107 protein-coding genes and 3 pseudogenes (1 of these 110 running past the window's edge) are annotated in these 113,118 nt (G+C 60.4%); 70 read left to right on the forward strand and 40 right to left on the reverse strand.

All coding sequences use genetic code 11. From position 1 onward, the window contains the following. Positions 1 to 207 carry the 5' end (the start) of a DUF6163 family protein gene (locus FHT84_RS14955; protein ID WP_113250650.1) on the reverse strand. 234 nt of this gene lie to the left of the window's left edge, so only the first 207 of its 441 coding nucleotides appear in the window; its start codon is at positions 205 to 207; the stop codon falls past the left edge of the window. A gap of 143 nt (positions 208 to 350) precedes the next feature. Between FHT84_RS14955 and hemB the strand changes: the two genes are divergently transcribed. The 6 genes from hemB (at position 351) to FHT84_RS14985 (ending at position 4,422) form a co-directional block, all read left to right on the forward strand. Continuing rightward, the gene (gene hemB, locus FHT84_RS14960) at positions 351 to 1,364 is read left to right on the forward strand and encodes a porphobilinogen synthase (RefSeq protein WP_112344142.1); all 1,014 of its coding nucleotides are present in this window, start codon (positions 351 to 353) and stop codon (positions 1,362 to 1,364) included. 77 nt (positions 1,365 to 1,441) lie between these two features. Further along, positions 1,442 to 1,900 (forward strand): RDD family protein, encoded by a 459-nt coding sequence (locus FHT84_RS14965; protein ID WP_112344141.1) that lies wholly within the window; start codon positions 1,442 to 1,444, stop codon positions 1,898 to 1,900. A 183-nt stretch (positions 1,901 to 2,083) separates the two neighbouring features. After that, the gene (locus FHT84_RS14970; RefSeq protein WP_112344140.1) at positions 2,084 to 2,863 is read left to right on the forward strand and encodes an arginyltransferase; all 780 of its coding nucleotides are present in this window, start codon (positions 2,084 to 2,086) and stop codon (positions 2,861 to 2,863) included. Beyond that, positions 2,864 to 3,760, forward strand: coding sequence for a DMT family transporter (locus FHT84_RS14975; RefSeq protein WP_113250651.1), 897 nt, complete (start codon positions 2,864 to 2,866; stop codon positions 3,758 to 3,760). 51 nt (positions 3,761 to 3,811) lie between these two features. Further along, positions 3,812 to 4,033 carry an AbrB/MazE/SpoVT family DNA-binding domain-containing protein gene (locus FHT84_RS14980; RefSeq protein ID WP_112344138.1) on the forward strand — a complete coding sequence of 74 codons (222 nt, stop codon included), beginning with the start codon at positions 3,812 to 3,814 and terminating at the stop codon, positions 4,031 to 4,033. Beyond that, positions 4,030 to 4,422 (forward strand): type II toxin-antitoxin system death-on-curing family toxin, encoded by a 393-nt coding sequence (locus tag FHT84_RS14985; RefSeq protein WP_113250652.1) that lies wholly within the window; start codon positions 4,030 to 4,032, stop codon positions 4,420 to 4,422. The genes FHT84_RS14980 and FHT84_RS14985 overlap by 4 nt, the downstream gene beginning before the upstream one ends. Before the next feature lie 103 nt (positions 4,423 to 4,525). Here the strand turns inward: FHT84_RS14985 and parC are convergent, their stop codons facing one another. Continuing rightward, positions 4,526 to 6,784 carry a DNA topoisomerase IV subunit A gene (gene parC, locus FHT84_RS14990; RefSeq protein WP_113250653.1) on the reverse strand — a complete coding sequence of 753 codons (2,259 nt, stop codon included), beginning with the start codon at positions 6,782 to 6,784 and terminating at the stop codon, positions 4,526 to 4,528. A gap of 231 nt (positions 6,785 to 7,015) precedes the next feature. Here parC and FHT84_RS14995 point away from each other — a divergent pair, with 231 nt between their 5' ends. Then, positions 7,016 to 8,203 carry a hypothetical protein gene (locus FHT84_RS14995; protein ID WP_113250654.1) on the forward strand — a complete coding sequence of 396 codons (1,188 nt, stop codon included), beginning with the start codon at positions 7,016 to 7,018 and terminating at the stop codon, positions 8,201 to 8,203. 67 nt (positions 8,204 to 8,270) lie between these two features. Here the strand turns inward: FHT84_RS14995 and FHT84_RS15000 are convergent, their stop codons facing one another. Next, positions 8,271 to 8,927 (reverse strand): TetR/AcrR family transcriptional regulator, encoded by a 657-nt coding sequence (locus tag FHT84_RS15000; protein ID WP_181592411.1) that lies wholly within the window; start codon positions 8,925 to 8,927, stop codon positions 8,271 to 8,273. A gap of 66 nt (positions 8,928 to 8,993) precedes the next feature. On the opposite strand from FHT84_RS15000, the gene FHT84_RS15005 reads away from it, so the two are divergent. Beyond that, positions 8,994 to 10,163: a serine hydrolase domain-containing protein gene (locus tag FHT84_RS15005; RefSeq protein WP_113250655.1), complete on the forward strand. Its 1,170-nt coding sequence runs from the start codon at positions 8,994 to 8,996 to the stop codon at positions 10,161 to 10,163. A 74-nt stretch (positions 10,164 to 10,237) separates the two neighbouring features. On the opposite strand, the gene aspS is transcribed toward FHT84_RS15005, so the two are convergent. Next, on the reverse strand, positions 10,238 to 12,028 hold the full coding sequence (gene aspS, locus FHT84_RS15010) for an aspartate--tRNA ligase (RefSeq protein WP_112344133.1): 1,791 nt from the start codon (positions 12,026 to 12,028) through the stop codon (positions 10,238 to 10,240). Between the two features lie 266 nt (positions 12,029 to 12,294). On the opposite strand from aspS, the gene FHT84_RS15015 reads away from it, so the two are divergent. From FHT84_RS15015 to FHT84_RS15030, 4 genes are all read left to right on the forward strand, one after another. Next, positions 12,295 to 13,686, forward strand: coding sequence for a multicopper oxidase family protein (locus tag FHT84_RS15015; RefSeq protein ID WP_113250656.1), 1,392 nt, complete (start codon positions 12,295 to 12,297; stop codon positions 13,684 to 13,686). 169 nt (positions 13,687 to 13,855) lie between these two features. Next, complete coding sequence (gene rnd / locus FHT84_RS15020) at positions 13,856 to 15,001, forward strand: ribonuclease D (RefSeq protein ID WP_112344131.1); 1,146 nt, start codon at positions 13,856 to 13,858, stop codon at positions 14,999 to 15,001. A gap of 191 nt (positions 15,002 to 15,192) precedes the next feature. Next, positions 15,193 to 16,245 carry an adenylate/guanylate cyclase domain-containing protein gene (locus FHT84_RS15025; RefSeq protein WP_113250657.1) on the forward strand — a complete coding sequence of 351 codons (1,053 nt, stop codon included), beginning with the start codon at positions 15,193 to 15,195 and terminating at the stop codon, positions 16,243 to 16,245. A gap of 162 nt (positions 16,246 to 16,407) precedes the next feature. After that, complete coding sequence (locus tag FHT84_RS15030) at positions 16,408 to 17,766, forward strand: esterase-like activity of phytase family protein (RefSeq protein WP_113250760.1); 1,359 nt, start codon at positions 16,408 to 16,410, stop codon at positions 17,764 to 17,766. 50 nt (positions 17,767 to 17,816) lie between these two features. On the opposite strand, the gene ppx is transcribed toward FHT84_RS15030, so the two are convergent. From ppx to FHT84_RS15050, 4 genes are all read right to left on the reverse strand, one after another. Beyond that, positions 17,817 to 19,337 (reverse strand): exopolyphosphatase, encoded by a 1,521-nt coding sequence (gene ppx, locus FHT84_RS15035; RefSeq protein ID WP_113250658.1) that lies wholly within the window; start codon positions 19,335 to 19,337, stop codon positions 17,817 to 17,819. Between the two features lie 11 nt (positions 19,338 to 19,348). Further along, positions 19,349 to 21,550: an RNA degradosome polyphosphate kinase gene (locus tag FHT84_RS15040; RefSeq protein ID WP_113250659.1), complete on the reverse strand. Its 2,202-nt coding sequence runs from the start codon at positions 21,548 to 21,550 to the stop codon at positions 19,349 to 19,351. 75 nt (positions 21,551 to 21,625) lie between these two features. Further along, positions 21,626 to 22,339, reverse strand: coding sequence for a DnaA regulatory inactivator HdaA (gene hdaA / locus FHT84_RS15045; protein ID WP_113250660.1), 714 nt, complete (start codon positions 22,337 to 22,339; stop codon positions 21,626 to 21,628). A 2-nt stretch (positions 22,340 to 22,341) separates the two neighbouring features. Continuing rightward, positions 22,342 to 23,472 (reverse strand): AI-2E family transporter, encoded by a 1,131-nt coding sequence (locus tag FHT84_RS15050; RefSeq protein ID WP_113250661.1) that lies wholly within the window; start codon positions 23,470 to 23,472, stop codon positions 22,342 to 22,344. A 222-nt stretch (positions 23,473 to 23,694) separates the two neighbouring features. On the opposite strand from FHT84_RS15050, the gene purM reads away from it, so the two are divergent. Further along, a complete protein-coding gene (purM, locus tag FHT84_RS15055; RefSeq protein WP_113250662.1) occupies positions 23,695 to 24,768 on the forward strand; it encodes a phosphoribosylformylglycinamidine cyclo-ligase in 1,074 nt (357 codons plus the stop codon). After that, entirely contained in the window at positions 24,765 to 25,436 is a 672-nt protein-coding gene (gene purN, locus FHT84_RS15060; RefSeq protein WP_112344124.1) for a phosphoribosylglycinamide formyltransferase, read from the forward strand. Before purM ends, purN begins: the two co-directional genes overlap by 4 nt. 235 nt (positions 25,437 to 25,671) lie before the next feature. Here the strand turns inward: purN and FHT84_RS15065 are convergent, their stop codons facing one another. The 3 genes from FHT84_RS15065 to FHT84_RS15075 form a co-directional block, all read right to left on the reverse strand. Beyond that, complete coding sequence (locus FHT84_RS15065) at positions 25,672 to 26,841, reverse strand: alpha-D-ribose 1-methylphosphonate 5-triphosphate diphosphatase (protein WP_113250663.1); 1,170 nt, start codon at positions 26,839 to 26,841, stop codon at positions 25,672 to 25,674. Between the two features lie 140 nt (positions 26,842 to 26,981). Then, entirely contained in the window at positions 26,982 to 27,575 is a 594-nt protein-coding gene (locus FHT84_RS15070) for an NUDIX domain-containing protein (protein ID WP_113250664.1), read from the reverse strand. After that, positions 27,572 to 29,695, reverse strand: a complete 2,124-nt coding sequence (locus FHT84_RS15075) for a molybdopterin oxidoreductase family protein (RefSeq protein WP_246698543.1) — start codon at positions 29,693 to 29,695, stop codon at positions 27,572 to 27,574. Before FHT84_RS15075 ends, FHT84_RS15070 begins: the two co-directional genes overlap by 4 nt. 81 nt (positions 29,696 to 29,776) lie before the next feature. Here FHT84_RS15075 and FHT84_RS15080 point away from each other — a divergent pair, with 81 nt between their 5' ends. Beyond that, positions 29,777 to 30,628: a 23S rRNA (adenine(2030)-N(6))-methyltransferase RlmJ gene (locus FHT84_RS15080; protein ID WP_113250666.1), complete on the forward strand. Its 852-nt coding sequence runs from the start codon at positions 29,777 to 29,779 to the stop codon at positions 30,626 to 30,628. 33 nt (positions 30,629 to 30,661) lie between these two features. Further along, a complete protein-coding gene (locus tag FHT84_RS15085) occupies positions 30,662 to 31,255 on the forward strand; it encodes a glutathione S-transferase (protein ID WP_183763163.1) in 594 nt (197 codons plus the stop codon). A gap of 11 nt (positions 31,256 to 31,266) precedes the next feature. On the opposite strand, the pseudogene FHT84_RS15090 reads toward FHT84_RS15085, so the two are convergent. Then, positions 31,267 to 31,755: pseudogene (locus FHT84_RS15090) on the reverse strand (LysR substrate-binding domain-containing protein); the annotation flags it as partial. Here FHT84_RS15090 and FHT84_RS15095 point away from each other — a divergent pair. After that, positions 31,751 to 31,987, forward strand: a pseudogene (locus FHT84_RS15095) (short-chain dehydrogenase/reductase); the annotation flags it as partial. The pseudogenes FHT84_RS15090 and FHT84_RS15095 overlap by 5 nt on opposite strands. A gap of 73 nt (positions 31,988 to 32,060) precedes the next feature. On the opposite strand, the gene FHT84_RS15100 reads toward FHT84_RS15095, so the two are convergent. Then, positions 32,061 to 32,693, reverse strand: a complete 633-nt coding sequence (locus tag FHT84_RS15100; RefSeq protein ID WP_112344117.1) for an outer membrane protein — start codon at positions 32,691 to 32,693, stop codon at positions 32,061 to 32,063. A 362-nt stretch (positions 32,694 to 33,055) separates the two neighbouring features. Here FHT84_RS15100 and FHT84_RS15105 point away from each other — a divergent pair, with 362 nt between their 5' ends. The 5 genes from FHT84_RS15105 to FHT84_RS15125 all read left to right on the forward strand — a co-directional run bounded on the left by FHT84_RS15105 (position 33,056) and on the right by FHT84_RS15125 (position 37,508). After that, positions 33,056 to 33,823 carry an SDR family oxidoreductase gene (locus FHT84_RS15105; RefSeq protein ID WP_113250669.1) on the forward strand — a complete coding sequence of 256 codons (768 nt, stop codon included), beginning with the start codon at positions 33,056 to 33,058 and terminating at the stop codon, positions 33,821 to 33,823. Continuing rightward, positions 33,820 to 35,862 carry an excinuclease ABC subunit UvrC gene (gene uvrC, locus FHT84_RS15110; RefSeq protein ID WP_113250670.1) on the forward strand — a complete coding sequence of 681 codons (2,043 nt, stop codon included), beginning with the start codon at positions 33,820 to 33,822 and terminating at the stop codon, positions 35,860 to 35,862. The genes FHT84_RS15105 and uvrC overlap by 4 nt, the downstream gene beginning before the upstream one ends. Before the next feature lie 211 nt (positions 35,863 to 36,073). Next, a complete protein-coding gene (gene pgsA, locus FHT84_RS15115; RefSeq protein ID WP_112344114.1) occupies positions 36,074 to 36,661 on the forward strand; it encodes a CDP-diacylglycerol--glycerol-3-phosphate 3-phosphatidyltransferase in 588 nt (195 codons plus the stop codon). Next, positions 36,661 to 36,915, forward strand: a complete 255-nt coding sequence (gene moaD, locus FHT84_RS15120; RefSeq protein WP_069616328.1) for a molybdopterin converting factor subunit 1 — start codon at positions 36,661 to 36,663, stop codon at positions 36,913 to 36,915. Before pgsA ends, moaD begins: the two co-directional genes overlap by 1 nt. A 125-nt stretch (positions 36,916 to 37,040) precedes the next feature. Beyond that, the gene (locus FHT84_RS15125) at positions 37,041 to 37,508 is read left to right on the forward strand and encodes a molybdenum cofactor biosynthesis protein MoaE (RefSeq protein WP_113250761.1); all 468 of its coding nucleotides are present in this window, start codon (positions 37,041 to 37,043) and stop codon (positions 37,506 to 37,508) included. A gap of 3 nt (positions 37,509 to 37,511) precedes the next feature. Here FHT84_RS15125 and FHT84_RS15130 read toward each other — a convergent pair whose 3' ends face one another. Next, a complete protein-coding gene (locus tag FHT84_RS15130; RefSeq protein WP_113250671.1) occupies positions 37,512 to 38,408 on the reverse strand; it encodes a branched-chain amino acid ABC transporter permease in 897 nt (298 codons plus the stop codon). A 67-nt stretch (positions 38,409 to 38,475) separates the two neighbouring features. Between FHT84_RS15130 and FHT84_RS15135 the strand changes: the two genes are divergently transcribed. Both FHT84_RS15135 and FHT84_RS15140 read left to right on the forward strand, forming a co-directional pair. Beyond that, complete coding sequence (locus FHT84_RS15135; RefSeq protein WP_113250672.1) at positions 38,476 to 39,024, forward strand: CGNR zinc finger domain-containing protein; 549 nt, start codon at positions 38,476 to 38,478, stop codon at positions 39,022 to 39,024. Next, positions 39,021 to 39,542: a hypothetical protein gene (locus FHT84_RS15140; RefSeq protein WP_112344111.1), complete on the forward strand. Its 522-nt coding sequence runs from the start codon at positions 39,021 to 39,023 to the stop codon at positions 39,540 to 39,542. The genes FHT84_RS15135 and FHT84_RS15140 overlap by 4 nt, the downstream gene beginning before the upstream one ends. Before the next feature lie 74 nt (positions 39,543 to 39,616). On the opposite strand, the gene ndk is transcribed toward FHT84_RS15140, so the two are convergent. Next, on the reverse strand, positions 39,617 to 40,039 hold the full coding sequence (ndk, locus tag FHT84_RS15145; protein ID WP_113250673.1) for a nucleoside-diphosphate kinase: 423 nt from the start codon (positions 40,037 to 40,039) through the stop codon (positions 39,617 to 39,619). A gap of 190 nt (positions 40,040 to 40,229) precedes the next feature. Between ndk and FHT84_RS15150 the strand changes: the two genes are divergently transcribed. The 5 genes from FHT84_RS15150 to FHT84_RS15170 all read left to right on the forward strand — a co-directional run bounded on the left by FHT84_RS15150 (position 40,230) and on the right by FHT84_RS15170 (position 45,594). Continuing rightward, positions 40,230 to 40,739 (forward strand): DinB family protein, encoded by a 510-nt coding sequence (locus FHT84_RS15150; protein ID WP_113250674.1) that lies wholly within the window; start codon positions 40,230 to 40,232, stop codon positions 40,737 to 40,739. 156 nt (positions 40,740 to 40,895) lie between these two features. After that, positions 40,896 to 41,396: a hypothetical protein gene (locus FHT84_RS15155; protein WP_113250675.1), complete on the forward strand. Its 501-nt coding sequence runs from the start codon at positions 40,896 to 40,898 to the stop codon at positions 41,394 to 41,396. A 49-nt stretch (positions 41,397 to 41,445) separates the two neighbouring features. Continuing rightward, the gene (locus tag FHT84_RS15160; protein WP_183763160.1) at positions 41,446 to 43,335 is read left to right on the forward strand and encodes an ABC-F family ATP-binding cassette domain-containing protein; all 1,890 of its coding nucleotides are present in this window, start codon (positions 41,446 to 41,448) and stop codon (positions 43,333 to 43,335) included. Positions 43,336 to 43,440: 105 nt separating this feature from the next. Beyond that, a complete protein-coding gene (locus FHT84_RS15165) occupies positions 43,441 to 44,331 on the forward strand; it encodes a polysaccharide deacetylase family protein (RefSeq protein WP_113250677.1) in 891 nt (296 codons plus the stop codon). A gap of 153 nt (positions 44,332 to 44,484) precedes the next feature. Next, positions 44,485 to 45,594 (forward strand): TRAP transporter substrate-binding protein, encoded by a 1,110-nt coding sequence (locus tag FHT84_RS15170; RefSeq protein ID WP_112342752.1) that lies wholly within the window; start codon positions 44,485 to 44,487, stop codon positions 45,592 to 45,594. A gap of 90 nt (positions 45,595 to 45,684) precedes the next feature. On the opposite strand, the gene FHT84_RS15175 is transcribed toward FHT84_RS15170, so the two are convergent. Both FHT84_RS15175 and FHT84_RS15180 read right to left on the reverse strand, forming a co-directional pair. After that, a complete protein-coding gene (locus FHT84_RS15175) occupies positions 45,685 to 47,445 on the reverse strand; it encodes a TRAP transporter large permease subunit (protein WP_113250678.1) in 1,761 nt (586 codons plus the stop codon). Further along, entirely contained in the window at positions 47,445 to 48,020 is a 576-nt protein-coding gene (locus FHT84_RS15180) for a TRAP transporter small permease subunit (RefSeq protein ID WP_113250679.1), read from the reverse strand. Before FHT84_RS15180 ends, FHT84_RS15175 begins: the two co-directional genes overlap by 1 nt. Positions 48,021 to 48,251: 231 nt before the next feature. On the opposite strand from FHT84_RS15180, the gene FHT84_RS15185 reads away from it, so the two are divergent. Beyond that, on the forward strand, positions 48,252 to 49,175 hold the full coding sequence (locus tag FHT84_RS15185) for a Gfo/Idh/MocA family oxidoreductase (protein WP_112342749.1): 924 nt from the start codon (positions 48,252 to 48,254) through the stop codon (positions 49,173 to 49,175). Between the two features lie 75 nt (positions 49,176 to 49,250). Then, positions 49,251 to 49,796, forward strand: coding sequence for a GrpB family protein (locus tag FHT84_RS15190; RefSeq protein ID WP_113250762.1), 546 nt, complete (start codon positions 49,251 to 49,253; stop codon positions 49,794 to 49,796). 48 nt (positions 49,797 to 49,844) lie between these two features. Here FHT84_RS15190 and FHT84_RS15195 read toward each other — a convergent pair whose 3' ends face one another. Further along, on the reverse strand, positions 49,845 to 50,294 hold the full coding sequence (locus FHT84_RS15195) for a DNA polymerase III subunit chi (protein ID WP_112342748.1): 450 nt from the start codon (positions 50,292 to 50,294) through the stop codon (positions 49,845 to 49,847). A 134-nt stretch (positions 50,295 to 50,428) separates the two neighbouring features. Next, positions 50,429 to 51,925, reverse strand: a complete 1,497-nt coding sequence (locus tag FHT84_RS15200) for a leucyl aminopeptidase (protein ID WP_112342747.1) — start codon at positions 51,923 to 51,925, stop codon at positions 50,429 to 50,431. A 209-nt stretch (positions 51,926 to 52,134) separates the two neighbouring features. Here FHT84_RS15200 and FHT84_RS15205 point away from each other — a divergent pair, with 209 nt between their 5' ends. From FHT84_RS15205 to rsmA, 7 genes are all read left to right on the forward strand, one after another. Then, positions 52,135 to 52,917, forward strand: a complete 783-nt coding sequence (locus FHT84_RS15205) for a phosphatase PAP2 family protein (RefSeq protein ID WP_112342746.1) — start codon at positions 52,135 to 52,137, stop codon at positions 52,915 to 52,917. Positions 52,918 to 53,019: 102 nt separating this feature from the next. Then, on the forward strand, positions 53,020 to 54,201 hold the full coding sequence (locus FHT84_RS15210) for an LptF/LptG family permease (protein ID WP_113250680.1): 1,182 nt from the start codon (positions 53,020 to 53,022) through the stop codon (positions 54,199 to 54,201). Next, positions 54,198 to 55,283, forward strand: coding sequence for an LPS export ABC transporter permease LptG (lptG, locus tag FHT84_RS15215; RefSeq protein WP_112342744.1), 1,086 nt, complete (start codon positions 54,198 to 54,200; stop codon positions 55,281 to 55,283). Before FHT84_RS15210 ends, lptG begins: the two co-directional genes overlap by 4 nt. Then, the gene (locus FHT84_RS15220; RefSeq protein ID WP_112342743.1) at positions 55,284 to 57,677 is read left to right on the forward strand and encodes an LPS-assembly protein LptD; all 2,394 of its coding nucleotides are present in this window, start codon (positions 55,284 to 55,286) and stop codon (positions 57,675 to 57,677) included. A 264-nt stretch (positions 57,678 to 57,941) separates the two neighbouring features. Then, positions 57,942 to 58,829: a peptidylprolyl isomerase gene (locus FHT84_RS15225; RefSeq protein ID WP_245430371.1), complete on the forward strand. Its 888-nt coding sequence runs from the start codon at positions 57,942 to 57,944 to the stop codon at positions 58,827 to 58,829. A 6-nt stretch (positions 58,830 to 58,835) separates the two neighbouring features. Further along, positions 58,836 to 59,861, forward strand: coding sequence for a 4-hydroxythreonine-4-phosphate dehydrogenase PdxA (pdxA, locus tag FHT84_RS15230; RefSeq protein ID WP_169644857.1), 1,026 nt, complete (start codon positions 58,836 to 58,838; stop codon positions 59,859 to 59,861). Beyond that, complete coding sequence (gene rsmA / locus FHT84_RS15235) at positions 59,861 to 60,688, forward strand: 16S rRNA (adenine(1518)-N(6)/adenine(1519)-N(6))-dimethyltransferase RsmA (protein ID WP_113250681.1); 828 nt, start codon at positions 59,861 to 59,863, stop codon at positions 60,686 to 60,688. The genes pdxA and rsmA overlap by 1 nt, the downstream gene beginning before the upstream one ends. Before the next feature lie 24 nt (positions 60,689 to 60,712). Here rsmA and gmk read toward each other — a convergent pair whose 3' ends face one another. From gmk to fabD, 7 genes are all read right to left on the reverse strand, one after another. Further along, complete coding sequence (gmk, locus tag FHT84_RS15240; RefSeq protein ID WP_015339363.1) at positions 60,713 to 61,375, reverse strand: guanylate kinase; 663 nt, start codon at positions 61,373 to 61,375, stop codon at positions 60,713 to 60,715. 3 nt (positions 61,376 to 61,378) lie between these two features. Continuing rightward, entirely contained in the window at positions 61,379 to 62,266 is an 888-nt protein-coding gene (locus FHT84_RS15245) for a YicC/YloC family endoribonuclease (RefSeq protein WP_112342740.1), read from the reverse strand. A 109-nt stretch (positions 62,267 to 62,375) separates the two neighbouring features. Next, positions 62,376 to 63,590, reverse strand: a complete 1,215-nt coding sequence (gene mltG, locus FHT84_RS15250) for an endolytic transglycosylase MltG (protein ID WP_113250682.1) — start codon at positions 63,588 to 63,590, stop codon at positions 62,376 to 62,378. Between the two features lie 209 nt (positions 63,591 to 63,799). Next, positions 63,800 to 65,062, reverse strand: coding sequence for a beta-ketoacyl-ACP synthase II (gene fabF, locus FHT84_RS15255; protein WP_112342738.1), 1,263 nt, complete (start codon positions 65,060 to 65,062; stop codon positions 63,800 to 63,802). Between the two features lie 114 nt (positions 65,063 to 65,176). Then, positions 65,177 to 65,413: an acyl carrier protein gene (locus tag FHT84_RS15260; protein ID WP_004122114.1), complete on the reverse strand. Its 237-nt coding sequence runs from the start codon at positions 65,411 to 65,413 to the stop codon at positions 65,177 to 65,179. Positions 65,414 to 65,701: 288 nt separating this feature from the next. After that, positions 65,702 to 66,439, reverse strand: a complete 738-nt coding sequence (gene fabG / locus FHT84_RS15265; RefSeq protein ID WP_113250683.1) for a 3-oxoacyl-[acyl-carrier-protein] reductase — start codon at positions 66,437 to 66,439, stop codon at positions 65,702 to 65,704. Positions 66,440 to 66,463: 24 nt separating this feature from the next. Further along, positions 66,464 to 67,408, reverse strand: a complete 945-nt coding sequence (gene fabD / locus FHT84_RS15270) for an ACP S-malonyltransferase (protein WP_183763157.1) — start codon at positions 67,406 to 67,408, stop codon at positions 66,464 to 66,466. Between the two features lie 194 nt (positions 67,409 to 67,602). Between fabD and FHT84_RS15275 the strand changes: the two genes are divergently transcribed. After that, positions 67,603 to 68,646, forward strand: coding sequence for an aldo/keto reductase (locus FHT84_RS15275; RefSeq protein ID WP_112342769.1), 1,044 nt, complete (start codon positions 67,603 to 67,605; stop codon positions 68,644 to 68,646). Positions 68,647 to 68,695: 49 nt separating this feature from the next. Here FHT84_RS15275 and FHT84_RS15280 read toward each other — a convergent pair whose 3' ends face one another. Next, positions 68,696 to 69,877 carry a hypothetical protein gene (locus tag FHT84_RS15280; protein ID WP_183763154.1) on the reverse strand — a complete coding sequence of 394 codons (1,182 nt, stop codon included), beginning with the start codon at positions 69,875 to 69,877 and terminating at the stop codon, positions 68,696 to 68,698. A gap of 168 nt (positions 69,878 to 70,045) precedes the next feature. Further along, positions 70,046 to 70,793: pseudogene (locus tag FHT84_RS15285) on the reverse strand (phosphoglycerate mutase family protein). Between the two features lie 389 nt (positions 70,794 to 71,182). Here FHT84_RS15285 and rpsF point away from each other — a divergent pair. The 4 genes from rpsF to rplI all read left to right on the forward strand — a co-directional run bounded on the left by rpsF (position 71,183) and on the right by rplI (position 73,631). Beyond that, positions 71,183 to 71,629: a 30S ribosomal protein S6 gene (rpsF, locus tag FHT84_RS15290; protein WP_015339354.1), complete on the forward strand. Its 447-nt coding sequence runs from the start codon at positions 71,183 to 71,185 to the stop codon at positions 71,627 to 71,629. 12 nt (positions 71,630 to 71,641) lie between these two features. Continuing rightward, the gene (rpsR, locus tag FHT84_RS15295) at positions 71,642 to 71,890 is read left to right on the forward strand and encodes a 30S ribosomal protein S18 (protein ID WP_004122103.1); all 249 of its coding nucleotides are present in this window, start codon (positions 71,642 to 71,644) and stop codon (positions 71,888 to 71,890) included. Between the two features lie 165 nt (positions 71,891 to 72,055). Beyond that, positions 72,056 to 73,033, forward strand: coding sequence for a DUF2232 domain-containing protein (locus tag FHT84_RS15300; protein ID WP_112342734.1), 978 nt, complete (start codon positions 72,056 to 72,058; stop codon positions 73,031 to 73,033). Positions 73,034 to 73,052: 19 nt separating this feature from the next. Beyond that, positions 73,053 to 73,631, forward strand: coding sequence for a 50S ribosomal protein L9 (gene rplI / locus FHT84_RS15305; RefSeq protein ID WP_112342733.1), 579 nt, complete (start codon positions 73,053 to 73,055; stop codon positions 73,629 to 73,631). Positions 73,632 to 73,815: 184 nt separating this feature from the next. Here the strand turns inward: rplI and FHT84_RS15310 are convergent, their stop codons facing one another. From FHT84_RS15310 to FHT84_RS15320, 3 genes are read right to left on the reverse strand one after another with little or no spacing between them, the layout of a single operon-like run. Continuing rightward, positions 73,816 to 74,883, reverse strand: a complete 1,068-nt coding sequence (locus tag FHT84_RS15310; RefSeq protein ID WP_113250685.1) for an HlyD family secretion protein — start codon at positions 74,881 to 74,883, stop codon at positions 73,816 to 73,818. 17 nt (positions 74,884 to 74,900) lie between these two features. After that, positions 74,901 to 76,547, reverse strand: coding sequence for an MFS transporter (locus FHT84_RS15315; RefSeq protein WP_113250686.1), 1,647 nt, complete (start codon positions 76,545 to 76,547; stop codon positions 74,901 to 74,903). Positions 76,548 to 76,555: 8 nt separating this feature from the next. After that, the gene (locus tag FHT84_RS15320) at positions 76,556 to 76,999 is read right to left on the reverse strand and encodes a MarR family transcriptional regulator (protein WP_112342730.1); all 444 of its coding nucleotides are present in this window, start codon (positions 76,997 to 76,999) and stop codon (positions 76,556 to 76,558) included. Between the two features lie 349 nt (positions 77,000 to 77,348). On the opposite strand from FHT84_RS15320, the gene FHT84_RS15325 reads away from it, so the two are divergent. Beyond that, a complete protein-coding gene (locus FHT84_RS15325; RefSeq protein ID WP_112342729.1) occupies positions 77,349 to 78,845 on the forward strand; it encodes a replicative DNA helicase in 1,497 nt (498 codons plus the stop codon). A gap of 61 nt (positions 78,846 to 78,906) precedes the next feature. On the opposite strand, the gene FHT84_RS15330 is transcribed toward FHT84_RS15325, so the two are convergent. The 3 genes from FHT84_RS15330 to FHT84_RS15340 all read right to left on the reverse strand — a co-directional run bounded on the left by FHT84_RS15330 (position 78,907) and on the right by FHT84_RS15340 (position 80,926). Further along, positions 78,907 to 79,209, reverse strand: a complete 303-nt coding sequence (locus FHT84_RS15330) for an AzlD domain-containing protein (RefSeq protein WP_113250687.1) — start codon at positions 79,207 to 79,209, stop codon at positions 78,907 to 78,909. Then, complete coding sequence (locus tag FHT84_RS15335; RefSeq protein ID WP_113250688.1) at positions 79,206 to 79,910, reverse strand: AzlC family ABC transporter permease; 705 nt, start codon at positions 79,908 to 79,910, stop codon at positions 79,206 to 79,208. The genes FHT84_RS15330 and FHT84_RS15335 overlap by 4 nt, the downstream gene beginning before the upstream one ends. Before the next feature lie 194 nt (positions 79,911 to 80,104). Beyond that, positions 80,105 to 80,926, reverse strand: a complete 822-nt coding sequence (locus FHT84_RS15340) for an AraC family transcriptional regulator (RefSeq protein WP_113250764.1) — start codon at positions 80,924 to 80,926, stop codon at positions 80,105 to 80,107. A gap of 183 nt (positions 80,927 to 81,109) precedes the next feature. On the opposite strand from FHT84_RS15340, the gene alr reads away from it, so the two are divergent. Next, a complete protein-coding gene (gene alr, locus FHT84_RS15345; protein WP_113250689.1) occupies positions 81,110 to 82,282 on the forward strand; it encodes an alanine racemase in 1,173 nt (390 codons plus the stop codon). Between the two features lie 130 nt (positions 82,283 to 82,412). Here the strand turns inward: alr and FHT84_RS15350 are convergent, their stop codons facing one another. Next, the gene (locus tag FHT84_RS15350; protein WP_113250690.1) at positions 82,413 to 83,048 is read right to left on the reverse strand and encodes a LysE family translocator; all 636 of its coding nucleotides are present in this window, start codon (positions 83,046 to 83,048) and stop codon (positions 82,413 to 82,415) included. Between the two features lie 153 nt (positions 83,049 to 83,201). Here FHT84_RS15350 and radA point away from each other — a divergent pair, with 153 nt between their 5' ends. The 9 genes from radA to rarD all read left to right on the forward strand — a co-directional run bounded on the left by radA (position 83,202) and on the right by rarD (position 93,629). Further along, positions 83,202 to 84,605, forward strand: a complete 1,404-nt coding sequence (radA, locus tag FHT84_RS15355; RefSeq protein WP_113250691.1) for a DNA repair protein RadA — start codon at positions 83,202 to 83,204, stop codon at positions 84,603 to 84,605. Positions 84,606 to 84,697: 92 nt separating this feature from the next. Then, complete coding sequence (locus FHT84_RS15360; RefSeq protein WP_113250692.1) at positions 84,698 to 85,321, forward strand: CvpA family protein; 624 nt, start codon at positions 84,698 to 84,700, stop codon at positions 85,319 to 85,321. A gap of 164 nt (positions 85,322 to 85,485) precedes the next feature. Then, the gene (gene purF, locus FHT84_RS15365; RefSeq protein WP_112342722.1) at positions 85,486 to 86,970 is read left to right on the forward strand and encodes an amidophosphoribosyltransferase; all 1,485 of its coding nucleotides are present in this window, start codon (positions 85,486 to 85,488) and stop codon (positions 86,968 to 86,970) included. 61 nt (positions 86,971 to 87,031) lie between these two features. After that, the gene (locus FHT84_RS15370) at positions 87,032 to 87,772 is read left to right on the forward strand and encodes an SDR family NAD(P)-dependent oxidoreductase (RefSeq protein ID WP_183763151.1); all 741 of its coding nucleotides are present in this window, start codon (positions 87,032 to 87,034) and stop codon (positions 87,770 to 87,772) included. Between the two features lie 223 nt (positions 87,773 to 87,995). Then, positions 87,996 to 89,387, forward strand: coding sequence for a cysteine--tRNA ligase (gene cysS, locus FHT84_RS15375; protein WP_169644849.1), 1,392 nt, complete (start codon positions 87,996 to 87,998; stop codon positions 89,385 to 89,387). Between the two features lie 127 nt (positions 89,388 to 89,514). Then, positions 89,515 to 89,991 (forward strand): GFA family protein, encoded by a 477-nt coding sequence (locus FHT84_RS15380; protein WP_112342720.1) that lies wholly within the window; start codon positions 89,515 to 89,517, stop codon positions 89,989 to 89,991. After that, a complete protein-coding gene (gene pip, locus FHT84_RS15385; protein ID WP_113250694.1) occupies positions 89,988 to 90,947 on the forward strand; it encodes a prolyl aminopeptidase in 960 nt (319 codons plus the stop codon). The genes FHT84_RS15380 and pip overlap by 4 nt, the downstream gene beginning before the upstream one ends. Before the next feature lie 45 nt (positions 90,948 to 90,992). Continuing rightward, entirely contained in the window at positions 90,993 to 92,609 is a 1,617-nt protein-coding gene (gene cimA, locus FHT84_RS15390) for a citramalate synthase (RefSeq protein ID WP_113250695.1), read from the forward strand. 108 nt (positions 92,610 to 92,717) lie between these two features. Continuing rightward, the gene (gene rarD / locus FHT84_RS15395; protein ID WP_183763148.1) at positions 92,718 to 93,629 is read left to right on the forward strand and encodes an EamA family transporter RarD; all 912 of its coding nucleotides are present in this window, start codon (positions 92,718 to 92,720) and stop codon (positions 93,627 to 93,629) included. A gap of 28 nt (positions 93,630 to 93,657) precedes the next feature. On the opposite strand, the gene FHT84_RS15400 is transcribed toward rarD, so the two are convergent. Then, a complete protein-coding gene (locus tag FHT84_RS15400) occupies positions 93,658 to 94,281 on the reverse strand; it encodes a TIGR00730 family Rossman fold protein (RefSeq protein WP_112342716.1) in 624 nt (207 codons plus the stop codon). A gap of 155 nt (positions 94,282 to 94,436) precedes the next feature. Between FHT84_RS15400 and FHT84_RS15405 the strand changes: the two genes are divergently transcribed. The 6 genes from FHT84_RS15405 (at position 94,437) to FHT84_RS15430 (ending at position 101,905) form a co-directional block, all read left to right on the forward strand. Next, entirely contained in the window at positions 94,437 to 96,488 is a 2,052-nt protein-coding gene (locus FHT84_RS15405) for a LysM peptidoglycan-binding domain-containing protein (protein WP_113250766.1), read from the forward strand. A 206-nt stretch (positions 96,489 to 96,694) separates the two neighbouring features. Then, on the forward strand, positions 96,695 to 98,581 hold the full coding sequence (locus FHT84_RS15410) for an ABC transporter ATP-binding protein/permease (protein ID WP_113250697.1): 1,887 nt from the start codon (positions 96,695 to 96,697) through the stop codon (positions 98,579 to 98,581). A 130-nt stretch (positions 98,582 to 98,711) separates the two neighbouring features. Then, positions 98,712 to 99,410 carry a phosphatase PAP2 family protein gene (locus FHT84_RS15415; protein ID WP_113250698.1) on the forward strand — a complete coding sequence of 233 codons (699 nt, stop codon included), beginning with the start codon at positions 98,712 to 98,714 and terminating at the stop codon, positions 99,408 to 99,410. Positions 99,411 to 99,770: 360 nt separating this feature from the next. Further along, positions 99,771 to 100,469 carry a phosphatidylserine decarboxylase gene (locus FHT84_RS15420; protein ID WP_113250699.1) on the forward strand — a complete coding sequence of 233 codons (699 nt, stop codon included), beginning with the start codon at positions 99,771 to 99,773 and terminating at the stop codon, positions 100,467 to 100,469. Positions 100,470 to 100,589: 120 nt separating this feature from the next. After that, positions 100,590 to 101,450: a CDP-diacylglycerol--serine O-phosphatidyltransferase gene (gene pssA, locus FHT84_RS15425; RefSeq protein WP_112342712.1), complete on the forward strand. Its 861-nt coding sequence runs from the start codon at positions 100,590 to 100,592 to the stop codon at positions 101,448 to 101,450. A gap of 314 nt (positions 101,451 to 101,764) precedes the next feature. Further along, the gene (locus FHT84_RS15430) at positions 101,765 to 101,905 is read left to right on the forward strand and encodes a hypothetical protein (RefSeq protein WP_169644843.1); all 141 of its coding nucleotides are present in this window, start codon (positions 101,765 to 101,767) and stop codon (positions 101,903 to 101,905) included. A 73-nt stretch (positions 101,906 to 101,978) separates the two neighbouring features. Here the strand turns inward: FHT84_RS15430 and FHT84_RS15435 are convergent, their stop codons facing one another. Both FHT84_RS15435 and FHT84_RS15440 read right to left on the reverse strand, forming a co-directional pair. Continuing rightward, positions 101,979 to 102,743 carry an SOS response-associated peptidase gene (locus FHT84_RS15435; RefSeq protein WP_112342711.1) on the reverse strand — a complete coding sequence of 255 codons (765 nt, stop codon included), beginning with the start codon at positions 102,741 to 102,743 and terminating at the stop codon, positions 101,979 to 101,981. A 37-nt stretch (positions 102,744 to 102,780) separates the two neighbouring features. Further along, positions 102,781 to 103,101 (reverse strand): YnfA family protein, encoded by a 321-nt coding sequence (locus FHT84_RS15440; RefSeq protein WP_112342765.1) that lies wholly within the window; start codon positions 103,099 to 103,101, stop codon positions 102,781 to 102,783. Positions 103,102 to 103,264: 163 nt separating this feature from the next. On the opposite strand from FHT84_RS15440, the gene FHT84_RS15445 reads away from it, so the two are divergent. From FHT84_RS15445 to FHT84_RS15475, 7 genes are all read left to right on the forward strand, one after another. Beyond that, positions 103,265 to 103,684, forward strand: coding sequence for an NUDIX domain-containing protein (locus FHT84_RS15445; RefSeq protein WP_112342710.1), 420 nt, complete (start codon positions 103,265 to 103,267; stop codon positions 103,682 to 103,684). Between the two features lie 94 nt (positions 103,685 to 103,778). Beyond that, entirely contained in the window at positions 103,779 to 104,213 is a 435-nt protein-coding gene (locus FHT84_RS15450; protein ID WP_112342764.1) for a TIGR02301 family protein, read from the forward strand. A gap of 104 nt (positions 104,214 to 104,317) precedes the next feature. After that, positions 104,318 to 104,575: a hypothetical protein gene (locus FHT84_RS15455; protein WP_034507811.1), complete on the forward strand. Its 258-nt coding sequence runs from the start codon at positions 104,318 to 104,320 to the stop codon at positions 104,573 to 104,575. A gap of 16 nt (positions 104,576 to 104,591) precedes the next feature. Continuing rightward, positions 104,592 to 105,353, forward strand: a complete 762-nt coding sequence (locus FHT84_RS15460; RefSeq protein ID WP_113250700.1) for a hypothetical protein — start codon at positions 104,592 to 104,594, stop codon at positions 105,351 to 105,353. 73 nt (positions 105,354 to 105,426) lie between these two features. Next, positions 105,427 to 106,266: a folate-binding protein YgfZ gene (locus tag FHT84_RS15465; RefSeq protein ID WP_113250701.1), complete on the forward strand. Its 840-nt coding sequence runs from the start codon at positions 105,427 to 105,429 to the stop codon at positions 106,264 to 106,266. Next, positions 106,263 to 106,880 carry an HD family hydrolase gene (locus FHT84_RS15470; protein ID WP_113250702.1) on the forward strand — a complete coding sequence of 206 codons (618 nt, stop codon included), beginning with the start codon at positions 106,263 to 106,265 and terminating at the stop codon, positions 106,878 to 106,880. The genes FHT84_RS15465 and FHT84_RS15470 overlap by 4 nt, the downstream gene beginning before the upstream one ends. Next, positions 106,877 to 107,395, forward strand: coding sequence for a tyrosine phosphatase family protein (locus tag FHT84_RS15475; protein WP_113250703.1), 519 nt, complete (start codon positions 106,877 to 106,879; stop codon positions 107,393 to 107,395). Before FHT84_RS15470 ends, FHT84_RS15475 begins: the two co-directional genes overlap by 4 nt. Positions 107,396 to 107,478: 83 nt before the next feature. On the opposite strand, the gene FHT84_RS15480 is transcribed toward FHT84_RS15475, so the two are convergent. After that, positions 107,479 to 107,991, reverse strand: a complete 513-nt coding sequence (locus FHT84_RS15480; RefSeq protein ID WP_112342705.1) for a superoxide dismutase family protein — start codon at positions 107,989 to 107,991, stop codon at positions 107,479 to 107,481. Positions 107,992 to 108,140: 149 nt separating this feature from the next. Continuing rightward, the gene (locus FHT84_RS15485; protein WP_112342704.1) at positions 108,141 to 108,479 is read right to left on the reverse strand and encodes a hypothetical protein; all 339 of its coding nucleotides are present in this window, start codon (positions 108,477 to 108,479) and stop codon (positions 108,141 to 108,143) included. A 295-nt stretch (positions 108,480 to 108,774) separates the two neighbouring features. Here FHT84_RS15485 and FHT84_RS15490 point away from each other — a divergent pair, with 295 nt between their 5' ends. From FHT84_RS15490 to FHT84_RS15500, 3 genes are all read left to right on the forward strand, one after another. After that, complete coding sequence (locus FHT84_RS15490) at positions 108,775 to 111,531, forward strand: DUF2339 domain-containing protein (RefSeq protein WP_113250767.1); 2,757 nt, start codon at positions 108,775 to 108,777, stop codon at positions 111,529 to 111,531. An 84-nt stretch (positions 111,532 to 111,615) separates the two neighbouring features. Beyond that, a complete protein-coding gene (locus FHT84_RS15495; protein ID WP_113250768.1) occupies positions 111,616 to 112,254 on the forward strand; it encodes an HD domain-containing protein in 639 nt (212 codons plus the stop codon). Positions 112,255 to 112,263: 9 nt separating this feature from the next. Then, positions 112,264 to 113,112 (forward strand): MOSC domain-containing protein, encoded by an 849-nt coding sequence (locus tag FHT84_RS15500; protein ID WP_113250704.1) that lies wholly within the window; start codon positions 112,264 to 112,266, stop codon positions 113,110 to 113,112. The last annotated feature ends 6 nt before the right edge of the window (positions 113,113 to 113,118 follow it).

A 113,118-nucleotide genomic window follows, 5' to 3' on the forward strand; every position in this document is an offset into this window, starting at 1 on the left:
AAAGACGACGGCAAGACCGGCACCTGCGACCTTCCACGGCAGGGCCAGCAGATCGAAGCGGGCATGACCGTCCAGCGAATAGCCGACCAGCATCGCCCAGTATTGCAGGCCGAGCCAGAAACAGGCGATCGCGATCAGCCGCAGGAACAGCACGAACAGGATGCCCGTCAGCGTATTCTTGGGTACGGTCGAAGAATCAGGTTCCATGCGCGAACAATACGTAGGAGGCATCGGCCTCGCCAGAATATAATGGCTGCGGCCTTTCGCCTGGTTTTGAATCCTGGGGACAGCGTGATAGGTACGCGGCCTATACAGAGTGCCATAAATAGACGAAGAAGGATGGCGGCATCATGGAGAACAAGACGCATCTCGTTGACGAGATCACCGGGCATCGCCGCATGCGACGCAACCGCAAGGCCGACTGGACGCGCCGCCTGGTGCAGGAGAACCGGCTGACGGTCGACGATCTGATCTGGCCGATCTTCGTGATCCCGGGCACCGGCATCGCCGAGCCGATCCCGGCCATGCCCGGCGTCAACCGCATGACGGTGGACAAGGCCGTGGAAGCGGCCAAGGAAGCGGCCGATCTCGGCATTCCCGCGCTCGCCACATTCCCGAACATCGAAATGGAGCTGCGCGACGAGACCGGCTCCAACAGCCTCGAGAAGAACAATCTTATCAATCTTGCCACTGCCGCCATCAAAAAGGCCGTGCCTGGCATCGGCGTCATAACCGACGTAGCGCTCGACCCCTTCACCAGCCACGGGCATGACGGCATCCTGCGCGGCAACGAGATCGTCAATGACGAGACGGTCGAACAGGTGGCGCGTGCCGCGGTCTACCAAGCGGATGCCGGAGCAGACATCATCGCGCCTTCGGAAATGATGGACGGCCGCATCGGCGCGATCCGCCAGGCGCTCGATGCCGCAGGCCACCAGAGCGTCGGCATCATGAGCTATGCGACGAAATTCAGCTCTGCCTTCTATGGCCCTTACCGCGAGGCGATTTCGACCGGCGGCCTGCTGAAGGGCGATAAAAAGACCTATTACATCGATCCGGCCAACGGCACCGAGGCGGTGCGCGATGCCGCGCTCGATGTCGAGGAAGGCGCCGACATGCTGATGGTCAAGCCCGGCCTGCCCTATCTCGATATCTGCTGGCGGCTGAAGGAGGCGTTCGGTCTTCCGACCTTCGCCTATCAGGTCTCCGGCGAATACGCGATGATCAAGGCAGCCGCCGCCAACGGCTGGATCGACGGCGAGAGAGTGATGCTCGAAACCCTGCTCGCCTTCAAGCGCGCCGGCTGCGACGGTATCCTCACCTATTTCGCCGTGGATGTCGCCAAGCATCTCGCGCGAAAATAGCGCCGTACCATTCGCTTATTGTATTTGCCGGACCTGATACCATATGTTCGGCAAATGTTTCCCCAAGGAGGAAAGCAATGAGCCTGAACCCCAGCCCGCTCTATGCAGCACCGGATGACTGGCGCGCCTATAGTGGCGTGCTGAGCCGGCGCATCTTTGCATTCATCGTCGATTACATCATCGTCGCGCTGCTCTGCATTCCGGCTGCCGTCGTGCTGTTTTTCGTTTCGATCCTGACGCTGGGGCTTGGCTTCATCCTCTACCCCGCCCTCTTCGTCATCGTAGCCGGTTTGTATTTCGGCTGGACGCTCGGCGGCCCCTACCAGGCTTCGCTCGGCATGCGCGCCATGGGCCTTACCATGGTCCGCGTCGACGGACGCCGAATGGATTTCCTGACGGCGATCGTCCATCTGGCACTGTTCTGGATCCTGAACTCCGTCTTGACGCCGCTGATCCTGCTGGTAGGCCTGTTTACCGATCGCAGTCGGCTGGTGCACGACCTGCTGCTCGGCACGGTCATCGCCCGCACGGCCTGAAACACGCACGTCGCGATGTCAAATAGACGATCCCTCGCGGGGTAAAACCACCCGCGAGGTGGGATCCGAGTGCATCATGAATTAGGAAACTTCGATCTTTAGCGAAGGACGTAGTTGACGTTTTCTAAACTTGAGCCATGCTTGTAAAAAACAGGTGCCGAACGAAAGGGCAATCAACGGCAGATGAACACGCAGTCGACGCCTTCTCCGCAGTTTTATCTGACGGCACCGGCCTCCTGCCCGTACCTGCCGAACGAGATGGAGCGCAAGGTCTTCACGCATCTCGTCGGCCCGCGCGCGGCCGAGATGAACGATATCCTCACCCAGGGCGGCTTCCGGCGCTCGCAGAACATCGCCTATCGGCCTGCCTGCGAGGCCTGCCGCGCCTGCGTGTCGGTCCGCATCCTTGCCCAGGAATTCGAGCCCACCCGCTCGATGCGGCGCATTCTGGCCGCCAATAGCGACGTCATCGCCACCGAATTTCCCGCGCAGCCTTCGAGCGAGCAATATTCGCTCTTCCGCCGCTATCTCGACTATCGGCACCAGCACGGCGGCATGTCCGACATGACGGTGCTCGACTATGCGATCATGGTCGAGGATACGCACGTGAATACGCGCATCATCGAATATCGCCGCCGCGAGGAAGGCTCGGGGCTGGAACAGCGCCCGAAAGGCGAATTGCTGGCGGCGGCTCTCACCGACGTCATGAGCGACGGGCTGTCGATGGTCTATTCCTACTTCAATCCCGACCTCGACGCACGATCGCTCGGCACCTTCATGATCCTCGATCATATCAAGCGGACGAAGGCGCTCGGCTTGCCGCATATTTACCTCGGCTATTGGGTCAAAGGCTCGCGCAAGATGGACTATAAGACGCGCTTTCAGCCCCAGGAGCATCTGACCCCGCGCGGCTGGGAGCGTTTCGATCCCGCAGCCGACGGCGATAAAGATAACCTGCGCTGAATGTTTCCCCGTCTTTCGGATCATCAAAAGGGCCTGCTGCTGGCGACGCTTGGCGGGCTCGTGTTATCGATGGATATACCGCTGATTCGGCTTTCCAGCGGTGAGGTCTGGTCGGTGCTGTCAGCGCGCAGCCTTGCGACCATCGTCGTGGCGCTTGCCGCACTTTTCGTTATCCGCCGTGTTAAGGGGTCGCTGCGGGGCGTGCTGCCAGGCTGGCTCGGACTTCCCGTCGGCTTCTTCTACGGGCTGACGACCATCGCTTTTCTCCTTGCCGTCTATTACACGACGGCGGCGAATGTGGTGTTCATCATCGCGCTGAACCCGATGTTCACCGCGCTTCTCTCCTGGATCTTCCTCAAAGAGCGCCCCGCCCTTTCCACCTTCATGACCATGGCGGTCATGATCCTCGGGGTCGGGCTCATCGTTGGTGACGGCATGGAGGGTGGGCATATGCTTGGCGATGCACTTTCGGTGCTCGCATCGTTTTCCATCGCCTGCGCCATCACTATCAGCCGTGCCTCCGGCCGGGATATGGGCTTCGCTTCCTTGCTGGCCGCCGTCATCCCGGCTGCCGTCGGGCTCTATCACATTGCGCCCTCCGGTTTTTCCGTCGAACATCCCGGCTGGATCCTCTTCGACGGTGCCGTGCTGATGCCGCTTTCCTTCTGGTGCCTTGCGACAGGCACGCGTTTTCTCTCCGCGCCGGAAGTAGCCATGTTCTATCTGCTGGAAACGATCCTCGCGCCGATCTGGGTCTGGCTGATCTTCCTTGAGGCGCCGACGAACATGACACTCGCCGGCGGCGCCATCCTGATCCTGGCGCTTGCTGCTCATTCGCTCTGGCAGGCGCGGGTCAAGGCGAGAGCGGCGTTAGCGGCACAGGGTCTTGCGCATTGAAACAACAGCCGCCCGATGTTATAACCAGGTTATTACATTGGAGCTGAACCCATGAACGTTACCATCCGCAAGATCGGCAATTCCGAAGGTGTGATTATTCCGAAGGAAATCCTTCACAGACTCGGCTTGAAGAATGGCGATGCATTGGAAATACGCGAAATAAACGGCAACATCGAGTTGGTTCCGGAGCGCGCCGATCTCGCCGAACAACTGCGGGCTGCGCGGCTTGGCATGCAGAAATATCGTGCCGCTCTGCGTGAACTTGCAAAATGACCGAATACAAATGGCTCTCCCGCGAAGCCATCGAGATCATGCACGAGGAACAACTCGCCGAGCATGGTGGCTTGCCCAGTTTGAAGGATGAAAATGCTTTGGAAGCGGCGTTGGCCCGTCCGCTCCACAAGGCTGCATATGGCGAAAATGACGTATTCGCTCTGGCCGCCGCCTATCTTTATGGCCTGGTGCGGAACCATCCTTTTTCCGACGGGAACAAAAGAACTGGTTACCTGGCGGCGTTCACATTTCTCTACATCAATGGCTATTTGATCGAGGCAGACGATGGGATGATCGTTGCATTCGTACTAGGTGTCGCAGCCGGAGAAATCGATGAAATCGGCGCCACGCACTTCTTCAAAGACTTCTGTATTCCGCTCGCCGGGTGACGGGCTGCCGTATCAGTCACCCCGGCCCTTCGCTAGGGCTCAGGGCGTTCGTCGCTGCAATCGACCCAACGGGCCGATTGCTCGGACCTAGGTCCATCGATTCTCACCCAGAAAACCGGCCACTTCTGGGGAAGCCCTTTGGGACGGCACGGCCGGCGCCGGCGCGGTCGCCCAACCATTCCACCAATTCGTCCTTGTTTTTGGTGAAGGTGCGGCCGGCACTGTCTTCCCAGGTCAGGCCATCGGCAATCGCGAAGCACCTGATATCGGCGACGCCGCCATCCTTGTATTTCTGAAGGCGCACGCCCTTGCCGCGTGACATTTCCGGCACCTGCGAAAGCGGGAAGATAAGCATCTTGCGGTTCTCGCCAACCACGGCAACGTGATCGCCGGATATCGGGACGAGAAGCTTGGTCTCGTCGGGATAGGAGACATTCATGATCTGCTTGCCCTTGCGGGTATTGGCGACCAGTTCCGCCTCGGCAACGATGAAGCCGTTGCCCGCAGTCGATGAGATCATCTGTTTGCGCTGGGGATCGTGGACGAAGGCGGTCAGCACGTCCTGATCGTTTTCCATGTCGATCATGATGCGCAGCGGCTCGCCGTGGCCACGGCCGCCGGGCAGCTTGTCGCCACCGAGCGTATAGGCCTTGCCGCCGGTCGTAACGATCAGAATCTTGTCCGTCGTCTGCGCCGGGAAGGCAACCTTCAGTCCGTCGCCCTCCTTGAAAGTCAGCGACGAGGTATCGGAAATATGACCCTTGAGGGCACGGATCCAGCCTTTTTCCGAGACAACGACGGTGATCGGCTCCTTCTCGATCATCGCCTGCTGAATGGCGGCATCGTCGGCCTCCGGCGCCTCGGCAAACTGGGTACGGCGGCGGCCAATATCGGTCGCCTTGGCGAATTTCTTCTTCACCTCGCCGATTTCCCAGGAAACCGTCTGCCACTGCTTTTCTTCCGAATCCAGCAATGCCTCGATGTCGGCCTTCTCCTTGGTCAGGCCGTCGAATTCCTTGCGAATCTCGAACTCTTCCAGCTTGCGCAAGGAGCGCAGCCGCATATTGAGGATCGCCTCGACCTGATTATCCGTGAGGCCGAAGCGCTCCATCATCACGGGCTTCGGCTCATCCTCCTCACGGATGATGGCGATGACCTCATCGATGTTGAGATAGGCGACGAGCAAGCCGCCGAGGATTTCGAGGCGCTTTTCAATTGCCGCCAGACGGAAGCGCGAACGGCGCAGCAGGACTTCGCGGCGATGATCCAGCCATTCCCTCAGCACCTCGTTCAGGGCCATGACCCTGGGGATACGTCCCATGGACAGGACGTTCATGTTGAGAGGGAAACGACTTTCCAGCTCAGTCAGCTTGAACATCGATTCCATTAGGATGGTCGCGTCGACCGTACGGCTCTTCGGCACGAGAACGACACGGATATCCTCGGCGGACTCGTCGCGGACATCCTCGAGCAGCGGCAGCTTGCGCGCCAGTAGCAGTTCGGCGATCTTTTCGATCAGCCGTGACTTCTGCACCTGGAACGGAATCTCCGTGATAACGATCTGGTAGCCGCCGCGACCGAGATCCTCGATCTCCCATTTGGAGCGGACACGAAAGCCGCCGCGACCGGTCTTGTAGCTTTCGATAATGCTCTGGCGATCATCGATGATGATGCCGCCGGTCGGGAAATCCGGGCCTGGAATATACAGTTCCACCAGCTTCTCGACCGTCGCATCGCGATCCTTGATCAGATGCAGCGCCGCGTCGCAGATCTCGTGGACGTTATGCGGCGGGATTGATGTTGCCATGCCGACGGCAATGCCCGAGGAACCGTTAGCGAGCAGATTGGGGAACGCGCCCGGCAGGACGACCGGCTCGGAATTCGACTCGTCGTAGGTATCGCGGAAATCGACCGCGTCCTGATCGATCCCTTCGAGCAGCAGTTCGGAAACCGCCGTCATCTTGGATTCGGTATAACGCATCGCGGCCGGGCTATCGCCGTCGATATTGCCGAAATTGCCCTGGCCGTTGACCAGCGTGTAGCGCTGCGAGAAATCCTGAGCGAGACGCGCCAGCGCGTCATAGATCGACTGGTCGCCATGCGGGTGATAGTTACCCATCACCTCGCCGACGATCTTCGCGCATTTGCGGAAGGCTGAGTTCGGGCGGAGCCCCATCTCGCTCATCGCATAGACGATGCGGCGATGCACCGGCTTCAGCCCGTCGCGGACGTCGGGAAGCGCGCGTTGCGTAATGGTCGACAGAGCATAGGCCAGATAGCGCTCTTCGAGCGCGGCCTTCAGGTCGACCGGAACGATGTTGTCGTCGCCGTCACCGGGCGGCGGTGTCAGATTTTTTCCCATGGTCCTTGACTATCGGAGATGGCGATTCCCGGCAAGAAATCAGCGGAAAGCACCTGTGGATGAAGGCATTTCGGCCATTCTGCGAGATGGCCACCGATGCATTTTTGCTGCACTGGGACGCTACATTCATTGTCATTGGATTTTCAAAGAAAGATCAATATAAGTCGGCGCAGTACACGCGCAATCTGTACACCCCCGCCGATACCACCGGCTCAACGAGGAAACGCCATAATGACTTTCTATCGGACCACGCGGCTGATGCTCTGCAGCGCTGCCATCCTGTCTTTCGCAAGCTCGGCTTTTGCCCTCGACGGCAACGACTTGCTGAAGAAGATCAACGACATCTACGGCCAGCAGGGCGCTTCGATTGCAGCTGGGGGTATCGATATCGACGGCAGCACCGTGACGCTGAAGGGGGCAAGCTTCAAGACGGCCGACATGGGCGAGGCCATCCCGCTTGGCGACATCACCCTGGATGGCGTCGAAGAAAGCAATGGTGGCTACACGATCGACGAAATCGACTTCGCGGATGTCGATTTCAAAAAGGATGGCACAGCCGTTTCCGCCAGCGATCTCAAGCTGAGCGGCGTCGAAATCCCGGCTGATGCCACCAAGGGCGATCTCGGCTCGCTGCTCTATTACAAGAGCGCCCATGCCGGTGAAATCTCCGTCAGCAAAGACGGCGCAGAAGTGTTCTCGATCGAGGACGCCGACGCAACGATGAACAAGCGAGACGACAAGTCGGGCCTCGACTTCGACGCAAAGATCAATGGCATCAAAGCCGATCTCAGCAAGGTCGATGACCAGAAGTCCAAGGAAGCGATCGAAGCGCTCAAGCTGCAGCAGATCGATGGGACGATCGCGATGAAGGGCAGCTGGGAGATCGGTCCCGGCACGATCGACATCAGCGAATATTCCTTCGACTTCAAGGATATCGGCAAGCTGAACCTCGCCTTCAGCATTTCCGGCTATACGCCTGCTTTTGCCAAGTCGCTGCAGGAAGCGCTCAAAACGGTTCGCTCCAATCCGAACCAGCAGGAAGCGCAACAGTCGGCCGGCCTTGCCATGCTGGGCCTCCTCCAGCAGCTGACCTTCAACAGCGCCCAGATCCGTTTCGACGATGCTTCGATCACCGCGCGCGCGCTCGATTTCGCCGGCAAGCAGCAGGGCGTCACCGGCAAGCAGCTCGCCGATACGCTGAAGGCGATGACGCCGATCATGATGGCGCAGCTCAACATTCCGGAACTGCAGAACGCTGTTTCGTCCGCCGTCAACGCCTATCTCGACAATCCGAAAAGCCTGACCGTCACCGCCGCCCCCGGCAAGCCGGTGCCGGTGCCGATGATCATCGGCGCCGCCATGGGCGCACCGACGACGATCCCGCAGGTGATCGGTCTCAAGGTTTCCTCGAACGACTGAGCAGCCGTTCGCTTGCGATGCTATTCAGAAACCCGGCGATTTCGGTCGCCGGGTTTTTCTTTGCGAGTTAAGTTTCCTGCCTCGGCTGATACGTCTTCAGTTCGCTGAGCGCATGGGACGACAAGGCAAGCAGTTCCTCCGTCGTCGCACCGTCGCGCGCCTGGACGGACATGCCCTGCACGATCGCGCCGAGAAAGCGAGCGAGCGAGCGAGCATCGACATCCGGCCGCATATCACCTTCCGCAATACCACGCTCGATCCGTGCGGCGAAGATATCCAGCGTCTGCAGGCGCATCGATGCGACATGATGGGCGATCGGCTCGTTCTCCTCGGCGCAGTTCAGGACCGCCGTCGATATCATGCAGCCTTTCGGATGTTCCGGCGCAGTGAAGATCTTGGCGGAATTCGTCAGAAAGCGCTCGAAGGCGGTCACCGTATCCAGTTTGTCCTGAAAGGGGTTGCCGGGCTCCGGCCGGGGCATGCGCCGGTATTGATCGAGCGTCTCGCGATAGAGCTCGGCCTTCGAACCGAAGGCCGCGTAGAGGCTTTGCGGCGTGATGCCCATGGCCGCCGTCAGATCGGCAATGGAGGAACCGTCATAGCCATGCTTCCAGAAAGTATCCCGCGCGGCGGCGAGAACCGTTTCCCGATCGAAAGCGGGCGGACGCCCACGCTTGCGTGGTGAAGAATTTTCCATCTCTTCCTTATTTTTCACAATGGTCACTCTAGAATTATTTCCCGATCTGGTTTATTCAGGAATGGTCATTGTGATTATAGAAGGTTTTGCTCCATGAGTCTTCCCCTGGAAAATTCCGCGCTTGCGAGCGGCGGCAGCCTTACAGAAGGCGTCGACATCGCAGTTGATTCCGCCTTGTCGGACAAGAGGCTGGTCGGAGTGGTGGTCCTCATCGCCCGCGATGGAGAACTGGTCTACGCCCGCGCGGCCGGTCTGGCGGATCGGGAAAACAAGGTGGCCATGCGGGAAGATGCCATCTTCCGCCTCGCCTCCGTCACCAAGCCGATCGTCGCCATCACGGCCATGCGGCTTGTCGAACAGGGCCGCATCGGGCTCGACGATCCGATCACCAAATGGCTGCCGGATTTCCGGCCAAGGCTGCCGGATGGCGGTGAAGCCGTGATCCGTATCCAGCATCTTCTTACGCACACCTCCGGGCTGATCTACACATTTGCGGAGCAACAGGACGGCCCGTATCATCGTGCCGGTGTATCCGACGGCCTAGACATACCGGGACGATCGCTGGACGACAATCTCAAGCGTATCGCCGGCGCCCCCCTTGCCTTCGCTCCCGGCGATGGCTGGCATTATTCGCTGGCGATGGATGTCCTTGGCGGCGTCATCGAGAAGGAAACCGGCGTTTCTCTCGGCGATGCGGCTACGGAGCTAGTCATGAAGCCGCTCGGTCTCTCCGACACGGCCTTTTCCGTCCGCGACCGCAACCGACTGGCTGCCGCCTATGTGGATGGCAACCCCGAACCGCAACGCATGGGAGACGAGGCGCTCGTTCCGATCTTCGACGGCACGATCCGCTTTGCACCCGATAGGATATTCGATCCCACTTCCTACCACTCCGGCGGCGCCGGTATGGCCGGAACGGCAAGCGACATCCTTGCAATTCTGGAAACGATCAGAAAGGGCGGAGCTCCGCTGTTGTCGGCCGATACGGTGAAGACCATGATGACCGATCAGGCGGGCGGGCATATGCAGGCGCAGCAGGCCGGCTTCGGTTTCGGCTACGGCTGGTCCGTCGTCCTCGATCCCGTGGTCGCTCAAGTCCCCTTCTCGGCTGGCACGATCAAATGGGGTGGCGTCTATGGGCACAGCTGGTTCGTCGACCCCAAGGAAAGGTTGACTGTCGTGGCGCTCACCAACACGACGCTCGAAGGCATGTGGGGTCAGTTCACCATGGATCTGGCGAAAGCGGTCTATGCCGCGATCTAGCTGATGCCAGCAGGCAAACAAAAACCCGGCGATTTCGGTCGCCGGGTTTTGCATTTTGTCAAACCTTGGAGGACTTAGTCCTTCTTCACCGGCGGTACCGGGCGGATCGCCAATTCGCGCAGCTGCGTCGGCGTGGCGGCCGAAGGAGCGCCCATGAGCAGATCCTGCGCCTGCTGGTTCATCGGGAAGAGCGAGATCTCGCGCAGGTTCTTGGCTCCGACCAGCAGCATGACAATGCGGTCGATACCGAAGGCAGCGCCACCGTGCGGAGGCGCACCATACTGGAAGGCGCGGTAGAGACCGCCGAAGCGCTCTTCGACGTCGGCCTGGCTGAGACCGACCTTTTCGAAGGCGGCGACCATCGTCTCCGGCGACTGGTTACGGATCGAGCCGGATGCGATTTCGAAGCCGTTGCAGACGGCGTCGTACTGGAACGCCTTGATCGTAAGGGGATCCTGGGTCTGCAGTGCCTCAAGGCCGCCCTGCGGCATCGAGAACGGGTTGTGGGCGAAATCGACCTTCTTTTCTTCCTCGCTCCATTCGAAGAATGGGAAGTCGACGATCCAGCAAAGTTCGAAACGGTCGCGGTCGACCAGGTTCAGCTCCTCACCGGCCCTGGTGCGTGCCTCACCAGCAAACTTGTAGAACTTGGCGGGATCACCAGCAACGAAGAAGCAGGCGTCGCCGTCATCAAGACCGAGCTGGGTGCGGATCGCATCCGTGCGCTCTTCGCCGATGTTCTTGGCGAGCGGGCCGGCACCTTCGAGCTTCTCGCCTTCCTTGCGCCAGAAGATGTAGCCGAGGCCCGGCTGGCCCTGGCTCTGCGCCCAGGCGTTCATGCGGTCGCAGAAAGCACGCGAGCCGCCGGTCTTGGCCGGGATGGCCCAGACTTCGACCTTGGGGTTGGAGGCGATCATGTTTGCGAAGACCTTGAAGCCGGAGCCGGCGAAATGCTCGGTTACCGCTTCCATGACGATCGGGTTGCGCAGGTCAGGCTTGTCGGAGCCGTACTTGCGGATGGCTTCGTCATAGGGAATGCGCGGCCATTCCTTGGTGACCGGCTTGCCTTCGGCAAATTCTTCGAACACCTGGGTCATCAGCGGGCCCATGGTGTTCCAGACGTCTTCCTGCGTGACGAAGCTCATCTCGAGGTCGAGCTGGTAGAATTCACCCGGCAGACGGTCGGCACGCGGGTCTTCATCGCGGAAGCAGGGTGCGATTTGGAAATAGCGGTCGAAGCCGGCAACCATCAGCAGCTGCTTGTACTGCTGCGGCGCCTGGGGCAGCGCGTAGAAGGTGCCGGGGTGGATGCGGCTCGGCACGAGGAAGTCGCGTGCGCCTTCCGGCGACGATGCCGTCAGGATCGGGGTCGTATATTCGGTAAAGCCGACTTCTCCCATGTGGCGGCGCATGGAGGAGATGATCTGCGTGCGCTTGACGATGTTCTTGTGCAACGTCTCGCGGCGAAGGTCGAGGAAGCGATACTTCAGGCGCACGTCTTCCGGATAGTCCGGCTCGCCGAAAACAGGCAGCGGCAGCTCCTTGGCGGCGGAGAGCACTTCGATCTCCTGGGCGTAAAGCTCGATCTCGCCGGTCGGCATGTTCTTGTTGATCGTGTCTTCAGTGCGCGCCTTCACCAGACCGTCGATGCGGATGACCCATTCGCCGCGAACGGTTTCGGCGAGCTTGAAGGCCGGGGAATCAGGGTCGGCAACGACCTGGGTGATGCCGTAGTGATCGCGCAGGTCGATGAACAGCACGCCGCCATGATCTCGGACGCGATGAACCCAGCCGGCAATGCGGACGGTCGAACCGACGTCGGACTTGCGCAGGGCGGCGCATGTGTGGCTGCGATAGCGATGCATAATATTATATCCTGGACTTGGCGGGCGGCGGCGAAAGGACACGCAGACCCCTCGCCCGCCGACGAGAAAATCGGGCGGAAAAGCGCATGGTGCGCCCGATTTGTCAAGGCTCGAACGCCGGAAGTCAGCTTAAAGCTGTTTTCAGTCGCTACCCAAAACAGCATCCGCAAGTGGCCGCTGCGGCGGTTTGGCTACCTCGATGCTATTGCTGAACAGCGAGGTCAACTTTAAACAGGCATCCTTATATCGTCGCCCCGGAGCATGACATGCCGATCCTCACCCGCCGCAATCTCCTGAAAGCTTCAGCCGTTGCCGGAGCCTATGGCGTTGGTTTCGGCATCGCCGGAAGGCTTATGGGCAAGGCGGCCGCAGCCGAGCCGCTCACGCTGAAGACAGCCAGGATCGAAGCCAATCTCACCGATGGCGGCAAGACCAAGAACGTGTTGACCTATGGCGATGCCGGCACGCCGCCGGTCGTGCGCATGAAGAAAGGCGAACCCTTCGCCGCGCGGCTCATCAACGGCATAGACGATCCGACCACCATTCACTGGCATGGCATCCGGCTTCCCAACAATATGGACGGCGTGCCGTTCCTCACCCAGCCTTATATTTATACCGGCGATCATTTCGACTACACCTTTACGCCGCCGGATGCCGGCACATTCTGGTATCACCCGCATTGCAATACGCTGGAACAGATGGGCCATGGCATGACCGGCGTCATCGTCGTCGAAAACCCCAAGGATCCCGCCTTCGATTCGGAAGTGGTGCTCAATCTGCGCGACTGGCGCCTGGGGGGAGACGGCCAGTTCATCGCCCAGTTTCGGCCGCGTGATGCGGCCAAATCCGGCACCTATGGAACGGTCCGGACCGCGAACTGGCAGCAGCAGCCGCAATATGATGCCCCTTCCGGCGGGCTTGTGCGCCTGCGCATTGCGATCACTGACGTCACACGTATCTATTCCTTCCGCATGGACGGCGCGGAGGCGACCGTGATCGCGATCGACGGTAATCCCGTGCCGCAGCGCTTTCCGCTCGATCTTCTGCAGCTCGGACCGGGGCAGCGGCTGGAGCTCGCCGTGCGCATGCCCGACAGCGAAGGTGCGCTCGTCAGGCTCGAGGATATCAAGGGCACCGATCCCAAGGTGCTGGCAACGCTGCGGGCAGTCGGCAGCTCTCTGAAGCGCGATCTCCGCGATCTGGCGCCGCTGGAAGACAATCCCGTGCAGAAGGCCGATCTTGGCGCGGCAACACATATCCCGCTCATTCTCAGCGCCACGGCGGAAAACACCGCCGACAACAGCATCTGCGGTTCGCTCGGCTACAGCTTCTGGGCCATCAACAAGGTGCCGTGGCCGGGCGATACCCCGGACCCCACAGCGCCGCTTGCCGAACTCAAGCTCGGCAAGAGCTATGTCATCGACATGGAAAACGTCACTCCGCACAGCCATCCGATCCATCTGCACGGAATGAGCTTCACGGTTATCTCCTCCTCGACGCGGCAGGTACAGCCATTCGTGTCGGACACCTATCTGATCCAGCCGGATGAAAAGGTTCAGCTCGCCTTCGTTGCCGACAATCCCGGCGATTGGCTGCTGCATTGCCATATCATCGAGCATCAGAAGACGGGCATGACCAGTTACGTGCGTGTGGCATAAGCAGCGGCAAACAGCGCTGGCCCCAGCGGTTTCCACCGAAGCGCCATCCGCTTCCATTAATTTCCGTCAAAAGCGAAATGCGGCAAAGGCTTTGCCCGCGAAAGTATTGACATATCCGGCTGAAAGGAGAAGGAAGTTAAGGAAGTATTTTACCATTGAATGTGTTGATATGATCGAAACTACCGCCCAATTGGAGGCGGCCTGCCAAGAGCTGGCCAAGTCGGAATTCATTACCATCGATACGGAATTCCTGCGAGAAACGACCTTCTGGCCGGAGCTGTGTTTGATACAGATGGCAAGCCCTACGACCGAAGTGCTGGTGGATCCGCTGGTCAAGGGGCTGGATCTGGCACCCTTCTTCGAACTGATGGCCAACCCATCGGTCTTGAAGGTGTTTCATGCTGCGCGCCAGGATATCGAAATCATTTTCCATCGCGGCAACCTCATTCCGCACCCGATCTTCGATACGCAGGTCGCGGCGATGGTCTGCGGCTTCGGCGATTCGGTTTCCTACGATCAGCTCGTCAGCCGCATCAAAAACGTCCATATCGACAAGTCCTCGCGCTTTACCGACTGGAGCCGGCGCCCGCTCTCGGAAAAGCAGCTCGACTATGCACTCGCCGACGTGACGCATCTGCGTGACGTCTATCTCTCGCTCAAGGAGCAATTGCAGCGCGAAGGGCGCGCCTCCTGGCTGCAGGAGGAGATGGCAATCCTCGAAGCGCGCGAGACCTACGACCTGCATCCGGACGATGCCTGGCAACGGCTGAAGATGCGGCTGCGCAAGCCGCAGGAACTGGCCGTCCTTAAATTCGTGGCCGCCTGGCGCGAACGCGAGGCCCGCGCCCGCAACGTCCCGCGCGCCCGCGTGCTGAAGGATGATGCGATCTATGAGATTGCGCAGCAGCAGCCGAAGGATACCGAAGCGCTGGCGCGTCTGCGTACGATCCCCAAGGGTTGGGAGCGCTCGGCCGCCGGCACGGCCGTGCTCGAGGCGATCAATGCGGCGCTGGCGTTGCCGAAATCGGAGATGCCGCATCCGCCGCGCCATCAGCAGGCGCCAGAAGGCACGGCTGCCGCTTCCGAATTGCTGAAGGTGTTGCTGAAGCTGATTGCGGAAAAGCATGGCGTCGCGCCGAAAGTAATCGCCAACAGCGACGATCTCGACAAGATCGCCGCCGAGGGCGAGAAGGCCGATGTCGCGGCCCTAACCGGCTGGCGTCGCGATCTTTTCGGCGAGACGGCTTTGCAGCTGATACAGGGGCAAGTGGCCCTGCGCTTCGTCGGCAAGCGGATCGAGACGGTCGCCCTCTAGCCGCGACATTCTCCTTTCCCGGCGCCTTGCGATTGCGTATGATTCGCGCATCGAGATAGCGGCCGCCATCACGATTGCGCCGCAAATCTCGTGGAATGAACGTCTTGTGTAATCGTTATCTTCGATGACGTTCCAGTTCGCCGGCGCAATCCCGCGTCGATGACAGGCGTCGTTTCTCGGCGGAAAAGTGAATGGACATCTTCCATTCGATGCGCAACTGGATCCTGACGTCGCTGTTCGTCGCTTCGACGGGCGTCATCTATGGCAAGCTATTCTTTCCGCAGGCACCGATGTACATCGGCGCGGTCTTCGCACTGTTCTGCGGCATGCCGCTGCTGGTCTTCGAACGCCGCATGATCCTGCCGCGGCTGAACGACTGGATGCATCGGCTGCCGACACCGGCCTTCATCCTTTCGGCCCTCGTCGTCGATTTCCTGCTGATGAGCGCCGGCTATGCCATGGCGGGCAGTATCATGAAGCTGCTCGGACTGGTCGATGGCTCCTGGAAAGACCTCACGCTGCTGAAGATTGATGTCTATCTCTACGCCGTCGTCGTGACCGCCATCGTCATTTTCATCGGCCGCGTGCGGGAGTTGCTCGGGCGCGACGTCTTCTCCAGCCTGTTGACCGGCCGCTACCGCAATCCGGTGCAGGAGGAGCGTGTCTTCCTCTTCATTGATCTCGTCGGCTCGACGGCTTTTGCCGAGGAACATGGCGACCTGAAAACGCAGGCATTCCTCGGCGCGGTGTTCGGCGCCATGGCTGAGCCGGTGCGGCGGCACAAGGGCGCGATCGACGACTATATCGGCGATGCCGCCATCATCACTTGGCCGCTTCAACGGGGCGTCAAGAATGCCAATTGCGTGCGCTGCGTCTTCAATATCCTCGACGATATCGAAAAGAACGCCGAGACTTGGCTGAAATCCTACGGCCGCGTGCCGCGTTTGCGAGCCGCTCTGCATGGCGGCAGCGTCGTAACGGCGGAAATCGGCGTCGACCATCACAAGATCGCCTATTTCGGCGACACGGTGAACACGACCGCAAGGCTGGAGTCTCTCTGCAAAACGCTGGAGCGCCAGGTGCTCATTTCCAGCGATCTTGCCAGACGGATGGAGCTTCCCGAAGAGATCATCAAGGAAGAGCTTGGCGAACATGCCGTTCGCGGCCGCGATCAGCACCTTGGCGTCATCGCCCTTCATAGGCAGAGCCGGGAGGCTCTCAAGGCGATCCGCAGCAGATTGTAGGCGGTGCAAAGCCAGGCTGCATTTCGAGATCGGCGCACGCCTGAGCTTCACATCTCACGGGTTGTCCACAGTCACCAAAACTTCACCTGGGCGTTAATTCGCCGACATGGCTCGCCTGTTAAGCGGGATTGTTTCGCCACTCCTCGCCAACAAGGTGACATGATGACCCGAATTCTTTCCGCCTCCACGGCACTCTTCATTCTGCTTGCCGCCTCGGCCCAGGCCGACGAGCAGCAATTCAAGGCAAAGCTCGTCGGCCAGGCCATCCTGCCGGCCAACACCATCACTGCCGCCCCCGCCGATGCGGCCGATTTCCTGAAAACCTCAGGCAAATTGACGACGCCGGATCGCAAGCGCACGGACGCACTTGGCACCGTGCCGGGCAAGGATGGCGCCCGCGTCACCGACCTGAAGCTGCCCTTCGCCGGCCAGCCGATCCAGGGCTTCTCCGGCATCAAGACCATGCCCGACGGCACCTTCTGGACGCTCTCCGACAACGGCTTCGGCTCCAAGCAGAATTCTTCCGACGCGATGCTTTTCCTGCATCAGCTGAAATTCGACTGGGACAACGGCAAGGTCGAGGTCGTCAAGAACCTGTTCCTGTCCGACCCGAACAAGAAGGCCCCCTTCCCGATCGTCATGGAAGGCGCCGACAAGCGGTACCTGACCGGTGCCGACTTCGACATCGAATCGATCCAGCCGGTTGCCGATGGCTTCTGGATCGGCGACGAATTCGGTCCCTACCTGCTGAAATTCGATACGAACGGCCAACTGACCGACGTCTTCGCAACGACGCTCGATGGCAAGCCGGTCATGTCTCCCGACAATCCGCTGATCCAACTACCGGGCAATCCGACGCAGAAGATGCCGGCCTTCAACCTGAAGCGCTCCGGCGGCTTCGAGGGTCTCGCCATGTCGAAGGACGGCTCCAAGCTCTACGGTCTGCTGGAAGGCGCAATCTACAAGGATGACGGCCAGATGGAGAGCGTCGACGGCAAGACGGCTATCCGTGTCATCGAATTCGACGTCGCCTCGAAGAGCTGGACCGGCCGCAGCTGGCTCTATCCTTTCGCGGACAAGGGCGTTTCGATCGGCGATTTCAACATGCTCGACGAAACGACGGCCCTCGTCATCGAACGCGACAACGGCGCCGGCACGAAGGACAAGGCCTGCGCCGATCCCAAGCAGCCGAAGCCGGATTGCTTCGAGGCCCCGGCCGAGCTGAAGCGCGTCTACAAGATCGAGTTCAGCGACGCCAATGTCGGCAGGTCCGTCCGCAAGATCGGCTATATCGACCTGCTGCGCATCGAAGATCCCGATTACAAGCGCCGCCAGGGTGGTGGCGAAGGCTTCTACGACATGCCCTTCGTCACCATCGAGAACGTCGACCGCGTCGATGTCACGCATATCGTCATCGGTAACGACAACAACCTGCCCTTCTCGGCAGGACGCGCCGTCGACAAGGCTGACGACAATGAGTTCAGCCTTCTTGAAGTGGGTGATTTCCTGAACGCGAAATAAGTCGCGGCGAAACGGCCTCTCCCTGTTTTGCGGGGAGAGGCTTCAAAACTCTATTCGAAGCGGAAGGCCAGGCGGCGATTGGTGAGCTTGCCGAGCTGCTGCAGCCGCCCATCCAGCCTCTCGCCGGCAAAATCGTGATACTCGGCTGGAACGACGAATTCGAGATCCACATCCGGGTTTGTCGAACGGCGAAACGACAGATTGCGGACGATGCCGGGCATCGAGGCCGAGAAGAGATAGACGACACGCAGCAGGCCGCCGAGCAGCTTGGCCCGCTCGATGTAGAGCGGGGTTGCGATCGTTGCGAGCGGCTCGGTCGCTCCGTCGTCGTTCAAGCCCTCGAAACGGTAGTAGTTGGCAAGCGCGATGAAAGCGCGGCCGGCATGGGTGATGCCGACAAAGGAGGTGTGGGCGATGATATTCAGCGCCTGCAGGCCGCGATAATCAGGATGGGCTCGCCAGCTGATGTCGGCAAGTAGGCACGCTGCCTGGCGATAACGGCTCTCTTCTTCGGTCTCGGTGATACCGAAAAAGGGCATCATCCGCCCGGTCCAATCGGCAAGCTCGCGGGCATGTTCCGGCGAACGCGCCCGCAGGATGGCAAGCTCGCCTGCTGCGGTGAGCAGCGGATCGCTGTTGCGCTCCGCTTCGGTCAGCAGCGAGTAGAGATACCCCTCGCGGACGCCCTGTGCGGAAAAGGAGATAACGGATGGCTTCATGGCCGTCAGCACTTCGCGCATCGCGACCGCGCCGAAGGGCAGCAGCGAACGGCGATGCTTGGAAACCGCCTGCAGAGCCGGGTCCTTCGAATCCTTCGATTCGACGATCTGATCCAGGAAGCGGATCATTTCATCGAGCTGCACTTCATAGCCCTGCATCATGTGCAGCGGATATTTGCGGATTTCCATGTGCAGCTTGGCTACGCTTCGCCATGTGCCGCCGACTGCATAGAAAGTGCGGCCCTCGCCCTTGCTCAACAGCTTCGCCGTCTTGACATGCTTGCGCGCGAAGCTGCGCGCCTTTTCGATCGAGCCGCCGGAATATTCGGACAGACGCAGGCCGCCGAGCGGCAGCGTGATGCCCTTGCCGATCTCCCGGTCCTTGATGTCGATCAGCTCCAGCGAGCCGCCGCCGAGGTCGCCGGCAATGCCATCGGGGTGGAAAAAGCCGCTGATAATCCCGAGCGCGGAGAAGCGTGCTTCTTCTTCGCCCGAAAGCACCCGCACCTTGCGCTGAAGAATGGCTTCGGCCTGGTGAATGAACTGCGGACCGTTGCTGGCCTCACGCGCTGCGGCTGTCGCCAGCACATAGATGGTGGATGCGCGTGCCTGATCGGAGAGCGCCTTGAAACGATGCAGCGCGGCCAGTGCCCGCGCCACGCTTTCCTCATCCATCTTGCCGGTGAGCGCTATGCCCTTGCCGAGGCCGCATAGCACTTTCTCGTTGAAAAGGATGGTCGGAGACCGCGAATGGCCTTCATAGACGACAAGACGGACCGAGTTCGACCCGATATCGACAACGGAGACAGGGGCAATACCCGGAAGGCGCCCCTGGGCTTCAGACTCAACCATGAAGGTCCATTTTATTTGTTGCGGCCCGACAGCAGTCCAGCGATGAGTTTCGGTGCACTGGATTTCAAGGCTTCACCACGACCCGACAGGCTGGGGTTGGTCATGAAATACTGCTGCGCATTAAATGGCTCTTTTCCCTGGCGCACTTCCATGCGCCGTGAAGTCCCGTCCGGCAATATCTCGTAGCTCTGCTGATTGTCAATGATATTGCCCAGCATGATCTGCGAAAGCACCTGTTCATGCACGGTCTTGTTGGTGAGCGGCACGAGGGTTTCGACGCGGCGGTCGAGGTTTCTCGGCATCATGTCGGCCGAGCCGATATAGACCAGCGCCTTGTCCGACGGCAGGCCATGACCATCGCCGAAGCAGAAGATGCGGCTGTGCTCCAGGAAGCGACCGACGATGGACTTGACCCGAATCCTTTCGGAAAGGCCGGGAATCTGCGGACGCAGGCAGCAAATCCCACGCACGACAAGCTCGATATCGACGCCGGCGTTGCTGGCGCGATACAGAGCGTCGATGATATCGGGATCGACGAGCGAATTCATCTTCATCCAGATCGCCGCCGGACGGCCGTTCCTGGCGTGCTCGATCTCGCCCTCGATATGCTGGAGGATGCGCGGACGCAGCGTATAGGGCGAGACCGCAATCTTCATGCCCTCCTCCGGCTCACCATAACCGGTGATGAAGTTGAAGATATTCGCCATATCATGAGCGATCGTGGGATCGCAGGTGAAGTAGGAAAGATCGGTATAGATCTTGGCAGTGACCGGATGGTAGTTGCCGGTGCCGAGATGGCAGTAGGTGCGCAGCTTGCCATCTTCGCGGCGCACGACCATGGACATCTTCGAATGCGTCTTGAGCTCGATGAAGCCAAAGACGACCTGCACGCCGGCGCGCTCCAGATCGCGCGCCCAGCGGATGTTGGCTTCTTCGTCGAAGCGGGCCTTCAGTTCCACCAGCGCCGTAACCGATTTGCCGAGATCGGCTGCATCGATCAGCGCGCGGACGATAGGGCTATCGTTCGACGTGCGGTAAAGCGTCTGCTTTATCGCCAGAACGTCAGGATCCCTAGCAGCCTGGAGAAGAAACTGGACCACCACGTCGAAGGACTCGTAGGGGTGGTGGACGACCATGTCCTTTTCGCGGATCGCGGCGAAGCAATCGCCGGCATGTTCGCGGACGCGCTCAGGAAATCGGGCATTATAGGGCTCGAAACGCAGATCGTCGCGTGGGGCCTTGCAGATTTCCGACAGCGTGTTGAGCGCGAGAAGGCCGGGCAGAACCGCGATGCGGTTTCCCGGAACGTTCAGCGACTCCACCACGAACTGGCGAAGCTCGAGCGGCATTTCGGAGTCCGTCTCGATGCGGATCACCGAGCCGCGGCGCCGCCGCTTCAGCGCGGTTTCGAAGAAGCGCACCAGATCCTCGGCCTCTTCCTCGACTTCGATATCGCTGTCTCGGATGATGCGGAAGGTACCGGAGCCCTGCACCTCATAGCCGGGATAGAGCCGGTGGATGAAGATGTTCACCACATCTTCGAGCGTGATGTAGCGGATGACGTTGCTGGCATCCGGCAGGCGCACGAAGCGGTCCAGCGCCGGCGGCAGGCGCAGCAGCGCCGTCATCGGCTCGCGACCGTTCATGCTTTTCAGCTGCAGCGCGATCGAGAAGCCGAGGTTCGGAATGAACGGGAAAGGATGAGCTGGGTCGATGGAGAGCGGCGTCAGGACCGGGAAGATCGCCTGTTCGAATTCGGTATGGAGCCACTGGCGATCGGCATCGGAAAGGGCAGCGGGGCGGACGATCAGAATATCTTCCTTGGCGAGATATTGCTGCAGGACGGCAAGCGAGGCCTGCTGCTCCATCTGCAAATTGTCGATCTCGCGCAGGATATCGTCGAGCTGCTCGGCGGGCGTCTTGCCGTCCGGGGTGCGCACGAGGATCTTCTGGCGGACCTGACCTTCGAGGCCGGCGACGCGTACCATGAAGAATTCATCGAGGTTGGCGGCGGAGATGGAGAGAAAGCGGACACGTTCCAGCAGCGGATGAGCGGTGTTCAGCGTCTCTTCAAGGACGCGGCGGTTGAACTGCAGCCAGGAGAATTCGCGGTTGATGAAGCGCTCCGGGCTGGTCATCAATTCGCTGACCGAAGGTGCGGCCTCTGGATTTTCCTGGTTGGCGTCCTGATGTTCCGTGAGTGCCGAGTCCATGTTCCACCTACCCTCTTTCCAATCCTGTGCCACGTATATCAGTTTGACGACGGAACTGTGACAGTCGGTGTCAGCTCAATCCGGCTGACCGGAATTGCCCAGTTCATTCAAGACCTCAGCGGCCAACTGGCGCGTGATCCTTGTGCCCCGCCCAAGTGCCAGCCGGTCCAGCCTGTCGACGATCATCTGCGCCGCGTTGAGTGAGCGCTCCATGCGGTTGACGATATAAAGGACGAGTTTGTCATCGATATAAAGCTGGCGGTCGGCAAAGAGCTTGACGATCACCTGCGACAGCAATTCCTCGTCCGGCTCGCCGATCTCGACCACCGTCGTCGCCTTCAGGCGGGAGCGCAGGTCGGGCAGCGTCACCGGCCATGACATCGGCCAGAGCCGGCTCGTCATCAGGAGACTGGTACCGTTTTCGCGGACGCTGTTGATGACATGAAAGAGCTCGGTATCGTCAAAACCGAGGCGATCCACGTCTTCGAAGATGACGGGGTCATTCGCCGCTGCGACGGCGGCATCGGAACCGGCCACCGGATGAATGTGGACTGCCCCGCACCGTTCGGCCCAGATGCTGGCAAGATGCGATTTGCCGGAGCCGACGGGACCGGCCAGAATGACGACCGGCGACGGCCAGTGCGGCCAGGAATCGACGATCTTCACCGCCGCGCTCAAGGGATCGGCGACGAGCAGATCGTCGCGCCCGTTTGCGGGATCATGCGTAAAGGCCAAGGGCAGCTGCTCGGCGGCCTTGCGCCTTAGATCAGCGTTCTTTGCGTCGGTCATGTCTAGCTATTCTCGGTCTTGCCGGTCTTGGCTCTGCGCGCCTTGCCCGCTTCCGAGCGTCCGTAATAGAGATCGCTCTGAAGGTAGCGCGAAAGGGCGAAGCGGACAAGAACGCCGCATGCGGCGGCCGCCGGAACCGCGATCAACAGGCCGACGAAACCGAAAAGAGCGCCAAAGGCAAAAAGGGCGAACATCAGCCAGACCGGGTGCAGGCCGACGCTTTCGCCGACGAGCTTCGGCTGCAATATGTTGCCTTCGAGGAATTGGCCGGTGAAGAAGACGGCGAGCGTCAGACCGACCCAAAGATAATCGGGCCAGAATTGAACGAGCGCAACCCCGACGGCCAGAACAAGGCCAACCAGCGAGCCGACATAGGGGATGAAGCTGATCATGCCGGCGAAGAGGCCAATCAGCAGGCCGAAGTTCAAGCCGACCAGCGACAGGCCGACACCATAATATACGCCGAGGATGATGCAGAGCGACCCCTGCCCCCGGATGAAGCCGGCGATCGCCTGATCGATCTCGCGAGCGATCTGGCGGACGGTGGCGACGTGATCGCGCGGTGTCCAGTCGTCCACCTTGGCGATCATACGATCCCAATCGAGCAGAATGTAGAAGGCGACAACAGGTGTAACGACCATCAGCGAGATGATGTTGACCAGCGCCTTGCCGGAGCTCCAGATCTGCGCAAACAGCCCGCCGATGAAGCTAAGCCCGTCGGACATGATGCTGGAGAAATTGTCCTTGATGGCTCCGAGCTGGTTGCGGATCCAGTCCGGCAGCACCATCGTCTGCGCTTTGGCGATCAGCTGCTGCACCTGCTGCACATAGGACGGTATGTGCTGGATGAAGTCGTTGAACTGGTTGATGATGATCGGAATGAAGATCGTGAGCGCCAGTGCGAAGATCAGCACGAAGGAGACGAGGATCACCACCGTCGCCATCAGGCGGCTGAGGCCGATCCGCTCCAGCCGGTCGGCGACCGGATCGAGGAAATAGGCAACCGCCATGCCAGCGATAAACGGCAGCAGGATCGTGCTGAAGATGTAGATGAAAGCGATAAAGACGACGAGCACGATCACCCAGAACGTGACTTGGCGCTTGAGGCTCGCCCCGCTGACCTTTTGCTCCATCGTCTTCCCCGTTGTCTCGCGCCCGTTTGCCGTGTGCTTAGGACATAGGATGACGCCGCAATTATGGTCAAGTCTGCGGCCGGAAATCTGCCTTGGGCGATGGGAAGCGGGGAAAATCGCAGGGTTTGCGGCGCTTGCGCCTTGCATAAAGGGCCCTATCATGCAATGGCGAGCCGATCAAAGCCCTGTCATAATGGACGGGCGGCCATCGGAGGCGGAAGCATGAGCCAGTCTGGAAAAAACGGTCTGACCTATAGCGACGCGGGCGTCGATATCGACGCCGGCAACCTGCTGGTCGAAAAGATCAAGCCCGCCGTCCGTTCGACGCGCCGGCCGGGTGCGGACGGCGAAATCGGCGGCTTCGGCGGCCTGTTCGACCTCAAGGCTGCGGGCTTCACCGATCCGGTGCTGGTCGCCGCCAATGACGGCGTCGGCACCAAGCTGAAGATCGCAATCGACGCCAATTATCATGATACCGTCGGGATCGACCTCGTGGCCATGTGCGTGAACGATCTGGTCGTCCAGGGCGCCGAGCCGCTCTTCTTCCTCGATTACTTCGCCACCGGCAAGCTCGACCCGGACCAGGGTGCGGCGATCGTCGGCGGCATTGCTGCCGGCTGCCGCGATGCAGGCTGTGCGCTGATCGGCGGCGAGACGGCGGAAATGCCGGGCATGTATTCCCACGGCGATTACGATCTGGCGGGCTTTGCCGTCGGCGCCGCCGAACGCGGCCAACTGCTACCTTCGGGCGATATTGCCGAGGGCGACATCATTCTCGGCCTCGCCTCGTCAGGCGTTCATTCCAACGGCTTCTCGCTGGTGCGCAAGATCGTCGAGCTTTCCGGCCTCGGCTGGGATGCGCCGGCGCCATTCGCCGAAGGCAAGGCGCTGGGGGAAGCGCTGCTGACGCCGACGCGCATCTATGTGAAGCCTCTGCTGAAAGCCATCCGCGAAACCCATGCCCTCAAGGCGCTTGCCCACATCACCGGCGGCGGCTTTCCGGAGAACATTCCGCGCGTGCTGCCGAAGCATCTGGCTGCCGAAATCGATCTTGCTGCGGTTAAGGCGCCGCCGGTGTTCTCCTGGCTGGCCAAGACGGGTGGCGTCGAAGCGAAGGAAATGCTGCGCACCTTCAACTGCGGCATCGGCATGATCGTGGTCGTCGCTCAGGAAAATGTCGATGCCGTGAAGGCCGTGCTTGAGGCTGAAGGCGAAGCCGTCGTTACGCTCGGCCGCATGGTCGCGCGCGAAGAAGGCGCTCCCGGCACCGTCTATAAGGGCACGCTCGCTCTATGACCACGCCGCGTAAACGCGTCGTCGTCTTCATTTCGGGCGGCGGCTCCAACATGCTGGCTCTTCTGAAGGCCACGAAGGCAGCGGACTACCCGGCCGAGATCGTTGGCGTCATTTCCGACAAGGCGGATGCCGGCGGGCTGGCAAGGGCTGCGGCTGAAGGCGTTGCAACATTCGCTTTCGTGCGCAAGGAGTTTGCCGGCAAGGAAGCCCATGAAGAGGCGATCCTTTCGCAGCTTGACGCCCTCTCGCCCGATATCATCTGCCTTGCCGGCTATATGCGGCTGCTTTCCGGCCGCTTCATCCAGGCTTACAAGGGCCGGATTATCAACATCCATCCCTCTCTGCTGCCGCTTTTCCCCGGCCTGCATACGCATCAGCGCGCCATCGAGGCCGGCATGCGCATTGCCGGCTGCACCGTGCATTTCGTCACCGAAGGCATGGATGAGGGCCCGGTCATCGGCCAGGCGGCCGTGCCCGTGCTCAGCGACGATACCGCCGATAGTCTCGCCGCCCGCGTGCTGACGGTCGAGCATCAGCTTTATCCGCAATCGCTGCGGCTGCTGGCGGAAGGCAAGGTCAGGATGGAAGACGGCAAGGCCGTGAGCCTTGGCAAAAACCCTGCTGTCGATGGACGGCAGATTTTGTCACTGCTTGGGGACGCAGGTTAAATAGGGAATTCTGTGGCTAAACGCCCCTTCATCCGCCCTTCGGGCACCTCCTCCCCAGGGGGAGAAGGGAGAAGCGCTTCAGGTGCTCCCATTTCAGCAAAGTCATCGCGTTTGGGGTTATGCGACTTCCTTTGAAGCGGAAGTCTAGTCTTCCCAGCAAAGTGCTTTTTGCCGGGATCGGCGTTTATAGCGACCGGATGAGGGGGAGCCAGATGTCTCACCCTCACAATCCTCCTCAAGCCGCAATCGCCATCAACGGGTGCAGCGTGCCGTCGCTATAGACGATGCGGCCGCCGCGGAAGGTGGCGCGGATGCGGTGAACCGAGCCGGGCTCGACGGCCACCAGATCGGCAAGCTGGCCGACGGCGATTTCGCCGCGATCCGTCAGACCGGCCGAACGGGCAGCATTGGAGGTTGCCGTTGCAACGGCCGCCGGCAGACCGCCAGCAACAATGTCGGCGATCTTGAAGATCGCCGGCACGAAGGCCGCCGGGTGATAATCGGCCGCGATGATGCCGAGCAGGCCCGAGCGCGCCGCATCGAGGGCGCTGAGATTGCCGGACATCGACTGGCCGCGAAGCGCGTTCGGCGCTCCCATCAGGGTCCAGAGACCGCGGCGGCGGGCTTCCTCCGCAGCCGGTCCCGTCACCGGAAATTCGCTGATCGTCACGCCGAGATCGTGCATCGCCGCCACCTTCTCGGCACTGTCGTCATCATGCGAGGCCAGCGACAGCTTGTGCTTCAGCGCGAGTTCGACCACCTCATGGAGCTTGCGCTCGATCTCAGGATCCTCGCGCTGCGCGATGCGCTGTGCGACCACTTCCTCGGCGGCCTCCCGCGACATGGAGCGGCGCTCTGACATGCTGCGGATGTAGCTTTCGATGTCGTTATACTGCCCCTGCCCCGGTGTATGGTCGGTGAGCGAAACCATATCGACGGAGCCTTCTTCCAGGAGCCGCTCCAGGGTCGGCGCCGCGTCGAGATTGGTGATTTCGTAGCGTGCATGGACACGGTGGTCGATCAGGAGCTCGTCGCGCAGGCTGCCGATGCCGCGGATCACTGCCGAGGTGGTTTCGAGCGAACGGACGTGGCCGTAGACGCTTTCGGTCGCAAAGGAGAGCGCGGCGAAGGCGGTGGTGACACCGGCCGCCGCCAGCTTCTTGTCCAGCTCGTGAATGCCGAAATCGATCGGCATCATCGCATTCGGACGCGGTGCGATCTCGCGCTCCACCATGTCACAGTGCAGATCGACGAAGCCCGGCATCAGCAAGCGGCCGCCGCCGTCGAAGATCGGATTTTCCACCGGATCCGAGCGGATTTCGGCAATCACGCCGTCCTCGATGCGCACCGCACCCTTCTCGACGACCTCATTGGGAAGAACGAGCGTGAAATTGCTGAGCCACATCGGCTTTCTCCTGAAACAGCGTCAATGAAGGAGGCTCGGAAACATTCGAATGTTTCCGGCCAGCACGCCCCGGTAAGCTTGATTCGTGACATTGTGATGAATGGGGAGCAGAGTTTCACAAAGCTTCCCCAAGGCAAAAGCTATTTCAGACTCGCGACATTCAAAACCGCCCATTGCAGCAGCATGATCGTCTTGGCGTCGGAGATATCGCCCTTCTCGATCATGACAATCGCATCGGACAGGCGAACCTCCAGGACCTCGATATCCTCATGCTCTTCCGCAAGCCCGCCGCCATCGGCGACACGGTCGGACGTGTCGATCACGGCGGCGAAGAAATGGATGACCTCGGTCGAGGAGCCGGGCGACGTCATCGATTTGAAGAGGAAGCGGATGTCGCGCACGCGAAAGCCCGTCTCCTCCATGGCCTCGCGTCGGATCGCCGCTTCCGGATCATCGCCGTCGAGCAAACCGGCTGGCACTTCGATCATCCAGGCTGGCTCGCCGACCAGCTGGGCCGGCAGACGATATTGCCGGACGAGTACCACGGTTTCATGGCTGGGATCATAGAGGAGAATGCAGGCGGCCGGCGTGCGATGATAGACCTCGCGCTTCAGCCGATGATTTTCGCCGCGCGAATCCGTGTAGTCGATCTCAAATGTGCTCAGCCGCGTCCATTGATCCGCCAGCGTCTCCTCGCTGACGATCTCGGCTTTCGCCTTTTCGAGTTTACTCATGCCACGTCCTTGCGAAGCCATACCTTGTTGTCGTGGACAGCCGCGCCGCCATAGGGCGCGACGGGATCGGCGCCGGTGAGTACGTTGATGCCCTCGCCGTCGACATGAGCCTTGTTCGGCCACAGCCCCTCGGCGATCAGCACGCCCGGCTTCACTTCCGCTGTCACGCGGGCGTGGAGGCGAATATCGCCTCGGCCATTGCCGATGCGGACCAACTCTCCATGGATGATCTCGAGTGCTTCGGCATCGGCCGGATTGATCATCACCTCAGGACGGCTTTCCTTCTGCCGCGATGTCTTCGTTTCCGCGAAACTCGAATTCAGGAAGTTGCGCGATGGCGAGGTCGCGAGCCGGAACGGATGCTCGGGATCGGCCACCTCGATGACATCGACCTGATCCGGAAACTCCGGCAGCTCGACATGCGGCCCGAGCAACCCGATCGAGGCCGGCGGGCGGTTCGGCGCCGGTTGATTGACCCAGTCCGGGCGGAAACGGAATTTCCCGTCGGGATGGGCGAAGCCCTTGATGAAATGGGCCTCCTCGAAATCCGGCTGGCGATCGAACCATTTGTGTTCGAGAAAATAATCGTAATCCGGCAGGCCGCTTCTGGACAGAACACGGTCGATCATCTCGCGAGCCGAAAAACCGAAGCCGGGGCGATCCGCAACGCCGAGACGCTTCGCCAGCTCCTCGATCACGAAGAGATTGCTGCGCACTGTCGGCGGCGGCTCCACAAGCTTCGGGCCGAGAAGGATGTGGTTCTGGCCGCCGGCACGATAGATGTCGTCATGCTCAACGAACATGGTGGCGGGGATGACGATATCAGCCATCTCGGCCGTATCGGTCATGAACTGCTCATGCACGGCGACGAAGAGATCGGAGCGGGCGAAGCCGCGCTTCACCAGCCGCTGCTCCGGCGCGATATTCACCGGATTGGTGTTCTGGATCAGCATGGCCGTGACCGGACCGCGATGGCGAAGCGCGACGGCATCGCCTGTCAGGGCGCGGCCGATCTGCGACTGATCGATCATGCGGATATCCTGATCCTTCATGGCGCGGCCGGTCAGTTCGCTCGCATCCATGCGGAAGATATCGCTGTTCGAATGGAAGGCGCCGCCGCCCTCATATTGCCAGGAGCCGAGCACCGTCGCGACCGAGGCTGCCGCATGCATGGCGATCGCGCCGTTGCGCTGGCGGGTAAAGCCGTAGCCGAGGCGGAAATAGGTCTTCTTCGTCGTCCCCACGAGCTTGGCGAAGGCTTCGATCTCGTCGACCGAAAGGCCGGTGATAGCGGCAGCCCATGCCGGGGTCTTTGATTTCAGGTGCTCTTCGAGGCCAGCGGGATCGTCAGCATATTTGGCCATGTACTCGCGGTCGGCATAACCGTCGCGGAAGGCGATGTGCATGACGGCGCAGGCAAGGGCCGCATCCGTGCCCGGCTTGACGATCAAGGCCATGTCGGCCTGCTTCATCGTCGGGTTGTCATAAATATCGATAACGACGATCTTGGCGCCGCGTTCCTTGCGGGATTTCACTGCATGGGTCATGACGTTGACCTGGGTAGCAACCGCATTCGTGCCCCAGATGACGACGCAATCGGTACGGCCCATCTCGCGTGGATCGGGACCACGCAGCACGCCGGTCGCCATGGTGAAGCCCGTCCAGGCCGGATTGGTGCAGATCGAGGAGAAGAAGCCGGAATAGCGCTTGGCATGGCGCAGCCGCTCGATGGAATCGCGCTGCACCCAGCCCATCGTGCCGGCATAGAAATAGGGCCAGATCGCCTCGCTGCCGTCCTTGGCTTCGGCCTTGATGAAAGCTTCGGCGATCTCGTCGAGTGCATCTTCCCAGGAAATTTCCTGCCAGCGCCCCTCGCCCTTTGCGCCGGCGCGGCACAGCGGCTTCATCAGGCGATCGGGATGGTAAAGCCGCTCGGCATAGCGCGCGACCTTGGCGCAGATGACGCCCGAGGTATAGGAATGATCGTTGGCGCCGCGAACCCGGCCGATCCTGCCGTCTTCCGTCAGATCGACCTCCAGCGCGCAGGTGGAGGGACAGTCATGCGGACAGGCCGTGTGGCCGACGCGCGATTTGGCTTGGATGGGGGTCGCAATGTTCATGATGTTTGTATATTTCAAGCGATGTCCGGCCACTAGAGACAATCCGGCCCATCTCAACAATTCATGCGGACTTCACCGACAATGAACTATCGGCACATCTACCACGCGGGCAATTTTGCCGATGTCTTGAAACACGCTGTTCTCGCGCGCCTCGTCCGCTACATGCAGAACAAGGACAAGGCCTTTCGCGTTCTCGATACCCATGCCGGCATCGGGCTTTACGATCTGTCGTCCGAGGAAGCCCAGAAGACCGGCGAATGGCGTGACGGCATCGGCAGGGTGCTGGAGGCGGAACTCGTGCCGCAGGTCGCCGATCTGCTGGAGCCCTATCTCGTCGCTATCCGTGAGCTAAACCCTGAAGGCGGCCTGAGGCTCTATCCCGGCTCGCCGAAGCTCGCCCGGATGCTGTTTCGCCCGCAGGACCGGCTTTCGGCGATGGAACTGCACCCGGACGATTTTCAGCGGCTGCACCGCCTGTTCGAGGGCGATCATCATGCACGCATCACCGAACTGGACGGCTGGCTGGCGCTCGGCGCGCATCTGCCGCCGAAGGAGAAGCGGGGCATCGTGCTCGTCGATCCGCCTTTCGAGGAGGAAGGCGAATATGAGCGGCTGATCGACGGCCTGGCCAAAGCCTGGCGCCGCTTTCCGGGCGGCACCTATTGCCTCTGGTATCCGATCAAGAAGGATGCGCCGATCAAGCCATTTCACGAGGCGCTGCAGGCGCTGGAAATTCCGAAGATGCTCTGCGCCGAGCTGATCGTCAAAAGCGATCGCGGCTTCACCGGGCTTACCGGCTCCGGCCTCATCATCGTCAACCCGCCCTTCACGCTGAAGGATGAGTTGCATGCGCTGCTGCCGGCCTTGAAGGATATTCTGGCGCAGGACCGTTTCGCCTCGCAGCGCGCCTTCTGGCTGCGTGGCGAACATTGAGATTTATCACATACACATCCCGCAGGTGATTTCATGAGACTTCTTTGCTCGCCCACCTCCCCCTTCTCCAGCAAGGTGCGCATGGCGGCACGCCATCTGGGCATCAAGCTTGAGGAGATCCATGTCGACACGAATGCCGGTCCGACGCTGCTGATCGACAACAACCCGCTCGGCAAGATCCCGACATTGCTGACCGGCGACGGCGAGGCGATTTTCGACAGCCGCGCCATCATGCATTATTTCGACCGGCGCGAGGGTGGGCTCTATCCAACGAAGAAGGGCAAGCGCACCGAGATCGAGGTTCTGGAAGCGCTGATCGACGGCACCAACGAGTGCCTGCTGTCGATCGTCTACGAGCGTCGTCTTCGCGAACCCGAGAAGCAGCATCAGCCCTGGATCGACCGGCAGTGGACGAAGGTCAGCCGCGCCCTCACCCATCTCGATGCAGAACCGCCGAAGATCGGCAAGAAGCTGCATGCGGGTCATTTCGCACTTGCCTCCCTCGTCGGCTATCTGCAGCTCCGCTTCGAAGGACAATGGGAAGCAGACCATGCGGGGTTGACGGACTGGGCGCGCAAGTTCGAGAAGCATTTCCCCGATTTTCCGGCGATGAAGCCGCAGGTCTGACGCTGTTCGGCTCAGCTCTGGCGAGCAGTCTCGGCCTTTACAAAATCGATAAAGGCGCGCAAAGCCGTCGGCAGCTGCCGGCGGCTCGGATAATAGAGGAAAAAGCCGGGATAATAGGGGCACCAGTCCTCCAGCACGCGGATCAGCCGGCCATCCTCTAAAGCCGGCAGCGCGTGATCCTCGAACAGGAAGGCAAGACCGGAGCCATTGACGGCGGCGTCCAGCATGATGTCGAGATCGCCGAGCGTCAGCGGCCCCTGCACCTCGATCTCCAGCTCGATGCCCCCGCGCTCGAACTCCCAGCGATAATATGTGCCGCTCGCGAAACGGTAGCGGATGCAGGGGTGATCTTTCAGATCGTGAGGCGTGAGCGGTTTGGGAAAACGCTGAAAATGCTCGGGCGAGCCGACGATCGCCGTCCGCTGGCGAGGACCGATGGGGACAGCGATCATATCGGCGGAGATGCGTTCGCCGAACCGTATGCCGGCGTCGAAACCGGCGGGGGCGATGCGCGATTTCGCGGCCGGCCATAACCACGGCCAGCCAGGCGATCCCGCACGGCTTGCAAAGTCGGTGATCACGCTTGCTCATTCGGCCAATCTGCCGCTGCGCATGCCCTTCGGCTCGGATACTGTCGGCGCGATCGAGACCAAGAATGACTATGTCGCCAGGGAACTGGCCGACTGGCGCGAACTGGCTGTCTCGACCGATTTTCCGAAGGACGCCGTGTAAACAGTCAGCCTATGAAACGGAAAAAGCCGGGGCGTAAACCCCGGCTTTTTCTTCATTCCATGCCGTCAAGTGATTAGAACTTGACACCGATACCGACCTTGACGCTCTGCTCGTCGTAACCACGAGAGAACCGACCGGAGTCGAGGTCGAAGTTCTTCTTGCCGTAGTCCGTGTAACGGTACTCGAGGCGAGCGGTGATGTTGTTGGTGATGAAGGTTTCAGCACCTGCACCGACCGTGTAGCCAACAGCCGTCTTGCTGTCGGACGAGGTCGCGTCTTCCAGCTTGTTCTGGCCAAGGGCCAGACCGGCCGTGCCGTAGAGCATGAACGGGTTGAAGTCGTAACCGATACGACCGCGAACCGAGCCGTTGACACCGTTCTTGGCGGTCAGGCCGTTGCGGGTGCTGTCGGCACCGGAGTAGCCGAGGTCAGCTTCAACACCGTATACGATCTGGCCCTGCTGCCAGTTGTAGCCGGTGAAGGCCTGGCCGCCCCAGGCGTAGGCGTCGCCGTTGCGGGTGAAGTGACCGGCGTTCCAGTCGCCGGCACCACCGATGTAGAAGCCGGACCAGTTGTTGACGGCCGGAGCTGCTTCCTGAGCGACGGGCGGCTGCGGAATCTGCTCGACAGCGTCAGCGGCGTGAGCTGCGGTGTAGCCGCCGAGAGCGAAAGCGGAGACCATGAGGGTCTTGATAAGAGTACGCATACTTTTCTCCTTTCAGTCCCGTGGGCCCCGCTTACTGTCCTTGACTTCGAAGCGCCACGAGCAATTAAAAATATCCCTCCCGGATCGAGGTTGAAATTGGAATGCAAATGAGGAATTGGAAGAGCCAAAATATGATATCATTGTGGCACAGACATGGCTGAATTTCGATGTTGCTTCATCGCAACAGAGGAATTGTTAACCATAACCAATGGTTAAAGCGTGTATACTTATTTTAATCTAAATATATCCCAAGCTTTACATAAGAAATCTCAAAGAGCGTCATTTGCTCTGCATCTTTTCATATGGTGTATCGACGCCCTATATGAGCGTCGATTGGATAACGACGAGCAAAAGGCAATCTCTTGAGCCAGGAAAAACTACGCACGGCGTTGATAACCGGCGCTTCCAAAAGAATAGGCAGGGCAATTGCCGAGGATTTGTCGGCTAACGGCTTTGCGGTGGCACTGCACGCCAACCAATCCCTTGCCGAGGCAACGGAGATTGTGGCGAAATTGCAGCAAATGGGCCGAAAGGCGATTGCGATCAAGGCCGATCTGCTAGATTTGGCCGAGACGTCAACCCTTGTCAAAAGGGCCACGGATGCTCTTGGCCCGCTCGATCTCCTGGTCAACAATGCCTCAGCTTTCCTCGGCGATTCCGCCGATCGTTTCGACGCGGAAGCCTTCGACGCACATTTCGCTGTGCATGTTCGCGCACCTTCTATCCTGGCTGCCGATTTCGTGCGGCAGCTTCCCGAGCCGCATCCAGGCCTGATCGTCAATATGGTCGACCAGCGGGTCTGGGCGCTGAACCCGCGCTTCTATTCGTATACGCTGTCGAAGGCAGCGCTTTGGACGGCGACACAGACGATGGCGCAGAGTTTCGCCCCCCGCATCCGCGTCAACGCCATCGGTCCCGGCCCGACAGTGCGCAGCGTGCGGCAGAGCGAGGAGGACTTTCAAGCGCAGATCGACGGCCTCATATTAAAGGCGGCGCCGGGGCTCGAAGAATTCGGCCGGACCATCCGCTTTCTTTTTGACACGCCCTCGATCACGGGCCAAATGATAGCGCTCGATGGCGGCCAGCATCTTGCCTGGGAAACGCCAGACGTGTCGGAGAGTGCGGAATGAATGGAAGAAAGCTGCCCGACGGCGGCGTTCTCTATGACGAATCAGAGGATATCGAGGACGACATCGAGGTGGAGGGCGATGCCGCCGCCTCCCCCGTTGCGCCCGTCGATTGGAACGAAGGCGGAAAGAACGAAAGCGGGCTTCGCGGCGCCGAATTGATCGCCGAATTCGTCAAACGGCTGCCGAACAACCCCGGTGTTTACCGCATGTTCAACGAGGCTGGTGACGTGCTCTACGTGGGCAAGGCCCGCAGCCTGAAGAAGCGCGTCTCCAACTATGCCTTGGGCAAGGTGCATTCCAACCGCATCGCCCGCATGGTGCGCGAAACCGCCAATATGGAATTCGTCACCACGCGGACGGAGACGGAAGCGCTGCTGCTGGAAGCGAATCTGATCAAGCGCTTGCGCCCGCGCTTTAACGTCCTGCTGCGCGACGACAAATCCTTTCCCTATATTCTGATCACGGGGGATCATCGCGCACCGGCGATCTTCAAGCATCGCGGTGCCCGCGCCCGCAAGGGCGACTATTTCGGCCCTTTCGCTTCGGCTGGGGCGGTCGGGCGCACCATCAATTCGCTGCAGCGGGCCTTTCTGATCCGCACCTGCACTGACAGCGTCTTCGAGACGCGCACGCGGCCCTGTCTGCTCTATCAGATCAAGCGCTGTTCCGGCCCCTGCACGCATGAGATCAGCGATGCGGGGTACGGCGAACTGGTACAGGAGGCGAAGGACTTCCTTTCCGGCAAGAGCCAGAACGTCAAGGCGCACATGGCGGAGGCGATGAATGCTGCCGCCGAGGATCTGGATTTCGAACGTGCCGCCATTTTCCGCGACCGTCTGGCGGCGCTCTCGCATGTACAGAGCCATCAGGGCATCAATCCGGCCGGCGTCGAGGAAGCCGATGTCTTCGCCATCCATCACGAGGGCGGCATCTCCTGCATCCAGGTCTTCTTCTTCCGCACCGGCCAGAACTGGGGCAACCGCGCCTATTTCCCGAAGGCTGATCCGTCGCTCTCCGGCGCCGAAGTGCTGAACGCCTTCCTCGCGCAATTCTATGACGACAAGCCGGTGCCGCGGCAGATCCTGCTGTCGGAGACGGTCGAGGAAATCGAGCTGCTGGCGGCTGCCCTCAGCGAGAAGGCCGGTCACAAGGTCACGATCCTCGTGCCGCAGCGCGGCGAAAAGCGCGATCTGGTCGAGCATGTCATCGCCAACGCCCGCGAGGCGCATGGCCGCAAGCTGGCGGAAACCGCCTCGCAATCGCGGCTGCTCGAAGGCTTCAGGGAAACGTTCAAGCTTCCCTACACACCGCAACGCATCGAGATCTACGACAACTCCCACATCATGGGCACGAATGCGGTCGGCGGCATGGTCGTCGCAGGGCCGGAAGGCTTCGTAAAAAACCAGTACCGCAAGTTCAACATCAAATCGACCGACATCACGCCGGGCGACGACTTCGGCATGATGCGCGAGGTCATGACTCGCCGTTTCTCCCGGCTGCTGAAGGAAGAAGGCAAGCCTGATCGGGCCGCTGCCGTGGAGGCTGCCGGCACCGATGCAGTCGACCAGCCTTTTCCCGCGTGGCCCGATGTCATCCTTATCGACGGCGGCCAGGGGCAGATGACCGCGGTACGTGCTATCCTCGAGGAACTTGGGATTACCGACAGCGTCATTGCCATCGGCGTCGCAAAGGGTGTCGACCGCGAGGCCGGACGCGAACGCTTCTTCGCCCCTTCGGGCGAAAATTTCACGCTGCCGCCGCGCGATCCCGTGCTCTATTTCATCCAGCGCCTGCGCGACGAGGCGCACCGCTTCGCCATCGGCTCGCATAGGGCGCGGCGCAAGAAGGAGATGGTGAAGAATCCGCTGGACGAGATCGGCGGCATCGGCCCTTCGCGCAAGCGCGCGCTGCTGCAGCATTTCGGCACCGCCAAGGCGGTATCGCGCGCCGCGCTCTCGGATCTCATGGCGGTGGAAGGCATTTCCGAAGCCGTCGCACGGCAGGTCTACAATCATTTTCACGAGGACGCCGCGAAATAGAAAAAGCTGGTCGCAAATTCCACGCAATGGCGGTGAAAAAACAGAAACAATATTGACGATAAGGTTGCCAAACCATCATCTAGGATTTGATCCCAAAAAGTGCGAAGCGGTTTTTGGAGAAGATCGAAACAATCAAATTCCCGGAGCAAGATGAGACCCGAAACCGAGCCTCATCGTGCTCCGTCGAGATAACCGAAACGAAACGATTTCCATGGCTTCGCGCGCTTACAGCATCCCCAATCTGCTCACCTACGGCCGCATTCTCTGCGTACCCCTGATCGTTCTGTGCTTTTTCGTCGAAGGTAAGCTGGAGGGCTCCGATTTCGCGCGCTGGGTCGCGCTGTGGATCTTCGTCATCGCCTCGATCACCGATTTCCTCGATGGCTATCTCGCGCGGATCTGGAACCAGACCTCCAATATCGGCCGCATGCTCGATCCGATTGCCGACAAGCTGCTGGTTTCCGCCATCCTGTTGCTGGTCGCGGCTGACGGCACGATTGCCGGCTGGTCGCTCTGGGCCGCCATCATCATTCTTTGCCGCGAAATCCTGGTCTCCGGCCTGCGCGAATATCTGGCGGCGCTGAAGGTCAGCGTTCCCGTGACGCGGATCGCGAAATGGAAGACGACGGCCCAGCTCGTCGCCATCGCCTTCCTTCTGGCTGGGCCGGCGGGCGACAAGGTGCTACCCTATACGACGGAGATGGGCATCGTCCTGCTCTGGGTCGCAGCGCTTTTGACCATCTATACCGGCTATGATTATTTCCGGGCCGGACTGAAGCATGTCGTGGATGAAGAATGATGACGAAACTCGTCTATTTCGCCTGGGTGCGCGAGCGGATCGGTAAAGCCGAGGAAGAGATTTCCCTTCCCGCCGATGTCGTCACAGTCGGCGATCTACTGAGTCATTTGAAGGGCTTGGGCGAGGAATACGAGGCGGCACTTCAATTTCCCCAGGCGATCCGCGTCGCGATCAACATGGAGCATGCGGAACACGATGAGCCGATCGCCGGAGCGCGGGAGATCGGGCTCTTCCCGCCGATGACCGGGGGGTGAGGAGCGGTCGGGCGAAGCCCGAGCAATCGATCCAGTGAATCGATTGCAGCGACGAACGCCCTGAGCCTTGGCGAAGGGTCAGGAGGCTGCTCAGCATGTTTGCGAAGCCGATCAAGGAAATTGCGATGATTTCACCATTGGTCAAAGTCCAGCGCGAGGATTTCGATCTCCAGGCGGAGATCGACCAACTAACCTCCAGGCGCCACGATATCGGCGCAGTCGTGACCTTCTCGGGCCTCTGCCGCGACGAAGGCGGCACTTTGGGTGCGCTGGAACTCGAACATTATCCAGGCATGGCGGAGGCGGAGATCAACCGCATCGCCAAGCTTGCCATCGAGCGTTTCGAGCTGCTTGGTCTCACCGCCATCCATCGCTACGGCAAGATCGCGCCCGGCGAGAATATCGTGCTCGTCATTGCCGCCGCACCGCATCGGCAGGCCGCCTTCGACGGCGCCAATTTCGTCATGGATTTTCTGAAAACCTCCGCGCCCTTCTGGAAAAAGGAGCATGGCAAGGGCGGAGAAGAAGGCGGCTGGGTTTCGGCCAGGGATGCCGACGATGCCGCGCGAGCCAAGTGGGCCGGCAACAAATAGGCTTCAGGGCACCACTCTTTCACGACGGCTGAGGACCAGCAGCAGCACGAGCAGCGAGAAGATGACGAAATCGCGCCACAGGAACGGGCCGTAAGCACCCCACATCGTCTCCGTCAGCCCAAGAAGTGCCGCTCCGCCCGCCGACTTCAACGGATCGGAATAGCCGCCAACCGCCGCAATCATCAGCACCTTCAGCCCGAACATCAGCCCCGCCCCGAAATCCATCGTTCCGTAATAGGAGGTGGCAAGTAGCCCGCAGATGGTCGCGACGAGTGCGGAGGCGACATAGGCGAGCAGGAAAACGCGATTGGCGCTGGCGCCGCAGAGCTCGGCGGCGAGAGCGTCGTCGGTCACCGCCCGCCAGATGCGCCCCCAACCCGTGCATTTCAGGACATAGGCGCCTGCCAGAATGACAAGGATCATCAGCGCCGTGTTGAGCAGCTGGATCTCTGTCAGCGTCACGCGGAAATCGCCGCTATCCCAGAAGACGATCGGGCCATTCAGGAAGGGCGGCAGCCAGATGCCACGCGTATTGGAGGCCAGCCGGGCGGTTTCCATCAGGATGATCATCATGCCGAGTGCCGCGACGATGACGGTATTCGGGGACTTTCGCGACAGCGGCAGCATGATCGCGCTGCCGACGAAAAGACCGGCGCCGAGCGTATAGCCAGCCGCGATCACGGCACCGAAGGCAAAGGCAGCCGGTAGGATCAGATACATTCTCGTGTAGCCGATATCGGTAAAAAGCACGAGCATCTGGCCGGCAAACGCAAACAGTGCGCCATAGGTGATATCGGCCCGCTTCATGACCCCGAACGCAATGGAATAGCCGAAGGCCAGCGCCGCATAGAGTGCAGCGAGCGGAACGGCATTCGCCAGTTGCTGCAGAAGATAGGCCATTCACTCCCTCCGAGGAACAGGTAAATAGTAACTGGCAAAATGAATTTTACCAGTTATAATTTTCCCTATGAGCTTTTCCTGGACCCCGCATCGTTTTTCCGGTGGCGCGCTCGCGCTCGATGTCGCCAACAGCGTCATCCTGCGCCATGACGACGAGCGCCGAATCGACCGTTTCGAAGCGCATGGACAGATGGAAAGCTTTCCGAAGGCAGCCACCAATTTCTGCGCGGAGCGGGCGCTCTTCGGCGATATCCTGCCGGTGAGACAGGAGAACAGAACCGATTTCATTGCCCTCCGCGAGTTGATCGACCGCTATTTCCGGGCACGCGTTCTTGGAGATGCTGCGGATCTGCTGCTTTCGGACCTGCTTGCGGCCTTGGCTCGCGTCCTGAAGCGCGCCTCACCCGATGGGCTCGATGCCGCGACGGTACATTCGACGCTGCGCCTCATCGCCATGCCCGATCCCGAGCGAATGAAGATCTGCCGCAACTGCGGCTGGCTCTTTATCGACCGCAGCAAGAACAAAAGCCGCGCCTGGTGCGACATGGCGGTTTGCGGCAACCGCGCCAAGGCAAGCCGGCACTACCGGCGCAAGAAGGAGGAGACTGCGCCATGACGATAAGAAGGATTATGCTGACAACGATAAGTGCCGGGATCATCGCCGGTCTGGCGCTGGCCGGCTGCCAGCGGAAGGACGATGAAGGCCCGACGCAGCTCACCGGCCGCCTTTTCGTCTTCAACTATCGCGTGGCGAGCGCAAGCTACATGATTACGCTGAAGAAGATCGCCCCAATCCCTGAGGGAACGACGGCCGTTGCTGAATTCGAAAATCCCGCCGGCGGTGATCCGCTTGTCGTCAACCAGAAGATCTATTCCTTCTGGGACAAGATCACGCTGGAAAGCCCGGACCTTCATTGCGTGCGCAAGGATCGCCCCTATTCCGTCTCGATCAAGCTGGTGGATGCCAGCGACAAGACGATCCAGACGATCAAGACCGAGGTCAAATCCGATCTGGACCAGACCGTGCTGCCGACGAAGCCGCTGGTCGTCGGCCCGGTCTATACCGCCAATCCAGATGTCTTCAAGGGCGATGGCAGTGCCGATTACGGGCATGATGCCGCCTGCCCGGCATGAAAAAAGCCGGGATGCGAAATCCCGGCTTTCATGAGTCATTTCAAATCGTTCAGCGCAGAAGCTGAAAGGCTGATTCAGCCGACGATTTCGGTTTCGGAGAACCAGTAGGCGATTTCGACGGCAGCCGTTTCCGGAGCGTCCGAGCCGTGAACGGAGTTTTCGCCGATCGACAGGGCGAAGGTCTTGCGGATCGTGCCCTCATCAGCGTTGGCCGGGTTGGTCGCGCCCATGATCTCGCGATTCTTCAGGATGGCGTTTTCGCCTTCCAGAACCTGAACGACGGTCGGGCCGGAGGTCATGCCTTCAACGAGTTCGCCGAAGAACGGACGTTCCTTGTGAACGGCGTAGAAGCCTTCAGCTTCGCGCTTGCTCATCCAGACGCGCTTGGAGGCGATGACGCGCAGGCCATTGTCTTCAAAAACCTTGGTGATGGCGCCGGTCAGGTTGCGCTTCGTCGCGTCCGGCTTGATCATCGAGAAAGTACGTTCAATCGCCATGGGTCCATTCCTTGTAATCAGAGAAAAGTGGGCGGTCTTTACCTGCCCCAAGGCCCGAAAACAAGGGGGATCGGCCAATTTCACGCCGCTGTCACAGTTGACGCAATCGATTCGCAATCGGCCGCTGGCACTGCGACGGTTTATTTGCAAACTTGGCGGCGACATCGCCGCACCATTGAGGAGAGGTCATATGCTCAAACATTTCAGGATGCTGGCCGACTACAATCGGTGGGCCAATGTGCAGGTCTATAATGCCGCAGCAGACCTCAGTGATCCCGAATTCCATGAAGACCGCGGTGCCTTCTTCGGCTCGCTCCACGGAACGCTCAATCATCTGCTGATAGCGGACCGGCTGTGGATGCACCGTTTTAACGGCACTGGCGGAGTGCCGGCGTCACTCGATACCGTCCTGCACGACACGCTTGAAGGACTTTACAGCTTACGGGAGGCGGAAGATCGAAATATCATGACCTGGCTGGAAACGCTCGATGCCGATGCACTTGCCGTCGACATTACCTATACCTCGATCCTGCGCCCGGGCGCCATCATCGTTCCCCTCCATGCGGCGGTATCCCATATGTTCAACCATCACACCCATCACCGCGGCCAGTGCCACACTATCCTCACATCTTTGGGGAAACCGTCTCTGGTGCTAGACCTCCTGCATTTCCTGCGCAGCGAAGGACAGCACTGGATGTAGCCAAGGGGAGAACCGTCGTTTCCCGTCTTCGCCCAGACGTTGATCACATGCCTCATTTTGTTGCGCTGTGGCGAGGATCGGCCGTTTTGTTCATGTTCCCTTAACCTGCGAACCTGCAGATTGACGAGATATATCAGCTCACGGTCAAAGGCAGGCATGAAGAACTCGCAGACAAGCGTTTCGGCATATTCCATCGATGACGATGAAACGGAAACCGAGCTTGAGGTTATCGGCCGCTTCATGACGCGGCTGAAGGTGAAAAACCTGCCGCGCAACTATCAGCTCTTCTATGAAGCGCTCTATGGCCAGGACCGCTGTCTTGCCGAAGAGATCGAGGCGCTTGGCCCCCTTCCCTCGCAAAGCGGGCTCGACGAGATCGGCCTGAAGCATCGCCTGGTCAGCCATTGCGGGCTGGTGGCGCGCAAATCGGAAAGCGATGCGGCCGAGATGCTGCGCGAAGTCGCCGATCAGCTCGCCAAGGGGCTGATGAAAAAGCAGCATTTTGCTCGCGAGATCGACACGACTCCACATGCCAATGCTGCACTCGACAGCCTCAATGCCTCGCTCAGCAATCTCATGCTCTACGAAACGGAGCTGACCGAGCGGCTGCGTAACTGCGCCAACCTCTCGAAATCCTCGCAAAAGGCCAGCGTCTAAGCGACTTCGCACTCTTGCCTTCGGCGCCGAGTTCGGCCAAAACCGCGCCATGATTTCGATTTCAGATCTTTCCGCCCGCATTGCCGGCCGCCTGCTCATCGACCATGCCAGCGTGACGCTTCCGCCGGGCACGAAGGCGGGCCTCGTCGGCAAGAACGGTGCCGGCAAGTCCACGCTGTTCAGGATCATCACCGGCGATCTCGCCGCCGAAAGCGGCTCGGTCTCGATCCCCCGCAATGCCCGCATCGGCCAGGTGGCGCAGGAGGCCCCCGGCACCGAGGAGCCTTTGATCGATATCGTCCTGGCAGCGGACAAGGAGCGCTCCGCACTGCTGGCGGAAGCCGAGACCGCGACCGATCCGCACCGCATCGCCGATATCCAGACGCGGCTTGCCGATATCGATGCGCATTCGGCCGAAGCGCGCGCCGCCAGCATCCTGGCCGGCCTCGGCTTCGACCACGAAGCGCAGAAGCGCCCGGCCTCCTCCTTCTCAGGCGGCTGGCGCATGCGCGTCGCCCTTGCGGCCGTCTTGTTTTCCGAGCCGGATCTCCTGCTGCTCGACGAACCGACGAACTATCTCGACCTTGAAGGCACGCTCTGGCTGGAGGATTACATCCGCCGCTACCCGCACACGGTCATCATCATCTCGCACGACCGCGATCTGCTGAACACGGCGGTCAATTCCATCGTGCATCTCGACCAGAAGAAGCTTACCTTCTATCGCGGCTCCTACGACCAGTTCGAACGGCAGAAGGCCGAGGCGGACGAGCTGCAGATGAAGGCAAAGGCGAAGAACGACGCGGCCCGCAAGCATTTGCAGAGCTTCATCGACCGCTTCAAGGCCAAGGCCTCGAAGGCGCGGCAGGCGCAATCGCGCATCAAGGCACTGGAGCGCATGGGCACCGTCGCCGCCGTCATCGAAGACCATGTGATGGGCTTCAGCTTTCCGGAACCCGAAAAGCAGCCTGCCTCGCCGATCATCGCGATCAGCGGCGGCGCTGTCGGCTACGAGCCCGGCAAGCCGATCCTGAAGCGCCTGAACCTGCGCATCGATGCCGACGACCGCATCGCCCTGCTCGGCTCGAACGGCAACGGCAAATCGACCTTCGCGAAGTTCATTTCCGGTCGGCTCGGCGCAGAGAGCGGCGATATCAGGCTGGCGCCGAACCTGAAGATCGGCTTCTTCGCCCAGCATCAGCTCGATGACCTCATCCCCAACCAGACGGCCGTCGAGCATGTACGCCGCCGCATGCCCGAAACGCCGGAGGCGAAGGTGCGCGCCCGCGTCGCCCAGATCGGGCTTGCGACGGAGAAGATGGACACGCAGGTCAAGGATCTCTCCGGCGGCGAGAAGGCGCGGCTGCTGATGGGCCTTGCCGCCTTCGATGCACCGAACCTTCTGATCCTCGACGAACCGACGAACCATCTGGACATCGACAGCCGCAATGCGCTGATCCAGGCGCTGAACGATTATTCCGGCGCCGTCATACTGATCTCGCACGACCGCCATCTGATCGAAGCCACCGTCGACCGGCTCTGGCTGGTGCGCGACGGCACCGTCTCGACCTTCGATGGCGATCTTGAAGAATACCGCAGCCTCGTCGTCGCCAGCCCGAAGTCGAAGGACGAGAAAGTCAAGACGAACGGCATCGACGAGTACGTTTCCAAGGCGGATCAGCGCAAGCTCAATGCCGATCGGCGCGCGTCGCTTGCGCCGCTCAAGAAGAAGATCAATGAAATCGAATCCTTGACCGGCAAGCTTGAGAAACTGATTCAGGCCCTTGATGCAGAGCTTGCGGATCCGGCCCTTTACGAAAAGGCGCCGGCAAAGGCTGCAGAAAAGGCAAAACAGCGCTCTGATGCCGCTGAAAAACTCGCCGCAGCCGAGGAGCAATGGCTGGAACTTTCATCGGAATACGAAAGCGGCATGGCCGGCTGAAGCACATCGCGATCTTAACCGTTTCGCAGCCGATCCTAACCGATCATTAACCATAACTGCGGAAAATGCGCTCAACTTTCATGGACATATTGTTGAGCGATTCTGATGAACTACCGTGTGTTGCTGGCTGGCCTCGCCATGTCCCTGGCTCTCGGAGGCTGTGCCACGAAGCCGGCCAACGAAGCGTCGCTCAAGAGCAGCTATGCCGCCGAAGAGCCGCATCACAAGCCGCTGAAAGCCAATGACCCCATCGAGATGGAGCCGAAGAAATGGCTCGTCGCCGATCTCGAAACCCGCGCGGCGGTGGACGCCGGCGCACCACACGATCTTGCCGGCCGCACACTGGAAGTCTCCTCGCTCAAGGACATCAGGCTCGCCGATAAGGAGGTCATCCTGACCTTCGACGACGGCCCCGCACCCGGCAAGACGGATCGCATTCTCGCCACGCTCGACAGGTTTGGCGTCAAGGCCGCCTTCATGATGGTCGGGGAAATGGCGCAGGCGCATCCGGCGACCGCGCGCGAGGTTCTCGCCCATGGTGACGCGATCGGCAGCCACACGTTCCGCCATCCCGATCTCGACAAGATGACCTTCGACGCGGCGATGACCGAGATCGCCCGCGGCAAGGACGCCGTCACCAAGGCGATCGGTACGGATGTCCCCTTCTTCCGTTTCCCCTATCTTGCCGATTCCAAACGCCTGCGCACGGCCATTGCCGCTAGGGACATGATCGTCATGGACGTGGATATCGACAGCAAGGACTATTTCACCTCGACACCGCTTTCGGTGGTGGATCGCACCATGAAGCAGCTCTATCAGCGCGGCCGCGGCATCGTCCTGATGCACGATATCCATCAGCGCACGGTCAGGATGCTGCCGGTTCTTCTGAGCCGCCTCGAGAAAGAGGGCTTCAAGGTCGTCACGCTGAAATACAAGCACGCTCCGGCCCCGGCGACCAATCTGGTGGCCCAGGCCGGCACCAAAATGGTGCGCTGAGGTAGACTTGCAAACGAACGCCGCCGCAGACAACTAGATCAATGGTTGCGCGGCGTTCAGATACGCTTGAAACACGCCGAACAGCATGATTAGTTGCGGCGTGATCACGAAGAGCGGGCCAGCCCGCCCGCTCGTATCCGGGGGGAGTAACATATGGATCGTCGTTCATTTCTGAGGAAAGCCGGCGTCGCCGGCGCCGGCTCGGTTGCAGCTGCTGCAACACTTGCTGCTCCGGCCATTGCCCAGAGCAATCCGAAGATCAATTGGCGCCTGACGTCATCGTTTCCGAAGTCGCTGGATACGATCTATGGCGGCGGCGAAGTGCTGTCGAAATATGTGTCTGAAGCCACCGACGGCAATTTCAACATCCAGGTGTTTGCGGCGGGCGAAATCGTGCCGGGCCTGCAGGCAGCCGATGCGACTTCGGCCGGAACCGTCGAAGCCTGCCATTCGGTCGCCTATTATTATTGGGGCAAGGATCCGGTCTGGGCCCTGGGAGCTGCCGTTCCCTTTGCACTCAACGCACGCGGCATGAACGCCTGGCAATATCACGGCGGCGGCATCGACCTGTTCAACGAATTCCTGGCAACGCAGGGGCTGATCGGCTTCCCGGCGGGCAATACGGGCGTGCAGATGGGCGGCTGGTTCCGTAAGGAAATCAATACCGTCGCCGATCTGAAAGGCTTGAAGATGCGTATCGGCGGCTTTGCCGGCAAGGTGGTCGAACGCCTCGGCGTCGTGCCGCAGCAGATCGCCGGCGGCGACATCTATCCGGCACTGGAAAAAGGCACGATCGATGCTGCCGAATGGGTCGGCCCTTATGACGACGAAAAGCTCGGCTTCTACAAGGTGGCACCCTATTACTACTATCCCGGCTGGTGGGAAGGCGGCCCGACCGTGCATGTCATGTTCAACAAGGCGGCTTATGAAGGCCTGCCGAAGGCCTATCAGTCGCTGCTGCGCACGGCCGCGCAGGCGACCGACGCCAACATGCTGCAGAAATACGATTACCTGAACCCAGCCGCCATCAAGCGCGTCGTCGCCGAAGGAGCGAAGCTCAGGCCCTTCAGCACCGAGATCATGAATGCCTGCTTCGACAAGGCCAATGAAGTCTATGCCGAGATGGAAGCCAACAACCCGACCTTCAAGAAGATCTGGGAATCGATCAAGGGCTTCCGCGGCCAGCACTATCTCTATGCCCAGGTCGCCGAATACAGCTACGACGTCTACATGATGACGCTGCAGCGCGCCGGGAAGATCTGACCAGCTCGCGGTTTTAAGACAACAACCCCGGAGCGGCGCTCCGGGGTTTTTCGTTGCGCTCCAATCAGGACAAAACGAGGCGTACCGTGCTCAATTGAAAGACGGCGGCTGACTGAGGTCGTTGGCGGGTGCGTTCTGCTGCCCGCCACCCTGATCCGCCGGCTTCCCGTCAAACGGATTGCCGCCCGGAAGCTGCAACCCCGGCAAGCCGTTGCCATTGTTCTGGCCGGGCACGCCGAAACCGGGAACCTCGATCTTGATCGAATTCGGATCGACCGCAGCACCCGCGCCCTTGTAGTGCATGACCATCTGCGGGAACATGATGGTCAATGCCACCATCAGGATCTGGATACCCACGAACGGCACGGATCCCCAATAGATCTGCCCTGTTGTGACGGGCGCGATCTGCTTGCCCGTCACCCTGTCGAGATAGGGCACGCGCGCCGCCACCGAGCGGAGATAGAACAGCGCGAAGCCGAAGGGCGGATGCATGAAGCTCGTCTGCATGTTGACGCCGAGCAGCACGCCAAACCAGATGAGATCGATGCCGAGCTTTTCGGCAGCAGGTGCCAACAACGGCACGATGATGAAGGCAAGCTCGAAGAAGTCGAGGAAGAAGGCTAAAACGAAGACGAGGATGTTGACGGCGATCAGGAAGCCGACCTTGCCGCCGGGCAGCGACACCAGCAGATGCTCGACCCAGAGATGGCCGTTGACGCCATAGAAGGTCAGCGAAAAGACGCGCGAGCCGATCAGGATGAACAGCACGAAGGCCGAAAGCCGGGTCGTGGATGTCAGTGCCGAGCGGATGACCTCCATGTTCAGCCGGCCTTTGGCAGCCGCCATTATGAGAGCGCCCACGGCCCCCATGGCGCCGCCTTCCGTCGGCGTCGCGATGCCGAGGAAGATCGTGCCGAGCACGAGGAAGATCAGCGCCAGCGGTGGAATGAGGACGATGATGACCTGCTGGGCCAGCCGCGACATCACGTTGAGCTTCATCCCCTTATCGAGCACGGCGATCGCATAGATGAAGGCAACGCCAACCGTTGCGCCGAGAATATCGGCGTTTTCGCCATAGGCGGGTGTCAGGTAAACATGTGCGGCATAGGCCACGCCGGCGCATATCAATAGAGCAACGAGCAAGGACGTGACGCCGGAGCCAAGCGAGCGAGCCTCCTTGGGCAAGGCGGGCATGGAGTTCGGCTTCACGATCGACATGATCAATACATAGAGCATGTAGAGACCGGTCAGCACCAAACCGGGAATCAGGGCGCCGGCATACATGTCACCGACCGAACGGCCGAGCTGATCGGCAAGCACAATCAGGACGAGCGATGGCGGAATGATCTGCGCCAGCGTGCCGGAAGCGGCGATGACGCCGGAGGCCACACGCCTGTCATAGCCATAGCGCAGCATGATCGGCAGCGAGATCAGTCCCATGGCGATAACGGAGGCCGCAACGACGCCGGTGGTGGCGGCGAGCAGCGCGCCGACGAAAATCACCGCATAGGCGAGACCGCCGCGAACGGGTCCAAACAGCTGGCCGACCGTATCGAGCAGGTCTTCGGCCATGCCGGATCGCTCCAGCACGATGCCCATGAAGGTGAAGAACGGGATCGCCAGCAGCGTGTCGTTCGACATCACCCCCCAGAAGCGATCCGGAAGGGCATTAAGGAGCGGCCATGAGAGATGGATGGTGCCGCCCGAAAAGGGTGCAAGCTCGACGCCGATCCAGAAGAACAGCAGCCCGTTCGCAGCAAGCGCGAAGGCGACTGGATAGCCCAGGAGCAGGAAAATGATGAGCGAGGCGAACATGATCGGCGCCATGTTCACGGCAATGAATTCGAGCATCAGCGCGCCTCCCCGGCAGGGGTTTCGACATCGAGCGGCGCATGCGTCGGCACGTAGGGGGTCGGATCATCCATATCGCCGCGCATGACCGCGATCTTCTTGATGATCTCGGAGACACCCTGCAATGCCAGCAGGAAGAAGCCGGCCAGCAGCAACGCCTTGCCCGGCCAGATGATCAGGCCGCCGGCGCTGGAGGAAACCTCCCCCGACAGGAAGGAGGTGCGGACATAGGGCACGAGGTCATAGACCATCAGGAGTGCGAAGGGCATGAGGAACAGACAATGGCCCAGCAGGTCGATCCAGTGTTGCACCCGGCGCGGCAAGGAGCCGTAGACGATATCGATGCGAATATGTTCGTTCTGGCGGAGCGTGTAGGCGGCCGCGAGCATGAAGGCGGCGCCGAACAGATACCATTGCGCTTCCAGCCATGCGTTGGACGAGGTATTGAAGACCTTGCGTACGACCGCATTTCCGGCGCTGACCAGGACAGCGACCAGGATGAGCCACGAGACAGATTTTCCAATGATCTCAGTCGCATAGTCAACGAATCGGCTGAAGCCGAGCAATGCTTTCATGAATTTTCCCCCCGCAGCGATTCTTTCCGAAGCTCTTCTTGCTGCACGAAGCTAGAGTGCCGATTTCAAACGGTGAATCAAGAGCCTGCGCGGGTTTTCCAAACGTGATGACGGCCGGATACAATGTTCGTGCATTGGATCCAGTTGTCGCATTTGCGATTTGCCGCCCTTGCCCACATGCGGCATTCTGATAAAGATCGCATCAATAATCATACTAATCGAGAGACACCCATGTCCCCCATCAACCTCGCTATCGTCGGTGTCGGCAAGATCGTCCGCGACCAGCATCTTCCGTCCATCGCGAACAACGCGGATTTCAAACTGATCGCCACGGCGAGCCGCCACGGTACCGTAGAAGGCATTCCGTCCTTCACGACCATCGACGCCATGCTCGATGCCGTACCGGCGGTCAATGCGGTGTCGCTCTGCATGCCGCCGCAATATCGCTATGAAGCCGCTTACAAGGCGCTTTCAGCCGGCAAGCACGTTTTTCTTGAAAAGCCGCCGGGTGCGACGCTGAGCGAAGTTGCCGATCTCGAAAACCTCGCAAAAGCCAAGGGCGTTTCGCTCTTTGCAAGCTGGCATTCGCGCTACGCCCCGGCGGTGGAGGCAGCAAAGACCTTCCTCGCAGGCACCACCATCCGCAGCGCTCACGTGATCTGGAAGGAAGACGTGCGCCATTGGCACCCGAACCAGGAATGGATCTGGCAGGCCGGCGGCCTCGGCGTCTTCGACCCGGGCATCAATGCCCTGTCGATCGTGACCCACATCCTGCCGCCGCTCTTCCTGACCGGCGCGACGCTCGAATTTCCGGAGAACCGGGATTCGCCGATTGCCGCCGATCTGCACTTCAAGAGCGGTCAGGGCCTTCCGGTTCATGCTGAATTCGACTGGCGCCAGACCGGCAAGCAGAGCTGGGATATCGTTGCCGAAACCGATGCCGGCCAGATGGTTCTCGCCGAAGGCGGCTCCAAGCTTTCGGTCAATGGCGAGCTGAAATTCTCCGCGCCAGAAGCCGAATATCCTTCGCTCTATCGCCGTTTTGCCGAGATCGTCAAAGCCGGCACCTGCGATGTCGATGTTTCGCCACTGCGCCACGTCGCCGATGCCTTCATGCTCGGCAAGCGCAAATTCGTCGAAGCATTTTACGATTGATGGGCTTTACCCGATGGAGACAACGCGCCCCGCAACATGCTAGCGTGGCGCATTATCTTCATCGGGGAGTTGCCGATGGCAACGGAAAATGTGCAATCTTTCGGGCTCGGCGTCGGCAATAAATCGGTCAAGCTTGCCGAGCCAAACCAGAGCTGGCGCGAGGCCTATCTGCTGGAGGAAGCTGCCATCCGCAGCGCCCTTGGAGACCTCGCCGTCGATGTGCAGCATTTCGGCAGCACCTCCATTCCCGAAATCAAGGCCAAGCCTATCATCGACATAGCCGTCGGTGTTCGGCGCTTCGAGGATGGCCTTGCCTGTATCGAACCGATGGCATCGATCGGCTATGTCTATGCCGGTAGCAATATCGTAGCGGACGATCATATTTTCGGTCGCGATATCGAAGGGGATACTCGCACGCATCTGGTCCATGTGGTCGAGCATGGCGGCCTGAATTGGCGCCAGTTCATCCTCTTCCGGGATCGGATGCGCAAGCGCCCGGACCTCGCACATGCCTATGAGGCGCTGAAGGTCGAACTTGCGACAAAATATGCCAATGACCGCGCAGCCTATACTGCCGCCAAGAAGGACTTCATTCAAAAGATCCTGGCGGAGGACGATTAGAGCGACCCAAGTTTTCACGGGATCTCAGAAAATCGCCGCGCAGTTTTCCTAAGCCTTCTTTTCCCAACGGCCATCCTGCGTCTGCTGCCAGTAGGTGAGATTATGCCCCTCGCCTTTCAGGCGCTTCCATTGCGCGCGCGCGCTTTCCAGCTGTTCCTGATCGTAGCCATCGAACATCAGCACGACGCGCTGATACGTTCCGACATCCGTAGCCTCGGCGCCATCGATAAAAAAGCGCACGGTCGCATTGTTGACGTTGTCGGAAGAGATGGTCAGAAGCACAGGCTGCTTGTCCGCCATCTCGCCTTCATCCGTGCCGTGCGGCAGGAAACTGTCTTCGCGATAGGTCCAGAGATGGCTATCGAGGAGATCGCGGCGCGCCGGCTCGCGCATCTGCACGGCGACCTGCCAGCCACGCTCGACACTCTTGTCGATCAACGGCGGCAGGGCGTCTTCGAGCTTCGATTCCGTCAGGTGATAGAAGAGAACGTCGGTCATGCCGTCTCTTCTAGAGCAATTCTAGGAAAAGTGCGAAGCGGTTTTCCGTCCGGAATTGCATCACACCAAAAGGATAGAGCCTTTTCGCTTTTCTTCGAATCGCGAAAAGGCTCCATCTCACAAAATTCGGCTGGTCACGATTCGTAGTTGGCGCGGACCAGCTGATCGAGCAGGCGCACGCCAAAACCGGAACCCCAGGACTGGTTGATCTCGTCCTGGACCGAGCCCATCGCCGTGCCGGCGATATCGAGATGCGCCCACGGCGTTTCCCCGACGAAGCGCTTGAGGAACTGGGCGGCGGTGATCGAGCCGGCATGGCGGCCACCAGTGTTCTTCATGTCGGCGAACTTGCTGTCGATCATCTTGTCGTATTCCTTGCCGAGCGGCATGCGCCACAGGCGCTCGTCGGTTACGAGGCCGGCTGCCGTCAACTCGCCCGCCAGCTTGTCGTCGTTGCAGAACAGGCCGGCCTGCAGGTTGCCGAGCGCGACGAGGATGGCGCCGGTCAGGGTCGCCAGGTTGATCATGAACTGCGGCTTGAAACGGTCGTTCGTGTACCAGAGCGCATCGCAGAGAACGAGCCGCCCCTCGGCATCCGTGTTGATGATCTCGATCGTCTGGCCGGACATCGAGGTGACGATATCGCCGGGACGCTGCGCATTGCCGTCCGGCATGTTCTCCACTAGACCAATGACGCCGATGGCATTGACCTTAGCTTCTCGCGCGGCCAGCGTATGCATGAGACCGGTGACGGCTGCCGCACCGCCCATGTCGCCCTTCATTTCTTCCATGCCGGCGGCGGGCTTGATGGAAATGCCGCCGGTATCGAAGACGACCCCCTTGCCGATAAAGGCGACCGGCTTCTCCTTCGCCTTGCCGCCCTTCCATTGCATGACAACCAGGCGCGGCGGCCGGGCAGAACCTTGCGCGACGCCGAGCAGCGCGGCCATGCCGAGCCGGCGCATCTCGCGCTCCGTCAGAATCTCGATCTCGACGCCAAGCTTTTCCAACTCCTTGGCCTTGGCGGCGAATTCCACGGGGCCGAGGACATTCGGCGGCTCGTTGACGAGATCGCGTGCAAGGAGGACACCGCCTGCGACGGCTTCGGACGTTGCATAGAGTTTCTTGGCGGCTGCGGCCTCCTGGGTGACGATCGTCACCTTCACCGCCTTGCGGGAGCCGTTCTTTTCGTCATCGTCGCCCTTCTTCGTCTTATATGTATCGAAGCTATAGGCGCGCAGGAGCATACCCAGGGCAAAATCGGCGGCCTCCCTGCCACCGACCTCGACTGCCGGCGCGTCCAGGAAGATGGTGACTTTCTCGACGTTGCGGATCTTTGCCGCAGCCGTGCCGCCGAGCCTCAGCCAGTCATGCGCAGCCAGGTCCCTGGCCTTGCCGGTACCGAGGACAATGATCCGATCGACGGGCGAGGCCTCGGGAGCGATGATATCCAAAGCGCTCAACGCCTTGCTCTTGAAGCCGGCCACGGGCGCGGCCCTGGCGAAAACATTGGCCGGATCGGCGCTCTCAGCGCCCGCCGGCAACTCACTGTCCGTGCCTTTCAGGAGAATGGCCAGACCGCCGCTGAGGCGGGCCGACTTGGCGAAGGAAATCTCGAATTTCACAGACATTTCTGCTCCGATAAACATGCGTCGTAATAGAAGAACTTTGCACAACCATCATTCTAGGTTTGACTAGCGAACACAAGCACTCGGCAAAGCATTCGCCAAAGAAGCCCGTTCCACGGCTTCAAATCCCTGTCATTTAAAGCGGTTAGCCTACACGCAATGGTGTTTTATCCGCCCTTCGGGGCGACCCGATCCTTTGCCGGAAAGCCGTCTTGATCATAGATTTCAACAGTTTCGATCGCGAAGACCGGTTCCCCGAGGTTCTGCGGCCGCGTACCGCGGGTGATGCCTTCATCGGCCTCTTCTGTCTCTGGTGGGTACTGCTTGGCCTCTTCTCGGTTTTCCCACGAATCGATCTCGCCGTCGCGAACATGTTTTTCCTGCCGCAGCAATGTCTTGCGAGCACGCGCCCGGGTCAGATATGCGGCATCTTCCCCTATAATGCAGACACGCATCTGCGGCTGCTGCGGGAGATATTCTTCCAGCTCCCCTATATCGTGGCCGCCGTCCTCGCCTGGATGCTGTTCCAATGCTGGCAGCATCACGGAGCGACCTTCAACAGGCTGCGGGCGTGCAATCTGAAGATTGCGCTCGGTTCGCTGCTGATCGGCCCGGTACTGATCGTCAATCTCTGGCTGAAGGCCTTTTCGGGGCGCCCGCGCCCGAGACAGACCGACCTCTTTGGCGGCACGCTCGATTTCGTCCATGCCGGATCCTTCGCGGGAAAATGCGTCAGTAACTGTTCGTTCATCTCGGGCGAAGCGGCGGCCGCCGGCTGGCTGTTCTGCCTGATCTTCATCATCCCGCAGCCATACCGATCCGCTGCCGCCCCGCCGATCGCAGCCGTTTCGATCCTCATTCCCGCGCTTCGGGTGGCTTTTGGCGGGCATTACCTCTCCGATGCCGTGCTCGGCTGGCTTTCATCGCTTGTCATATTCGCAGCGCTGCTCGCATTATCCCAAACGACACACGACAGAAGAATCTCGGAAAATTAACGATTTTTTTTCGAGTTGGTTGTCGCCAAAAAAACTTAAACAGCGTAGATGAGGGTGAATCTCTGCCGGCTCGCACGGCAGCTGTTGCGTTTAAGGGCCGGCATGAAGTTATTCGAGACATATATCGTACGGCGTGTCGGTATGATGTTCCTGGTAGCGCTGCTGCCAGTGCTCGCCATCATCTGGACGACCCAGGTGCTGCAGCGCATCAATCTGGTGACGGATAGCGGCCAGTCGATGGGCTCGTTCGCCAAGCTTGCGACGCTCATCCTGCCGACGATTATTCCGATCGTCCTGCCCTTCGCACTGGTCATCGGCATCACGCAGACCCTGACGGCGATGAATAGCGATTCGGAGCTGACCGTCATGGAGGCGGCAGGCGCGAAACGCAGCATCATCATCCGCCCGATCATGATTCTCGCCATGGCCATCAGCGTGTTTTCCTTCTTCGTCGACAACGCCGTCGAGCCGAGAGCCCGCGTCGCCGCCCGCCAGATGGTGGCCGAAGCCTATGCCGACCTTCTTTCCACCGTGATCGAAGAGAAGAATTTCCGGCGCATCGAAGACGGGCTCTATGTACAGATTTCGCAGCGCATGTCGGGGCGCATCCTCAAAGGGCTGTTCGTGGTCGATTCCCGCGATCCCGCCTTCGATCTCATCTATTATGCGAAGGAAGGCGCCGTCGATCCGAGCGGTACGTCGCTGCTGATGAAAGATGGCGAGGTGCATCGCAAGACGGCCGACGGCAACGTCTCGGTCATCAAGTTCGATTCCTATTCCTTCGACCTCTCCGATATGACCCAGAGCCGCGGTCAGGCGAATTTGCGCGCCAGCGATCGCAACCTCGGCTTCCTGCTCAATCCGGATCCGAACGATCCGGATTACAAGACAAGACCAGGCAGCTATCAGGCCGAGTTGCATCGGCGCCTCAACGAATGGGCCCTGCCCGCGATATTCGCGCTTATATCGCTGGTGATTGCTGGCGATGCCCGCTCCCATCGCGAGGCGCGGCTGCACCCGATGGTGTCGGCCTTGACGATAGCCTTCGCGCTGCGCTGGGCCGATTTTTATGCGGCCAACCAGATCGATAATTCGCCTCGCTTCGTCGGCATTCTCTACGCCATCAACATCATTGCCGCCGCTATCGCGATCGCGCTGCTGACGCGTAACCGGAAGATGTCGATGCCGGTATCGATCCGAAATCGCATGAGCAACTGGCGGCAACGCATTCAGGATCGCATGCCGGCGGCGCCGGGCGGCGGCTCCAATGGGAGCGGCGCATGATCTTCGGCACGCTCGGGCGTTATTTCTTCACGCGTTACATCGTGACGACGTTCTGGTTCTTCCTGGGCGTCATCTCGATCGTCTATCTCGTCGACTTCAGTGAAACCGCCGGCCGGCTGGCCGGGCTGCCCGGCTATACGGTCCCGCTCGGTCTGGTCATGACGGCAGTGCGATTGCCGTTCATTCTGCAGCAGACAGTGCCGTTCATCGCTCTCTTCGTCGGTATGACGGTGTTGATCGCACTCAATCGTCGCCGCGAGCTGGTTATTGCACGCGCGGCCGGCATCTCCGTCTGGCAGTTCATGACGCCGTTCATCGTGGGCGCCTTTTTCGTGGGATTGCTGACCATGCTTGCCCTCAATCCGGTCGCCGCATGGGGGCAGCGCCAGGCGGAAACGATGGAAGCCGACCTGCGCGGCGACCCTTCCTATCACAACAGGCTTTCGATCCCGTGGCTGCGTCAATCGAATGGCAAGGACGATACGATCATCGGCGCCAAGGCCATTCTGGACAATGGAACGACGCTGATGGGCGTCGTCTTTATCCACTTCGATTCACAGGGAAATATCGTCCTGCGGCAGGACGCGCAGTCGGCAAAATTGGAAGATGGTTACTGGCTTCTTAACAATGTCGTCGAACGGCGGCCGGGCGAAATACCCGATCATAAGAGTTCGGTACAGGTTCGTACGAATCTGAAACAGGATTTCGTTTCGCAGCGTCTGGCACAGCCGGAAACCATTGCTTTTTATGATCTTTCTAATCGAATAAAGATCGCACACTCCTTCGGCATATCGACCAACGCACTTGAGACACAGTTTCATTCGCTGCTATCGCAACCATTCCTTCTCATAGCAATGACGCTAATCGCAGCAACCGTGTCGCTAAAATTCAGTAGATTCAATCAATCGCGCTCCGTGATTCTGGGTGGAATCCTCTCCGGCTTCGTGCTTTATGTTGTCACCGTGCTTGTAAAAGCATTCGGGAGCAGCGGAGTGGTTCCTCCCTACGTGGCGGCATGGATACCCGTGATCGTCGCATTGGCATTCGGAGCAACGATCCTGCTTCATCAGGAGGACGGCTAAGTGGCGGCAGGCAACCGCGAGAGTATTAAAAAGATTGTGGCTGCCCTCGTTACGGGCACGGCTGCATGTGCATATATTATGAGCCCGGTCGCTGTTTACGCCCAGGCCAACGACAATAATAACGGCGGTGCCGGCACTGTTACTTCCCCTATCAAGGTGAAGGTGCCGGAAGGCGCAAAGCTGGTCCTTTCGTCCAACGAATTGGTCTATAACAAGGATACGCAGATCGTCACCGCAAGCGGTGCGGTCCAGATCAACTATGGCAGCTACAAAATGGTTGCCCAGAAGGTCGAGTATAATCAGAAATCCGGGCGAATGACGGCTCTCGGCAATGTCGAGCTGATCACTCCGGACGGCAATCGCATGTACGGTGACAAAATGGACGTCACCGACAGCTTTTCCGACGGCTTCGTCAACGCCCTGCGCATCGAAATGCCCGACAACACCCGCATGGTCGCCGAAAAGGGCGAGCGGGTCGGCGGCAACCAGCTGATTCTGACGAAGGGTGTTTACACCGCCTGCATGGCCTGCTCCGAGCAAGGCCGGGCTCCGCTATGGCAGGTCAAGGCCCAGCGCGTCGTCCAGAACGGCGTCACGCATACCGTGCGCCTGGAACATGCCCGCTTCGAACTGTTCGGCCAGCCGATCGCCTATGTTCCGTGGATCGAGGTTCCGGACAATACGGTCAAGCGGAAATCCGGCTTCCTGTTTCCGTCCGTGAGCGTCTCGGAGCGCCTCGGCGTCGGAGTACGGGTTCCTTACTACTACGTCATCTCGCCGAGCATGGATGCGACGGTCACCGCCACGGGCTTTAGCAATCAGGGGTTGCTGCTCGAGGGTGAGTTCCGCCAGCGTTTCGAGAATGGCACGCATATCCTGCGCGTTGCCGGCATCAATCAGATGAATCCGGACGCCTTCGCTGCCGGTACGACTGATGCCGAGAACAAAACTCGCGGCATGATCAACTCCAAGGCCGACTTCAGGATCAATCCTCGCTGGACTTTCGGCTGGGATGTCATGGTGCAGAGCGACAACAACTTCTCGCGCACCTATGGATTGGACGGGCTGAACCAGAGCACCCATACGAACCAAGCCTATCTGACAGGTATCGGAAAGCGCAATTTCTTCGATATGCGCGCCTTCTATTATAATGTGCAGGACACGGATAATAACGCCACGGCACAAAAGCAGCAGGCATACGTCTATCCGAGCATCGACTATCACTATGTCGATCCGAAATCGGTCTATGGCGGCGAGCTGTCGGCAACGATGAACTTCACGCACCTGTCGCGTGAGAAGACATCCGCACTCGACAACGTATTCAATCTTGGCGATGCCAACTTGAACGACCGCTTCCTCGGTCTCTCCGGCGACTATACGCGCTTCAGCACTGAACTGCAGTGGCAGCGTACCTTTACGACCGATGAAGGCCTTGTGTTGACGCCATTGGCGGCGGCGCGCGGTGACGTCTATGGTCTGGATATGAATTCGCCGAACTCCTTCGGCGGACCGTTCAGCTATCCCGGAAATTACGACACCAGCGACTATGCCGCCCGTGGCATGGTCACGGCGGGGCTCGAAGCCAAGTACCCATTCCTGATCACGACAAGCAACAGCACGCATGTCTTCGAACCGATCGCACAGATCTATGTGCGGCCGGATGAGCAGCTTGCCGGCCGCTTGCCGAATGAGGATGCACAGAGCTTCGTCTTCGACGCGACCAACCTGTTCGATCGCGACAAGTTCTCGGGCTTCGACCGCATCGAGGGTGGCACCCGTGCCAACATCGGATGGCGCTATACCGCCAGCTTCGACAGTGGCTACAAGCTGCAGCACATCTTCGGGCAATCCTACCAGCTCGCGGGACGCAATTCCTTTGCGCAAACGGATCTGGCGGGTGTCGGTTCGGAATCCGGACTTGAAACGACTCGCTCCGACTATGTCACCATGTTCGGCCTGACGACGCCGCAGGGCATCTCGCTGTCGACGTCCTATCGCTTCGACGAAAAGGACTTCGCCTTCCGCCGCGGCGATACAGCCGTCGGCTTCTCGAATGATGTCTTCCAGACGTCCTTGATCTACACGCATATTTCCGCGCAGCCGCAATATGGTTTCACCAGCAATCAGGATGAAATCCAGTCGCGTGCGCAGATCAGATTCAAGGAATACTGGTCGGTCTTCGGCACGGTCAGCTACGATCTCAACAGCAATGAGATCACCCGCCAGGGCGTCGGTCTTTCCTACGAGGACGAATGCACGATCTTTACCGTGTCATTTCTCGACAAGAAGGATACGACAGCCAGCTCGGCCAGCAATTGGTCGATTGGCGCTCGTTTGACCTTCCGTACGTTGGGCGACGTCAATCTCGGCAGCGTCCAGGACGCAACGTTCTGATATAGACCGAAGTTGCAAGGAGCCGGCTTAATCGCCGGCTCTTTTGCGTTGAAACGGCCCGCTATTCGCGGCGTCATTGTTTCGCCGCAAGGATTTTGCAATTCATCGCGCTTGATGTAGACATGTGGCGCAAAGTTGCCGTATTGCGCCAAGGCGCAGCGATATGGCGCAAGGCCGGCAGGAAAGACCTTTGGGAAGGGGTAGTTGATGTTTTCTGGAAAGACACCGATGCGTGCTCTATTGTTCGGAGCAGCGGCTTTGGTTATGGCGAGCTTCACCGTGCCGAGCAGCGATGTCGCTTTCGCGGCCAGCGAGGTAAAAGTCCTCGTTAACAGTCAGGTGATCACATCCGGCGACATCGCCAAGCGCGTCGCTTTCCTCAAGCTGCAGCGCCAGAAGGGCGACCTCAACAATCTCGCCAAGGAACAGCTTGTCGACGAAACGCTGAAGCGTGCGGAAATCTCCCGCCTGCGCATGTCCGTTTCGACCACCGATGTCGATGCCGCCTTTGGACGTTTCGCGTCCAGCAACAAGATGTCGCCGGCTCAGCTCAGTCAGATTCTTGACAAGGCGGGCGTCGGTGTCGACCACTTCAAGTCCTACATCGCCGTTTCCATGAGCTGGCCTCGCGTCGTCAACGCCCGCTTTGGCGCGAGAAGCCGCATGTCGAATGACGATCTCGTAACGCGCATGACCGAGAACAAGACGAAGCCGGTCACGACGGAATATTTCCTGAAGCAGATCGTTTTCGTCGTGCCCACCGCAAAGCGCAATGCCATCCTGAACAAGCGTAAAGCCGAGGCTGAGGCATCGCGCTCCAAATTCCCCGGTTGCGATCAGGCAAAGGTCTTCGCCGCAACCATGCACGATGTTTCCGTCCAGGATCTCGGCCGGGTGCTCGCACCGGAAGTTCCGGAAATGTGGAAGCCGCTGCTGGAGAAGGCTTCCGGCAACACGACCGCTCCCATCATAACCGACCGAGGCGTCGAATATGTCGCCATCTGCTCCCAGCGTCAGGTGAACGATGACGTCGCCGCCGCCGCCGTATTCCGCGCCGAGGATATTGGCAAGGACAAGGCCGGAGGAGTCAGCGCCAACGACAAGAAATACGTGGATGAACTGCGCTCCAAGGCGCAGATCGTCTATCGCTGATTGACGATGCCGCCGCGCTCCTCCCTCCCCCTTGCGCTCACGCAGGGGGATCCGGCTGGCATAGGCCCCGACATTACGCTCGCCGCCTGGCTGCGCCGCGGCGAGCTTGATCTGCCTCCCTTCCTGTTTCTCGGCGACGCCGGCATTCTTGCCGCGCGTGCTTCGCAGCTCGGCTTGACGGTGCCCCTGAAGGTGGCAGATCCGGCGACCGCCTGCGACATCTTCCGGAATGCGCTGCCCGTCCTGCCGATCGAGGCCGGAATGGACATCATCGCCGGCGAACCGCATGTCGCCACCGCCAAGGGCACGATCGCAGCCATAGAAATGGCCGTGTCGCTGAGCATGAGCGGCCAGACCTCCGCTGTCGTCACCAATCCGATTGCCAAATCGGTGCTCTATGACGCCGGCTTCGGCTTTCCAGGCCATACGGAATTCCTTGCGGATCTCGCGACGCGCGCGACCGGAAAACCGGTCATGCCTGTCATGCTGCTTGCCGGTCCCAAGCTTCGAGCCATTCCCGTCACCATCCATATTCCCCTGAAGGATGTGCCGCAGGCACTGACCTGCGAGCTGATCGTCGAGACCTGCCGGATCACCGACCATGACCTGCGCCACCGCTTCGGTATTTCCAAGCCACGCCTTGCGGTTGCCGGTCTCAATCCGCATGCCGGCGAAAATGGCGCGCTCGGCAAGGAAGACGATGAGATCGTCCGTCCCGCGATCGATATCCTTCGCGGCGAGGACATCGATGCCTTCGGCCCCCTGCCTGCCGACACGATGTTCCACGACGAGGCCCGGCGGCGCTATGATGTTGCTGTCTGCATGTATCACGATCAAGCACTGATCCCGGCCAAGGCGCTCGGCTTCGACGATTCCGTCAATGTCACGCTTGGCCTGCCCTTCGTCCGCACGTCCCCCGACCACGGCACGGCATTCGGTATCGCCGGCAAGGGCATTGCCAAGGAAGACAGCCTCGTCGCAGCCCTCAGATTGGCGAGCGAAATCAGTGGCAAGACCGGAAACGTTCGCTGATGGCCGCACTGGATGGTTTGCCGCCCCTTCGCGATGTGATCCAACGTCATGGCCTCGACGCGCGCAAGGCGCTCGGCCAGAATTTTCTTCTCGATCTCAATCTGACGCAGAAGGTCGCCAGAACGGCGGGCTCGCTGGAAGGCGTAACCGTCTTCGAAGTCGGTCCCGGACCGGGCGGCTTGACGCGCGCCATCCTGGCGCTCGGCGCTGCCAAGGTCATCGCCGTCGAGCGCGATGCGCGCTGCCTGCCGGCACTGGCGGAAATCTCAGATCACTATCCCGGCCGGCTCGAGGTCATCGAGGGCGATGCGCTGAAGACCGATTTTGCGGCTCTTGCACCGGAAGGACCGGTCAGGATCATTGCCAACCTGCCTTATAACGTCGGTACCCAGCTTCTGGTCAATTGGCTTCTGCCGGCGCAATGGCCGCCCTTCTGGCAATCCCTGACCTTGATGTTTCAGAAGGAAGTCGGCCAACGGATCGTTGCGCGGGAAGATGACGACCACTATGGCCGGCTTGGCGTGCTCTGCGGCTGGCGGACGGAGGCTCGCATGGCCTTCGACGTGCCTCCACAGGCCTTCACGCCGCCGCCGAAGGTAACCTCCACTGTGGTGCATCTCACGCCGAGGGAGAACCCGATCCCATGCGATGTCGGCAAACTTGAAAAGATAACGCAGGCGGCCTTCGGCCAGCGCCGGAAGATGCTGCGCCAGAGCCTGAAGCCGATCGGCGGCGAGGCGCTTCTGCTGAAGGCGGAGATTGATCCGCAGCGCCGTGCCGAAACGCTTTCAGTCGAAGAATTCTGCCGATTGGCGAATTGCCTTTGATCGGATCAGAGCTTCTGATCGGGATCAGAGCTTCGGCGTTTCTTCCAGCAAGTCCCGAACGAAATCGAACATGCCATGCCGGCGGTCGCGGCGCAGGCGTTCGGCCTTGACGATCGACTGCACCGCGTCGAAGGCGACGTTCAGATCATCATTGACGATGACATAGTCATATTCGCGCCAGTGAGCGATCTCGGCGCGCGAATTGGCAAGACGCATGGCGATCACCTCTTCGGAATCTTCGGCGCGGCGATGCAGGCGCGACTGCAGTTCGGTCATCGTCGGCGGCAGCACGAAGATGGAGACGACATCGGCGGGCATTTTTTCCTGAAGCTGCTGGGCGCCTTGCCAATCGATATCGAAAAGCATGTCGCGGCCTTCGGCCATCGCCGTTTCCACCGGTTCACGCGGCGTACCATAGAAATTGCCGTGCACTTCGGCCCATTCCAGCAGCGAGTCGGAATCGCGAAGGCGCTCGAACTCACGCTGCGAGACGAAATGATAATGCACGCCTTCGATCTCGCTCGGCCGGCGCTGCCGCGTCGTGACGCTCACGGACAGACTGACCTGCTTATCCTTGTCGAGCAAGGTTCGCGCGATCGTCGACTTGCCCGCGCCGGATGGCGAGGAGATGGCAAGCATCAGCCCCCGACGGGCGATCGGAATGGATGTGGATGTCGCCGGCTTCATGGCCTACTCCAAATTCTGGACCTGTTCGCGGAACTGGTCGATAACCACCTTCAGCTCGATGCCGGCGGCAGTAACCGCCGCTGCATTCGACTTCGAACAGATAGTATTCGATTCCCGGTTAAATTCCTGTGCAAGAAAATCGAGCTTGCGGCCGACGGGACCGCCCTTGGAAATCAGATCGCGCGCGGCGGCCACATGCGCCTTCAGGCGATCGATTTCCTCGCGCAGGTCCGCCTTGGTCGCCAGAAGGGCGGCTTCGGCATGCAGCCTGTCGCGGTCGAGACCCGACGAGCCTTCCAATAGCATCGAAACCTGTGTCGCCAGTCTCGCGGCAATCTCCTGCGGCGATCGGGACGGATCGCGCTCGACGGTCGATGTCAGCGCCTCGATGGTAGTGACCTGGCCAAGCAGGACCTTGCCAAGCGCCTCACCTTCCCGCCGACGCATCTCACGCAGATCGCCAAGCGCGGCTTCAAGGCCCGCCATGATATCGGCATCGCGCGCGGCAAGCGCCTCTTCGTCTTCCACGGCCTCCTTGAACTCCACGAGACCGCGCACGGTCATCAGGCTCTCCAGCCGCAGCGGCGCGGGATCGACGATGCCGGCAAGCTGATCGCGCAGCGCCAGAACCGCAGTCAACGCTTCCTGGTTTACCACGACCTCGACGCGGCTCTCCTCGACCGACAGTGACAGGCTGACCTGCAGGTTGCCGCGGGAAAGCCGGTCGGCGATCGACTTGCGGATATCGGCCTCCAGACGCTCGAGGCCTGGCGGCAGGCGCAGACGGATATCCAGCCCCTTGCCGTTCACGGAGCGCAGCTCCCATGCCCAGCGGCCACGGCCACTGGTTCCTTCACGCCGGGCAAAGCCGGTCATGGACTGCAATTCCATGCAAGCCTCCGATAGTTCCTATCCCCAATCACCGAAGATCTTCGTATTGTGGGTCGATGTAAAATGAATCCGCACCATGCTTCTTATGGAGGCTGGGGCGCGGCAAAGATCAATTGGTCTTTTTCTTCTGCTGGGCACCCGAGCCGGGCGCGACCGCAGCGTCGTCCGGCTGACCGTCCACGGCAATGGTGCTCGGGTCTTCGCCCTTTTCGGCAACGAGCTTGCGCCAGCGCCGGACATTGGCATTGTGCTCATCCAGCGTGGCGGCGAAGACATGGCCGCCGGAGCCATCGGCCACGAAATAGAGATCCTGCGACTTCCAAGGGTTGGCGACGGCTTCCAGAGCATCCTTGCCCGGATTTGCGATCGGCGTCGGCGGCAGGCCCTTGATGAGGTAGGTGTTGTAAGGTGTGTCCTTCTTCAGATCGGACTGATAGATGGGACGATCGGACGGCTTTCCTTCACCACCGAAAAGACCGTAGATGACGGTCGGATCCGACTGCAGGCGCATCCCCTTGCCGAGGCGGTTCAGGAAGACGGAGGCGACATGGGCGCGCTCATCCGCAAGGCCGGTCTCCTTCTCCACGATAGAGGCGAGCGTTACGAAATCCTGCTTGCTTGCCAGCTGCACGCTTGCGTCGCGCTTTTCCCAGACCTGGTCGACCAGCTTCACCTGCGCTGCCGCCATCTGCTGGATGATTTCCGCGCGCTTCGTGCCGCGCGTGAACTTATAGGTATCCGGCCTCAGGCTGCCTTCCGGCGGCAGGGCCGACGGCAGATCGCCCTCCAGCACGACATCGGCCTGCAGCTTGTTAAACATCTGCCGCACGGTCAATCCCTCCGGCAAAGTCACCGAATAGAGGATCGACTTGCCCGACTTCAGCAGCTCCATGATGTCCTTCATGGAGGCGCCGGCCTTGATCTCGTATTCGCCGGCGCGAAGGGTCTCGCCATCATGCAGATACGTGGCCGTCAGCCAACGGAAGATGCGCTCGTTGGTAATGATGTTGTTGGATTCCAGGCGATTGGCGATCTCGCTGAGACCGGCACCATTGCGCACGATGAAATTCGTATTGGTCGTCAGCGGACCGGGACTTTGATAGGCCGAAAACGCATAATAGGCACCTCCAACCGCGGCAACAGCGACGAAAACCGCCAGCGTCATCAGGAAATTCAGGAAGATGACCATCTGGCTGCGAGCCTTGCGCGAGCGCTTCGGCGGATCCGGAACACGCTCCGGACGCAGGGCTTCATTCGCCGATTTCGGGATAATCGGCCCTTTCTGCCCGTTCGGAGTTCCGTTGCTCTGGTTCGTATCGCTCACCGGCAATCCCTTCCTTTTTGTGATTGCCTGCTCTTTGGCCAAGCAATGCGGCAAAAAACAGGTTCAGAAGATAAGACGAAACCCGCCGGGTTCCGACTTCGACCGATCAGACATCGCCACGAGGCATCCGCGGTTTGCGGACACGGCAATATTCAAAGCGGGGCGCAGGCTTGCCGAAGATGCTCCCGCTTTGAATTTACGCGCCGTTATTATGCTTCATATCGGCGCAAGACAAGCGACGCATTCGTGCCGCCGAAACCAAAGGAGTTCGACAGCGCGACATTGATCTCGCGCTTGCGGGCCTTGTGCGGCACGAGATCGATAGCGGTCTCGCGTTCCGGATTATCCAGATTGAGCGTCGGCGGGGCAATATTGTCGCGAATGGCGAGCGTGGCGAAGATTGCTTCGATCGCGCCGGCTGCCCCGAGGAGATGGCCGGTCGCCGATTTGGTCGACGACATCGAGATCTTCGACGCGGCATTGCCGACCAGCCGTTCGACCGCGCCGAGTTCAATCGTATCGGCCATGGTCGACGTGCCGTGGGCATTGATGTAGTCGACATCGGCAGGGGTCAGACCGGCGCGCTTCAGAGCCGAAGTCATGCAGCGGAATGCGCCCTCGCCATCCTCGGACGGTGCGGTAATGTGATGGGCGTCACCGGAAAGACCGTAACCGACGACTTCGGCATAGATCTTGGCGCCGCGTGCCTTGGCGTGTTCCAATTCCTCGAGAACGACGATGCCGGCGCCCTCGCCCATGACGAAGCCGTCACGATCGCGATCATACGGGCGCGAGGCCTTCTGCGGCGTATCGTTGTACTCCGTCGACAGCGCCTTGCAGGCGGCAAAGCCTGCAAGCGAGATGCGGCAGACCGGAGCCTCGGCGCCGCCAGCGACCATCACGTCGGCATCGCCGAGCATGATCAGGCGAGCCGCATCGCCAATGGCGTGCGCACCGGTGGAGCATGCGGTGACGACGGCATGGTTCGGGCCGCGCAGCTTGTGGCGGATCGAGACCTGGCCGGAAACAAGATTGATGAGACGGCCGGGAATGAAGAACGGCGAGATGCGGCGCGGACCCTTGTCGCGCAGCGTATAGCCGGCTTCGACAATGCCTTCCAGGCCGCCGATCCCGGAGCCGATCATGACGCCCGTGGCGATCTGATCCTCATCCGTTGCCGGATGCCAATCGGCATCGGCCAGCGCCATATCAGCGGCTGCCATGCCATAGATGATGAAGGGATCGACCTTGCGCTGTTCCTTCGGCTCCATCCAATCGTCAGCGTTGAACGTGCCGTCGGTACCGTCGCCGACAGGAATGCGGCATGCGATCTTGGCCGCGAGGTCTTCGACCTCGAATTCAGTTACGAGGCGCGCCCCGTTATGTCCGGCGATCAAGCGCGACCAGGACACCTCCGTGCCACAGCCCAAAGGTGATACCATGCCGGTACCCGTGATAACGACACGTCTCATCTCCCGCAGACCCCCGTCTTTTTATGATGATATGCGTATAAGCCTGTTCCGACCGGCATAGCCGGACGAAATAGGGCGGACTCTTCAGCCCGCCCCTTCAAAAAGCGCGAAAGATTAGGCCTGGGCCTTCTCAATGAACTTTACCGCGTCACCGACCGTGAGGATCGAGTCAGCAGCGTCGTCGGGGATTTCAACGCCGAATTCTTCTTCGAAGGCCATGACCAGTTCGACGGTGTCGAGCGAGTCCGCACCCAGATCGTCGATGAAGCTTGCGCTTTCAACAACCTTGTCGGCGTCAACGCCAAGATGATCAACAACAATTTTCTTTACGCGTTCTGCGATATCGCTCATGTCGGTTTCCTCGACCTTATGTCCTGATGAGAATGCCTTGTGACATCCCTACCCTAATTCAAACCTGCAGCATCAGTCCTGACGCCGCTGGCAAACCCGTTCAACCCGGCATTGAGATCCGGTCCGGCGCCTTCAAAACGGCCCAGTCCGTCTGCATTTTCCGGACGACTGTTCACAGTCATGGCCCGCTTAACACGGTTTAAGTCCGTCGCAAAGCCAGAAAATAGCCGGCTCCGGGTTGCTCAACATGCTATTGGAGGGAAAGTTCCCTCCAATGAGCAATTCCTTTTAGATCATTGCCATGCCGCCGTTGACGTGGATCGTCTGGCCCGTGACGTAGCTGGCTTCAGAGGAGGCAAGATAGGCGACGGCCGAGGCGACTTCCTCACCGGTGCCCATGCGCCTCATGGGAATGGCGCCCATGATCGCTTCCTTCTGCTTGTCGTTCAGCTTGCCCGTCATCGCGCTTTCGATGAAGCCGGGGGCAACGCAGTTGACCGTGACGTTGCGGCTCGCGATTTCCTGCGCCAGTGACTTGGTGAAGCCGATCATGCCGGCCTTGGAGGCGCAGTAGTTCGCCTGTCCGGGATTACCGGTGACGCCGACGACGGAGGTGATGTTGATGATGCGGCCATAGCGGCGGCGCATCATCGGATGGGTCAGCTCGCGGGTCAGGCGGAAGACGGCGGTAAGATTGACTTCCAGCACGCTGTCCCAATCCTCGTCGCTCATGCGCACGAACAGACCGTCCTTGGTGATGCCGGCATTGTTGACGAGGATATCGACGCCGCTGAGCTCCTCTTCCGCCTTGACGCCGAGCGCCTTCACTTCGTCGCGATCCGAGAGGTTCGCCGGGAAGATCTTGACGCGATCACCGAGTTCGGAGGCCAGCGCCTCCAGCTTTTCGACGCGCGTTCCGTGCAGGCCGACGATTGCGCCCTGCTTGTGCAGGAGCCGGGCAATTTCTTCACCGATGCCGCCGGATGCGCCGGTTACCAGGGCCTTGCGGCCGGTCAAATCAAGCATGTGTGTCCCTCGTTTCCTAATCTATCAGCCGAGCAATGCGGCAAGCGCCGTGTCGATATCAGCGGCATTGTTGACGGCAATGCCGTTGACCGATTTATCTATACGACGAGCGAGGCCCGTCAGCACCTTGCCGGCGCCGATTTCATACAATGTCGTCACATTGTTGGCGGCGAACCATTCCACCGTCTCGCGCCAGCGCACCTGACCGGTGACTTGCTCAACAAGCAATTTGGCGATCTCGTCCGCATCAGTGACTGGAGCGGCCCGGACGTTGGCGATGACGGGCACCACCGGATTGGCCTTGGCGACGCCGGCAAGCGCCTCACGCATCGCTTCGGCGGCCGGGGCCATCAAGGCGGAATGGAAGGGCGCGGAGACCGGCAGGAGGATCGCGCGCTTGGCACCCTTGCCAGTCGCAAGCTCGGCGGCCTTCTCGACCGGTGCTTTCTCGCCGGAAATGACGATCTGGCCGCCGCCATTGTCGTTGGCGATCTGGCAGGCGCCGAGCGCGGAGGCTTCGGCACAGACGGCGACGACATCGGCATGTTCAAGCCCGATGATCGCGGCCATGGCACCGACGCCGACAGGAACTGCCGCCTGCATGGCGTTGCCGCGGATGCGCAGCAGACGCGCGGTATCGGCAAGCGAGAAGGTGCCTGCGGCACAGAGCGCGGAATATTCGCCGAGCGAATGGCCAGCGACATAGGCGACCTTGCTCTTCAGATCGAAGCCGCGGGCCTGCAGCACCCGGATGACGGCAAGCGACACCGCCATCAGTGCCGGCTGCGCATTGGCCGTCAGGGTCAGCTTGTCTTCCGGGCCGTTGAAGATGACGTCGGAGAGCTTTTCACCGAGCGCTTCATCGACTTCCTCGAAGACGGCGCGCGCCTCGGCGAAATTGTCGGCAAGGTCCTTGCCCATGCCGACGGCTTGGCTGCCCTGGCCGGGAAATGTGAAAGCAACAGTCATTATAAAGCGTCCTTTTGGGGGTCGTTTTGCTTCCCAATGACATTGTTTGCGCCGGAGTCAATAGTGCAAGCCCTTTCGCCAACGGCTTTTGCGCCTGCGAAACGCAATGATTTTTTCCTTGCGCTCGCTCAGATCGAGCCTAAATTTGCGCGACCTCATTCATTTTGACCTTCTTCCATCCCCAAGGTTTTCCCATGAAATATAAGAGATTAGGCCGCACCGATATTTCCGTTTCGCAGATTTGCCTGGGCACGATGACCTGGGGCACGCAGAACAGCGAAGCCGAAGCCCATGAGCAGATGGACTATGCCGTCGATAAGGGCATCAATTTCTTCGATACCGCCGAAATGTATCCGACGACACCGGTCGGGCCGGAAACCCAGGGGCGCACGGAAGAGTATATCGGCAGCTGGTTCGAGAAGACCGGCAAGCGTAGGGATATCGTGCTCGCCACAAAAGTCGCCGGCCCTGGCCGTGAGTATCTGCGCGGCGGACAGGGCGCCGACGCCGTCAATATCCGCGCGGCGATCGACGCCAGCCTGAAGCGGCTGAGGACTGATTATATCGACCTCTATCAGGTTCACTGGCCGAACCGCGGCCATTTCCATTTCCGCCAGAACTGGCGCTACAACCCCTTCAACCAGGATCGCGAGAAAGTCATCGCCGAGATCACCGAGATCCTGGAGACGATGGGCGAGCTCGTAAAGGCCGGCAAGGTCCGTGCCGTCGGTCTCTCGAACGAGACCACCTGGGGGATCCAGAAATATCTGACGATTGCCGAGCAGAAGGGCCTGCCGCGCGTCGCCACCACGCAGAACGAATACAACCTCCTCTACCGCCATTTCGACCTCGATCTGGCTGAACTGTCGCATCACGAAGATGTCGGCCTGCTCGCCTATTCGCCGCTCGCCGGAGGTATCCTCACCGGCAAATATGTCGGCGGTGCCCGCCCGGCCGGCTCGCGCGGCTCGATTAATCTCGATATCGGCGGCCGCCTGCAGCCGCTGCAGGAACCGCCGGTTAAGGCGTATCTTGAAATCGCCGCCAAATACGGTATCGACCCGTCGAAGCTGGCGCTGGCCTACTGCCTCACCAAGCCCTTCATGGCTTCCGTCATCATCGGCGCGACGACGATGGCGCAGCTCGAAACCGATATTGCTTCAGCTTATGTGACGCTGCCGGAAGAGGCATTGGCCGAGATCGAGCAGGTGCACCGGAAATATCCGATGCCGATGTGAGGAGCGTGCTGGTCGGATTCAAAATGGGTAAGCGGGCAAGTTTGCCCGTTTATTCGGCCGTCGTGGTGGAAGCTCTGCAGCAGATTTCGCGAACGTAGTTGTTACCATAAGTAACGAAGGCGGTCGGAGGGATGGTTTTGGTATTAACCAAAGGCTGAAATACAAGGGAATTAACAGCTCCCTCGTACGTCCCAACAATCGTGACGGCATAACTCCCCTGTACGGTTAAGTGAACTGCCATTGGAATAAATGACTGCTTGGCCAAAACCATTGCGGGCTCTAAAGATTTTTCAGTGGTTATTTCAATGTATTGCCTCCCAAGCTGTTTTTCTTCAAATTCACGCACCCATACCGACGTTTGGGGCATATAGCCGGTTTTTTTGCCGATCAACACGCGATACCAGTCGCCGGTGCTCTTGATAATCTGTAACTCGCTTCCATTCGCAAAAGCCGCAATCGTCTTGGAGCGGATATCCCGCCCGGCTTTTAATAGAGCCGAACCACTATCATCTTGAACAATGCCGTTTCTTGGGACAGGAACTTGCAGAAGCGGTGGCTTTTTGCTCAGCGTCTTTGACGTTATGCGTCCATCAGCAATCGGTGCCTGAGCTTTACCAGACGACGATTCGACCTCAGATTCATGAACTTCTTGAAACGAGACCGTCGTAACTCGAAACCGTGTCATTTCGCTCGATGACAGATAACGAATATCATTGCTGTCGTATTTTAGGGCAAGTTGCAGCAAACTAGGATCGACGCCCATTTCGTTCATATAGGAAATCACATCGGCGGTTTGCTGTTGAACGGCCGCAACGGCATCTTCGACATTCATTCCACTCGTATCGCTGAACGAGGATTTATGAACACCAATCGCACCCGGCTCGGCATAACGGGTAACCCCGCCAAGAAATGACAAGGAACAAGCCGAGGCGCATTCCGAGCCCCGGGCAGCCACGGTTTGAAGGCCTAAAGACCGGATCAGACGGCCAAACTCCATGGCCTTGTATACGTTTCCGCCGCCACTGAAGAAACTAACGGAAAACGCATGGCTGGAAAGAACTTCATTGCGAAATAAGGCCAAGTCATCGTCAGCTTCGAACTGACCGCTCACCATGATAAACTTGGAACCATCTTTCAAGCTATGCGCTTCGTAGCTTAATCTCGCTGCTGCATCTTGAGCGAGAAGGATGAGGCCCAAAGCAAGACCTGCCAAAGCAAAGTTTTTTCGCATTACTTTCACAACTCAGCCCCCAAATATCAGCCAGGTCATGAATTCCACAGGTCCCATCATTTCACAAGTCATGATTGCAGCGCATGTTTCAAGAGTTGCCCGGTTCCAAGGCCGACATGGAACGGGCCCCAATATCGCTAGGAATGTCCTGCCGACTGCCGCAAGCAACTATTGCTTCGTCTTCGGCGCAATCGCCAATTCGGAACCATAAGCCTCCTTCAATTCTTCCTGCCCTTTCACACGGTCCACAGACTTATGAAGCAGGATCGAGCGATAGCCTTCCGAACTCCGCCCTTCGATCAAGGTGACATCGGCGTTTCCTGGATTGTCCGAGCGCTCGAACCAATCGACCGGATAATGCAGGAAGTTCATCTCGAAGGCCCGGTTGGTGACGCCGTGGCCGACGATGATGACATTGTTCCTGCCGTTTTCGGCATCATGCATGACGGTCTGCAGAAACAAGCGAACGCGCTGGGCGACATCGGCACGGCTCTCGCCATCCGGCGGACGCGCATAGAACTTGCCGTTGTTATTGCGCAGTCTTGCCCATTTCTCGAACTCGTCGGGAAATTTCCGCCTCTGTTCGGCATGGTCGTAGATTTCGGTGAAGAGCCCGAAATCCTGCTCGCGCAGGAGATAATCCTCTCTGGTATCCCCGATGAGTTCGGCAGGCAGAACCTCAAGCAGGGCATCCTTGCTCTGCCGCGTCCTCAGGAAGGGAGAATACCAGACGTTCAGCCTGCGCAAATTCGGCTGGTGGCAGCCCTTTCAGATAGGCTGATATCGCCTGGCCTGCCTGCAGCACCTGCCGATGCCCCCACTCGGTCAGCGGAACATTGTGATCGCCGAACTGCCGATAGGCCCGGTCATCGATATTGCCGAGGGATTCGCCGTGCCGAACGAGAAAAATGCGCATGAACCGTCCCCGTTGCTGCAATTGGCATCCTATCATATGGGAGAGTGCGGCGGGTGCAACGCTGCGGCGACGGGAGCTCGCGATTTGTCCCGAGCATCGACGCCGCTTACAGGCAAAACGGCATAATTTCGCCCCTACCCTTGCCTTTCGAAGAAAAATCCGTATAAGCCGCCCTGTTCGCAACCCGGTCTTCTGGCTGGTGGCTGAACGGAGGGCCGGTTTCCGATAAGGGAATCGTTCGGAACGGAAGCGTTCCAGCCTCCCGTGTCTCCGCTCTCGACCGTCTCGGAAACGCTTTTCTTGCTTGGGTTTACCCTCTCAGGAGCAGTCGTTGAGGCTTAGCCGCCGAATATCGGGTTCAGACCAACGCAAGAAAGGCAAAGCTATCCATGGCGCTTTACGAACATGTATTCCTTGCCCGGCAGGATATTTCCGCTCAGCAGGTCGACGCCCTCGTAGAACAGTACAAGGGTGTCATCGAAGCTCACGGCGGTAAAGTCGGGCGTATCGAGAACTGGGGCCTCAAGTCCCTCACCTACCGCATCAAGAAGAACCGCAAGGCTCACTACGCCCTGATGGACATCGATGCTCCGGCCGCTGCGATCCAGGAAATGGAACGCCAGATGCGCATCAGCGAAGACGTTCTGCGTTACATGACGATCGCTGTCGAGAAGCACGAAGACGGCCCGTCGGCCATGATGCAGAAGCGCGACCGTGACGATCGTCCGCGCCGCGATGGCGACCGCCCGGAGCGCAGCTTCGGCGATCGTGGTCCGCGCCCGGATCGTGGTGACCGCGAAGACCGTCCGCGCCGTCCGCGCGAAGACCGCGTATAAGGAGATTTGAGAATGTCTGAAGTTTCCTCCGCACCCGTCCGCCGTCCGTTCCATCGCCGCCGCAAGACCTGCCCGTTCTCGGGCGCCAATGCGCCGCGCATCGACTACAAGGACGTTCGTCTCCTGCAGCGCTACATTTCCGAGCGCGGCAAGATCGTTCCGTCCCGCATCACGGCCGTTTCCCAGAAGAAGCAGCGCGAACTCGCCCAGGCGATCAAGCGCGCCCGTTTCCTCGGCCTGCTGCCCTACGTCGTCGCTTAATAGCGCCTGACGCAGAATGAATTTGAGGGAAGGCAGCGATGCCTTCCCTTCTCCCTTTCGCGATGGGCGCGGATCGGAACCTTGAAACCCCATGTTGGGGATAAGCTTTCAGGCCCGCGTGGCGAAGGCATCCTCTAACTGCTCGATACGAAGCAGGACAGCGACGTGAAAAAGTTGAACGCAAAAGAGCTTGGCATCGGCGCGCTCGCCGGTCTGACCGCCGCCCTACTCGTGTATGGCGCGACGGTGCAGCCATTGCTGTTCATCCTGTTCGGCGCACTTTCCGCTCTTCCGATCCTGATCGTCGGCCTTGGCTGGGGCAACATGGCCGTCATCGCTGCCGTCGTCGTTGCCGGGCTTGTCGGCACGATCGCGCAGTCGGTCTATTTCGGACTGTTCGTCGTCCTGTTGACGCTGATCCCCGCTTGGCTCAGCCATCTCGCCAATCTGGCGCGTCCCGCCTCCGAACTTGGAGGACCGGATAATCTGATGGCCTGGTATCCGCTCTCCGACATCATGCTGCACCTGTGCGGCCTCGCCGCCGTCGTCATCATCGTCGCCGGCGCGGTCATGGGCTACAACGCCGATCTCGTCGGCCAGGTCGTCGATCTCTACGTCAGGGCCGTGAACGAACAGCAGCCGGCGTTGCCGCTCGATCCCATAGCGATCCAGAAGACCAAGAGTCTCATGCTCTACGCGATCCCCGTCGCCTGGGGCATGATCTGGGTCATGATGCTGCTCGCCGCCTATTATGTCGCGACCCGCATCGTCGCGGCCTCCAGCCGCAATCTGCGCCCGCGCGAGGATATTCCCTCGGCGCTGCGCATGAACCGCAATGCGATCTTCGTCTTTCTCGTGGCGATCGTCGCCATCTTCTTCGGCGGCGTCCTGGCCCTCATCGCCGCCGCCGTTCTCGGTGCCTTCGGCGCGGGCTTCATCGTTTCCGGCTTTGCATCGTTGCATTACCGGACGCGCGGCAAGGACTGGCGCATACCCGTGCTGGTCATCTGCTACCTGATGTCCTTCCTGCTGACGCTGCCGCTCTTCATCGTTCTCGTTCTCGGCCTTTACGATATCCGCAAGGCGATATCGCTGACCCCGAACAAGAATGCCGATATATCCAAACAAGACACGAAAATCTGACATCGAAAGGAACAAGAAAATGGAAGTCATTCTTCTCGAACGCATCTCCAAGCTCGGCCAGATGGGCGAAACCGTCAAGGTTCGCGATGGCTTTGCCCGTAACTATCTGCTGCCGCTCGGCAAGGCGCTGCGCGCCAACGCCGCCAACAAGGCTCGTTTCGAAGCCGAGCGCGCCACGCTCGAAGCCCGTAACCTCGAGCGCAAGAGCGAAGCTCAGAAGGTTGCCGACGTTCTCGCCGGCAAGTCCTTCATCGTCGTTCGCTCGGCTGGCGAAACCGGCCAGCTCTACGGTTCGGTCGCTGCCCGTGACGTCGTCGAAATCCTCGCTGCAGAAGGCTTCAACATCGGCCGCAGCCAGGTTCACATGAACACGCCGATCAAGGCCATCGGCCTGCACAATGTCACGATCGGACTTCACGCCGAAGTCGAAATCACGATCGAGCTCAACGTTGCCCGCTCCGCCGAAGAAGCAGAGCGTCAGGCCAAGGGCGAAACCCTCACCTCCGCCGACGCCATCTACGGCGTTGACGAAGACGCGCTGCGTCCGGAAGACTTCTTCGATCCGGAAGCTGACCGCGACGGCGAAGACGAAGCTTGATCTTCAAGCCTTCGCAGGATTGCGTATGAAGAAGCCTGGGTCTTGCGGCCCAGGCTGTTTTGTTGGTCGAAACGTATGGGCCATCCTCGCCCTTCGAGACTTCGCGCCTCAAGGTGAGGATGGAGCGCGCTACAGTATAAGGCTCAGCGCAATATGCCGCCCTGCACAGGACAAAGCGTGATATTCAGTCACCGTTCCTGGGCTCCGGCAACGGAGCGGAATCCTTGTCGATCGAAACGACGACGGACATGCCGGGCGCCAGCTGATCCGCCAGAGGCTGTCCATCCTCGATCTTGACCCTGACGCCGATACGCTGGGCGACCTTGGTGAAATTGCCCGTCGCGTTGTCTGGCTTGATGACGGCAAATTCGGAGCCCGCTGCCGGAGAGAAGCGCTGGATGCGGCCTTTGATCTCGCGATGCCCGAGCGCATCCACGGAGATCGTGGCGGGCTGATCGAGCTTCATGCCGTCAAGCTGCGTTTCCTTGAAATTTGCGATAACCCAGACGTCCTTCGGCACGAGGTTCATCAGCTGCGTGCCAGGCGTCACATACTGGCCGAGGCGGACGCCGACTTCGCCGACGCGGCCATCCTGCGGCGCCCTGATCGTCGTATTGTCCAGATCGATACCGGCAAGCTGCACGGCAGCCTCCGCACCGCTGACACCGGCTTCGAGCGACGCACGGTTGACAATGATCGTCGTCAGGTTCTGCTGGGAGACGTCGAGGCCTGCTTTCGCCTGGTTGAGCGAAGCCTGGGCCTGCTGCAATGTGGCCTGTGCCTGCTCGGAATCGCTTGTCGTCGAGACACCTCTGGAAACCAATGTCGTGACGCGATCGAAGGCAAGCTGGGCGCGCTTCAGGGCTGCGTTGGCGCTGTCGATCTGCGCCTGGCTTGAAACGATGCCGGCCTTGGCGGCCTGCTCCTGCTGCTGCGAATTGGCGAGTGCCGCCTTCTGTCCGTCCAGCGTTGCGCGCGCCTGCGCCACCTTCTGCTTGTAGATGCGGTCGTCGATCTGGGCGAGCACATCGCCCTCCTTGACGAGCTTGTAGTCCTTGATCGGCACGTCGGTGATATAGCCGCTGACCTGCGGGCTGATGGTGGTGACATAGCCTTTGACATAGGCGTCGTCCGTGGTCTCGACCGCGGTTTTGAACGGCGGCAGATGCCAGGCATAAAGCACCAGCATGACGCCGCCGATGCCGGCGAGAACCGCGATGACTTCGATGGGGGAGCGAACGAGCCTCGACATGGAGCTATTTCATATCCTCATGGGTTGGATGTCACGGCCTCAGCCCGATCGTCGGCCAGGCGAGCCCTGATGAAGCGGAAAAAGACATGGATTGAGAGGCCGGCAAGCGACAGGAAGGCGATTACGGCGGCAGTGAAGAAGGCGTCTCCATAGGCGAGCATGTTGGCCTCGCGGCTGACCTGTGCGCCGAGCAGCGCTACCCCCTCTCCCTTCAGAAGCATGCTGTCACCAATGACTTTGCCATAGGAGGATGAAAGCTGGCTGACGCGTGCAGCCACATGCGGATCGGTCAGCAGCACGCGCTCGGTCAACACCGCGGAATGGAACTTCTCGCGAATGATGATCAGCGTGCCGTAGAAGGCCGAGCCGATGAGGCCGCCGATGCTCTGCGTGAAGGTGAAGACGACGAAGAAGGTCACCAGATAGGGCGGTCCCTTGGATATAGCCTCCTTGAAGCCTTGCGACATGGAGGGCGGCAGGAACAGGGCCGCGCCGCCCGCGACCAGCGCCTGACTGAAATACATCTGCTCGGGCCGCGTGAGGTTCGTCACCTGCGAATCCATCAGAGAACCCACGCCCATCAGAATGAGGGCGACGAACTGGATCTGCCAGCTGAAGCCATAGCTCATGAACACGGTGCAGATGAGGCCGCCGATGATCGAGAAGGCGAGGATGATCCAGTACAGAATGGAGAGCTGATCGTAGAGCAGCCCGACGGCATTCTGATAGAAGGTCATGATGACCGAGGTCTGCTCGGCGGCAATGATGCGGAAGACCAGAAGGATCGCCGTCAGATGGAGAATTTCCGGCCGCAGCAGCCAGCGAACGTCGATCAAAGGCGTCGACCGCCTCAGTTCGACGACGATGGCGACGGTCAGTGACGTGATGGCAATCGCCAAGACGACCCCGAGCCATGGCACCTCCAGCCACCAATAGAGGCGCCCGACCGACAGGGCGACGGCAAGACAGCCGAAACCGATCGCCACGAGAAGATAGCTGAAGATATCGCCCAGCACGATGACCTTGACGCGCGGCGGCGGTGTCAGCGGCAGCAGATAAATGATCGGCATGACAAGCAGCGCCAGCGCCATCTCAAGCGTATAGAGGCCGCGCCATTCGCCATAATCCAGCAGCGAGGGCGACACGAGGCGGGTGATGGGAGCGGCAAGCAGCGTGTTCATCATCGCCAGGCTGACTCCGATCGTCATCTTCTTGGCCGGCTCGAAGGCCTCCAGCATATAAAGGAAGCCGAGCGTCGAGAGCGGCGCGCCGGCAATCCCGCTCAGGAAGCGGACGACGATCGCCGAATGCAGGTCGGAGACGAAGAGATTGAGCAGCGAGGCGAGCACGAAGCCGAGAATGCTGACCTCGGCGAAATTGCGCACGCCATACTGAAGGCGGATCTTTACGAGCGCGATGGCGAGGCTGACATTCGGCGCCATATAGGCAGCAGAAAGCCATGCGGATTCGGTGGTGGTCGCCGCGATGGTTCCCTGGATCTGCGTAAGGTTGGCAAAGGCGAGATTGAGACCCAGGCCCTGGGTCAGAAAGAACATGACGGATGCCGCAATGTAGAGCGGCACTTTCCAGCCCGGCATAGGCGGCGGAGCGGGCGGGACGGCGTTGGCTTCCGCTTTGGCGACCAGGCCCGGATCCCCGCTCATGCATTACCTCATGATTTACCGATATTCTGAAGATTGGCAGTCATGGCACGGATAACCTTGAGCGCCATGCCGACATCGTCGTCCGAAATCCCCTCCAAGATATCCGCGCGCACACTGGTGGCAAGAGCCTCGACCTCGGCGGCAACGACTTTTCCGGATTCCGTCATGAAGATCTGCTTGGCGCGGCGATCGGATACCGCGGCACGGCGCTCGATGAAGTTCTGCGCCTCCATGGCATCGAGGATGCGCACGAGCGTCGGCGTTTCAAGCTCCAGCTCGTCGGCAAGTTCCCGTTGGTTGATGCCGTCCCGGCGGGAGAGTTTGCGAAAAACCCTGGCGCGGGAAAGAGTCATGCCGCGCTCGCGAACGAGCGCGTCAAAGGCCGCCCTCAGCTTGCGATTGAACGCAAAAAGGTCGTCGAAAAGCTCTTGTCTTGATGGCGCACCGGACATTATTGCAACTTTATACTATTAGCATCCTACCCTAATTAATAGGGAATAACCGGATTTCCATAGCTTTTCAAGCATGATAGCCGCAACGATTGATGTACACGGCGAAAGACCCAGCTAAAATATCCCCACTGATGGTTTGCTTACGTGATTCGTGTGTCGATCATTGCGTTGCAAAATGGCGACAAAGGATTTTTTACGTGGCGGAAACTTGTCCCTGTGGACGAGTGGAACAACGTTGATAGGTCGAACCTATTTATCTCCCTTGGCGCGCCGGCAAGCTTTGCTTGGTTGACCATGACACCGGATCGTCGCAAACCAGTCGACACCCTAAAGTACGAAGAGATGGAAAATGAACGAAGCTGCGCGCAAGCTCGCCGCCATTGCTCCCGCCGACCAGCACTATCGCGAAGCGCCCAACAACATAGAGGCGGAACAGGCTCTTCTCGGCGCCATCCTCGTCAATAACGATGCCTATTACCGCGTCTCCGACTTTCTGAAGCCCATCCATCTTTACGAGCCGCTGCACCGGAAGATCTTCGAGGTCGCCGGCGACATCATCCGCATGGGCAAGACAGCCAACCCTGTCACCATCAAGAACTTCCTGCCGGCGGAGGAAAAGGTTGGCGACATGACGGTCGCGCAATATCTCGCGCGTCTCGCCGTCGAAGCCGTGTCGATCATCAATGCGGAAGACTATGGCCGCGCCATCTACGACCTGGCACTGCGCCGGGCGCTGATCACCATCGGCGAAGACATGGTCAATATCGCCTATGACGCGCCGCTCGACATGCCGCCGCAGACGCAGATTGAGGATACCGAGCGCCGATTGTTCGAGCTCGCAGAAAACGGCCGCTACGACGGCGGCTTCCAGTCGTTCAATGATGCTGTGGCACTGGCGATCGACATGGCGGCCGTTGCCAAGGAGCGTGACGGCGGCCTCTCCGGCATCTCCACGGGCATCCACTCGCTCGACAGCAAGATGGGCGGCCTCCAGCGCTCCGACTTGATCATCCTTGCAGGCCGCCCTGGCATGGGTAAGACCTCGCTTGCCACCAACATCGCCTATAATATTGCCGCCGCCTACGAGGGCGAGGTGCAGCCTGATGGCTCGATGAAGGCGAAGAACGGCGGTGTCGTCGGCTTCTACTCGCTGGAAATGTCATCGGAACAGCTTGCCACGCGTATCATCTCCGAGCAGACGGAAGTCTCCTCATCGAAGATCCGCCGCGGCGACATCAACGATGCCGATTTCGAAAAGCTGGTGGCCTGCTCGATGATGATGCAGAAGGTGCCGCTCTATATCGACCAGACGGGTGGTATCTCCATCGCCCAGCTTGCGGCCCGCGCGCGTCGCCTGAAACGCCAGCGCGGCCTTGACGTTCTGGTCGTCGACTACGTACAGCTTATGACCGGTTCGAAGAAGTCGGGCGAGAACCGCGTTCAGGAAATCACCGAAATCACCACGGGCCTGAAGGCGCTCGGCAAGGAGCTCAACGTTCCGATCGTGGCACTCTCCCAGCTCTCGCGTGCGGTCGAAAGCCGCGATGACAAGCGGCCGCAGCTTTCGGACCTTCGCGAATCCGGCTCAATCGAGCAGGACGCCGACGTGGTGCTCTTCGTGTTCCGCGAGGAATATTACGTGAAAAACCAGGAGCCCCGCGATCCGAACGATCCGAAATATGCGGAATGGGAAGCGCTGTTCGACCGCGTGAAGGGCACGGCCGATGTCATCATCGCCAAGCAGCGTCACGGACCGACGGGCACGGTGAAGCTCGCCTTCCAGTCGGAATTCACCCGATTTGCCGACCTCGCCGACCCGTCCTTCACGCAGTATGAAGAACATTGACGCTCGCCGCGTCAATGTTCCGCCAGGATGAGGACCGCTTCGCACTTTTGCCGGAAAGGCTTCAGAGTCCCGCAGCCCGCAGCAAAGCCACCGTCGCAACGCCGACAACAACGCTTGCCAGCATCGGCAAGCGGCGGGAGACGATGGCGGTGGCGGCGCAGGCCAGCGCCTCCGCCCAGCCGGTAGCAAAAGCTGTCGGGGCAATGACAGCCATCAGCACGGCCGGTGGAATGGCTTCGATTGTGGTTCGCCTGCGCTCGTCAATCCTAACGTAGCGAATCAAGACGAGACCGCCAACACGGGTGAAGATCGTTGCAGCAGCCATGGCGAGGATGGCAAGCAGCGTGTTGAGATCGAGCGTCATGCCGTCTGCTCCCGCGTCTTGCTTTTCCAGAAAGCCACTGCCAGTCCCGCCAGCGCGCCGGCAGCAATATGCCAGACACCAGGCACGAACTGGTGGACTGCAACGGCTGCAATTCCGCTTGCGGCAAGCACAGCGCCGGTTTCCGGTCCTTTCCAGAAGCCCATGACCAGCACGATGAAGACGGCCGGAAAGGCGAAGTCGAGACCGATGACGGCGGGATCGCCGAGAAAGGCGCCAAGCAAGGCACCCGCAAGCGACGAGCCGATCCATGCCAAGTAGAAGGGCGTGACGATGCCCGCATACCAGGCGGGCGTGAGCCGCATCGTGCCCGCGCGGAATTCCGCCATGGCCCAAATCTCATCGGCGAGAAACAGCATGGCGAGATAGCGCTTGATGCCGGAGAAAGACTGCATCTTCGTGCCGATCGAAGCGCTCATCAGCAGATGCCTGACATTGACGAGCAGGGCCGCAAAGCCGACGCCGATCCAGCTTGCGGGATGTGTCCAGATATCCATCGCCACGAATTGCGAGCCGCCAGCGAAGACCAGCGCGCTCATCAGCATGGCCTCCAACGGCGAAAGCCCCTTGGTCGCCGAAATCGCGCCGAACACGAGGCCGATCGGCAGGACGGCGACGATCAGCGGAAAAATGGCACGCATCCCGGCTTTGAATTCGCCGGCCGGCCGGCTCTGCTGCAACATTGGCAACCTCCACTTCAACAATGATGGAGAGGTAGCCGACGGCAGCGGGCGCTGTATTGAACGAAAGTGATCAGAGTTCCATCCGGAATCCGCAATGTGTTTTCAATATCCGCAGAGAAGCGAAAATGCGCTATGTTCCTATTTCCCAGCGCATTCCGGACGGAAAACCGCTGCGCACTTTTCCTGGAAATGCGCTAGCCGACGCGGAACTGGCCCGGAGTGACGCCGGTGCGCGATTTGAAGTGGCGCGTGAAATGCGCCTGATCGGCGAAACCGCATTCCATGGCGACATCGGCCGGCATGCGGCCTTCCCTGAGCAATCGGCGGGCAACGATTATGCGCCGGTCGGTCAGAAAGGCATGCGGCGTAATATGATACTCCCTGCGGAAAGCGCGGATCAAATGTGCGCGGCTTAGCCCCGCAACCTTGGCCAACTCCTCCAATCCGACATCGCCGTCGAAATTCTCAGTGAGATAATCGCGGGCACGCGCGACGGCGCTACGCTCCTTGGTATCGACGGGAAGGACGATCGTGCTGCCGTAGCGCGCAAAGAGCGCCGCCAGCACCGAGAACATGCCTTCATCGGATTCCAGCGCGCCGGCGCCACTCTCGAGTGTGCGATGCGCCTTGTGGAAGGCGCTGGCAAGCTGCGGATCGCGCAACAACGAACTGGCGAAAGAGGGCGTCGCATTGAAGGCTTTGCCCGTGACGTCTTCCAGAATATCGACGAAAAGGTTCGTGTCCGGGTAGATCATACGGTAGCGATAGCCTTCGCCGCCCGGAACGCCGTCATGCACTACTCCAGGATTGATCATATAGAGATCGCCCGGTCCAGCTTCTTCCCGACTGCCGAGCAGCGTGGTGATCTGGCTGCCTCTTTCAATCGTCCCGATGCTGAAGGTGTCGTGCGCATGCGGCGCATATTCATGCGTCACGAAGCTTGCGCTCAGGCATTCCATGTCGTGAAAGCGACCGTCTCGCCAGAAGCGAGTCGATTCCACCTTGGCAAGCGGCATGGCGTCAGCCGCCTCTTTCTGTGAAACGTTCTGCATCCCCGAAGATTAGCGCGCCGGCTCCCGCGCGTCTTGAACAAAAGTGATCGCATGTGGGAAAGGCTGGTATCTGCCCGTGCGCGCTTTCTCTTTGCCACGATGCTCTCTAAAGTGCCCTGAACAACTTCCCTTTCAGCGCGGCGATTCATGACAGATTTTTCCCTCCCCTTCGAAGACGACGATGCTTTCGCTTCCGCCGGCCTGCGTCTGACGGTCGATCTCGGCGCCCTCGTCGAAAACTGGCGCGAACTGGCTCGCCGTTCGGGGAAAGCCCGCACGTCAGCCGTCGTCAAGGCAGATGCTTACGGGCTCGGGATCGAGGATGTCGGTGAAACGCTTTATGGTGCTGGGGCGCGCGATTTCTTCGTTGCCACCGCCGACGAAGGCGCGACACTGCGGCTCTATGCGCCTGAGGCGCGCATCTTCGTTCTGAGCGGCATCTGGCCGGGCATGGAGCGTCGGTTTTTCGAGAATGACCTGGTACCCGTCATCGCGTCGGAGGAGCAACTGACCTTCTGGATGGCGGTTCTGTCAGACTATGGCGATTATCCCTGCGCGCTGCAGGTCGACACCGGCTTCAACCGGCTCGGCCTGCCGATGAACGATGCGATCGCGCTTGCCGATGACGTTTCCCGTCCGGCAAGCTTCGCGCCAGTGCTTGTCATGAGCCACCTCGCCTGCGGCGACGATCCGTCCAATGCGATGAACAGGCAGCAGCTCGAGGCCTTCCGCAAGGTCAGTGTCGCCTTCGAAGGGATCGAGGCGAGCCTTGCCAATTCGGCAGGCATCTTCCTTGGGACCGACTATCATTTCGATCTCACCCGTCCCGGCATCGCCACCTATGGCGGCGAGGCGGTTCCCGACATGGCCAATCCGATGCGTCCGGTAGCGACGGCGGAGGCGCGGATCATCCAGACCCGCTCGGTCAGGTCGGGCGAAACCGTAGGCTACGGCCGCGCACTGCAATTGACCCGCGACAGCCGGCTGGCGATCGTCTCGGCAGGCTACGCCGACGGCTACATGCGCAGCCAGTCGAGCGCGGGCGTGCCGCTGCGCCAGACCGGCATCCCAGGCGGTCATGGCTTCATCGCCGGCCATAAGGTGCCCGTTGCCGGCCGCATCACCATGGACCTGACCATCTTCGATGTCACCGACCTGCCGGGAAACCTGGTCAGAGCCGGTGACTATGTCGAGCTTTTCGGCAGCAACATCTCGGTCGATGAGGCCGCCAAGGCTGCGGGCACCATCGGCTACGAGATGCTGACCAGCATGGGGCTGCGGCACGAGCGCCGGTATATCTCGGAAGAGGCCGAGGAATAGCCCTGCTACTCCTCAGAATATTTAGAGCGTGATGCCGAAAAGTGTATGCGGTTTTCGGACGGCATCACGCTCTACTTCCTTGATTCTAGAGCGGATTCAGATTTTAGGTCGACTCGACCTAAATCCGGCTCTAGCGGGCGCTGATCGCCAACCGGACACCGAGGGCGACGAAGAGCGTGCCGAGACCGCGATCGAGCCACAGGCCGAGGCTCCGATTGCGTCGAAGCGCCTCGCTAAGACGACCGCCGAGCAGGATCAGCGGCGGCTCGATGAAAGCGGCGACGACGATGATCAAGCTGCCATGCAGCAAAAGCTGCGCCCAGACCGGGCCGGCGCCTTCGACGACGAATTGCGGCAGGAAGGCCAGGAAGAAGATCGCTACCTTCGGGTTGAGCAGCGAGACCATGATGCCCTGCCGATAGATGCGACTGAAGGGCAAGGTCTTGCCGCCCTCCTTGATCCATGCCGCCTCGCCCTTCGAGCGCAGCGCCTGGATACCGAGCCAGATCAGGTAGGCAGCACCGACCCATTTGACCGTCGAGAAGGCCAGCGCGGAGGCAGCAAGAATCGCCGAAAGACCGGCGGCCGCCATCAGCACATGCAGGCACGCGCCGCTCCAGATGCCGAACAGCGCCGCAAAGCCCGAGCGCATGCCGCTTCTGATCGTATGGCCGAGAATGAAAGCGATATCCGGCCCCGGCGACAGATTGAGGAGGGTTGCAGCGGTCAGAAAGCCCATCCAGTGCGCAAGCGAATAGTCAAACATCGATCATCATCCATAAAACCCGGCATAAAAGCTGACACGATCGCCGTTGATACGGAAATCATTAGTTTTGATGGGCCGAGAAAGACATTATCTGTCAGCCGAGCGCGATTCGTCGCGGAAAGCAACGCATTCGAAGTTTGAGAACCGCATCCGATGGCCAAAGCCCGCACACAATTCATCTGCCAGAACTGCGGCACGGTCCATAATCGCTGGGCCGGCAAGTGCGACAACTGTGGCGCATGGAACACCATCGTCGAGGAAGATCCGCTGGGCGGGATCGGCGGCGGCCCGGCCAAGACGCCGCGGAAGGGCAAGCCGGTCACGCTGACCACGCTTTCCGGCGAGATCGAGGAAGCGCCGCGCATCCATACCGGCATATCCGAGCTCGACCGCGCGACAGGCGGTGGCTTCGTTCGCGGCTCGGCCGTTCTCGTCGGCGGCGATCCCGGCATCGGCAAGTCGACGCTACTAATGCAGGCGGCTGCCGCCCTCGCCCGGCAAGGACACAAGATCGTCTATGTCTCCGGCGAAGAGGCCGTGGCGCAAGTTCGTCTGCGCGCTCAGCGGCTGAAGGCTGCCGATACGGAAGTGTTGCTCGCCGCCGAAACCAATGTCGAGGATATTCTGGCGACGCTCGCGGAAGGCAAGCGGCCGGATCTCGTCATCATCGACTCCATTCAGACGCTGTGGAGCGAGCTTGCCGAATCCGCACCCGGCACGGTGACACAGGTGCGCACCGGCGTGCAGGCGATGATCCGCTTCGCCAAGCAGACAGGAACTGCGATGGTGCTGGTCGGCCACGTCACGAAAGACGGCCAGATCGCCGGACCGCGCGTCGTCGAGCATATGGTCGATGCCGTCCTCTATTTCGAAGGCGACCGCGGCCATCATTACCGCATCCTGCGCACGGTGAAGAACCGCTTCGGCCCGACCGACGAAATCGGCGTGTTCGAAATGTCCGACGCCGGCCTGCGCGACGTGCCCAATCCATCCGAGCTCTTTCTCGGCGAGCGCAATGAAAAATCGCCGGGTGCGGCCGTCTTTGCCGGCATCGAAGGCACGCGCCCGGTGCTGGTCGAGGTGCAGGCGCTGGTCGCGCCGACATCGCTCGGCACGCCGCGCCGCGCCATCGTCGGTTGGGATTCGGCGCGTCTTTCGATGATTCTCGCCGTTCTGGAAGCGCATTGCGGCGTCAGGCTCGGCCAGCACGATGTTTATCTCAATATTGCTGGCGGCTACCGCATTTCCGAGCCGGCTGCGGACCTTGCCGTCGCTTCTGCACTGGTTTCCTCCTTGGCCGGTCTTGCCCTGCCCGCCGATTGCGTCTATTTCGGCGAAGTCAGCCTGTCGGGCGCCGTCCGGCCGGTTGCGCACACCGCCCAGCGCCTCAAGGAAGCCGAGAAGCTGGGATTTTCCGGGGCTGTCCTGCCTGCCGCTTCCGCCGATCTACCGAAGGTCAACGGCGGACGCTGGAGCGAGATCGACAGCCTGCCGGATCTGGTGGCGCGCATTGCCGGATCGAAAGGTGCGCTCAAGCGCGCGGAAGACGAAGACTGAGCCTTACTTCAGCCGTTCTTGGCGAAGAAGAGGCTCATGAATTGAGGCCGATGCCGACCATGAGGTTCGGCAAGTCTTGAAGTGGATTATAAATGCCCATTACGATTTTCGACGGTATTGTTATCGGCGTTCTTCTCTTCTCCGCCGTTCTGGCCATGGTTCGCGGTTTTTCGCGCGAAATACTATCGATCGTCAGCTGGGGTGGGTCGGCGGTCGCCGCCTACTATCTTTATCCGCTGCTCGTTCCCTATGCCCTGCAATACAAGGCCGATACCAAGATCGCAACGATCGCGTCTGCCGCCGTCATCTTCCTGCTGGCGCTGATCATCATCTCCTTCATCACCATCCGGATCGCCGATTTCATCATCGACAGCCGCATCGGTGCGCTCGACCGGACGCTCGGCTTCCTCTTCGGCGCGGCCCGCGGTCTGCTCCTGATGGTGGTCGTCGTCGCCTTCTGGAACTGGCTGGTGGCCCCAGCCGCCCGTCCGGACTGGGTCAACAACGCCAAGTCCAAACCTTTCCTGGATTCGATGGTCGAAAAGCTGAAGTCGGCGCTTCCTGAAAATGTCCAGGCCATGCTGCCGCCCGAGATCATCAACAAGATTGCGCCGAACCAGCAGCAACAGCAGCAGCAGCAGGGAGGTGGCGACAACGCCGCGCCGAACGATACCGCGCCGTCGGATGATGCGCCCGCGCCGCAGACAAACAATTGACAGTGCGTTTACAGGCTTGACCTGCCGCCCGAGAATCGCCATTTGAGCGGCGTGACGATAGAAGATCCGGCCCGATATTTTTTCCGGCCGGATTTTAAGTTATTTTAATGGTCACTTGTGACGCCGCCCCGATCCGTCCACGTTGAGAGCAAAGGCCCGCAGCCATGAACCATTCCGTTTCCATCGAGGACGATATCGACGGCGATACGCTGCATGAAGAATGCGGTGTCTTCGGCATTCTGGGACATCCGGATGCGGCGACGCTGACGGCGCTCGGCCTGCACGCCCTGCAGCATCGCGGCCAGGAAGCGGCCGGCATCGTCTCCTTCGATGGCCAGCGCTTCCATTCGGAACGGCGGATGGGTCTGGTCGGCGACCACTATACCGACCCTGCCACGCTCGCGCGGCTACCCGGCGACCGCTCGATCGGCCATGTACGCTATTCGACCACCGGCGAAACGATCCTGCGCAATGTCCAGCCGCTGTTTGCCGAGCTGGAAGTCGGCGGCATCGCGATTGCCCACAACGGCAATTTCACCAACGGCCTGACTATGCGCCGGCAGCTGATCGCCGATGGCGCCATCTGTCAGTCGACTTCGGATACCGAAGTCGTGCTGCATCTCATCGCCCGCTCCAAGCAAGCCTCCTCCTCCGACCGCTTCATCGATGCCATCAGGCAGATGGAAGGCGGCTATTCGATGCTCGCCATGACGCGCACGAAGCTGATCGCCGCCCGAGACCCCATCGGCATCCGGCCGCTGGTCATGGGCGAACTCGACGGCAAGCCGATCTTCTGCTCGGAAACCTGTGCGCTCGACATCATCGGCGCGAAATACGTCCGCGACGTCGAAAACGGCGAAGTCATCATCTGCGAGATTCAGCCTGATGGTTCGATCACCATCGACGCCCGCAAGCCGGAAGTTTCCCGCCCCGAGCGTCTTTGCCTGTTCGAATACGTCTATTTCGCCCGTCCCGATTCCGTTGTCGGCGGCCGTAACGTCTATGTCGCCCGCAAGAACATGGGCATCAATCTCGCCAGGGAAGCGCCTGTCGCGGCCGATGTGGTCGTGCCGGTTCCGGACGGCGGCACGCCCGCCGCCATCGGCTATGCGCAGGCAAGCGGCATTCCCTTCGAGCTCGGCATCATCCGCAACCATTATGTCGGCCGCACCTTCATCGAGCCCACGCAGCAGATTCGTGCCTTCGGCGTCAAGCTCAAGCATTCCGCCAACCGCGCCATCATCGAGGGCAAGCGCGTCGTGCTGATCGACGATTCCATCGTGCGCGGGACGACGTCCGTGAAGATCGTGCAGATGATCCGCGATGCTGGCGCCAGCGAGGTGCATATCCGCGTCGCCAGTCCGATGATCTTCCATCCGGATTTCTACGGTATCGACACGCCCGATGCCGACAAGCTGTTGGCAAACCAGTACACGAGCCTGAAGGCCATGTGCGAGTATATCGGCGCGGATTCGCTGGAGTTCCTGTCCATCGACGGCCTTTACCAGGCTGTCGGCGGCGAGCCCCGCAACAATGCGCAGCCGCAGTTCACCGACCATTATTTCACAGGCGATTATCCGACCCGCCTGCTCGACAAGGAAAGCACCAGCAACGTGCGCAAGCTTTCCGTTCTCGCCAGCAACGGCTGAGCCAAGGATTGACAGGGGCATTTTGCCCCTTTTCTCTTCCATGCATTCGGATCAGGACAGAATGAGCGTCAATCTCAAGGACAAGATCGCGGTCGTGACAGGCGCATCGCGCGGCATCGGCTATTTCACCGCATTGGAGCTGGCCAAGGCCGGCGCGCATGTGATCGCCTGCGCCCGCACGGTCGGGGGCCTTGAGGAGCTCGACGACGCCATCAAGGCTGCCGGCGGCTCGGCAACTCTCGTTCCTTTCGACCTTGCAGACATGAATGCCATCGACGCGCTCGGCGCTTCGATCTACGAGCGCTGGGGCAAACTCGATATTCTCGTCGCCAATGCTGGCGTCCTCGGCGTGATCTCGCCGATCGGCCATGTCGAAGCCAAGGTATTCGAGAAGGTGATGACCATCAACGTCACCGCCACCTGGCGGCTGATCCGCTCGGTCGAGCCGCTGCTGATGCGTTCCGATGCCGGACGCGCGGTCATCCTGTCATCGGCTGCCGCCCATCGCTGCCGGCCTTTCTGGGGCCCTTATTCCGCATCAAAGGCTGCCGTCGAGGCTCTGGCGCGAACCTGGGCAGGTGAAACGCAGAGCACGCCGCTACGCATCACCAGTGTCGATCCGGGCGCCACCCGCACCGCCATGCGCGCTCAGGCCATGCCAGGCGAAGATCCGGATACGCTGCCGCATCCCCGCGACGTCGCCCAGGCGATCCTGCCGCTCACCGGCCCCGACGTCACCGAGACCGGCAAGCTCTTCATCGTGCGCAAGAACAAGCTCGTCGACTACCGGATGCCGGAATAAAAACACCGCCCTCCGATACCGGAGAGGAAGTGTTCCCACTTGACCAAATTCTTCCGGCGCGCGATAAAGTCGCCCATGAAAACGGTTATCTGCATTATCTGCCGGAAGATTATTCGCTAGCGCTTCGCTGGCCTGGCCGTTTTCGTCTCCCAAAATCCAAGATGACAAACGTCCGGCCTGCCGGTGACGGTATTTTTTCGGATTTATGCCTTGGGAGAGTGATATGGCCGCCGAGCCGCAATTGAAGTTCTACAACACGCTGACGCGCGAAAAGGTCGATTTCCAGCCGATCGATCGCGGCAATGTTCGCATGTATGTCTGCGGCCCCACGGTCTATGATTTCGCCCATATCGGCAATGCCCGCCCGGCGATCGTGTTCGATGTGCTGTTCCGGCTGCTGCGGCACGTCTACGGCGAGAGCCACGTCACCTATGTCCGCAACATTACCGACGTCGACGACAAGATCAACGCGCGTGCGCTACGCGATCATCCCGGCCTGCCGCTGAACGAGGCGATCCGCCTTGTCACGGAGAAGACCGAGCGGCAGTATCGCGAGGATACGAAGGCACTCGGCTGCATGGAGCCGACCGCGCAGCCGCGTGCGACCGACAATATCGCTGAGATGATTACGATCATCGAGACCCTGATCGCCAAGGGGCATGCATATCGGGCAGCCGGTGAAGTGCTGTTCGATACCAAGTCGATGGCCGATTACGGTCAGCTCTCGAAGCGCAATCTCGACGAACAGCAGGCAGGCGCCCGCGTCGCCGTGGACGAACACAAGAAGAGCCCCGGCGATTTCGTGCTGTGGAAGTTGTCGGACGAGAACGAGCCAGGCTGGGAAAGCCCCTGGGGCCGCGGCCGTCCGGGCTGGCATATCGAGTGCTCGGCCATGAGCGGGCGCTATCTCGGCGATGTCTTCGACATTCACGGTGGCGGTCTCGATCTGATTTTCCCGCATCATGAGAACGAAATCGCGCAATCGCGTTGCGCGCACGGCACGCATGCCATGGCGAATGTCTGGATGCATAACGGCTTCGTGCAGGTCGAAGGCCGCAAGATGTCGAAATCGGAAGGCAATTTCGTCACCATCCACGAGCTGCTGCAGACGGACAAGCTCGGCGGCCGGACATGGCCGGGCGAGGTCCTCAGGCTTGCCATGCTGATGACGCATTATCGCGAGCCGATCGACTTTTCCGTCAAGCGCCTCGAGGAAGCCGAACGGCTGATCGCCAAATGGCCAACGGGGGATGCCAGCGGTGCCGCGCCGGATCAGACGGTCCTTGCCGCTCTCGGCGACGATCTCAACACCGTCGCCGCCATTCAGGCGCTGCATGCCCTGGCACAGGCCGCCAATGCCGACGCCAACCTCCTGCCGGTGTTCGCGGCCAGCGCCGGTCTTCTCGGCCTGCTGCCGAAGAAGACGGAGATTGACGAAGCCGTGGTCGCGGAGATCGATGCCAAGGTGCGCCAGCGTCTGGAGCTGCTGAAGGCGAAGAACTTCGCCGAGGCCGACAAGCTTCGCGAGGAGCTGACGGCCATGGGCATCCAGCTCAAGGACGGCAAGGATGCGGTGACAGGCGAGCGGACCACAAGCTGGGAGATCAAGCGGTGAGTCTGGTTACCCCCACGCATACTCCAGTGCCACCGAAGATCCGCAGCAGATCGTGCCGTGTCGATCCGGCTATCCAGCCACCAGCATCCCGATCACGATACCTCGAGCTGGCCACAGGAGAAGCGTCATGACTGAAGCAACCAGAAGCGGAGGATGCCAATGCGGTGCCGTGCGGTTTCGCATTCGCGGCCAGCTCGGCCGCCCCTCGATCTGCCATTGCCGCATGTGCCAGAAGCAGTTCGGCAATTTCTTCTCCGCGCTCGTTACCGCACCTGAAGACGGCTTGGAATGGACGCGCGGTGAACCGACCTATTTTCAGTCCTCCGTCAATATCGACCGCGGTTTCTGCAAGAACTGCGGCACGCCGTTGACCTACCGTCATCCGGGCGGCCTCGAAATAGCCATCGGCGCCTTCGACGAGCGCGACGATCTCGCTCCGCAGATCCAGGTCAACCACGCCTATCGCTTGCCCTGGGTGGAGACGATCTTCGAAAAGCCCATCCATCAGGATCCGGATTTCTATTCGCGGCAGGAACAGATCATCTCCTTCCAGCATCCCGATCACGACACCGATATCTGGCCGGCGGAGGGGCTGAAAATATGACCGAGATACTGCGCACGCTTTATCCGGAAATCGAACCCTATGCTTCCGGCCATCTCGATGTCGGAGACGGTCACGTGATCTATTGGGAGCGCGTGGGAACGCCAGGCGCCAAGCCTGCCGTCTTCCTGCATGGTGGCCCGGGCGGCGGCATCTCGCCGAGCCACCGCCGCGTGTTCGATCCGGCGCTTTACGATGTGACCCTGTTCGACCAGCGCGGCTGCGGGCGCTCGACGCCGCATGCCGGCCTGGAAGCCAATACGACCTGGCACCTGGTTGACGATATCGAACGACTGCGCAAAATGGCCGGTGTGGAAAAGTGGCTGGTTTTCGGCGGCTCCTGGGGCTCCACGCTGGCGCTCGCCTATTCCGAAACGCATCCGGAGCGGGTTTCCGAACTGGTTGTGCGCGGCATCTATACGCTGACGAGAGCCGAGCTCGACTGGTATTATCAGTTCGGCGTCTCTGAGATGTTCCCTGACAAATGGGAGCGCTTCATCGCCCCTATCCCGCCGGAAGAGCGCCATGAGATGATGGCGGCCTACCATCGGCTGCTGACGCATCCCGATAAGGCCGCCCGCCTGGAGGCCGCCAAGGCATGGTCGATCTGGGAAGGCGAGACGATCACGCTTCTGCCGGAGCCTGCCGTCAGCGCCCAGTTCAAGGATGCGGAATATGCGCATGCCTTCGCCCGCATCGAGAACCATTTCTTCGTCAATGCCGGCTGGCTCGAGGAAGGCCAGCTGCTGCGCGACGCCTACAAACTGAAAGACATTCCCGGGGTCATCGTCCACGGCCGCTACGACATGCCCTGCCCGGCACGCTATGCCTGGGCGCTGCACAAGGCCTGGCCGAAAGCGGAATTTCACCTGATCGAGGGTGCCGGCCATGCTTCGTCTGAGCCTGGCATTCTGGATCAGCTCATCCGCGCCACGGATAAGTTTGCAGGCAAAGCATAGGCCGGGCACCCCAGTATCAATAACCGGTTCGCCGGAGGAAACAGTATGACACGCGAAAAAATCTATCTCTTCGACACGACGCTCCGTGACGGGCAGCAGACCCCCGGCATCGATTTCTCGGTCGAGGACAAGATTGCCATTGCGACCATGCTGGATGAGTTCGGCCTGGACTATGTCGAGGGCGGCTATCCCGGCGCCAACCCGACCGATACGGCTTTCTTCAGTGAGAAGCGCACGAATTCCGCCTCCTTTGTCGCCTTCGGCATGACCAAGCGCGCCGGCATTTCCGCCTCCAACGATCCCGGCATTGCGAGCCTGCTGCAGGCGAAATCCGACGCGATCTGCTTCGTGGCCAAGAGCTGGGACTATCACGTCAAGGTGGCACTCGGCTGCACGAACGAGGAGAATCTCGAAAGCATCGCCGAAAGCGTCAAGGCGGCCATCGGCGTCGGTAAGGAAGCGCTGGTTGATTGCGAGCACTTCTTCGACGGTTACAAGGCCAATCCGACCTACGCGCTCGCCTGCGCGAAGACGGCCTATGACGCCGGAGCGCGCTGGGTCGTGCTCTGCGACACCAATGGCGGCACGCAGCCGCCGGAGATCCGTGCCATCGTCGAGGCCGTCATCGCCTGCGGCGTCCCCGGGCACTGTCTTGGCATCCATGCCCATAACGACACCGGCCAAGCGGTTGCCAATTCGCTTGCCGCAGTCGAAGCGGGTGTGCGCCAGATCCAGGGCACACTGAACGGCATCGGCGAGCGCTGCGGCAACGCCAACCTGATCACGCTGATCCCGACACTGGCGCTGAAGAGAGCCTATAGCGAGCGTTTCGAAACCACGATCGATGCGGAGCGGCTCGTCGGGCTGACCCGCCTTTCGCACGCTTTCGACGAACTGCTCAATCGCTCCCCGGACCATCAGGCGCCCTATGTCGGCGCCTCCGCCTTCGCGACCAAAGCGGGTATTCACGCCTCGGCGCTGCTGAAGGATCCGCGCACCTACGAGCACGTGCCCCCGGAAAGCGTCGGCAATTTCCGCAAGGTCATGGTGTCCGATCAGGGCGGGAAGTCGAACTTCATCAACGCCCTGAAGCGGCGCGGCATCGAGGTCGGCAAGGACGACCCGAAGCTCGACCAGCTGATCCAGATCGTCAAGGAGCGCGAAGCGACGGGCTATGCTTACGAAGGCGCGGATGCGAGCTTCGAGCTGCTGGCACGCCGCACGCTCGGCACCACTCCGGAATTCTTCGCGATCGACGGTTTCCGCGTCATGGTCGAGCGCCGCTTTGATTCCCACGGCCGGGTAAAGATCGTCTCGGAAGCGGTGGTGAAGATCATCATCGACGGCGAAATCATCATGTCGGTCGCCGAAGGAGATGGCCCGGTCAATGCGCTCGACCTGGCTCTGCGCAAGAATTTCGGCAAATACCAGCATGAGATCGACGATCTGGAACTGGCCGACTTCAAGGTGCGCATCCTCAATGGAGGTACGGAGGCCATCACCCGCGTTCTGATCGAATCCATGGATAGCGACGGCGTACGCTGGTGGACGGTCGGCGTGTCCGAAAACATCATCGACGCGTCGTTCCAGGCACTCATGGATTCCGTCATCTACAAGCTGATGAAGAACCGGCATATGGCTGGCAAGATAGCGGCGGAGTAATCCGCCGCCCATCAAAAAGCTTGACGATGCCGTCAATGAAATGAATTAGCCATGCCGCATGCATTGGAGTAATCCCGTCTCAAATAACAGAGAATGACGGGAAAATTCATGGCCACCGACGCGGTCCAACCGGAAATCAAGAACAGCGATGCTATCCGGGGCTTCGGCTTCGCGCTGACTGCCTATCTCTTCTGGGGCATTCTGCCGCTCTATATGAAGGCGCTCGCGCATATCTCGGCCTTCGAGGTTATCGCCCATCGCATTGTCTGGTCGGTTCCCGTCGCCGGTATCGTGCTGCTGGCGCTTGGCCGCCTGGGCGACATCAAGGTGGCGTTTCGCAATCGGCGGACGATCGCCATGGCGTCACTGACCGCAGCGCTCGTCACCATCAACTGGGGAACCTATGTGTGGGCCATCGGCGCCGGCCATTCGCTCGATGCCGCCCTCGGTTACTTCATCAACCCGCTATTCAGCATCGCGCTCGGCGCCATCCTGCTTAAGGAAAAACTGGCGCCGACGCAGGTCGTCGCCATCTGCCTTGCGGCCATTGCGGTCATCATCCTGACGGTGAAGGCCGGCACCGTACCCTGGGTGGCGCTGACGCTGACCTTGACCTGGGGCTTCTATGCCTTTTTCCGCAAGACGCTGCCCGTTGGCGCCAATCAGGGCTTCTTCATCGAGGTGCTGCTGCTCTGCATTCCGGCAGCGCTTTACATCCTCTATCTGGAGGCGCGCGGCGAAGGCCATTTCTACCAGACCGGTCTTTCCGATACTGGACTTCTGCTCGGCTGCGGGCTGGTAACGGCGCTGCCGCTGATGATCTTCGCCAACGGTGCAAAGCTTCTTAGAATGTCGACCATCGGCATCATGCAGTATATCGCACCGACAATGGTCTTCCTGATCGCCGTCTTTTTGTTCAAGGAGCCGTTCGACACGCCACAGCTCATCGCATTCTCGCTGATCTGGGCCGGTCTCGTGCTCTACAGCTGGTCGATGCTGCGTCAGAGCAGGGAGCGCTAACCAGCAAGCCTGGTTAGCAGATCCTTAGTCAAAGCTTGGAAATGACGGCTTCTTCGCCGCCGCGGTCGCCATGCGTCTCGGCGGCGTGCTTGCGGATGGCCGGGATGATATCGGCGATCTTGTCGATGACCAGCGGCTGGACGCGGTGGGCGGTATGGATGAAGCCCTCTTCCATCATATGGCGGATGAGTTCCATCATCGGATCCCAGAAGCCGTTGATATTGGCGAAAACCATCGGCTTTTCGTGACGACCGAGCTGACCCCAGGTCATGATCTCCACAATCTCTTCCAAAGTGCCAATGCCGCCGGGCAGCGCCACGAAAGCGTCGGCGCGCTCGAACATGCCATGTTTGCGCGCGTGCATATCAGGGGTTATGATGAGTTCGTCGAGCTGACCGAGCGAATGGCGCGTCGCTTCCATGTCGACCAGAAATTCCGGAATGATGCCGGTGACTTGACCGCCGTGCGATAGCACGCCGCTTGCGACAGCGCCCATGATGCCCTTCGTTCCGCCACCATAGATCAGGCGCAAGCCGTTTTCGGCAATGCTTTTGCCGAGTTCGCGGCCGGCAGCCATGTAGGAAGGATCGCGTCCCGGCTGCGAGCCACAATAGACGCAAATGGTTCGAATTGGCGTGGAATCGTCGGTCATGGATGCAAAGAACTATGCTGCAGATGCGCAGTCAAGATTTTTCAAAGGAAAACTTGTGTCGGAACATGCGAAAATGGCTGAGAAAGCTTGTAAAAGCAGGCGAAATCGCTAGCAATTTCAGGAGTTGCGACGACTTCGCCGCGTGGAGATGAATGATGATGAAGAACCGTGCCGGTTGGCTGGCTCTGTTGGTGTTGGCAATTGCGACCCTGCTGATGGTCTTTTTTGTGATGCCACGCATCAACGGCGACAAGAATCCAATCGGCAGCGCCGTCAATCAGGCAGGCGACGCAGTGAAGAATACGATCGAGGAAAACGCGCAGAAGGCCGGTGAGGCCACGCAGAATGCCGCATCGGGCGCCATCAACACCGCCGATCTTGTGAAGAAGCTGACCGAGTTGACGGGGGCTGCCACGGCCTCGCTTACGGATCTCAAGGCATTGTTCAAGGATGGCGCCAGCCCGGCTCAGGACGTCTTTGCCGCTGCAAAGACGAAGGCGATCACGGCGCTGCAGTCGATCGTCGGCTTCTCCCTTCCGCAAGGCATCGACGCGACAACGACGGGGCTCGTCAAGAAGGTACAGGACGGGGCGGCCAAGGCGCTCGTCATCACCCAATCTCTCCCGGAAAACGCCGCGGAAGCCGGCAGCGCGATCGACAAGGCAATGGCGGCACTGACCGGCCAGGCAGCACCTGGAGCTGCGGCACCTGGGACAGACGCTGCTGCAAAATCTCGGGTACCGTCATTCGACGTGCTGCGTGTCGAGCCGGATGGCTCCACAGTCATTGCCGGCTCGGCCGAGCCGAACGCGAAACTGGAGATCGTCGATGGGGATAAAGTGGTCACCACGACCAATGTCGGCCCGAGCGGCGACTTTGCCGCCGTCCTCGACAACCCGCTGCCGCCCGGCGATCATGAGCTGATGCTGCGGGCGACGGGCAAGGACGGCAAGGTTGCCACCTCAGAGGAAGTCGCCACCGTCTCCGTGCCGAAGGACGATTCGACGCAGCTTCTCGCAATGGTCTCCAAGCCGGGCGCCGCAAGCCGCATCATCACCGCCCCCTCGGTCAAGCAAGGCCGCGTGGCATCAGCCGATCAGAATGCGACGGCTGCACAACCGCAGACCAAGGCAACGGACGGTGCTGCGACGGCAACGGATGCCAAGCCGCAGCAGCAGGACGGCGCGGTTGTCGCATCCGCCAACCCCGCAGCCGGCACGACTGCGAAGACGGGTGCAGGTCCGGAGGTCGTGGTCAACGCCGTCGAAATCGAAAACGACCATATCTTCGTTGCCGGCAGCGCGAAGCCGAATTCCAAGGTGCGCGCCTATGCCGACGACAAGCTCATCGGCGAGAACGTTGCGGAAGCGGATGGCCATTTCGTCGTCGACGGACCAATGCCGCTTGCCGTCGGCGACCACAAGATCCGCGTCGACGTGCTCGACGGAGCAGGCAAGGTCACTGTTCGCACCAACGTCAACTTCACGCGGCCGGAGGGCAATCAGGTAACGGTGGCGGCTCAGACGCCGCCTGCCGCCAGTGGTCCGGGACAAGCATCGGCCACGAGCATGGTGCCGCTCGACGAAGGCGAGCTCGCCAAGCTCAAGGAAGGCGCCGGCAAAGCCTTCGCACTGCTCAAGAGCCTGTTTGCCGACGGCAAGCAGCCAAATGTGGAACAGCTCGCTGCAGCTCGCTCCGGCACGGAAATCGCCCTGAAATCGCTTTCGGAATTTCGTCCGTCCATCAATGCCACTGCGGACCTGAAGAAGGCCGCGGCCGACGCGGCGAGAGCTGCGGCCAAGGCGCTGGGCGCATTGGAGCTCCTGCCGAAGGATGCGAAATCGGTCGGCGCGGCGCTGCCGGGCCTCGAACAACTTGTCGCAGCGGTTACCGCTCCCGTTCAAACGCCACCAGCGCAGCCGAACGTGGAGGTTTCCTCCAGCGACGGCGGCCCGAAAACGCTGGAGCAGGCACCGCTTTCGCAAGACGCCAATGCCGTCATCATTCGCCGTGGCGATACGCTCTGGCAGATTTCCCGCCGTACCTATGGTGCCGGCGTGCGCTATACGACCATCTATCTGGCCAACGAGGACAAGATCAACAATCCGGACCGGATCCTTCCAGGTCAGGTCTTTGGCCTGCCGAAGGATGCGCTGCCGAATGCCGAAGAACTTCACCGCAAGCGGCTGTCCGGCGAACATCTCTAGGGCGGAAACTCCCACCATTGGCACCATCAACAATGGCCAGGCGCCTCAGCGTCTGGTCATTGCTTTTATGCGTCATAAAAATAGTGTAAGCGTCGCGCGACCTTCATCGCCTTCGCCGAACGGTCTGTCCCGCATGCGAAGGTTTCACAGCCAGCCGTGCAATGGTTGCCACGCCAGGCTGTGCCAATCATTCGCCGGAGACGGGCATGGCTGACCGCAACAAAACAATATCGGCGGATTCCAGCAATCCGATGAACACGATCGTCAATCTCTGGCCCTATATGTGGCCGACCGGGCGCATGGACCTGAAAATGCGCGTCGTCTGGGCAACGGTCTTCCTGCTGGCTTCCAAATTCTTCCTCCTGCTGGTCCCCTATTTCTTCAAATGGTCCGTCGATGCGCTGAACGGCAAGCTCGACATGCAGGGCATCCTGCCGGCCTTCATGGTCGGCGCCATCGCGTTGATCGTCGCCACCAATCTGACGCGCCTGATCCAGCTCGGCCTGAACCAGCTCCGCGATGCGCTGTTTGCGAGCGTCGGCCAGTATGCGGTGCGCCAACTCGCCTACAAGACGTTCGTACACATGCACGAACTGTCGCTGCGCTTCCATCTGGAGCGAAAGACCGGCGGCCTCTCTCGCATCATCGAACGCGGCACAAAGGGCATCGAGACCATTGTGCGCTTCACCATCCTCAACACGTTCCCGACCTTCATCGAGTTCCTGCTGACCGCCATCATCTTCTGGCGCGGCTACGGCTTCTCCTATCTCGCCGTGACGGCGGTGACAGTCTGGCTCTACATCTGGTTCACCGTCAGGGCGAGCGACTGGCGCATCTCCATCCGCCGGACGATGAACGACAGCGACACGGACGCCAATACGAAGGCGATCGATTCGCTCCTCAACTTCGAAACCGTCAAATATTTCGGCAACGAGGAGATGGAGGCCAGGCGCTTCGACCAGTCGATGGCGCGCTACGAGAAGGCCGCCACCAGCGTCTGGACATCGCTCGGCTGGCTGAACTTCGGCCAGGGCGTGATCTTCGGCCTCGGCACGACGGTCATGTTGGTCATTTCCGGCTGGTCGGTTCTGAATGGCCACCAGACGGTCGGCGACTTCGTCTTCATCAATGCGATGCTGCTGCAGCTCTCGGTGCCGCTGAATTTCATCGGCTTCGTCTATCGCGAGATACGCCAGGGCCTGACCGACATCGAGGAAATGTTCGATCTGCTCGAAGTCAGGCCCGAAGTGGTCGATACAGCCGGCGCCACGGAACTCGTGATCGGCCACGGCGCGATCTCGTTCAAGGACGTGCATTTTGCCTATGATCCCGCAAGGCCGATCCTGAAGGGTATTTCCTTCGAGGTGCCCGCCGGCAAGACCGTCGCCGTCGTCGGGCCTTCGGGTGCCGGAAAATCGACGCTGTCGCGCCTCCTCTATCGTTTCTACGATGTGCAGAGCGGCTCCATCACGATCGATGGTCAGGACCTGCGCACCGTGACGCAGAAAAGCCTGCGCAAGGTCATCGGCATGGTGCCGCAGGATACCGTGCTCTTCAACGACACCATCGCCTACAACATCCGTTACGGCCGGCCGGGCGCGAGCGAGGCGGAAGTGACCGGAGCGGCCGAGATCGCCCAGATCGGCGAATTCATCCGCAATCTGCCCGAAGGCTTCGAGACCAAGGTCGGGGAACGCGGCCTCAAATTGTCGGGCGGCGAGAAGCAGCGTGTCGCGATCGCCCGCACCATTCTCAAGGCGCCGCCGGTCCTGATCCTCGACGAGGCGACCTCGGCGCTCGACACGACGACCGAGCGCGAAATACAGGCCGCCCTCGACGTCGTTTCGAAGAACCGCACGACATTGGTCATCGCGCACCGCCTTTCGACGGTAATCGGCGCGGACGAGATCATCGTGCTGAAAAGCGGTGTGATCGCCGAGCGCGGCACACATGCGGATCTTCTGGCGCAGAATGGGCTATATGCCTCCATGTGGAACCGACAGCGCGAGGCAACACAGGCCGAAGAACATCTGAAGCAGGTGCGCGAAAACGACGATCTCGGCGTGGTCGACCGGCTGGCGCCCGCAAGCTGAGCCAGCCGCACAAAAGCCGCAACAAGCGGCTCCGGCAGGGAACGACCCGGTGAGTTATGCACGGATCGTTGTCACGAGGCTGAGATGGCAGCTTGCTAGGTACGAGGGTCCTTTCAACGGAGCCCCCAAAATGCGTACTATTGCCAAAGCTTTAAGCATATTGTTCGTCGTCGGCCTTGCCTCGCCGGTGTTTGCCGAAGATGCCAAGCCGTTCACCGATGCCAAGGAGATCAATCTCCTCGATCTGTTGCCGCCGCCGCCCGCCAATGATTCCGCGCAGATGAAGGCAGAGCTCGGCGAAATCCTGACGATCCAGGTGACCCGCACGCCGGAAATGGCGGCTCGCGCCGTGGCCGACGCGGAAGAGAATGTCTGGCGCTTTTCCGATGCCATCGACAATCCGAAGTTCACCAAGGAAAACCTGCCGAAGTTTTCCGCCTTCTTCGATCGCATCGTCGAGACCGAGGGCGCTGTCGTTGATCCGGCCAAGAATGTCTGGAAACGTCCGCGCCCGCATCTCTACAGCGACCTGGTCAAGCCGATCGTGCCGCTCTCCAAGTCCGGCTCCTATCCATCCGGCCACGCCACGCTCGGCACGCTGATGGGCATCGTGCTGTCGAACATGGTGCCGGAAAAGCGCGCCGTCATCATGAGCCGCGCCTGGGAATATGGCCATAACCGCATCGTCGGCGGCATCCATTACGCCTCCGACATCGAAGCCGCCCACATTGCGGGCACGGTCATCGCAGAAACCATCATGACGCATGACGACTACAAGGGCGAATACGAGGCTGCCAAGGCAGAGCTGCGCACCGCCCTCGGCCTCTGATTTAGGCTTGGAGCGGCTCAGCTTTCCAACGGAAGCTCTGAACCGCTCGATCTTTTGTTGCCTGGCAACTCCGAAATGAAAGGCCGCCGCCGTCCTCGACGGCGTTTCATTGCATCTGATGCGAGTTCTCATAGGTAACTCTTTTCAAGTCAGGGGATCGTTGGCATCTTGGCGCAACGCGGATTGCGCTGGGGGGAACGTGCGAGAGCATTGCCCATGACAGCGTTTGCCTGTAGTCACGCTCGACTGGTAATCAGAGCAAGACTGCGTATCTTATTCGCATTCTTTTGACCGGCATGATCTCCTCCCGCGACCGCGACCCGGTTTTCGGTGAGGGTGCCCTAACGGAGTAGGCCATAGATGAGCTTATTGAACAGCGTACGCAACGTCATCGTTCCGGTACACAAGGAAGGCTATCCCTTCGTTGCAGGTTTCTTCGTCGCGTCGCTCGTGCTCGGCTGGATCTTCAAGCCGCTCTTCTGGATCGGCCTGATCCTCACGCTCTGGTGCGCCTACTTCTTCCGCGACCCCGAACGCATGACGCCGCAGGACGACGACCTCGCAATCTCGCCGGCTGACGGGAAGGTCTCCGGCGTGCAGATGGTGACGCCGCCGGCGGAACTCGATCTCGGCACCCAGCCGATGCTGCGCATCTCGATCTTCATGAACGTCTTCGACTGCCATGTGAACCGTTCGCCAATGCGCGGCCGCATCACCAGCATCGCCTATCGCCAGGGCAGTTTCCTCAATGCCGAACTCGACAAGGCCAGCGAACAGAACGAGCGCAACGGTCTCGTCATCGAGACCAAGCATGGCCAGATCGGGGTCGTGCAGATCGCCGGCCTCGTCGCCCGCCGCATCCTTTGCTTCGTCAATCCGAACGAACCGCTGGATGCCGGCGAGCGCATCGGCCTCATCCGCTTCGGCTCCCGCCTCGATATCTTTCTGCCCGAAGGCGCTTCGGCGCGTGTCGCCGTCGGCCAGCGGGCAATCGCCGGCGAAACCGTTATCGCCGAATTCGGCTCGGCAAAGGGCGCAACCCTTAGCCGCCGCAGCTGAACCCTGGAGCATTTCCGCGTTAACAAGCTACGGAAATGCCCCATATCATTGTTTTCATGCAATTCCAGACGCAACCCTGCTTCGCAGTCTTGCTGGAATTGCTCCAGGAACACGAACGAGATGAAGACGCCTTTTCCGCCTTTCGAACCGCATGGGCCCAATGACGAAGCGCGTGGACCGCGCCTTCGGGAAATCCCGCTGCGGCTGATCGTGCCGAACATGATCACCGTTCTGGCGATCTGCGCGGGCCTGACGGGCATTCGTCTCGCTTTCGAGAACCGCTACGAGCTTGCCGTCGTTGCCGTCTTGGTCGCCGCCTTCCTCGACGGTATCGACGGGCGCGTGGCGCGGCTGATGAAGGCGACTTCGAAATTCGGCGCACAGATGGATTCGCTCGCCGATATCGTCAATTTCGGTGTCGCTCCGGCGCTTGTCGTCTATGTCTTCCTGCTCGACCAAGCCCGCTCCCTTGGCTGGATAGCCGCGCTGATCTACACGATCGCTGCCGGCCTTCGCCTTGCCCGCTTCAACGTCATGGCCGAGCGCGAGCACAAGGCCTCCTGGCAGTCCGAATATTTCGTTGGCGTGCCGGCGCCTGCCGGCGCCATGCTTGTACTGCTGCCGGTCTATCTCGGCTTTCTGGGTCTGGCGCCGGACCGTACCTTCGCCTATTGGGGAGCCGCCTACACCGTTCTGATCGGCTTTCTTCTGGTCAGCCGCCTGCCCGTCTGGTCCGGCAAGTCGGAAGGCAGCCGTATCAGGCGTGATCTGGTTCTGCCGATCATGCTCGGCCTTGTCGTCTACGTCGCGATGCTGATGAGCTATACGTGGCATGTCATGGTGGTGACGGTCGTCGCCTATCTGCTCTCGCTACCCTTCGGTGCGCGGTCCTGGGCCAAGAAATACGGGACCTATACCATCAACGGTCCCGGCGATCCGGATGTCGACGATTCCAACGACGATATCGGTCGCCATATCTAGTCAGGATGCTGACGCGCTTTTGCCGGCATCGCCCGCTGCAACCGCAAGTCTGTAAGTTCCCCTTATTAAATCGGCGGCGCGGCGATCGGTCGCGGATCGAATGAAAAGCCGCCCAGGCCCCGCTTTTCGGCGGATTCAAACATTGCGGCAGTGTGGATTCTACACGAGGATTCGGCGCTAATCTCTCGAAATATGGTCGTTGTTCACAAAAGCTGATTGGAAAACGCCTTCGATTTGTCATGTTTCTCGACAAAACAGCACTACTTGATAGTGAATCGCGAAATGCTCCGGGAGAGCATGGTGAGGAGTGAGACATGACACAGAAGAAAGATCAGGCGGCACAACCGCAAGCAAAGATCGACCCTAGCAAGCATTACCGCCCGCTAGGCCTGAAAGCCGTTCTTGCAGCGCATCTGATGCTGAAGACGAAGCCTATCAAGAAGAAGATCGCTTAACAGCATAGAGCCCAAGCCCGCCGCCGACCAATGCCGGCATCATATCCGGTCGCAGCTGCTGAATGGCCGCCGCTCAGAGAAGGCTAAGCTGGCCGTCTTCCGGATCCGCCTTCTTCGCCGGCTTCCTGACCGGATCGAGCGCTACGGGCGCCTGCAGGTCAGGCCCCATATTGGCGACCTTGTTGACACGATCCGAAACCGGAATCGCCTCGAAAAAATCCTCTTGGACCGGCGTCATCAGATCGAGGACCTCACGCGGCTCCTGCGTCTTGCAATCGAGCCAGCGGGCGAAATCCTCCGGCTTGATGACGACGGGCATGCGATCATGGATGGACCGGATCGCGCTGTTTGCCGCGGTCGTCAGGATGGCGCCGGTATCGACCTCCGAACCATCGGCCGACGACCAGGTTTCCATCAGTCCGGCAAAGGCGATGACGCCGCCGCTGCGCGGACGGATCCAATAGGCCTGCGGCTTCTCGCCGCTTTCCTTCGAAGGGCGGTGCCATTCGTAAAAGCCGGAAGCGGGAATGAGGATGCGGCGATGACGCATGGCGGCACGGAAGGACGCCTTGCCGATCGCCGTTTCCGCCCGCGCATTGATCAGCAGCGGAAACTCCTTTGGGTCCTTCACCCAGTCGGGCATAAAGCCCCAGCGCACGAGCAAGGCGCGGCGATCCGGCATGTTGCTGCCCGGCCGCTGCCTGTCGCCCGATATGACGACAAGGATCGGCTGCGTCGGTGCGATATTATAGCGCGCGGGGAAAGCCTCGTTCAGCAGGACGCCGAGCGCTTCCCCCACGTGATCTGCCGTCGATGTCAAAGCGAAACGTCCGCACATGGGTCCTGTTTTGCACTCGAAACGCGGTGGGTCAAGTTCAGCCGCGAGGGCCGAAGAGAATGATCGCGGCACCGGCCAGGCAAACGACGGCGCCTGTTATATCCCACCGATCCGGCAATCGCCCTTCGGCCAGCCAGAGCCAGAGAATGGAAGCGACGATATAGACGCCGCCGTAAGCAGCAAAGGTGCGCCCGGCAGCCTCGCTCGGCACCAATGCGAGCAGCCAGGCAAAGAGCGCCAGCGAGACGAGGCCGGGCACAAGCCACCAGACCGGTTTTGCCAGGCGAAGCCAGGCCCAGAAGGCGAAGCAGCCGCCAATTTCGGCCAAGGCCGCCAAGGCATATAGCCCATAGATCATCTCGATGATCACCCGCACATTCGGCGCGTGCGACTCGCCGCGCCTTTCGAGGGCGAGTTAAGGGGCTTTCCCTAGGGACAGCAAGAGCGGTTTCCTGTAGAGGATGTTCGTCGATAGTCTCCGGTCACCACCCTGATCTCCTCATTCGAATGCGATGCGATCCATGACCTCCCCGCCCCGCCCCGCCTCCTCTGCCATCCTTGAGCGCAACGGCCGTTTCCTGCTGGTGCTGCGCAGCAATCCGCCGTCCGCCGATATGTATGCCTTTCCGGGCGGACGGGCCGAGGAGGGAGAAGCGCCTGATGAGGCGGCGCTGCGCGAATTCAGGGAGGAGACCGGCATATCAGCCCGCAACCCACGCCTGTTCGAAACCTATGATCTGCGCTCCCATGCAGCCGACGGAACACTCACAAGCCACTTCCTGCTTTCCGTCTTCCTCGTCGATGCCGATGAGGATGCGGTTGCCGAGGCGGCCGACGACGCGGCGGCCATCGGCTGGTACACGCTGGAGGAGGTGCGCCGCCTGCCCGTTCCGGCCAGCGTGCTCGAATGCGTGGAACGACTTGCTGCAGCAAACGCATAGCTCAGCCCCGAAATTAACGATGCTGAACAATATCGGCGTGGAAACTACCTAGCGCGCCTTGTTCCCGTCATGCTTGTCCGCTCAACATGGTTACATGATTCATAACAGCCTTGGCCGACCGCTTCTGATCTGCATCGCGCTCGCCGCAGCCTTCCCCGCTGCCGCGCAGCCGGCGGCAAGCGCGCCGCCTGCACCGGCGCCCGACGCGGAGAATGCCGAACGGCCGACACCCTATGACGAGCAGCTTTCCCGGCTCGCCGAAATCCTTGGCTCGATCGACTATTTGCGCAATCTCTGCAGTCCGAAACGGGAAGACGGATGGCGGGGCGATATGCAGCAATTGCTCGATACCGAGACCAAGGGCGAGCAGAAACGCAAGGAAAAACTGACGGCAGCGTTCAACCGTGGGTATCGGTCCTTTGCATCGGTTTACACGAATTGCACGCCGCAGGCCCTCGTGGCGGAGGAGCGATACCGTAACGAAGGTGCAACACTGGCGACAGAAATCACCGCCCGCTTTGGAAATTGACGATTTATTAACCTCTTTTCATAGCGAGCCGTGTCGTTTTGGGAAAAGGCTGATAAAGTTGTTAAGCAAGTGGTAAGGACATGAACGTCTTAAGGAAAGAATCAATGGAAACCAGCCTGAATGAAATCGACGATATGATCGTCCATGAAAAAATGCAGGCAGCGCTGGAATACCAGAACGAGGCTTGGGCCGACGGCATGGCTGATGGTATCGAGCCCGAAATCATCGCCGATGCGGCCATTGCACATGCTATTCGCGAGACGATCCGCATTCAGGGCGAACAGGGCGCGGAAGCCTTGCTCGAATCCCTGCGCGAACGCATGCTGGCTGGTGAATTCTCTCCGAACCGTACCCTGCAATAACAATCAGAGATTGCTTATGCGTATCTTTCCGGGCAATGCGCTCTCCTGTTCCATTGCCTCGCTTGCTGTCGTGACCCTGCTTTTGGGTAGTACTGCCCTGCCGTTGCCGGCCCTTGCTTTTTCCCAGCTCAACCCTCCGGCGTCCCAGGCAAAGGACGCAGCGCAGTCCACCCAGCAAAAGAACGGGAAGCCGATCGAGCAGGCGCTGGAGGCGCCGACGAACAACAATGCCCTGCCGACGCCCGAGCCACTGATCAACAAGCAGGCAAGCCAGAGCAGCGGCGACGCTTCGAGCGCAAACAAGTCGGTCGAGTTCCTCTACGATATCGACAAGGCGCCCGAGCCGGTAAAGAAGCTCCGTACGGCGATCGTGGAAGCTGCCGCTTCCGGTGATCTCGAGCGCCTGCGTCCGCTGATGAATGTCGGCGGCGGCCTCAAGCAGACGCAGGTCACCGCCGACGATCCCGGCGAGGACCCGATCAAGACCCTGCACGATCTTTCAGGCGATCCCGACGGCATCGAGATCCTGTCCATCCTGCTCGATATCATGTCAACCGGATTTGCCCATGTCGGCCAGGGAACGCCCGATGAGGTCTATGTCTGGCCCTATTTCGCCCAGAAGGATATCAAGACGCTCTCCACACCGGAAAAGGTCGATCTGATGCGCATCGTCACGGCCGGGGATTATGCCGACATGCTGGAGTTCGGCGGTTATAATTTCTATCGCGTCGGCATCACGCCGGACGGCCGCTGGAAATTCTTCACCTCGGGCGAATGATCCGGCTGGGGAACTTGCGGTTCCCCGCCGAAGGCCCTACCTCTGCGTGATAGGCCAAATCAGCGGATCCATCATGCCAGCCGTATTCCTGAAAGAGCGTTCCTTCATCCGCATTGCCGGCGCGGAGGCAGAAGCGTTCCTGCACAATCTCATCACCACCGATCTCGTCTCGCTCGGCGCAAATGAAGCCCGCCCGGGTGCGCTGCTCACGCCGCAGGGCAAGATCCTGTTCGATTTCATGATCTGGCGGGATGGTGCCAGCTTTCTGCTGGAAACCGATGCGACCCAACGGGAGAGCCTGCTGAAGCGGCTCACCATGTACCGCCTGCGCGCCAAGGTCGATTTCGGCACAGAGGTCATTCAAGGTGTTACCGTCGCATGGGGCGATGCGGTTGCGGGTAGCCCCAAGGACAGCCGCTTCGCCAAGGCTGATATCGCGCTGACGCGAACGCCCGGGGAGCATGGTGAGGATGCCGAGATCCTCTATGACGAACTGCGGATCGCCAATGGTATCGCCATCTCCGGCCGCGATTTCGCGCTGCAGGATGCCTTCCCTCATGATGTGCTGATGGATCTTAACGGCGGCCTGGGCTTCCGCAAAGGCTGCTATGTCGGACAGGAAGTCGTCTCCCGCATGCAGCATCGCGGCACGGCGCGCAGACGCGTCGTCATCGTCAAGGGCCATGCCGAGCTGCCGGCTTCTGGCACGGACCTGACCGTCGGCAGCAAGCCGATCGGCACACTCGGCTCGACCGTCGGCAGTACGGGCCTTGCCATTGTTCGCATAGACCGTGCCGGCGAGGCCATTGCCGAGGGTACGCCGATACAGGCTGACGGCGTGAAGGTCTCCGTGTCCCTTCCGGCCTGGTCCGGCCTTTCCTTTCCCGAGCGGTCCGACGAGGCCTCGGCATGACATCGGGCAAGACAGCGCGCGCCTGGCAGCGCATGCTCTCCGGGCGTCGGCTCGACCTGTTGGATCCCTCACCGCTCGATGTCGAGATCGGCGACATTGCCCACGGCCTTGCCCGCGTCGCGCGCTGGAATGGGCAGACTTCCGGCGATCATGCCTTTTCGGTGGCACAACACAGCCTTGCCGTCGAGGCGATCTTTCGTCATCTCAACCCGGCAACGCCCGATGAATGTCTTGCCGCGCTGCTGCATGACGCCCCGGAATATGTGATCGGCGACATGATCTCGCCATTCAAGTCCGTTGTCGGCGGTGATTACAAGCTTGTGGAACAACGGCTGGAAGCTGCGATCTACCGCCGTTTCGCCCTGCCCCCCCATTGCGCGCCGAAGCTGAAGGAAAAGATCAAGAAGGCCGATACGATCTCGGCCTATTTCGAGGCGACGCTGCTTGCCGGCTTCACGCCCGAGGAAGCGCGCAAGTTCTTCGGCCAGCCGCGCGACATCACGCGCCAGATGCTGCCGATCGATCCGATGCCGGCGATCGAGGCACAGCGACTGTTTCTCGAACGTTTCGATGCGATCGAGGCCGAGCGTGCCGCCATGAGGATCGGCGCATGACGGCGATCATCGTGTCGCCGCTGGCACGCATTGCCGAAATGGCCGTTCGGCATGGAGCGTGCGAAATGATCAGCCTGATGGCGAAGGAACAAGCCTTTCACCGTCCCGCCGTCATCAAGGCGGATCGGCATCTGCTGCTCAACATGAACGATATCAGCTTTGCCGGAAGCGGCGATCTCGTCGCCCCGCAGGAAACGCATGTTCGCGCCATCATCGATTTCGCCACCGGATGGGACCGTAGCGCGCCCTTGCTGATCCATTGCTGGATGGGTGTTTCACGTTCACCGGCGGCAGCGCTGATCGCAGCCCTGGCCATTCACCCCGAGGAAGACGATCTGATGCTGGCGCGCCAGCTGCGCTCAAGTTCGCCATTTGCCACGCCGAATGCCCGGCTGATTGCGATCGGTGACGATATGCTCGGACGCCGGGGCCGCCTGATCGCTGCGGTCAAGGAGATCGGCCGCGGCGCGGATGCGGACGGCAATGCGCCTTTCACCCTCCCACTGGCCGGATAAGGCGAGAGCCTGCAAAAAGGGAGATTGTCGTCAGGCGGCAATGCCGTCCGTCTGATCGGGATTCGGATGTGGCATTTGCTGTCCTATTGAATGACGGCGCATGCCAGGCGCTTGCCGGCGCCGCCGACAGGCTGGCTGCGATAGTCGTCCGACTCGGCATGGATCATCAGAGTTCGGCCGCGAATACCGTCCTTGCCATTCAGCGACACCATGCCGTTGAAGACCTGGGCGCGCAGCTTGCCATCCTCATCGACATACTGATTGGGCATGTCGCCGGCATGAGGCCCATTGGCGGCGAGAAAACCATGCTCTGTCTTGGCAGGATTGAAATGGCTGCCGGCCGACTCGAAACCATGCGCATGGTCGCAATGGCTGTTTTCATGAATATGGAAGGCGATCCAGCGATTGGCGGGCAGACCGGAAACTTCCATCTCGATCAGCACACCCTTCTTGCCTTCCGTCAAGGTCGCCCGTCCTGCCTGCTTGCCGTCAAGACCGACAAAATCGGCGGTCGCGGTATTTTGATTTTGGGTTTGCGCCGCCGCGGGCATGGCTGCTGCGAGTGCGAGAATTGTAACGATCGTTATCCGGTGCATGGAATGACCCTCCCTGTTCCGCTTGGCAATTGCCCAACGCGATGACAGGCGCGAGTGTTCCGGCGATCGGGAAATGAACTTCCTTCAAAACGATAGGCGACCTGCCAGCATCCTGGCAGGTCGCCAATATCATCGGGCAAAAGCACTCGTCAGGCCGCTACGCTGTCGACGTCATACTGGCCGTAGGTGCTGTTGTAGGCATCCATCGGCGACAACAGATCCAGATCGAAACCGACATTGGATTCCGGCGACTTGGCCGTGGAGGCTGTACCGGCGTTCGGCAATTGCATGAGCTTGGCTATCAGGCCACTCAGCGCACCGTTCGAACCATCGGCGGCAGAGTCGGTATTGTCGACCTCGAGGATGCCGGGGCGCTCGTCCACGGAGCGTTCCTCTAGGCTCAAAAGACCGTCGCCATTCGAATCGAGGCGCGAAAGCGTGCCGCGATACGGATAGGAGCTATTGGATACGGAAGAAACATGGGACATACAAACCTCCTAAGGTAGGAGCCGCCTCATGCGACGTCGTTTGTACGCAATACATTCGGAGTTAAACTACGAATATGCTCTTAAGCTGCTTCGCGCCGCCGGTAAAGACAAATTGTTAATGAGTATTAACCATAGTTTTTAAGCGGTAAATCCATATTCCCTAATATTTCCCGTACGACCCGGCGTGAGGATGTCGGGCATAATCCCCTGGAATCATAGGCGAATCTGAGTATCTATCCTTACCGCGCGAGCCGTTTCGTATATTGTGCGACCGATCGCCCGTGGAGAGGATATGATGGAATTGCTACCGCTCGTCATCCTGATCGTCGGCATTCTGGTGCTGCGAGGCCACAACCTCCGGATAAAGCAGCTGGAAGCGCGCGTTCAGGAGCTGCAAAACGCCCTTGCCGGCAAGATGCTGACGGAGGATGGGAGCGAATCGATTCCAGTGCCGCACTTGACGGTTCATCCTGTGGCACAGCCAGTCGACGACGAGCGGCAAGCGGTAATCGACAATGGATCAGCCGCCGAGACCGGAGAGCCCGCCGACGCGCGCGGCGTCGACGACACATTCGAGGAAAGTCCCTCGCCCGTTGAGAGCCAGGCACCCGTTCAGGCAAAGGAAAGCCTTGAGAGCACGATCGGCGCGCGCTGGGCCGTTTGGGTCGGCGGTATCGCGCTGGCGTTCGGCGGCATCTTCATGGTCAAATATTCGATCGAAAGCGGCCTTCTCAGCCCCGGCGTCCGGCTCGCCCTTGCGGCGCTCTTCGGCCTCTTCCTGATTGCCGCGGGCGAAGTGATCCGCCGCCGCGTCGCGCCGGTGCTGAACAACGCCTTCCAGAATGCAATGATTCCCGGCGTGCTGACAGCAGCCGGCGTCGTCGCCCTGTTCGGCTCCACCTATGCGGCGCATGGCATCTATGGCTTCATCGGACCGGCGACAGCCTTCACCTTGCTCGCCTTGATCTCGCTCGCCACGCTCGGACTGTCGCTGTTGCACGGGCAAGCGCTCGCCGGCCTCGGTCTTCTGGCGTCGATGGCAACACCCGCGCTGATCGCTTCCACTGCGCCACGACCCTGGATTCTCTTCGGCTACCTGGTGCTGACCTGGGTTGCGACCCTATTGGCGTCGCGCCTGCGCCGCTGGCTGATTGCGCCATCTCTCGCCAATGGGCTGCTGAGCCTCTGGCCCTTGCTCTATATCGGCTTCAGCCCTGTGGTCGACCTGACGCCGGTTACGCTCTCCATGCTGGCAATGATCGGCGGCACCCTTTTCCTCTGGCCCGGGCGCTATCCGGTCTTGGAACCGATAAAGCACGATGCCGCAGCACCGGCTGCCGACGGCATCTCCCTGCCGCTGACTGCGGCCGGTCAATGGACAGCGTTTCTCGGCAGAGCGCCGCTCGGCATGACGCTGACGGCAGCGGTCGGTGCACTCACGGTGTCGCTCTGCCTCATCACCTTCAGCCTTCAACAGGGATATCCCATTGTCGATGCCACATTCATGTTCGCGGCAATCGTCGCGGCGGTTGCAGCCTTCGGCGCCGGCCGTCTCTACGCGGCCTGGGCAACAATCCTGTCCGCGCTCACCGGTATCGTCGGTGTATTCGGTGTTCTGACCCGATGGATCGCCGGCATCGAAGCCGGCGGCACGGATGGCACCGTCAACCTGCAGAGCATGGTGCTCTATGAAGTGCTCGGCCTCGGCGCCCTCTTCGTGCTGATCGGTGCCTTTTTCCTCAGGCGTTTCGCCGGACAGGAGAAGCCCTATGCCGCTCTCTGGAGCCTTGTCATGGCCGCCACGCCGCTGGCGATCGCCACGATCAGCTTCGTCAATTTCGGCAACTGGACGCTCGACTGGCTGCATGGCCTTTATGGCATCGGGCTGGCTGTCGCGCTCATCGCGCTTGCCGAATGGCAAGGTCGCCGCAACGGTGAAGGACTGAACCTGCCGGCGAATATCCTTGCCGCCGGATCCTTTGCCGCGGCCGTCTTCGCCCTGCATACGCTTGCGCATCATGCCACCGCGACCATCCTGCTGCCGGTTCTCGGCATCGTCTATCTGCTGGTGGGGCGCCTGCGCAACTGGCCCGTTCTTCCGTGGACGATGGTTGCCGCGCTGGTTATCGCCATGGGGCGCATCGCCTGGCAGCCGACGATCGTCGACCCCTCGGAACTCGGCACGACGCCGGTCTTCAACATGCTGCTTGCCGGCTACGGCATTCCCGCGGCCCTTGCCGTTTTTGCGACCTTCATTGTTCGCCACTCGCCGAGCCTGCGGCTGCGCAATGCCCTGCAAGCTCTTGCCTGCTTCCTCGCACTGCTGACTATTGCCATCCTTGTGCGCCATGCCATGAATGGCGGCGTCCTGAACGATGCGGTTCCGACGCTCGGCGAGCAATCAATCTACACGCTGCTGGCGATCGGTGCCTCGGCGACACTGATGGCGCTCGATCTGAGCGCGGCAAGCCCGGTCTTCCGTTATGGCGGCATGGCGCTCGGCGTCATTTCGGTCGCCATGATCCTGACCTTGCATCTGCTGGGACTGAACCCTTTCATGACCGGCGAGAGCACGGGCCGTATCCCGCTCTTCAACCTGCTGCTGCTTGCCTATCTTCTGCCCGGTGTCGCCTATGGCGGGCTGGCGCTCTTTGCCCGCAACCGACGTCCCCTGCCCTATGTCATCATGTTGGCTCTGGCTGCAGCCGTCATGGCTTTCGCTTGGGCGACGTTATCGGTGCGCCGCTTCTGGCAGGGCGAATACATCCCGTTCTGGAACGGCTTCATCCAGGGCGAGCTCTATTCCTATTCCGTCGTCTGGTTGCTGATCGGCATTGCGCTTCTTGGGCTTGGAACCCGCTTCGAGGCGCGGAGCCTGCGCATCGCCTCGGCGGCGTTGGTCTTCATCGCGGTCGTCAAGGCCTTCCTGATCGACATGGCAAATCTCGAAGGTTTCCTGCGGGCGCTGTCCTTCATCGGCCTTGGCGCTGTTCTGATCGGCATCGGCCTGTTCTATCAGAAGATCCTCACGCGCAAGAAAGCGGCGGAGTGATTGCGGCGAATCCTTCAACCCGGTAGGACGGGGAACCTGCCGACAGATCAATCCGGAGCGACCGCGAACATGGATACCGATAAGATGGCGCGGGCTTTTGCCCCGTTCGAGGCACTGGCTGCGGATCTCATTCCGCACGCCTCCAATGGTGACGACGGTTCGCACGATATCGCCCATATCCTGCGTGTCTTCAGGAACGCCATGGCTATCCAAGCCGAGGAAGGCGGCAATGCGCGGATACTCGCCGCCGCCGTGCTGCTGCATGATTGCGTTGCCTTGGAGAAGAACTCGCCGCATCGGGCGCAGGCCTCGCGGCTTGCCGCCGAGAAGGCTTCGGGCATTCTGCGGCAGCTTGGATGGGCCGACGAGGATATTGCCGCTGTGGCGCATGCAATCACCACGCATAGTTTTTCCGCTAACCTGCCAGCGGAAACGCTCGAAGCGAAGATCCTGCAGGATGCCGATCGGCTGGATGCAATCGGCATGGTCGGCGCTGCCCGCTGTTTCTACATCGCCGGGCGTCTCGGCTCCGGCCTCTACGACCCGTTCGATCCGCTGGCAAGCGAACGGCCGCTTGACGACAAGCGCTTCGCCATTGACCATTTCGAAACAAAGCTGTTCAAACTGGCGGACGGATTCCAGACGGAGACCGGGGCCAGGTTTGCCGGAGCAAGGCATGACCGGCTGAAGACCGTGCTGGCAATGTTCATCGACGAAATCTGAGGGCCATCCATGCATGTCAGCGATCTTTTCATCTATCCCCTCAAAAGTGCCCGCGGCATCGCCATTCCGTCGGCCGCCGTCGATGCTTTCGGTCTCGCCGGCGATCGCCGCGCCATGCTGGTCGACCCTTCGGGTCATTTCATCACCCAGCGCGAAGTCCAGGCGCTGGCCCGGATCGATATCCAGCCGGCGCCCTCCCACCTGCGCCTGAAGATGGAGGGTAAGGCCGATATCATCGTGCCGCCGCCCCACCCGGACAACCGCATGGACATCGTCGTCTGGAAATCCAATGTCAGCGCCTCCGTTGCCGACGAGGAAACCAATAAGGCCCTGTCGGCCTGGCTGGATCGCGAGGTCAGGATGGTCTTCTTCGACAGGCTCGCGAAGCGCATCGCCAACCCGGAATGGGCCGGCGAGGATACGCCGGTGACCTTTACCGACGGATACCAGATCCTGGTCACCACCACCGGTTCGCTGAAGGCGCTCAACGCCAATCTCGCCAGCCATGGTGAAGGTGCCGTCGGCATGGAGCGCTTCCGCCCCAACATCGTCATCGATATCGACGAGGAATGGCCGGAGGATCGCTGGGCAGCCATCGAGATCGGCGGCATTCGCCTCGATCTCGTCAAGCCCTGCTCCCGATGCATCATGACGACACAGGACCAGCAGACCGGCTCGCGCGACGTGCCCAACCCCATGCCGGCCATGGGCCGTATTCGCATGTCGGCCGACCGGCGCGTGCCGGGACCGCTCTTCGGTTGGAACGCCGTGCCGCGCGGCGAAGGCTCGGTGAAGATCGGCGATATGGTGACCGTGCTCGAGGAGCGGCCGGAGGGGTGGGCTCTCAAGCGGCGATAGTCGTTC

This window comes from Rhizobium sp. BK289 (assembly GCF_014193575.1).
Lineage (GTDB): Bacteria > Pseudomonadota > Alphaproteobacteria > Rhizobiales > Rhizobiaceae > Rhizobium > Rhizobium tropici_C.

Bases quoted from the DNA above. Each gene is read 5' to 3' on its own strand.
- hemB (WP_112344142.1), top strand. From the start codon at position 351: ATGGAGAACAAGACGCATCTCGTTGACGAGATCACCGGGCATCGCCGC.
- FHT84_RS14965 (WP_112344141.1), top strand. From the start codon at position 1,442: ATGAGCCTGAACCCCAGCCCGCTCTATGCAGCACCGGATGACTGGCGC.
- FHT84_RS14970 (WP_112344140.1), top strand. From the start codon at position 2,084: ATGAACACGCAGTCGACGCCTTCTCCGCAGTTTTATCTGACGGCACCG.
- FHT84_RS14975 (WP_113250651.1), top strand. From the start codon at position 2,864: ATGTTTCCCCGTCTTTCGGATCATCAAAAGGGCCTGCTGCTGGCGACG.
- FHT84_RS14980 (WP_112344138.1), top strand. From the start codon at position 3,812: ATGAACGTTACCATCCGCAAGATCGGCAATTCCGAAGGTGTGATTATT.
- FHT84_RS14985 (WP_113250652.1), top strand. From the start codon at position 4,030: ATGACCGAATACAAATGGCTCTCCCGCGAAGCCATCGAGATCATGCAC.
- parC (WP_113250653.1), bottom strand. From the start codon at position 6,784: ATGGGAAAAAATCTGACACCGCCGCCCGGTGACGGCGACGACAACATC.
- FHT84_RS14995 (WP_113250654.1), top strand. From the start codon at position 7,016: ATGACTTTCTATCGGACCACGCGGCTGATGCTCTGCAGCGCTGCCATC.
- FHT84_RS15005 (WP_113250655.1), top strand. From the start codon at position 8,994: ATGAGTCTTCCCCTGGAAAATTCCGCGCTTGCGAGCGGCGGCAGCCTT.
- aspS (WP_112344133.1), bottom strand. From the start codon at position 12,028: ATGCATCGCTATCGCAGCCACACATGCGCCGCCCTGCGCAAGTCCGAC.
- FHT84_RS15015 (WP_113250656.1), top strand. From the start codon at position 12,295: ATGCCGATCCTCACCCGCCGCAATCTCCTGAAAGCTTCAGCCGTTGCC.
- rnd (WP_112344131.1), top strand. From the start codon at position 13,856: ATGATCGAAACTACCGCCCAATTGGAGGCGGCCTGCCAAGAGCTGGCC.
- FHT84_RS15025 (WP_113250657.1), top strand. From the start codon at position 15,193: ATGGACATCTTCCATTCGATGCGCAACTGGATCCTGACGTCGCTGTTC.
- FHT84_RS15030 (WP_113250760.1), top strand. From the start codon at position 16,408: ATGACCCGAATTCTTTCCGCCTCCACGGCACTCTTCATTCTGCTTGCC.
- ppx (WP_113250658.1), bottom strand. From the start codon at position 19,337: ATGGTTGAGTCTGAAGCCCAGGGGCGCCTTCCGGGTATTGCCCCTGTC.
- FHT84_RS15040 (WP_113250659.1), bottom strand. From the start codon at position 21,550: ATGGACTCGGCACTCACGGAACATCAGGACGCCAACCAGGAAAATCCA.
- hdaA (WP_113250660.1), bottom strand. From the start codon at position 22,339: ATGACCGACGCAAAGAACGCTGATCTAAGGCGCAAGGCCGCCGAGCAG.
- FHT84_RS15050 (WP_113250661.1), bottom strand. From the start codon at position 23,472: ATGGAGCAAAAGGTCAGCGGGGCGAGCCTCAAGCGCCAAGTCACGTTC.
- purM (WP_113250662.1), top strand. From the start codon at position 23,695: ATGAGCCAGTCTGGAAAAAACGGTCTGACCTATAGCGACGCGGGCGTC.
- purN (WP_112344124.1), top strand. From the start codon at position 24,765: ATGACCACGCCGCGTAAACGCGTCGTCGTCTTCATTTCGGGCGGCGGC.
- FHT84_RS15065 (WP_113250663.1), bottom strand. From the start codon at position 26,841: ATGTGGCTCAGCAATTTCACGCTCGTTCTTCCCAATGAGGTCGTCGAG.
- FHT84_RS15070 (WP_113250664.1), bottom strand. From the start codon at position 27,575: ATGAGTAAACTCGAAAAGGCGAAAGCCGAGATCGTCAGCGAGGAGACG.
- FHT84_RS15075 (WP_246698543.1), bottom strand. From the start codon at position 29,695: ATGAACATTGCGACCCCCATCCAAGCCAAATCGCGCGTCGGCCACACG.
- FHT84_RS15080 (WP_113250666.1), top strand. From the start codon at position 29,777: ATGAACTATCGGCACATCTACCACGCGGGCAATTTTGCCGATGTCTTG.
- FHT84_RS15085 (WP_183763163.1), top strand. From the start codon at position 30,662: ATGAGACTTCTTTGCTCGCCCACCTCCCCCTTCTCCAGCAAGGTGCGC.
- FHT84_RS15100 (WP_112344117.1), bottom strand. From the start codon at position 32,693: ATGCGTACTCTTATCAAGACCCTCATGGTCTCCGCTTTCGCTCTCGGC.
- uvrC (WP_113250670.1), top strand. From the start codon at position 33,820: ATGAATGGAAGAAAGCTGCCCGACGGCGGCGTTCTCTATGACGAATCA.
- pgsA (WP_112344114.1), top strand. From the start codon at position 36,074: ATGGCTTCGCGCGCTTACAGCATCCCCAATCTGCTCACCTACGGCCGC.
- moaD (WP_069616328.1), top strand. From the start codon at position 36,661: ATGACGAAACTCGTCTATTTCGCCTGGGTGCGCGAGCGGATCGGTAAA.
- FHT84_RS15125 (WP_113250761.1), top strand. From the start codon at position 37,041: ATGATTTCACCATTGGTCAAAGTCCAGCGCGAGGATTTCGATCTCCAG.
- FHT84_RS15130 (WP_113250671.1), bottom strand. From the start codon at position 38,408: ATGGCCTATCTTCTGCAGCAACTGGCGAATGCCGTTCCGCTCGCTGCA.
- FHT84_RS15135 (WP_113250672.1), top strand. From the start codon at position 38,476: ATGAGCTTTTCCTGGACCCCGCATCGTTTTTCCGGTGGCGCGCTCGCG.
- FHT84_RS15140 (WP_112344111.1), top strand. From the start codon at position 39,021: ATGACGATAAGAAGGATTATGCTGACAACGATAAGTGCCGGGATCATC.
- ndk (WP_113250673.1), bottom strand. From the start codon at position 40,039: ATGGCGATTGAACGTACTTTCTCGATGATCAAGCCGGACGCGACGAAG.
- FHT84_RS15150 (WP_113250674.1), top strand. From the start codon at position 40,230: ATGCTCAAACATTTCAGGATGCTGGCCGACTACAATCGGTGGGCCAAT.
- FHT84_RS15155 (WP_113250675.1), top strand. From the start codon at position 40,896: ATGAAGAACTCGCAGACAAGCGTTTCGGCATATTCCATCGATGACGAT.
- FHT84_RS15160 (WP_183763160.1), top strand. From the start codon at position 41,446: ATGATTTCGATTTCAGATCTTTCCGCCCGCATTGCCGGCCGCCTGCTC.
- FHT84_RS15165 (WP_113250677.1), top strand. From the start codon at position 43,441: ATGAACTACCGTGTGTTGCTGGCTGGCCTCGCCATGTCCCTGGCTCTC.
- FHT84_RS15170 (WP_112342752.1), top strand. From the start codon at position 44,485: ATGGATCGTCGTTCATTTCTGAGGAAAGCCGGCGTCGCCGGCGCCGGC.
- FHT84_RS15175 (WP_113250678.1), bottom strand. From the start codon at position 47,445: ATGCTCGAATTCATTGCCGTGAACATGGCGCCGATCATGTTCGCCTCG.
- FHT84_RS15180 (WP_113250679.1), bottom strand. From the start codon at position 48,020: ATGAAAGCATTGCTCGGCTTCAGCCGATTCGTTGACTATGCGACTGAG.
- FHT84_RS15185 (WP_112342749.1), top strand. From the start codon at position 48,252: ATGTCCCCCATCAACCTCGCTATCGTCGGTGTCGGCAAGATCGTCCGC.
- FHT84_RS15190 (WP_113250762.1), top strand. From the start codon at position 49,251: ATGGCAACGGAAAATGTGCAATCTTTCGGGCTCGGCGTCGGCAATAAA.
- FHT84_RS15195 (WP_112342748.1), bottom strand. From the start codon at position 50,294: ATGACCGACGTTCTCTTCTATCACCTGACGGAATCGAAGCTCGAAGAC.
- FHT84_RS15200 (WP_112342747.1), bottom strand. From the start codon at position 51,925: ATGTCTGTGAAATTCGAGATTTCCTTCGCCAAGTCGGCCCGCCTCAGC.
- FHT84_RS15210 (WP_113250680.1), top strand. From the start codon at position 53,020: ATGAAGTTATTCGAGACATATATCGTACGGCGTGTCGGTATGATGTTC.
- lptG (WP_112342744.1), top strand. From the start codon at position 54,198: ATGATCTTCGGCACGCTCGGGCGTTATTTCTTCACGCGTTACATCGTG.
- FHT84_RS15225 (WP_245430371.1), top strand. From the start codon at position 57,942: ATGGCGAGCTTCACCGTGCCGAGCAGCGATGTCGCTTTCGCGGCCAGC.
- pdxA (WP_169644857.1), top strand. From the start codon at position 58,836: ATGCCGCCGCGCTCCTCCCTCCCCCTTGCGCTCACGCAGGGGGATCCG.
- rsmA (WP_113250681.1), top strand. From the start codon at position 59,861: ATGGCCGCACTGGATGGTTTGCCGCCCCTTCGCGATGTGATCCAACGT.
- gmk (WP_015339363.1), bottom strand. From the start codon at position 61,375: ATGAAGCCGGCGACATCCACATCCATTCCGATCGCCCGTCGGGGGCTG.
- FHT84_RS15245 (WP_112342740.1), bottom strand. From the start codon at position 62,266: ATGGAATTGCAGTCCATGACCGGCTTTGCCCGGCGTGAAGGAACCAGT.
- fabF (WP_112342738.1), bottom strand. From the start codon at position 65,062: ATGAGACGTGTCGTTATCACGGGTACCGGCATGGTATCACCTTTGGGC.
- FHT84_RS15260 (WP_004122114.1), bottom strand. From the start codon at position 65,413: ATGAGCGATATCGCAGAACGCGTAAAGAAAATTGTTGTTGATCATCTT.
- fabG (WP_113250683.1), bottom strand. From the start codon at position 66,439: ATGCTTGATTTGACCGGCCGCAAGGCCCTGGTAACCGGCGCATCCGGC.
- fabD (WP_183763157.1), bottom strand. From the start codon at position 67,408: ATGACTGTTGCTTTCACATTTCCCGGCCAGGGCAGCCAAGCCGTCGGC.
- FHT84_RS15275 (WP_112342769.1), top strand. From the start codon at position 67,603: ATGAAATATAAGAGATTAGGCCGCACCGATATTTCCGTTTCGCAGATT.
- FHT84_RS15280 (WP_183763154.1), bottom strand. From the start codon at position 69,877: ATGCGAAAAAACTTTGCTTTGGCAGGTCTTGCTTTGGGCCTCATCCTT.
- rpsF (WP_015339354.1), top strand. From the start codon at position 71,183: ATGGCGCTTTACGAACATGTATTCCTTGCCCGGCAGGATATTTCCGCT.
- rpsR (WP_004122103.1), top strand. From the start codon at position 71,642: ATGTCTGAAGTTTCCTCCGCACCCGTCCGCCGTCCGTTCCATCGCCGC.
- rplI (WP_112342733.1), top strand. From the start codon at position 73,053: ATGGAAGTCATTCTTCTCGAACGCATCTCCAAGCTCGGCCAGATGGGC.
- FHT84_RS15310 (WP_113250685.1), bottom strand. From the start codon at position 74,883: ATGTCGAGGCTCGTTCGCTCCCCCATCGAAGTCATCGCGGTTCTCGCC.
- FHT84_RS15315 (WP_113250686.1), bottom strand. From the start codon at position 76,547: ATGAGCGGGGATCCGGGCCTGGTCGCCAAAGCGGAAGCCAACGCCGTC.
- FHT84_RS15320 (WP_112342730.1), bottom strand. From the start codon at position 76,999: ATGTCCGGTGCGCCATCAAGACAAGAGCTTTTCGACGACCTTTTTGCG.
- FHT84_RS15325 (WP_112342729.1), top strand. From the start codon at position 77,349: ATGAACGAAGCTGCGCGCAAGCTCGCCGCCATTGCTCCCGCCGACCAG.
- FHT84_RS15330 (WP_113250687.1), bottom strand. From the start codon at position 79,209: ATGACGCTCGATCTCAACACGCTGCTTGCCATCCTCGCCATGGCTGCT.
- FHT84_RS15335 (WP_113250688.1), bottom strand. From the start codon at position 79,910: ATGTTGCAGCAGAGCCGGCCGGCCGGCGAATTCAAAGCCGGGATGCGT.
- FHT84_RS15340 (WP_113250764.1), bottom strand. From the start codon at position 80,926: ATGCCGCTTGCCAAGGTGGAATCGACTCGCTTCTGGCGAGACGGTCGC.
- alr (WP_113250689.1), top strand. From the start codon at position 81,110: ATGACAGATTTTTCCCTCCCCTTCGAAGACGACGATGCTTTCGCTTCC.
- FHT84_RS15350 (WP_113250690.1), bottom strand. From the start codon at position 83,048: ATGTTTGACTATTCGCTTGCGCACTGGATGGGCTTTCTGACCGCTGCA.
- radA (WP_113250691.1), top strand. From the start codon at position 83,202: ATGGCCAAAGCCCGCACACAATTCATCTGCCAGAACTGCGGCACGGTC.
- FHT84_RS15360 (WP_113250692.1), top strand. From the start codon at position 84,698: ATGCCCATTACGATTTTCGACGGTATTGTTATCGGCGTTCTTCTCTTC.
- purF (WP_112342722.1), top strand. From the start codon at position 85,486: ATGAACCATTCCGTTTCCATCGAGGACGATATCGACGGCGATACGCTG.
- FHT84_RS15370 (WP_183763151.1), top strand. From the start codon at position 87,032: ATGAGCGTCAATCTCAAGGACAAGATCGCGGTCGTGACAGGCGCATCG.
- cysS (WP_169644849.1), top strand. From the start codon at position 87,996: ATGGCCGCCGAGCCGCAATTGAAGTTCTACAACACGCTGACGCGCGAA.
- FHT84_RS15380 (WP_112342720.1), top strand. From the start codon at position 89,515: ATGACTGAAGCAACCAGAAGCGGAGGATGCCAATGCGGTGCCGTGCGG.
- pip (WP_113250694.1), top strand. From the start codon at position 89,988: ATGACCGAGATACTGCGCACGCTTTATCCGGAAATCGAACCCTATGCT.
- cimA (WP_113250695.1), top strand. From the start codon at position 90,993: ATGACACGCGAAAAAATCTATCTCTTCGACACGACGCTCCGTGACGGG.
- rarD (WP_183763148.1), top strand. From the start codon at position 92,718: ATGGCCACCGACGCGGTCCAACCGGAAATCAAGAACAGCGATGCTATC.
- FHT84_RS15400 (WP_112342716.1), bottom strand. From the start codon at position 94,281: ATGACCGACGATTCCACGCCAATTCGAACCATTTGCGTCTATTGTGGC.
- FHT84_RS15405 (WP_113250766.1), top strand. From the start codon at position 94,437: ATGATGAAGAACCGTGCCGGTTGGCTGGCTCTGTTGGTGTTGGCAATT.
- FHT84_RS15410 (WP_113250697.1), top strand. From the start codon at position 96,695: ATGGCTGACCGCAACAAAACAATATCGGCGGATTCCAGCAATCCGATG.
- FHT84_RS15415 (WP_113250698.1), top strand. From the start codon at position 98,712: ATGCGTACTATTGCCAAAGCTTTAAGCATATTGTTCGTCGTCGGCCTT.
- FHT84_RS15420 (WP_113250699.1), top strand. From the start codon at position 99,771: ATGAGCTTATTGAACAGCGTACGCAACGTCATCGTTCCGGTACACAAG.
- pssA (WP_112342712.1), top strand. From the start codon at position 100,590: ATGAAGACGCCTTTTCCGCCTTTCGAACCGCATGGGCCCAATGACGAA.
- FHT84_RS15430 (WP_169644843.1), top strand. From the start codon at position 101,765: ATGACACAGAAGAAAGATCAGGCGGCACAACCGCAAGCAAAGATCGAC.
- FHT84_RS15435 (WP_112342711.1), bottom strand. From the start codon at position 102,743: ATGTGCGGACGTTTCGCTTTGACATCGACGGCAGATCACGTGGGGGAA.
- FHT84_RS15440 (WP_112342765.1), bottom strand. From the start codon at position 103,101: ATGATCTATGGGCTATATGCCTTGGCGGCCTTGGCCGAAATTGGCGGC.
- FHT84_RS15445 (WP_112342710.1), top strand. From the start codon at position 103,265: ATGACCTCCCCGCCCCGCCCCGCCTCCTCTGCCATCCTTGAGCGCAAC.
- FHT84_RS15450 (WP_112342764.1), top strand. From the start codon at position 103,779: ATGATTCATAACAGCCTTGGCCGACCGCTTCTGATCTGCATCGCGCTC.
- FHT84_RS15455 (WP_034507811.1), top strand. From the start codon at position 104,318: ATGGAAACCAGCCTGAATGAAATCGACGATATGATCGTCCATGAAAAA.
- FHT84_RS15460 (WP_113250700.1), top strand. From the start codon at position 104,592: ATGCGTATCTTTCCGGGCAATGCGCTCTCCTGTTCCATTGCCTCGCTT.
- FHT84_RS15465 (WP_113250701.1), top strand. From the start codon at position 105,427: ATGCCAGCCGTATTCCTGAAAGAGCGTTCCTTCATCCGCATTGCCGGC.
- FHT84_RS15470 (WP_113250702.1), top strand. From the start codon at position 106,263: ATGACATCGGGCAAGACAGCGCGCGCCTGGCAGCGCATGCTCTCCGGG.
- FHT84_RS15475 (WP_113250703.1), top strand. From the start codon at position 106,877: ATGACGGCGATCATCGTGTCGCCGCTGGCACGCATTGCCGAAATGGCC.
- FHT84_RS15480 (WP_112342705.1), bottom strand. From the start codon at position 107,991: ATGCACCGGATAACGATCGTTACAATTCTCGCACTCGCAGCAGCCATG.
- FHT84_RS15485 (WP_112342704.1), bottom strand. From the start codon at position 108,479: ATGTCCCATGTTTCTTCCGTATCCAATAGCTCCTATCCGTATCGCGGC.
- FHT84_RS15490 (WP_113250767.1), top strand. From the start codon at position 108,775: ATGGAATTGCTACCGCTCGTCATCCTGATCGTCGGCATTCTGGTGCTG.
- FHT84_RS15495 (WP_113250768.1), top strand. From the start codon at position 111,616: ATGGCGCGGGCTTTTGCCCCGTTCGAGGCACTGGCTGCGGATCTCATT.
- FHT84_RS15500 (WP_113250704.1), top strand. From the start codon at position 112,264: ATGCATGTCAGCGATCTTTTCATCTATCCCCTCAAAAGTGCCCGCGGC.